This window comes from Microbacterium sp. NPDC056057, assembly GCF_042266945.1.
GTDB classification, from domain to species: domain Bacteria; phylum Actinomycetota; class Actinomycetes; order Actinomycetales; family Microbacteriaceae; genus Microbacterium; species Microbacterium trichothecenolyticum_C.
In genome coordinates, this window is sequence record NZ_JBHJWS010000001.1 from 1141977 (window position 1) to 1257319 (window position 115343).

A 115343-nucleotide genomic window follows, 5' to 3' on the forward strand; every position below is an offset into this window, starting at 1 on the left:
CGACCCCGAGTACGTCGAGGGCGCCCAGGCGCTCGCCGACTACGCCGACGCCGGCTACTTCGGCGAGGGCTTCTCGACGCGCGACGGCGACACGTCCTCGAACATGTTCCTCACCGGCAAGGCCGCGATGACCTACGACGGCTCGTGGCTGCTCAGCGCCATCAACGACCCGGCCCGCAACCAGATCGGCGGCGAGAACGTCGGCTTCATGCCGTTCCCCGAGGTCGACGGCGGCAAGGGCTCGATCGACCAGTACGCCGCGAACGCGGGCGCCCCGATGATCATCAACGCCGAGCAGTTCGGCCCGAAGGTCGTCGATTGGATCAGCTGCATCGCCGAGAACTACGGCCAGCAGGCCCTGCAGGACGCCGGCGTGATCTCGGGCTTCAAGGTCAACGGCGACGTCACCGACATCTCGGAGAACACCGCCGAGATCCAGGAGCGGATCGCGGGCATCGACGAGACCGTACTGTGGTTCGAGGCGCTGATGGACTCGAAGAGCAACTCGCTCGCCTCCACCAACGCGACGCTGCTGACGACCGGCCAGATGACCGCCGAGGACTACATGACGCAGCTCCAGGCGAGCATCGACGCCAACGGCTGACATCCCGTACCGGCTCCCCGGGCCCTCGCCCGGGGAGCCGGCTCTTCGACAGAGAAAGCAGTTCGCAGATGAACTCGATCTTCGGAGATCGGAAGACGATCTTCATCCTGCTGGCACCGGCTCTGGTGCTGTACACCCTCCTGAAGGTGGTGCCGGTCGGCTGGTCCCTCGGCCTCTCCTTCTTCGAAGGCAACTCGCTCCGCGGGTTCGAGTGGGTGGGCGTCCAGAACTTCATCACCTTCTTCAGCGACCCGAACGCCCTGCAGTCGATGTGGGTGAGCGTCTTCTTCGCGATCGTCGCCACGATCGGCCAGGTCACCCTCGGCTACGGCCTCGCGCTCCTGTACGTCTTCGTCCTGCGCAAGGGCTCGACGCTCGTGCGGACGTTCGTGTTCTTCCCGACCGTGCTCCCCACCGTCGCCGTCGCGCTGCTGTTCCGCAGCTTCGTCGCCGTCGGTGACAACCAGGGCCCGGTCAACGACATCATCAACTTCTTCGGCGGCGAGAGCGTCGAGGTGCTCGCCTCCACCGTGGGCACGATGACCCTCGCGATCCTCATGACGCTGTGGAGCTCGATGGGCTTCTACGCCGTCCTCCTCTACGCGGGGCTTCTCGACATCCCCGAGGAGGTCATCGAGTCCGCCCGGCTCGACGGCGCGAACGGCCTGAAGCTCGTCCGCCACATCGTGGTGCCGCTGTCGCTCCCGATCCTGCTGTCGTCGATCATCTTCAGCCTCAACGCGACGCTCAAGGTCTTCGACAGCCTCCTCGCCCTCAACGGCGGCGGACCCGGCACCTCGACCGCGCCGATGACGCTGTACATGTACCGCACCGCGTTCGAGTACGCCGAGTACGGCTACGGCTCGACGATCGCCGTCCTCCTCACCGCGCTCTGCCTGGTGTTCACCCTGGCGATCTTCCGATCGTCGCGCCGCAAGGCGGAGGTCTGACATGACTCTGACGCACACCGAGAAGCCCGCGTACACCGTCGCGACCCCGACGGTCCGCAAGCCCGGGCCGGGCCGTGCCAAGCGCGCCGCGGTGAAGGCTCTCCGCCGCCTGCCGGTCTGGATCCTCGTCGCCGTCCTGATGGTCGTCGTGCTGTACCCGCAGGTCTGGATGGTGCTCGGCTCGTTCAAGACGCAGTCGGAGTTCCTCTCGAACCCCGCGCTGTCGCTGCCCGAGACGTGGAACTTCGACAACTACGTCACCGCCCTCACGAACGGCAATGTCGCGCGCAACTGGCTCAACAGCGTGCTGGTGACGATCCCGTCGGTGATCTTCATCGTCTTCATCGGCGTCGCCGCCGGCTACGCGCTCGAGGTGATGATCTGGAGGGGCCGCAACGGGGTCCTGCTCTACATCCTCGCGGGCATCATGGTGCCCGGTCAGATGATCCTGGTCCCGCTGTTCATCACGTACTTCCGCATCGGCATCACCGACACGCTGTGGCCGCTCATCATCACCTACACGGTGATGGGGCTCCCACTGACGACGTTCCTGATGGCGACGTACTTCCGCTCGGTGCCGCGCGAGATCTTCGAGGCCGCGACCGTCGACGGCTCGGGACCGCTGCGCTCGTTCTTCGTGATCGGTGTCCCGATGATGAAGAACGCGATCCTCACGATCGGCCTCGTGCAGTTCTTCAGCGTCTGGAACGACCTGCTGATCGCCCTGACGTTCACGACCCGTCCTGAGCTCGCGACGATCCAGGTGGGCCTCCTGAGCCTGAGCGACGAGTACGGGTCGACGCAGTACGGCCCGCTGTTCGCGGCCGTGAGCATCAACATCGTGGTGCTGCTGATCCTGTTCCTGACGCTCAACAAGAAGATCATGGCCGGCATGTCCGGCGGCGCCCTCAAGGGCTGAGAAGCTGAAAGGCTGGGTGCATGAGCTCCTCCGCGCCGCGCATCGCGTTCCTCCACACCGGAGCCGTCAACATCGCCCCCTTCGGCGCGCTGGCGGCGGAGTTCCTCCCCGGCGCGACCGTCGTGAACTACCTCGACGACCGCATCGTCGCCGACCTCGGCGATGACGCGCGCGCGGCCTCTGTGCCGGAGCGCATCGACGACCTCGTGCGCGCCGCGGCCGCCGGGGGAGCGGATGCCGTGATGTTCACGTGCTCGTCGATCTCCGAGCTCGCCGCACCTGCCGCCGCGGTGGCAGGTGTGCCCGTCCTCCGCGTGGATGAGGCGATGGCGGATGCTGCGGTCCGGAGCGGTCGCCGCATCCGCGTGCTCGCGACACTGCCGACCACGTGCCGCCCGACTCTGGGCCTGCTCCAGGAGCGCGCGGCCCTCGCCGGCGTCGACCCGGAGTTCACGAGCGAGGTCATCGAGGGCGCGTTCGCGGCCGTCGCGGGCGGCGACCGCCCGACCCACGACCGCCTCGTCGCCGCGGCCATCGAGCGCGGCGCGGCCGAGGCCGACGTGATCGTGCTGGCTCAGGCCTCCATGGCCTCCGCCGCCGAGGCCGTGTCGGTCGACGTGCCGGTGCTCACGAGCCCCCGGCTCGGCGTCGAGCGCCTCGCCGAGTCGCTCTCTGCAGACTGACACCGTCGCCCGCCGGCGGGTCGGGGCGGTCCCCCGTACCGTGAGGCGACAGTTGACGGACGAGACCCTGGGGTTCACCCGGGGTCTCGTCCGTCAACTGTCGTCTCACCGAGACTGGGGAATTGCGCCGAGACCTGGGGCGACGGCCCCGGTCTCGACGAGGATCCTCTGTCTCGGCGCCTAGGGAGGCGGGGATGGATGCTGCCGCCCGGGGCGCGGCGCGGGCCGGGCGGGGCGGGGCGCGGGTCGTCAGCGCGCGGCGAGAGCTTCGGCCGAGCGCAGGTCGGTCACGAGCGTCGTGACCCAGTCCCCGGCCAGGGCGCCGTGGATCGCCTCGAGCTTGCGCTCGCCGCCGGCGATGCCGACGCGGCGCGGGATGCGGCGGAGGCCGTCGACGGTGATCGCGATGATGCGGTCGTCGAGCGCGCCGCGCACGAGCGAGCCGTCGGCGCGGAAGATGCGGTGGCAGATGTCGCCGACGGCGCCCCGGTCGAGCAGTGCCTGACGCTCCTCGGCGGCGAAGGCGTTGCCGCTCGCGGCGAGGGCGTCGGACGGCTCGATGCTGCCGATGCCCATGATCGCCATCGTGAGCTCGTTCCAGTGGCGCGCGACCTCCTGCATCGAGGGGTCCTGCAGCAGGCTGTCGCGGATCGCCGGGTCGCCGACGACGCCCGGAGCCTGCACGTAGACGGGCTCCGCGCCGAGGGTGCGGGCCAGTTCGCCGAGCAGGCGGTTCGAGTGGCTCTGGGCCTCGGGGGCGCCGACGCCGCCGAGCAGCTGCACGACCTCGGTCGCGCCGCGCACCGTGAACGGGCGCATGCGGTCGACCATCGCGAGGATCGTCTGGCTCCACGACGAGACGCCGATGCGGTCGGCGCCCGAGAGGGTCGCCTCGAGGTACGCGGCCGCCCCCGCCCCGAGCGAGGCCAGCAGCTCGCCCTCGTCGGCCTCGGGGTCGACGTCGACGATGACGGCCTCGGCGAGACCGTACTTCTCCTCGAGCTGCTCCTCGAGCTCGGCGTAGACGCCGGGTGCGACTGTGACGATCGTGCGCACGATGCCCACGGATTCCGCCCGCTTGAGCAGACGGGAGACCTTCGCCTGTGAGATATTGAGCGCGGCCGCGATGTCTGCCTGGCGGACACCCCGTTCGTGGTACATGCGCGCGACCTTCGTGAGCAGGCGCACCTGCCCGTCCGCGGGCCGGGTGTAGGGCGTCAGGGGCACAGCGTCTCCGATCGTGGCGATCCGGTGTGTATTCGGATTCGCTAACGAAAGGATATTCACTCTCCGCGCAGAACGCCACCCTTGACGACGTGTGGATTCACACATCGACCGGGGATTTCGGATGCCGCGGGCCGCAGCATCCGAAATCGCTCGTCATTCGTTGGCCCGCAGCACGCATGCGAATCGCCAAGACACGCCGGGCGTGGGTGGGACGTACCGGCGCGTCTTGGCGACTCAGGCCCCGAAGGGCGGGGCAGGGCGGGAAGGGTCAGGCGCGGAGTGCGGCGCGGACCGGAGCAGCCCCCGCCGGCACGGGCACCACGCGGGTGTGCGTGCCCGGAGCGAGCGTCTCCTCGTCGGCGCCGTCGAGGTCGAACACGGCCTCGGCGCCGACGGGGACCGTCGCCTCGACGTGGAGCTGCCCGTCCTCGATGCGCCACGAGATCGCCGCCTCGCCGTACGCGGTGAGCTGACGGGCCGAGGCGGACGTCAGTCCACCGCCGGGGCGCGGGGCGAAGCGGATGCGGCGGTAGCCGGGGGCGTCGGGGGCGAGCCCGCCGATGACGCGGTGCATCCAGTCGGCGACGGCGCCGAGTGCGTAGTGGTTGAACGACGTCATCTGCCCCGGGTTGACGGTGCCGTCCGGGAGCAGCGAGTCCCACCGCTCCCACACGGTCGTCGCACCCTGCTCGACCTGGTACAGCCACGAGGGGCACTCGCGCTCGAGCAGCAGGTCGTACGCAGCCGCGACCTGGCCGCCCGAACTCAGGGCGTCCGAGACGAGCGGCGTGCCGACGAAGCCCGTCGCGATGCGGTTGCCCGCCGCGTGCACGAGGTCGGCGAGGCGGGTGGCCGCAGCATCCCGTCTCACGGGATCGCTGATCAGGTCGAACTGCAGACCGAGGGCGTACGCCGTCTGGGCGTCGCTGGTCATCGTGCCGTCGGCGTTCACGTATGCGGCCTCGAAGGCGGCGACCACCTCGTCGGCGAGCGCGTCGTAGTGCGCCCGCTCGTCGGCCAGCCCGAGCACCTCGGCCATGCGCGCCACCGTCCGCGCCGACTTCGCGAAGTACGCGGTCGCGACGAGGTAGCGGTCGGTGAGGGCGTCGGCGGGGTCGTCCGGCGGAGCGGCCGGGTCGAGCCAGTCGCCGAGCTGGAAGCCCGAGTCCCACAGCCGCGAGGGCCCCGCGAGCCGCTCGAGCAGGTCGACCCAGCGGTGGGCGCTGTCCCACTGCGCCTGCAGCACGCCGACGTCGCCGAACCGGTCGTAGAGCGTCCACGGGAGGAGCGTCGCCACGTCGCCCCACGCGGCGCCCGGACGCATCGGCGTCCACGCCTTGTCGGCGGGGATCACCGGCACGTACCAGGGCACGGTGCCGTCGGGCAGCTGCTCGATCGCGAGGTCCTGCAGCCACCCCGAGAGCATGCCCGAGACGTCGTAGAGGGTGGATGCCGTCGGCCCGAAGACCTGGATGTCGCCGGTCCAGCCGATCCGCTCGTCGCGCTGCGGGCAGTCGGTGGGGATGTCGACGAAGTTCCCGCGCATGCCCCAGCGCACGTTCTCGTGGAGGCGGTTCAGCGCCGGATCCGAGGACTCGAACCAGCCGGTGCGCTCGAGATCCGTGTGGTAGACCCGGGCGACGAGGGCTCCGGCGGCGGCATCGGCGTCGAGGTCACCCGGCCAGCCGGTGACCTCGACGTAGCGGAAGCCGTGGAAGGTGAAGCGGGGTTCCCACTCCTCGACCTCGCGGCCGGCGAGCGTGTAGTTGTCGGTCGAGCGCGCGGCGCGCAGCGGGCGCGTGTAGATCTCGCCGTCCTGCATGACCTCCGCGGTGCGCAGGCTGACCGTGGTGCCGGCCTCGCCGGAGACCCGGATCCGCACGCGGCCCACCAGGTTCTGCCCGAAGTCGAGGATGCGCGAGCCGCTCGGCCCGGTGAGCACCGCGACGGGGTGGACCTCCTCGGTCGAGCGCACCGGAGGAGCGGTCGGCGCGACGAGCGTCGCGGGATCGCGGTGGCGCTCCTGCACTCCCTCCCACGCCGAGTCGTCGTAGCCGGGGGTGGACCAGCCGGGCAGCTCCTCGCGCGCGTCGTAGTCCTCGCCGTCGTAGATGCCGCTCGCGAGGATCGGGCTCGGCGCCGAACGCCACGAGTGGTCGGTCGCGACGATCTCGCGGGACCCGTCGGCATAGGTGAGCTCGAGCTGGCCGAGGAACGACTGGTCGTCGCCGTAGAGGTTGCGGAAGCCGCCGCGCCAGCCGAGGCGACCGCGGTACCAGCCGTCGCCGAGCCACGCCCCTAGCGCGTTGCCCCCGGGCGTCACGAGGTCGGTCACGTCGTACGTGTAGTACCGCAGGCGCTTGCCGTACACGGTCCAGCCAGGCGACAGCGCGTCGTCGCCGACCCGCCGGCCGTTGAGCTCGGCCTCGTAGACGCCGTGCGCGGTCGCGTAGAGGCGGGCGCGCACGAGCCCGTCGCGCACGTCGAAGCCGCGGCGCACGAGCGAGGGGCGCCGCTCGTCCGACATGGGGTTCTCGTTGCGCGTCGCGCCGACCGGTCGGGCGACCCAGTCCGAGGGCTCGAGCAGCCCGGCCTCGAGGACGGTGGGGACGGATGCTGCGGACCACGCGCCGTCCTCACCACGAACCGAGATCCGGACCGAGACGATCTCCCGCGAGCGCAGCGGCTCGGCGGGCCACGCCACGAGCACCTGCTCGCCGGAGTCGATGACGTAGGTCGTGACCTCGCCGCCGCGATCGACCTCGACGGAGTACGACGTCTGGCGCCAGCCCGACGGGGCTGAGGCGACGCGCCACGAGAGGCGCGGCATCCGCTCTCCGATGCCGAGCGGTTCGCGATGGTGTTCGATGCGGGGTGCGTCGACGATGACGGACATCGGGGTCCTCTCTTCTCACCGCTCGCCTGTCACGATGTGCGCGACGAGGCGGCAGGTCGTGACAGGTGAGCAGGTTCGAAACGTTTCAGAATTTGCGTGTACAGTGAGTGTCGCACGGAGATCGAAACGTTTCAAGCTGCGTGCGCGGTGCGAGTACACGGAGGTACGACATGCGGATCGGCGTCACCGGCAGCGGAGGCAAGCTCGGGCGGGCCACGGTGGAGCGGCTGCGGGCCGACGGCCACGTCGTGTCGGGCTTCGACCTCGCGGGGACGCCGGGCCCGGGCTTCACACGGGTCGACCTCACCGACTTCGGGCAGACCCTCGACGCGTTCCTCTCGGTCACCGCGCGCCATGACGGGCTCGACGCCCTCGTGCATCTCGCGGCGATCCCGGTGAACGGGCTGGTGCCCGATGCGGCGACGTTCCACAACAACGTCACCGTGTCGTTCAACGCGCTGTTCGCCGCGCACCGCGCCGGCATCCGCACGATCGTGCTGGCGTCGAGCATCACCGCCATGGGCTTCCCCTTCGATGAGGCGCCGCCCTCGCTGCCGGTCGACGAGACGTACACGAGCGCCAACAACACCTACGGCCTCGGCAAGGTGGCGGAGGAGGCGATCGCCGCCCAGCTCGTGCGATGGACGCCCGACACCTCGATCACCGCGCTGCGCTTCACGAACGTGGTCGGGCCCGACGAGTACGCGACGTTCGAGCGCGCCGCCGAGCCCGGCTACCGCCGCGACCTCGTCGGCTCGTGGGTCGATGCGCGCGACGGGGCGCTCGCGGTCGCCCTCGCGCTGGAGGCCGCCGAACCCGGGTTCGAGGTGTACAACGTCGCGGCGCCGGACTCCGGCAACGCGGCGCCCTCCCGCGAGGTCGCCGCGCGCTGGTTCCCCGGCACCCCTCTCGCCTCCGACCTCGGCGGGTTCGAGTCGCTCATGTCGACCCGCAAGATCCGCGAGCGGCTCGGGTTCGTCGCCGAGCACGACTGGCGCTGACATGTCGCGCCCGGGCATCCGCCAGGTGGCCGCCCGCGCCGGTGTGGCGGTGGGGACGGTCTCGGCCTACCTCAACCACCCCGACCGGGTGTCGGCCGAGCGGGCGCGCCGCATCGCCGAGGCGATCGACGAACTCGGCTTCGTGCCGTCCAGCGCGGGCCGCCAGCTGCGCCTGGGCGTGAGCAGCCTCATCGGCTACCTCTCGCCGGACGTGAGCAACCCCCACTTCAGCGAGATCGCCCAGGAGGTCGAGTACCGCGCCGAGCGGCTCGGCATGACGGTGTTCTTCGCCCACTCTCACGGCGACCGCGAGCGCGAGGACGCGTACCTCGAGGCCTTCGAGCAGCGCCAGGTGCGCGGCATCCTGGTGTCGTCGTTCCAGCCGATTGAGGCGAGGCTCGCCGCGATGCGCGAGCGCGGCACACCCTCGGTCCTCGTCGGACGACGCGCGTGCGATGGGCTCCAGCCGTCGGTGTCGATCGACGACGTGTCGGGCGGCCGGCAGGCGGGCGAGCACCTCATCGCGAACGGATGCCGCCGCCTCGCCTTCGTCGGCGGCCCGCTGCCCGTGCAACAGGTGGCCGACCGGCTCGACGGCATGCGGACCGCGGCGGTGGCAGCATCCATCGATCCTCCGGACGTCATCGAGGTCGCCGAGCGGTCGATCGCCGTCGGACGCGCGGTCGGCGCGGCCCTGGCGGCTCGCCCTGCGGCCGAGCGCCCGGACGGCGTGTTCGCGGCGAACGACGTGCTGGCCCTCGGCCTGCTGCAGGCGCTCGTCGCCGGCGGGGTCTCGGTGCCAGGTGAGATGGCGCTCGTCGGCTACGACGACAACGAGTTCGCCGAGGCATCCCTCATCCCGCTCACGAGCGTCCGCGCGCGCCACGACGACTTCGGTGCGGCCGCGGTCGACCTGCTGTTCGAGGCGATCGAGCGCGGGACAGGCCCGCGCGCCGACGGCGCCACGACGCAGCGCGTCTACGAACCCGAGCTGATCGTGCGCGAGAGCTCACGCCGCGCGCACTGAACCCCTGCACCTCACACGGATACGACATCGAAGGAGAATCCCCGTGTCCTCAGCGTTCCGCGCTCCCCAGTCCGAGCTGTACCGCCCCGTCGAGCTGACCTTCGCCGGCACCGACGCGATCCCCGCCGACCGCACGCCCTTGACCCTGCGCGTGCGGCACGAGGCATCCGGAACCGAGCGCGTCGTGCCCGGATTCTGGGACGGCGGAACGACCTACCGCGTGCGGTTCGCGCCCGACCTCGAGGGGGAGTGGTCGTGGACGAGCGAGAGCACGGATGCTGCGCTCTCGGGCCGGTCGGGCACGTTCGAGGTGGTGCGCGGCGGCGACCACGGGCCGGTGCGTGTCGCGCACCGCTTCCACTTCGCGCACGCCGACGGCACGCCGTTCCGGCCTGTCGGCGCGACCGCGTACAACTGGCTCCACCAGGACGAGCCGCTGTTCTCGTCGACCGTCGACGGGATCGCCGAGGCGGGCTTCAACAAGTTCCGCTTCATGGTGTTCCCGCAGGGCGGCGGGTACATCGAGCACGTCCCGACGCTCATGCCGTTCGAGAAGACCGGCGGGCGCTGGGATGTCACGAAGCCCGTGCCGGAGTTCTTCCAGCGCCTGGACCGCGCCGTCGAGGTGCTCGGGGAGCGCGGCATCCAGGCCGACGTGCTGATCTACAACGCGTACGACCGCGGGCAGTTCGGCCTGAACGAGCTCACCGAGGAGGAGGACGCGATCTACCTGCGCTACCTCGTCGCGCGGCTCGCCGCCTTCCCCCACGTGTGGTGGTCGCTCTGCAACGAGTTCGACCAGCTCGAGCGCCCGGACGACCGCTGGGACCGCACCGGCGAACTGCTCGCCGAGATCGACCCGTACGACCACCTCCGATCGATCCACAACTGGATCGAGCTGTACGACAACAACCAGCCGTGGGTCACGCACGCGTCGATCCAGAACGGCGCGGTCACGACCGACTTCGGCCGCGCGAACCTGTACCGCGACGTCTACGGCAAGCCGGTCGTGCTCGACGAGATCAAGTACGAGGGCGACATCCCCGACCGCTGGGGGCACCTCGACGCCGAGCAGCTCGTGCACCAGTTCTGGATCGCCACGGTCGCCGGCACGTACGCCTCGCACGGCGAGAGCTTCGCGACCGAGTCGGGAAGCCTCCACATGGTCGAGGGCGGACCGCTCCGCGGCGACTCGCCGGCGCGGCTGGGCTTCCTGCGCGCGGTGCTCGAGGAGGTCGATGGCGCGGGGCTCGACCCGATCGACAAGTGGGACGACCCGGCGTACGTCGCCGGCATCCCGCGCCGCCTGTACGTGCAGTATCTCGGCGCCTCGGCACCCGCGACGTGGGACTTCCGCCTGCCGATCGGCGTTCCCGGCGAGCGGCCGGAGCCTGGCGACCGGTTCGAGGTCGACGTCATCGACACGTGGAACATGACGGTGACGCCGGTCGGCCGGGCCTTCACGCTCGACGATGTGCAGCGCAACGACGCGTACGACCGCGCATCCGCTCCCGTCGAGCTGCCGGAGGGCGAGGCGCTCGCGCTGCGCATCACGCGGATCGGGGGCTGAGCCGTGGCATCCGTCGATCGCCTCCGCGCGTGGCGGGGCGGCCCGCGGCTCGGTACGGCGTACTACAACGAGTACCTGCCCGATCCGAGTCGCCTCGAGACCGACCTCGACCTGATGACCGAGGCAGGGATCACATGCATCCGCGTCGGCGAGTCGGTCTGGTCCACGTGGGAGCCGCGCGACGGCGAGTTCGACCTCGAGTGGATGACCCCGATCCTCGACGCGGCAGCACGGCACGGGATCGGGGTCATCCTCGGCACCCCGACCTACGCGGTGCCGCCGTGGCTTGCCCGCGCACACCCGGAGCTCGCGGTGGTGCGGCGCGACGGTTCGCCGGTGCCGTGGGGTGGGCGGCAGGAGGTCGACTACACATCGGAGCTCTTCCGCGGCTACGCCGAGCGGGTGATCCGCGCCGTGATCGGGCGCCACGGGCGTCACCCCGCCGTGATCGGGGTGCAGCTCGACAATGAGGCGGGACTCCATCTCATCCACAACGACGACGTCGTGCAGCGCTTCCGCGAGTGGGTCGCGGAGCGCTACGGCGACGTCGAGACGCTGAACCGGGAGTGGGGACTGACGTACTGGTCGCACCGCATCGCCGACTGGGACGAGCTGTGGGCTCCGGCCGGCAACACGACCCCGGCCTACGACCTCGCCTGGCGCCGGTTCCAGGCGGAACTCACGGCGGACTTCATCGGGTGGCAGGCCGGCATGGTCCGTGAGCTCGTCGACGACGACACCTTCCTCACCACCTGTATCGCGTACAACCGGCCGGCGATGGACGACGTCGCGGTCGGCGCGCAGCTCGACATCGCCAGCGGCAACGCCTACTACCTCGCTCAGGACGCGCTCGACCTCGACCGCGAGGGCGCCGGCGGCCAGTGGTACGCCGACGACGTCCCGCAGTTCGTGCTCATGGCCGATCGCATGCGCGCGACGACGCAGGGGCCGTTCCTCGTCACCGAGACGGGCGCGGCGTCGATCGGCCCCGCGTGGCTCACGCGCCCACCCTACGACGGGCAGCTCGCGCAGGCGGCCTGGCTGCTGGTCGCGCGCGGGGCGCGGCTCGTGTCGTACTGGCACTGGCACACCCTGCACTCGGGCGCCGAGGTGCATTGGGGCGGCATCCTCGGGCATGATCTCGAACCCGGCCGCATCCACGCGGAGGTCTCCGGGATCGGCCGGCAGTTCGCCGCTGCGGCGGGATGGCTGACGGATGCTGCGCCCGACGCCGACCTCGGCCTCGTGTACGCGCACGACAGCGAGTGGATGATGACGTTCGAGCCGCCGCTCGGCACCGGATCCGAGGGGGACCGCGGGTCGTACGTGCGGATCGTGGGCGCCTTCGGCCGCGCCGCGATCGATGCCGGGCTGCAGGTGGGATACGTGAACGAGCGCCAGCTGCCCGAGGCCGACGAGCTCGTGCGGCGCTTCCCGGTGCTCGTGGTGGCGGGGCTGGTGGCGGCATCCGATCCCACCCTCGAGACGCTCGTCGAGTACGCGCGCCTCGGCGGACGGCTCGTGCTGGGTCCGCGCACGGGGTACGGCGACGACGAGGGCCGCATGCGCGCGGCGCTGGCACCGGCGATCGTCGGCGCGGCGGCCGGCGTGGGCTACCGCGAGTTCGCGGCGCTCGCCGCGCCGGTCGAGGTCGTGCGCGACGGCGAGGTCGTCGGGAGCGCCCACGGCTGGGTCGACGGGCTCGAGCCCGCCCGGGCCGAGATCCTGCTCGGCTACGGGCACGAGCTGTTCGGACGGTGGGCCGCGGTGACGCGGCGCGACGTCGGTGCGGGCTCGATCACGGTGGTGGGCACGCTCCTCGACCGCGCGACGCTCGCCGACGTGATCGCCGGCGTGGCGGGTACGCCCGACGGGATCCTGGCGGCGCGCCCGAGCTCGGTCACGGCGCACTCCCTCGCCGGGGAGCGGGGCCGGGTGTGGGTCGTGCACAACTGGTCGCCACAGCCTCGGACGGTCGTCGTCGCGCGGGCGGCAGCATCCGTCCTCGATGACGCGGTGCACACGGTCGGCGCCGAAGTCACCCTCGCGCCCTGGGACGTGCGCGTCTGGCGCGAGGCCTGACCGCCGACCGAACTCGGAGATCTGGCGGAACTCGGAGCGTTGCCGGCGCGGGCGTCCGCGTTTCGCCGGATCTCCGAGTTCCGCCCGCGTCAGAGGCGCTGGAAGGTACCCGGGTCGACGTCTGCGGCGCGGGTGTCGCCGCCCGGGAGCTCGATCTCGACGGCCCGGGGCCGGCGGTCGAGGTTCGCGACGAGCACGACGTCGCCGCCGGCGGTGCGGGCGCCGAGCGCCCACACGAGGCCGTCCGGGGAGTCGCCGCGGAGGCCGGGCTCGCCCGCGAGAGCCGCGAGGGCGGCGACGGCGTCGAAGACCGGCAGTGTGGCGCTGTCGGCCGTGCGCAGCCCGCGCGGGCCCCACTCCTCGAAGTAGGCGAGGGTCGCGACGCCGGGCACCGCGAAGGCGGCGGCGCTCGCGACGGTCCACGCGGCCAGCTCGGGGGCGGCCTGGCGCGCATCGACGGCGTCTGTCAGCGCCGAGCCGTAACCGTCGCGGAGGTCGTCGTGCTCGGGCATCGGCGGCGGGGTCGTCGCCACGTCGTTGAAGTGCGGGCGCAGCGAGATCGGCCCGATGTGCACCGGCAGCCCGCCGGCGAGGCGCACGGCCTGCCCGGCGGCGACCCGCTGCATGCCGACGGACTCGACCAGCTGGGCGGTGCTCAGGCTGTGGAACAGCGGCGTGCTGCTGAACACGATCCCGTCGAGGCCTCGCGGAAGACGGTGGTGCTCGCGGTTGAGCTCGGTGAAGTGCGAGCGCGCCCCGCCGACGACCTCGGCCTCGATCCCCGCCTCGGCGAGGGCGTGGCGTAGCGCGGCGATCGCCTCGAGGTCCGAGACGTGTCGCGCCGGACCGGTCGGCGGGAACGCGGTGACGCGTGCGACCGACAGGCCGTGGAGCGCGCGGACGGCGTGGTCGATGGCGGCCGGGTCGGCGTCCGCGAGGACGAACCTCACGTCGAGAGGGAGCCCGGATGCCGCGGCGCGGTCGAGTGCCGCGCGCCAGTTGCGCGTCGCGAGGTCGAGCTCGACGAGCACCGTCCCGCCGAGGGCGGCGAAGTCGGGCGTGGGGTCCGGAGCGGTCGACGCCGACACTCCGATCGCGGGCAGCGCCGGGCCCTCCTGGAGTCGGATGCGGGTGACCGGGTCGTCGACCACGGTGCCGGGCGTCCCCGACACGACGATGTCGACCGACTGGACGACGCGCTCACCGGCGGCGAGAGAGTAGGGGAAGGGGAGCGCGAGGGGACGGCTGTACGTCTTGTACGAGGCATCCGACCAGTTGCGCTGGTCCTCCATCTCGAAGACGTCGCCCGCGAAACGCACGTCGACGTCGAGTCCGTCGTGCGTCCAGGACAGGGCCGCGATGTCGAACGCCGGCTGATGAGGGCTGATGCCGGCCGGGAACCGCGAGCGCACCACCGCGCCGTCGGAGTGGCGGACATGCAGCGTGGATCCCGCGAGAGTCGGCGGGTGGAGCACGACGAGGCCGGTGCGGTTGGTCTCGAAGTCCGACGCCGACTCGAGGTCGGCGAGGACGCGCAGGCGCCCGGCGCCGCGCACCTCGGCGCGGACGATGCCGCGGAGATCTGAGCCGAGCCCGGTCGTGTGCACGTGCAGCGTCAGCGCGATGCCGGACGCGTCGATGCGGTCGACCACGAGGCCGGCGGTGTCCCAGTTGCGATCGCGCACCACCGCGCGCACCGAACGGAGCACGACGCTGCCGTGGTACGAGATGTCGGCGAGCTCGTCGTCACGGAGCTCGAGCGACCACGCGCCGCTCCGCCACTCGCGTGCCGGCTCGCCGTTCCACAGGTCCGTCATCGTCCCATCCTCGCCTCGCCTGTCGCGATGTGCCACGGGTGGCGGCAGTTCGTGACGGGCGAGCAGTTCGTGTTCGTCCGGAGATGCTGCTCACCTGTCACGATGTGCCACGAGTGGCGGCGGATCGTGACAGGTGAGCAGTCCGTGATCGGGGTCAGAGCGAGGTCATGCCACCGTCGACCTGGAAGGTCGCACCCGTGGCGAACGCGCCGTCGTCGCTGGCGAGGTACACCATGATGCCCGCGACGTCGTCGGGGGTGCCGGCGCGACCGATCGGGATGCGGCTGACGATCGCGGCGCGGGAGGCGGGGTCCTCGCTGATCGCGGCCACCAGCGGCGTCTCGGTGTAGGCGGGCTGCACCGTGTTCACGCGGATGCCGCGGTCGGCGTACGCCGCCGCGACGGTGCGGGCGAGGCCGTGCATGCCGGCCTTCGACGCGCTGTAGGCGGTGAAGTCCTTGCCCTCGCCGTTGACCGCGGTGGGGCTGCCGGTCAGGATGATCGACCCGCCGCCGCGCGGGAGCATGGAGCGCACCGCGTGCTTGACCGTCAGGAACGCGCCGGTCAGGTTGATGTCGATCGTCCGTCGCCAGACGTCCAGGTCGAGGTCGGCCGCCTGCGCATCCTGCCCGAACAGCTGCACGCCGGCGTTGGCCACGACGACGTCGGGCGCCCAACCGGCCGCCTCGACCTCGGCGAAGGCCGCGGCGACCGCGTCCTCGTCCGAGATGTCCATCGTGACGGCACGGGCGTTCTCACCGATCGCCGCCGCCGCAGCGGCCGCTCCCTCGCCGTTGCGGTCGGCGAGGATCACGCGCGCGCCCTCACGGGCGAAGCGCTGGGCGACCGCGAGGCCGATGCCCAGTGCACCGCCCGTGATGAGCGCGGTCTTGCCCTCGAGCTGTCCCATGGATCAGCGCTCGATGTGGTCGAGGTGCAGCATGCGCGCGAGGTTCTTGTCGAGCTCGTCGTCGCGGAAGATCTTCTTCCAGTCGTCCTTGATGATCGACTCGCGGCCGTAGTCCATGGCGATGAGGCAGGCGTCCGAGAACGGGTTGTCGCCGCGCAGACCGTTGGCGAGCGCCACCTGGGTGTGGCCGTACAGGATGCTGCGTGCCGCCGCCTCGGGAACGCCCATGGTGTTGATCGCCTCGTCGAGGGCCTCGTTGAGGAGCGAGCCGATCATGCAGGCGACGGTCTCGACGAGGGTCGGCTCGAGCTGGGCGAGCTGCTTGACGGTGACGAAGTGCACGTCGATGACGGGGGCGTAGATCGCGCGGACCGTCGCCTCGACGATCGCCTTGTGGGCGGGGTCGTCGCTTTCGACGGCCGCGATCGCGTCCTGCGGAGCGGCGATGCCGCCGAACGTGTCGGCCCACTCCTCCTTGGTGGTGCGCTCGAGGAACACCGAGGGGTGGCAGGGGTGCGCGACGGCCTGGATGATGTCCTCGCGCGTGGTGAGCAGACCCGCGTACGCGGCGGCCGGGTCGAGCGTCAGCACGATCGCGCCCGACTTCAGCTGCGGCACGAGGTCGGCGGTGACGGGGCCGAGGGCGAGGTCGGGCACGGCCAGGACGACGATGTCGGCGTCGGCGACGGCGGTGGCGGCATCCGTCAGCTCCCGACCGGCATCGATCGTGCGCTGCCGGCCGGCGGGCGAGTTCTCGACGTACCAGACGGTGTGGTCGGTCTTGACGAGGTTGTTGGACACGCGCATGCCCATCTTCCCGCCGGCGCCGACGACGGCGATCTTGTACGTCTCGGTGGTGGTCGTGCTCATGTCGTGCTCCTCAGATATTCGATGGTTCGGCGGGTCCATTCCCGCTCGGTGCGGACGGTGGTCTCGGCATCCCCCTGCCACGAGAGCCAGTGCTCGACGATCTCGTTGATCCCGCGCTCGCGCGGGCGGACGGTCTCGAGGAGGTGGGGATAGTCGTGGAGGCCGTCGCCCATGCGCGCGCCCCCGTAGGTGAAGCCGACCCAGCCCGGCTGGCGGGCGAAGGCGAAGTCCTTGACGTGCACGTTCTTGACGTGCGCGGCGGTCTGCTCGACGCAGTCGCGCGGACGCTCGAGGCGCGCGACGACGTTCGCGGGGTCGAGGCAGATGCCCAGGCGGTCGCTGCCGATGCGCTCGACGAGGGTGACGAGGTCTTCGGTCGAGACTTGCTCGTACGTCTCGAGCGCGAGGTCGACGCCGGCGGCCTCGAACGAGGGGAGCACGGCGCGGAGCCATTCCTCGGCCTGCTCCAGCGTGGGACGGGTCTCGGCGGAGTACAGCATGCTCCGCACGAGCGTGGTGTCGAACGCGCTCGCAAGGTCCAGGAACCGGGTCAGCCGGTGCGGCTCGATGCCCTTGGTGCCCAGCTCGATCGTCAGCTCGAGATCGCGCGCCGCCGCCGCGGCATCGGTGAGCTCGGAGCCGGTCATGGCCTCGAGGGGCGCGAAGTCGCAGATCTGGAACAGGTCGACGCCGAGTTCCTTCGTCGCCTCGAACGCGCCGACGAGCGAGAGCGGCTCGGACACCTGGTCCGACTGCTGCCAGAAGAAGGCGTACGTCCCGAGGCCGATCATGCGTCGACCCCCGCTCGGGAGGAGGCGAGCGCGGCGGCTTCGTCGAGCACGGCGACGAGGGCGTCGGGGTCGTGGGCGAAGCGGCCGAGGAAGAGGCCGTCGACGCTGCCGGCGAGGCGGGTGAGCAGGCCGGGGCCGGCGGAGCCGCCGTAGATCACGACGCTGCCGGTGCGGGCGGGGTCGGCGTCGACGGCGGCGCGGAGGGCACGGGTGACGGTGGCGATGTGCGTGTCGGGGGCGGGCTCGGCGGCGCCGATCGCCCAGACCGGCTCGTACGCGACGATGACGGGACCGGCCGGGACCTGCTCGAGGTTCGCGGCGAGCTGCTCGACGTTCGCGAGTGCGGCGGCGGGGGCGCCGAGGTGCTCGGCCTCGCCGATGCAGAGCACCGGGGTGATGCCGTGGGTGAGGGCGGCGGTGGCCTTGCCGGCGGTGACGGTGTCGGTCTCGTCGAACAGGCGGCGCCGTTCGGCGTGGCCGATCTCGGCGACCTGGACGCCGACCTCGGCGAGCTCGGCGGCGGTGACCTCGCCGGTGTACGCGCCCGGCGGGTAGGCGGAGACGTCCTGCGCGCCGACCAGCACCGGGGTGCCCGCGAACGCTTCGAGGGCGGGAAGGATCTGCAGGTAGGTGGGGATGACGAAGAACCGCACGTCCCCGGCGGCCACGGCGGGGTGACCGGCGACGCGGGCCGCGATGTCGGCGAACCACGCGCGTGCCCGCTCATGCCCGAAGTAGGTCTTCAGGCTCACCCCGACCGTGACCTGGCTCATCAGCAGGACCCGGTGGTCTCGAACTCGTCGATGACGGCGACCTTGTCGGCCGAGGCCGACGTGGTGTCGAACCGGTAGGTCAGCCACTCGCGGACGAGGCGGCGGGCGAGCTCGATGCCGACGACGCGCTGGCCCATGGTGAGCACCTGCGCGTTGTTGGACAGCACGCCGCGCTCGACCGAGAACGAGTCGTGGGCGGTGACGGCACGGATGCCGGGCACCTTGTTCGCTGCGATCGCGACGCCGAGACCCGTGCCGCAGATCAGCAGCGCGCGGTCGGCGGTGCCCGCGGCAACCTGCTGGGCGGCCTCGATGGCGACCTTCGGGTACGGGGTGTGGCCGTCGGCGTCCACCCCCACGTCGATCACCTCGACCACGCCGGGGTTGGCGAGGAGGTCCTTCTTGAGGATCTCCTTGTAGTCGAAGCCGGCGTCGTCGGCGCCGATCACGATGCGCAGCGGTTGGGCCGTCTCGAGCTCAGGCATTCGCGTTCTCCTTCTGGTCGTCGGCCGCGCGCGTCTCGGCGGCCAGTGTCTGTCCGATGGCGGTCACGATGAGCGCGAGTGAGATCGCGCCCGGGTCGGGGGTGCCCACGCTGTTCTGGCCGTGCGTACGCGCGCGGCCCATGCGGGGGAGGAGATCGGCCGTCGCGATCGCGGCGCGGGTGGCAGCATCCGCCGCCGCCCGCCACGCGTCGGTGAGGGCCGCACCCGCGTCCACCGCACCGGTGAGGGTGGTGCTGAACGGCACGAGCGCGTCGACGAGGGTCTTGTCACCGACCTCGGCCTTGCCGTAGTCCGTGACGCCGCGCGACCCCGCGGCGACGCCGGCAGCCACGGCGGCGGCGTCGGGGCGGCCGGTGTCGGTGAGCTTCGAGGCGACCGCGTTGAGGATGACGCCCCACAGCGCACCGGAAGTGCCGCCGGCCTTGTCGCTCCACGCGTCGGCGGCGTGCGCGAGCGTGGTGCGCGCGCCGGCGCCGGCGTCGACGGCGGCCGTCGCGGCGGCCAGCGCCGCGTGCGAGCCGCGCTGCATGCCGATGCCGTGGTCGCCGTCGCCGGCGATCGCGTCGATGCGGCCGAGCTCGTCGACGTGCTCATCAACGGTGTCGACGATCGTGCGCACGGCGGCGAGCACGGTGCGGGCGACGGACTGGGATGCTTCGTCCCCGGGCTCGATGGCCTCGGCCACGGTGGCGGTGCTGTCGGCGGCCACGAGCCGCTGCTGGGGCGCGACGGAGCCGCGCCGGTAGGCGGGGGTGTCGACGGGGGTCTCCCACAGGCCGGCGAGCTCGTCGTCCAGCCAGAACAGGGTGAGCGACGTGCCGGCCATGTCGAAGCTCGTGCAGTACTCGCCGACGTGCGGGTCGACGAGCTCCAGACCGGCGTCCGTAAGCAGCTGGGCGATGCGCCGGTAGACGACGAACATCTCCTCGTACTTCAGCGACCCGAGGCCGTTGAGGATCGGCACGACGCGGGCACCGGCGACCTGCACCCCGTCGGGCACCTCTGCCAGCAGACGCGAGACGAGGAGCTCGGCGAGCCCATCGGCGGTGGGGATGTCGGTCTCGTCGATGCCGGGCTCGCCGTGGATGCCGAGGCCGATCGCCATCCGCCCCTCGGGGACGGTGAACAGCGGCTGCTCGGCACCGGGCAGCGTGCAGCCGGTGAACGCGACCCCGAACGAGCGGGTGCGCTCGTTCGCGAGGCGGGCGAGACGGGTGACTTCGGCTAGGTCCGCTCCTGCCTCGGCCGCGGCGGCCGCGATCCGGAACACCGTGAGGTCGCCCGCGATGCCGCGGCGCTTGTGCTTCTCGTCGGCCGTGGCGCTGACGATGTCGTCGGTGACCGTGACGGTCTCGCACGCGATGCCCTCGGCCCGCAGCTTCTCCTGCGCCGCGTCGAAGTTCAGCACGTCGCCGGCGTAGTTGCCGTAGGAGAAGAACACGCCGCCGCCGTTGTCGGCGGCCTTCGCGACCGCGAACACCTGCTGCGTCGAAGGCGACGCGAACAGGTTGCCCATCGCCGCGCCATGCGCGAGCCCCGGACCCACCAGCCCGCCGAACGCAGGGTAGTGACCCGAGCCGCCGCCCACGACGACCGCGACCTGACCGGCCGGCGACACCGTCGAACGCACCACGCCGCCCGGCACCCGCCGCACGTACCGCTCGTTCGCCGCGACGAACCCGTCGATCATCTCGTCGGCGAAGTCCGCCGGCGCGTTCCAGAGCCGCGTCATCGCGCATCCCCCTTGGGGTCTGCCGCGGTGTGCAGAGCCTCCGCGTCCACGGCGGGTGCAGGATTCGTACTCTCGGCCGCGTCGTCGACGACGACCGGGTTGATGCGGTTGCTGCGGGCAAGGAACACCATCAGCACTGCCGAGATGAGCATGACGAAGCCGACGATGAACATCGGGACCTCGTAGCCGCCGGTCCAGTCGTGCACGAAGCCCGTGACGAACGGCGCCGAGAATCCGGCCAGGTTGCCGATCGTGTTGATCAGCGCGACGCCGGCGGCAGCCGCGGCTCCCGTGAGGAAGCGCGTGGGCAGCGTCCAGAAGTTGGGCAGCGCGGCGAAGATCGCGCAGGCCGTGACCGTGATGACCGCGATCGTGGCGGCCGGCGATCCCATGAACAGCGCCAGCGGGATGCTGACGGCACCGGCGATCGCGGGACCCGCGATGTGCCACGTCTTGAGGCCGCGCTTGGAGGCGTCTCGCGACCAGAAGTACATGACGATGGCGGCCGGCAGGTACGGGATCGCGGTGATGAGGCCCTTCTGCAGCGTGTCGAAGGTGACGCCGGACTGCGTCTGGAAGCCCTCGATGATCGTCGGCAGGAAGAACGCCAGCGCGTACAGGCCGTAGATGAAGCCGAAGTAGATGAACGAGAGCACCCACACGCGACCGCTCTTGAAGGCGAAGCGCGCCGACACGTGGCCGTGCTCCTTCTTCTGCGTCGCGGCCTTCTCGCGGTCGAGCGCGTCGGTCAGCCAGACCTGCTCGTCACGGGTGAGCCATTTCGCGTCGGCCGGCTTGTCCTTCAGGTAGAACCACGCGATGACACCCACGATGATCGCCGGGATCGCGACGCCGAAGAACATGAAGCGCCAGCCCTCGAGGCCGAAGAACACCTCGTGCTGCTGGATGAGCCAGCCGGCCAGCGGGGCGCCGATGACCGTGGTGAGCGGCTGCGCCAGGTAGAAGAGCATGAGGATGCGGCCGCGGTACTGCGCGGGCACCCAGAGGCTGAGGAAGAGGATCGCGCCGGGGAAGAAGCCGGCCTCGGCGACGCCGAGGAGGAAGCGCAGCACGACGAGCTGCTCGAAGTTCTGCACCCACGTGAACAGCAGAGCGACGATGCCCCAGCTCACCATGATGCGCGAGAGCCAGCGGCGGGCGCCGAACTTGTGCAGCGCCAGGTTCGAGGGCACCTCGAGCAGGATGTAGCCGATGAAGAAGACGCCCGAGGCGAAGCCGAACTGAGCGGCGCTCAGGGCGAGGTCTTCGTTCATGCCGTTGGGGGCGGCGAAGCCGATCGCGGTGCGGTCGAGGTAGTTGATGAAGAACATCAGCGCGACGAACGGCACGAGGCGGATCGACACCTTGCGGATGGCGGATCGCGCGACGGGGGGCGCGTCTGCGACGGTCTGGTTCTGGTCCACGGTGACTCCTGCTCATCGACGGTGATCGAGGTGGTTTCCGACGACCATTGTGACAAACCGGTTGACCAATTGCAAGTGAGAATGGATGCCTCGTCCGTGCCGCGGCGTCACGCACGGCGGTGTGCGCACGCCGAGGCGCGAAGCATCTCGGGTTCAGGCGACGCGGCGGGCCGCAGCATCCGCGATCTCGAACTCGAGCGTCTCGCCGCCGGGATCCGTCGCGGAGATGCGCAGCTCGACATCGCCGAAGCGCTGCGTCCAGACGTCGGGCTCGCCCGCGTGTGCGGCGATCGCGTCCCGCGCGGCGTCGTCGTCGAGCGTCTCGTACACGACCCAGCTCCCGCGGCCGACCCGCGCGGACCGCGAACGCTCGGGATCGCACAGCCAGGCCGCGATGAGCACGGTCGCACCCGCTTCCGCGTGGGCGCGCAGCGCCTCGAGCGTCGTGCCGGGGAGCCGGCTGCCGGCGACCACGACGAGGCCCGCGTCGGCGAGCTGATCGGCGCGCACGTGCTCGTCGAACACGAGCGTGCTGCGGGTCGGCTGGAACAGCCCGTGCATGCGGGTCTGCTCGGCGGCGCCCGCGTCGAGCGGGAACTGCGGCCGGGCGATGCCGTTCAGCTCGTGGCGGGGGAAGTCGTAGCCGGGGATGTGGAGGCAGCTTCCGTGGCCGGGGAGCTGCCCGTGGCTGAGCGCGTGCCAGGCCTCGAAGACACTGCGCGAGGTGGCGGGCGCCGTCGTCGCGCGGTTGCCGAACGGCCGCGCGCCGCGGCCGAAGTCGCTGTCGTCGGCATGGACGAGGGCGATGTCGGCGCGGGCATCGCGATGGCTCCAGCGGAGCGGATGCCGCGGCACGAAGTCGCTGACGAACTCCCGCCACACCTCGCCGTGGGCGGTGCGCTCGAAGGCCCCCGAACCGCGGTGGCGCACCAGCACGTCGATGTTCTCGACGAACAGCCGTGTCGGGGCGAACAGGTAGGCGAGGCGCAGCGCCGACGCGAACTCGGCGGGCGAGTGCCCGGGGAAGCCCGGGGCGCGGGTGAGCCAGGGCCCGATGTCGGGGCCCCAGAGATCCGCGCAGATCCACAGCTCGCGCCCGTACTGCAGGGCCGCGCCGACCGCGGTGCCCAGCTGCAGCGGCTGGAACGACTCCTTCATCACCTTGGGCGCCGGCGTCATCCCGGCGCGGGCGAGCGTATGGAACATCACCGGGAACACCTGCTCGGCGAGCACCGGAACGGACGCGGAACCCGCTGCGGAGGTCGCGGCGTCGACCTCGCGCACGATGCTGCGCACGTTCTCGTCGATCACCGCGACGGCCTCGTCCGCCCCGAGGCCCTCGGTCTGACCGAAGTGGGGCAGGTGCGCGTCGTGGCGGTACTGATCGGCGTGGATCTGGAGGTGCTCGGGCTCGTCGTACAGCACACCGGCGAGGACACCGGCGGCCGCAGCATCCCGGATCAACTCGGCCGGAAGGTCGTACCGGTTCGTGCCGTCGACGAAGGGCCCGTTGATGTTGCCGTACTCGTTGCCCAGCACGAGGTCGATGCCGGCGTCGGCGAGGTCGCCCAGCAGTGCGGCGTGGTCGGCCTGGGTCGGGATCACGTGGTGCACGTAGAAGTCGGCGCCGAGGTCGCGCAGCACGCCCACGAACTCGCGCGGCGTCGGCGGCGGATCCTGCGACGGGATCGGGATGCCGGTCCCCGTGCGCATGATCGCGTCCGAGGCGGCTCCCGCCCACGGGTCCTGGAACGCGACGACCGGCCCCTGGATGCCGAGCGACGGGCGGGTCGGGGCGGGGACGGATGAGCGGGCGGCGGATTCGTCGACGGGCACGGGAGGCTCCTCGGAGGGTGGAAGGGGGTGCGGCGGCCGACGTTCCCTGGAGCCGGCCGCCGCACGGAGCGGGCTACTGGTTCAGCACCACGTCCATCTCGGCGAAGAACTGCTCGACGGCCTGGTCGACCGTGAGCGTGCCGAAGTTCAGCTCCTCCGTCAGCTCACGGAACTTCTCGTGCAGCGAGCCGTAGCCGACGATCGGCGCCGGCGGCGCCTCGCCCAGGCGGTCGGCGATCGACGCCTCGTAGTCCACGATGTCCTGGCTCACCGGGTCGAGGTCCGCGGCCTCCCGCGCCGTCGCCGAGGCAGGCAGGCCGCGGTTGGTGCCGAAGATCTCGCCCGACTCCGGCGAGTTGATGAGGAAGTCGATGAGCGTGGCCGCCGCGGCGGGGTGCTCCGAGTTCGCCGCGATGGAGTACATCTGCGACGCCTTGAGGTAGAGGTCCTTCGCGCCGTCCACCGACAGCGGCGGAGCCTGCAGGGTGACCTCGTTGCCCTCGCCGAGGTTCGCGAGGTAGCCCGCGAGGAAGTTGTCGGTCTGCGTGTCGCTCGCGCCGAGCCCGGCATCGAAGGCCGTCAGCGGCTGCACCTCGGCGACCCGCTGCTGCGGCACGAACTTTCCGCCCTCGCGCGCGTCGGCGCCCTCTTCCCAGTACTCCGTGAGGCGCTCCTCGTCGAAGCCGGGGTTGCCCTCGTCGTCGAAGAGGTCCTTGCCCTCGGCGCGCAGCTGCATCTCGAAGTTCACGAAGCGCGATGACGGGTCGACGCCACCCCAGACGTCCGGCACGCCGGCGGCCTGCGCGGCATCGGTCACCTCGGCGACCCACTCGTAGTACTCGTCCCACGTGCCGCCCGCGAACGGCTCGACGCCGACCTCGTCGAGGGTCGTCGTGTTCATGAACATCGACCAGGCGTTGGTGGAGATCGGCACGGCCGTGGTGACGCCGTCGACCACGCCGGCGCCGAGCACCGACGGCTCGATCGGGTCGGTCTGGATGATGCTGCCGAGGTACGGCTCCAGGTCGAGCAGCGAGCCGCTCTGCGAGTACTGGCGGATGTAGGCGAGATCCATCGTCACCACGTCGGGGAGGCCGCCGCCGCTGGCTTCGATCTGGCGCTTCTCCCAGTAGTCGTTGGGGGAGAGGAACAGCACGGAGACATCGATGTTGGGGTGCTGCTCCTCGAACGCGGCGATCGCCTCGTTGTAGAGCTCGGCGCGCACGTCGTTGCCCCAGAACGTGAAGGTGATCGATGCTTCCTCGTCGGGATCGAGGGTCGGCTGGCTGCTGGCGGGGGTGGCGGACGCGCAGCCCGTGAGTCCGGCGAGGGCGATCAGGCCCACCCCTGCCACTCCCGCGATGAGCTTCCTGTTCCGGAACTTCATTGTGATCGACCTCTCGTCTTCGAGCTTCAGGAAACGTTTTCTCGTTTGGCTGTGAGAAAGGCGACTGACGTCGCCTGTCCACAGTCTGACAAACCGGTTGACCGAAAGCAATCCCAGAATGGTCCCGACTGCCGTAAGTTGTCAGCATGCCCGCCTACCCCGACGATCGCTCGGCCGAGATCACGGCGGCCCTGGGCGCCCTTCCGACCGGCACGCCGGTCTCCGAGGTCGCCCGCCGCCTGATGGACCTCTTCACGAGCGGCGACCTCGAGGCGGGCACTCGCCTGCCGCCGGAGCGGCAGTTGGCGGCGACGCTGGGCGTCGGGCGGTCCGCGGTGCGAGAGGCCCTCGCCGCGCTCGAGATCCTCGGCATCGTCGACGTCCGCCCCGGCTCGGGCACGTACCTCCGCGGGACCGCGAGCGAGCTGCTGCCGCAGACGCTGCGCTGGGGGCTCCTCATCGGCCGGAAGAACACGGCCGAGCTGCTCGAGCTGCGGTCGGGGCTCGAGATCTACGTCGCGCGGCTCGCCGCGGGCCGGGCCGCAGCATCCGATCTCCGCGCGATCTCAGGGTCCCTCGAGCGCATGCGGTCCGGAGTGGGCGACCTCAAGGCCTTCGCGCGCGCGGACCTCGACTTCCACAACGCGCTCGCCGCGTCCGCGGGCAACGACACGCTGATCGACCTGCTGCATGTGGTGCGGTCGCTGCTGCAGGTGTACGCCGACCGGGCCGTCCACGACGAGGCCGAGGCGCGCACCGCCATCGACGAGCACGACGCCGTCTTCCGCGCGATCGAGGCGGAGGACGAGGATGCCGCGGCCTCCGCGATGGCTCTTCACATGGCGACCGCCTCGCAGCGCCTGGCGGCCGAAGCCGCACCCTGAACCGCATCGTCCGAAGGAGGCGCGATGCCGCGCAATTGGGCTGGAACGTACGAATACGCAGCGCACCGGATCGTCGAGGCGACGTCGGTCGACGACGTCCAGCGGGTGCTGCGTGAGCCGGGGCGCGTGCGTGCGCTCGGCACGCGGCACTCGTTCACCGACCTCCCCGACACCACCGGCACGCTCGTCGATGTGACCGGGTTCGCGGCCGAGTTCGAGCTCGACGAGGCCACGCGGACGGTCACCGTGCCCGCCGGCATCCGCTACGGCGTGCTCGCCGTGTGGCTCGACGACCGCGGCTGGGCGCTGCGGAACATGGGTTCGCTGCCGCACATCAACGTCGGCGGCGCGACGGCGACGGGCACCCACGGGTCAGGCGACGCGAATCCCGTGCTCTCGGCATCCGTCCGGGCGCTCCGCTACGTCGGCGCCGACGCCGAGGTGCACGAGGTGCGCCGCGGCGACCCCGACTTCGACGCGCTCGTCGTGGGTCTCGGCGCCTACGGCATCGTGGTGTCGCTCACCCTCGACCTCGTGCCCGCATTCCGCGTGCGGCAGGACATCTACACCGGCATCACGTGGGAGGCCGCGCTCGCCGACTACGACGCCCTCACCTCCGCCGGGTACAGCGTGTCGGTGTTCTCGCGCTGGGAGGAGCCCTCGGTCGGCTACGTGTGGCTCAAGACGCGCCTGGAGGCGGACGACGATCCGGTGCCCGACACGATCCTCGACGGCGTCCGCGCGACGGAGGGCGACTCGCCACTCGGCGTGGAGGACAACATCACCGAGATCGCCGGCGTGCCGGGACCGTGGATGCTGCGCCTGCCGCACTTCCGCCTCGACGCCGAGCCGTCGTTCGGCGACGAGATCCAGAGCGAGTACTTCGTCGCGCGCGCTGACGCGCGGGCAGCGCTGGAGGCGGTGCGGACGCTGGGCGACGGCATCCGTCCCCATCTCATCTGGACCGAGCTGCGCACCGCTGCTGCCGACGAACTGTGGCTGAGCCCGGCCTACCGCCGCGACGTCGTGATCATCCACTTCACCTGGTACAACCACCCCGACGAGGTCGCCGCCGCCGTCGCACGCGTCGAGGCCGCGCTCGAGCCGTTCGACGCGCGCCCGCACTGGGGCAAGCTCCACGGCTTCGACCGCACCGCGATCGAGCGCGTGCACCCGCGCCTCGCCGACGCGCGCGCGGTGTTCGAGCGCCTCGACCCCGAGGGCCGTTTCTCGAACGCGCACCTCGAGCGCCTCGGCGTGCGCGAAGCCCGCTGACCGGAGCTCGATGGACGTCGCGATGAGCCCCCGGACGGTCGCGCCATGAGCGATCAGCGATTTCCGCGTTCGGTGTTCTCGCGGGGGACCGAGCCCGACGCCCGATTCACCCTCGCCAACGAGCGCACCTTCCTCGCGTGGATCCGCACGGCGCTCGCCCTGATCGCGGGCGGCGTCGCGCTCGAGGTGCTCGGGCTCGACCTCCACGCGGGACTCCGCCTGGCGGCGTCCCTGGTGCTCGTCGCCGTCGGCGTCCTCACCCCGGCGCTCGCCTGGTTCGGCTGGATGCGCACGGAGCTCGCCCTCCGCGAAGGCAGGCCCCTGCCGACCTCGCCGCTCGGGGTCATCCTGGGCTCCTCGGTGACATTGGCGGGCGTCCTCGTGATCCTGGCGATCCTGCTGCGATGACCGCGCTCTTCGACGACGGCCTGCAGCCCGAGCGCACCGAACTGGCGTGGCGGCGCACGGCGCTGGCACTCGCCGTCGGGTCGCTCGTGGCGTTCCGTCTGCTGCCCTCGGCGTTCGGCGACGCCTGGTGGGCGCTCGGCGGCGTCGCCGGCCTGCTCGCCACCGCAGGCCTCTACCTCAGCGCGCGACGGCGCTACCGCCGCGTGAACGAGGTGCTCGGTAGGGAGGGTGACAGGGCGCGGATGCCGAGTGCCGGCGTCCTCGGCATCCTCGCGCTGTTCGTCCTCGCGGTCGGGATCACCAGCCTCGCGGTCGTCCTCGCCGTGGCCGTACGCGGCGGCGCAGCGGTCTGATCGGCGTCGGCCGCCCGGCGGCCCGCGTGCTCACATCCCGTCAGTCGGCGACGCGGATCGCGCGGACGGCCATGAACTGGCGGCCGGGCAGCGGCACGCGCACCGTCGTGCGGTGGGTGCCCTCGAGGCGCTCGACGGTCATGTTCCACGTGTCGATGACGTCGATCGTCCATTCGCCGTCGCCGAGCACGACGTTGCGGAAGCGGGGACGGTTGAAGCCGAAGTAGCCGACGCGGTGGGCGTCACTGCCGCCCCAGGGGACGTCCCAGTCGGAGGGGAGCGGGTCCCAGATCCCGTCGGGGGCCTCGGCGAGCAGCCGCTCGAGGAAGCCGATCCGGTCGGGGGAGGTGCCGTGCAGGGCGCCGCCCTTCGACCACCACAGCACCTCGTCGTCGAGCCCGAGCGCCGAGGGGAGGTAGGTCTCTCCGTGGCCGACGTAGCCGCCGCGGACCGCACCCTCCCAGAAGCGCCGGGTCATCTCCTCGCCCGTGATGTTGCCCCAGCCCTGGTCGATGTCGCCCTCGTAGGCGCACTCGTCGATCACGACGGGCTTTCCCCACCGCTCGCGCCATTCGTCGGTGTTCTCGGCGGTGCGATAGACGTCCACGCGCTGGATGCTCACGTGGGTGATCCACGGCTTGGCGTAGTCGTAGAGCGGGCGGCAGTTGTGGATCGAGTTGAGGTGCCCGAACGGGTCCTCCTCGCCGACGATCGCGGCCAGGCGCTCCCAGTCCGCGCCGGTCTTCGACCACAGCAGGTCGTACTCGTTCGCCATCGACCACCACACGTTCGAGAACGCGGCGAGGCGGCGCACCGCGTAACGCAGGTAGCGCTCGTCGACGGCGGGTCCGAGGTCGGCGAAGCCCCACCGGTCGTACGCGTGGAACAGGATGAGGTCGGCCTCGATCCCCAGCTCGCCGAGCTGCGCGATGCGCTGCTCGAGCCGGCGGAAGTGGGCCGGGTCGAACCGCTCGAGATCGAAGCCGTCCTCGAGAGAGCCGGGGAACACGAAGTCGGCGGGTTCGTTCGAGTTGAACAGGTACGACTTCGGGAACAGGCACATGCGGATCTTCGTGAACGGCGCCTGGGCGAGCGTGCGCAGGGTCTGCTCCTGCAACTCCTCGGGCTGGTGGGTCCACACGTAGGCCGTGGTGCCGAGCGGGCGGTGGCGCGTGCCGTCGGCATGCCGGAAGTGGAAACCGTCCACCCGCACCGGTCCGTGCGAGCCGTCGCGCGGCGCCGTCACCGTGACACTGCCGGCGATCGCGTCGAGCGAGCGCGCGGTCGACCGGGTCACGAAGGTCCAGTCGCCCTCGGCGTCGGCGAGCGCGCGCACCAGGTAGCGGCCGTCGCCGTCGTAGAAGCCCCCGACGCGGACGTCCGACCCGTCCGGGCGCGTGAGCACCGCGTCGAGCTCGACGTCGACGAACGGGTTGCCGTGGCCGGGGCCGTCGAAGCGCACCTCGAGCACGCCCCACTGCGGCGTCGGGGAAGGAAGGACGACGGATGCTGAGCCCTGCGTCACCTCGTCGCTCTCGTAGGCCGGGTCAGGGCTGATCGCCGGCGCGTAGGGCGCACGCTCGTCGTCGCCGTCCTCGATGTCCGCGAGCGCCGCCCACAGGAGTTCCTGCGCGGCGGGGTCCTCGAGGGCGGGGACGAGCGCCACGAGCTGGCCGAGCCGCACGCCGCGGTACTGCGCCGCCATCGGCGATGCCGCGATGCCGGGCAGGTGGGTCTCGAGCACGGCGCGGCCGGCGGGGCTGTCGAGGGTGTCTCCGAAGGTGGAGGCGCGGTCGAACATCGTGGGTTCCTTCTCTGGTGCGGGCCGAGCGGCGGCGTCAGCCGGCTGTGGCGGAGCGGATGGCGGTGTCCACCGCGTCGAGCAGGGCAGGCGGCGTGAACATGAGGGCGGTCGATACGGGGCGTCCTGCGGCCCAGCGGGTCTCCGAGCGGACCGTGCGCGCCCGCTCCGGATCGGCCTCGTCGAGCGTGTCCAGCAGCGCCTGATAGGCGCGCGGATCGTCGATCACGTCCGCGAGGGAGGCGGTGAGGCCCGGCAGGGGCCGGAACGCCTGAGCGGGCGATGCGCGAACCCGCCATTCGTGTGCGCCCGATCCCACCTCGGCGTGGTGCGATCCCTCGGGAAGATCCACCTCCGCCGTGGTGTTCGGCGGAACCTGCGCGGTCACGACGATGTCGTCGCCGTCACGGACCCATGACACGGATGCCTCGCCGTACGGCGTCACGTGCCGGGCCGACGCGTGGTCGAGCCCGGCCAGAGGGCGGGGTGCGATCCGCACGCGGCGGTACCCCGGTTCGGCGGGCGCGAGCCCGGCCACGGAGCGATGCAGCCAGTCGGCGACCGCGCCCAGGGCGTAGTGGTTGAACGACGTCATCTCTCCGGGGTTCACCGACCCGTCTGGCAGCAGGCTGTCCCAGCGCTCCCACACTGTGGTCGCCCCCATCGTCACAGGGTAGAGCCACGACGGGCACTCGGTCTGCAGCAGCAGCCGCTCGGCAGCGGCGAGCCTGTCGGCCCGCGTGAGGGCGTCGGTGACGAGCGGGGTGCCGACGAACCCGGTGCCGATGCGGTAGCCGCCCTCGCGGACGAGCGCGGCGAGGCGCTCGGCGAGGGCGTCGCGCACGCCCGGATCGGAGACGAGGTCGAACTCGAGGGCCAGCGCGTAGGCGGTCGGCGCGTCGCTCATCATGCGACCGGCCGGGGTCACGTACTCCGCCACGAAGGCGGCGCGGCTGCGTTCTGCGAGCGCGGCGTAGGCCGCAGCATCCGTGTCCTCGCCCAGGAGGGCGGCGGCATCCGCGACCTGGCGCAGCGACCGGGCGAGGTACGCGGTCGCGACGATGTCGCCGTCGACCTTCGCCTGCCCGGGTTTGTCGGGCGGCGCCGCCGGATCGAGCCAGTCGCCCAGCTGCATGCGGCCGGCCCACAGGCCGCTGTCGCCGGCATCGCGGAGAACGGCGTCGACCCAGGCCTTCATGCTGGGGTACTGCGCGGCCAGCACACCGACGTCGCCGAAGCGCTGGTGCAGCACCATCGGCACCACGGTGGCCGCATCGCCCCACGCGGCCGTGGGACCGAGACCGCCGAACGAGGGGAGTGCGGCGGGCACGACGAGAGGCACGATGCCGTCGTGGCGGGCCTGCTCGAGCGAGAGATCGCGCAGCCACGAGGTGAGGAAGCCGTCCACGTCGTAGAGGAAGCTCGCCGTCGGCGCGAACACCTGGATGTCGCCCGTCCAGCCGAGGCGCTCGTCGCGCTGCGGGCAATCCGTCGGGATCGACAGGAAGTTGCCGCGCATACCCCACACGACGTTCTCATGCAGCCGGTCCAGCTGCGCGTGGGATGAGGAGAACCAGCCGGTGCGGCTGAGATCGGTGTGCAGCACGACCGCCTCGATCTGCGACGTGTCGACCTCGAGTCCGGTCACCTCGGCGTAGCGGAAGCCGTAGAACGAGAACCGCGACTCGAGCACATCGTCCTCGCCCGAGAGATCGAACGTGGCGGTCGCCCGCGCGTTGCGGAGGGGACGGATGCTGAGTTCGCCGTCCTCGAGGACCTCGGCGTGGCGCACCGTCACGCGGGTGCCGGCGGCGCCCCTCACCCGCAGCCGGAGCCGGCCGACCAGGTTCTGGCCGAAGTCGAGGATCCGGCCGCCGGACGGGGTCTCGAGGACGTCGACGACGGGCAGTGTGTCGATTCGGCGCACGGGCGGAGCGACGCGCGCCTCGGGCACGGGGACGTTGTCATAGCCGGGAAGGGCGGCGGCGCCGACGCGCGCGGCCGTCCACCCGGCGATGTCCGCACCGGGCTCGGACCAGCCGGGCACTGCGCGGCGGAGGTCCTGGTGCTCGCCGGGGTAGATGCCGCTGTCGACGACGGGTCCGTCGCCGTGGGCGGTCCAGTCGGACCCGGTCGCGGCGAGCGTCTCGGTCGAGCCGTCGGTGTAGGTCACCCGCAGCTGCGCGAGCAGCGACGGCTGCGTGCCGTAGAGGCGGTTCGTGAAGGTGAAGAAGCCGTACTTCTCGGTGTACCAGGCGCCGGCGATCGTGGCGCCGAGCACGTTCTCGCCCTCGCGGAGGAGCGCGGTGACGTCGACGCTCTCGTGCACGAGGCGGTCGCGGTACGCAGTCCAGCCCGGCGCGAGCACGTCGTGCGACACCGCCGTGCCGTTGAGCTCGGGCTCGGCGGCGCCGAGCGCCGTCCAGAACAGGAGGGCCCGGCTGACCGGGCGCTCCAGCGAGAACGACGTGCGCACGAGCGCGGGCTGCGCGTCGCGCTCGGGCGAGGTGAGCCCGATCGGCTGCGCGACCCACTCGCCGTCGGCCAGGAACCCGGCCTCGATCCGCAGCGGCGTGCTCCAGCCGGTGCTCGTCCCCGAGGTCGAGCGGGCGCGCACGCGGACCTCGCGGATCTCGCCCGGTCGCAGCGGCGCGAACGGCCAGGCGACCAGCACCGAGTCGGCGCCGTCGAGGGCGACCTCGCCGGCGCCGTCCGAGAGCTCCGCGCCCGCCTGCAGCCAGGCGCCGGTCGCCGCCACCGTCCAGGTGAGCCGCGGGGTCGGCGTCGCGACGAACGCGGTGTCGTCGCGCAGCTCGGCCTTCAGGTTCGCGATGGCGGGGGATGCGGCATCCGTCATTCGTCGTCTCCTTCTGCCGCCCAGCGCAGCACGGCGACGTCGCCGTCGACGGCGTACACGCCGATGACGCGGCCGGTGAACGATTCGGTGACCTCGGAGGAGAGGAAGCGGCCGTCGACCTGGGCGAGCTCGACGCGCTCTCCGCCGTCGGGGGTGAAGCCGAGGTGGAACATGTCGCTGGTCGAGACGATGCCGCGGCCCGGTGCCGGCCGGCGCGAGTCGAGGTGCAGGTCGACGACGTCGGTGCCGAGCGGGGCGCTCCACTCCTGGTGCAGCCCGCCGAGCGACGCGCGCGCGGTGACGGTGCCGCCGCCGGCCTCGATCTCGATGCGGAAGGCCTCGTCGTAGCGCACCGCGAGCCCGCCGACGCCGGCGCTCACGTCGACGCGCGCGGTGACCGCGTTGTTCAGGTGCTCCTGGCGGCGGCCGACGAAGACCGGTCGCGAGTCGGCGAGCGTCGTGCCGTCGGCGTGCAGCACGAGCGCGCTGGAGCGTGAATCGAGGTCGGCGATCTCGGTGGGCAGGCGGCGGACGGCGACCCACTCGTGGTCGAGCGGGCCGTCGAACACGACCTCGGCGCGCGTGCCGGGCCGCGGGTTGAGCTCGACGGGCGCGATCACGGGCCAGCCGTCGGCCCACGTGACCGGGGTCGCGAAGGTCTCGCGCCCGAGCGCCGAGAAGGCCCGGGTGCCGCTGCGCGGCCGCACACCGAGCAGCACGCAGAGCCACTCGCCGTCGGGACCGACGACGAGGTCGCCGTGGCCGGTGTTCTGGATCGGCCGCGGCGTCGAGCGGGCCGAGACGAGGGGGTTGCCCGGCGCGCCGACGAACGGACCTTCGGGCGACGGCCCGCGCGCGATCGAGATCGAGTGCCCGCGCTCGGTGCCGCCCTCGGCGATCAGGAGGTACCACGCCCCGTCGACTTCGTAGAGGTGCGGCGCCTCCGGGAACATCAGCCCGGTTCCCGACCACAGCGACCGCGGTTCCTCGAGCGCGCGGTGCGTCGCGAGGTCGACGCGCACCTGCTGGATCCCGAGGTGGGCCGGCTGGTTGGGGTTCAGAGCGCCGCTCAGCTGCAGCCCCGAGAACGTGACGAAGCAGGCGCCGTCGGCATCCCACGCGATGTCGGGGTCGATGCCCTCGATCGTCCCCGTGCCGTCGGCCTTGAGCAGGAGGTCGCCGTCGCTCCAGGGCCCGGCGGCATCGGTCGCGGTGAAGTGCAGCATGCCGCGGCCCATCGCGTCGGTGATGACGAGGTGGAAGACCCCGTCGTGATGACGGATCGTCGGAGCCCACGCCCCGCCCCCGGTCGGCACCTTTTCGACACCGAGCTGGCCCGGCCGCGTCGCGACGTGGCCGATGAGCTCCCACGTCTCGAAGTCGGTCGAGCGGTGGATCGGGATGCCCGGCAGGTACTCGAACGTCGAGGTCGCGAGGTAGTACACGCCGTCGACCCCGACGACGCTCGGGTCGGGGTGGAAGCCGTTGATCAGGGGGTTGAAGAGCGTGCTCATGGGGTTCCTTCGGGGCGAGATTCAGGACGAGAGACGGATGCCGAGTTCCCGGGCGAGTGCGACGGCACGCGGGTCGGCCCCGCCCGGCCAGGGGCCGCGCGCGATGGTCCACGCGAACGCGAGGCCCGTATCAGGGTCGACGCAGGCCAGCGCGCCGGCCGCGCCATCGTGGCCGAACGCACGTGGCCCGCCGAACGCGAGCTGCTGCGACGGCTTCTGGAACACGATCGCGTGCGCCCGGTCCTGCTGGTGCAGCACCTCGTCGTAGCCGCGGATCTGCTGCTGGCCGATCTCGGCGACGGTGTCCGCGCCGAGGAAGGGGTCGGCGCCGTCGACGCCCGTCACGGCCGCGGCGAAGAGCCGTGCGAGGCCGCGGGCGGTCCCGGTGCCCGAGCCGGCGGGATGGCCGTACTCCCAGCTGCGTCGCGAGTTGGCGAGGTCGACCTCGCCGCCCATCGAGCCGAAGACGACCGGGCCGAGCGCCGAGAGGGTCGGGGTGGAGGCGTCGGAGACAGGCTTGATCATCGGCAGCACGTCGACGCGGCGCGACTCGTGCTCGGCGGGGAGGCCGAGGAAGAAGTCGATGCCGTGCGGGGTGCGGATCTCCTGCTCGTAGAACTCGTGCAGCGTCCGGCCGGTCACCCGGAAGACGAGCTCGTCGCCGAGGTTTCCGATCGTGATGGCGTGATAGCCGAACGCGCTTCCCGGGTACCAGTACGGCCGGCTCGCCGCGAGGCGCTCCGCCGCCGCGTGGTGGTCGAGCAGCTCGTCCCAGGTGAGCGCGGGCTCCGCCTGCGGGAGGCCGGCCTGGTGCGAGAGCAGCTGCCGCACGGTGACGTGCTGCTTGCCCTTCGCCGCGAACTCGGGCCAGTAGGTCGCGACGCGCTCGTCGAGGTCGAGCTCGCCCCGCTCGACGAGCAGGCCGATCGAGAGGCCGATCGTGTTCTTCGTGACCGAGTAGGGCACGATGACCGAGTCCTCGGCCAGGTGCGGCCCGCCCCACGCGTCGAGCACGGGGCGCCCGTCGTGGAACGCCGCGACCTGGAACGACAGATCGGGGTCGGCGGCGAGCAGTCCGTCGAGGCGGGTGACGACCTCCTCCAGCCGCTCGTCGGCGCTCCCGCTCAGGCGGGCGGTGTCGAGCGCCTTCATGCGACGCTCCAGTCGAGCGCCAGGGGCAGGTCGGCCACCGAGGCCCCGGCGCGGAGCGTGAACGCGCCCGGCTCGACGACCCACTCGCCCGCCCAGTGCGCGAGGCGACGCGCCGGGACCGCGACCGTCGCGGTGACGGTCTCGCCGGGGGCGGCGTCCACGGTGGCGAATCCGACGAGCCAGCGCTCGGGGCGCTCCACCGCGGACTCCGCGCGCTCGGCGTACACCTGTACGACCTGCTTGCCGGCGCGGTCGCCGGTGTTCGCGAGCGTCACTTCGACCGTGTCGCCGATGCGCTGCGCCGCACCCCACGACCACGTCGTGTAACCCAGCCCGTGGCCGAACGGGAATGCCGGCTCGGCATCGGCCTTCAGCCACGCGCGGTAGCCGATGTGCAGGCCCTCGCGATAGTCGAGGCGGCCGTCGGTCGGAACGACCTCGGTCACCGGCACGTCGGTGAGGGCCGCGGGCCACGTCGTGGGCAGGCGCCCACCGGGCTCTGCAGCTCCCGTGAGGACGTCGGCGATCGCGTGTCCGAACTCCTGGCCCCCGAAGTACCCCTGCACGACGGCCGCGACCTCGTCCGCCCACGGCAGCACGACCGGCGAACCGGCGTTGACCACGACGATGGTCGGGGTTCCGGTGGCGGCGACGGCGCGCACGAGGTCGTCCTGGCGGCCGGGGAGGTCGAGGCTGGTGCGGTCGTAGCCCTCCGACTCGACCTTCGAGTTCGTGCCCACGACGACGATCGCGACCTCGGATGCCGCGGCCTCCGCGACCGCGCGGGCGATGAGCACGTCGGGATCGGTGCGCTCGGGGGCGATGCCCAGCGTCGCGCTGAGCGCACCGGACAGCGCGCCGTGGCTCTCGCGCGTGAATTCGACGCGGACCGCGGTCTCGCGGCCGGCCTCGACGGCGACCGTCGCGGTGATCGACGGCGGGTTGAGGAAGGCCGCGCCGAGGTCGGTGCCCTCGATGACCGGGGCGTCGTCGAGGACGAGACGCTCGTCGACGTACAGCTTGCCCGGGTTCGCGCCGGCGAAGCCGAGTTCGATCTCGCCCGACTCGGCGGGCGTGTACACCGTCTCGAACACCACCGTGGCGCTCGACGAGATCGGGGCGTCGCCGCCGAACCAGACCAGCGCCGTGGAGCGGCGGTTCTCGGCGAAGAGCTCGGTGCCGTCGGCGTCGAAGAACGCGACGCGGATGCCGGCCTCGCCCGTGGCCGGGTTGGTCAGCTGTGCGAGCGGGATCTCGGCGACCCCCTCCTGCACGACCGCGCCGATCTCGTAGTTCACGTCGGCGGCCGGCACTGCGGCGCGGATCGCCTCGAGCGGCGAGACCACGGACTCCGGGATCACGGTGGCGCTGCCGCCGCCCTGCGTGCGGGCCTCGCGGGCGTTCTGCCCGATGACGGCGACGCGGCCGAGGGACGAGGCATCCAACGGCAGGACACCCTCGTTGCGCAGCAGCACCGTGCCCTCGATGGCGGCGTCGCGCGCGAACGCAGGGCCGTCGAGTGGAGCGGGCTCGAGAGGGGTCGCGTCGCCGAGGGCGCCGACGCGCTCGGCGAGCAGCAGCAGGCGCAGCACCTTGCGGTCGAGGTCGGCCTCGTTCACGCGGCCGTCGCGGATCGCGTCCACCAGGTCGGCCCACGCGGGAGCGGGACCGGGCATCGCGAGGTCCTGCGCGGCCGGCACGGAGCCGAGCGAACGGACGGCGGTCCAGTCGCTGATCACGACGCCGTCGAAGCCCCACTCCGAGTTGAGCGGCGTCTCGAGCAGGTCGTTCTCGGTCATCGTGACGCCGTCGACCGCGTTGTAGGCGCTCATGATCGTCCACGCGCCCGCCTCGACGGCGCGCTCGAACGGGGCGAGGTACAGCTCGCGCAGCGCGCGCTCGTCGACGCGGACGTCGACGGTGAAGCGGTCGGTCTCGGCGTCGTTGGCGACGTAGTGCTTGGGCGTGGCGGCGACGCCGTTGTCCTGCAGGCCCCGCACGTACGCGGCGGCGAGCTCGGCGCTCAGCTCGGGGTCCTCGCTGAAGCACTCGAAGTGCCGGCCGCCGAGCGGCGAGCGGTGCAGGTTGATCGTCGGTCCGAGGACGACGTCGACACCCTTGCGACGGGCTTCGGATGCTGCGGCCGCCCCGTACCGGTACGCCAGGTCGACGTCCCACGAGGCGGCGAGCGCCGATCCCGACGGCAGGTTGAGCGACGGCTCGCGCTCGTCCCAGCGAGGACCGCGGACCCCGGCCGGGCCGTCCGACAGGGTCATCGCGCGGAGCCCGATCTCGGGCACGGGGACGGTGGTCCAGAAGTCGGCACCCTGCACGAGGGCCGCCTTCTGCTCGAGGGTGAGGCGCTCGAGCAGCGGCACGAGGTGCAGCACCGACTCGGGGTGCGTGGAGGTGGCGGTCTCGGTCATCGGGGGAGGTTCCGTTCTCGGAAGGAGGGTCAGAGGGGGATGCCGCGGCCCGGCCCTCGCGGGCCGGGCCGCGGCATCCGTCGCGTCAGATGACGCCGGCGGCCGCCTCGGCGTCGAGGAGCGCGCGCCGGGCGATGCGGCGCTCCTCCTGCTTGTCGGGGTCGGGCACGGGAGCGGCCATGAACAGCCGCTGGGTGTAGGGGTGCTCGGGCGCGGAGGTCACCCGGTCGCCGTCGCCCGTCTCGACGATCTCGCCGCGGTACATCACGGCGACGCGGTGGCTGATGTGGCGCACCACCGCGAGGTCGTGCGTCACGAAGAGGTAGGCGACGCCCGTGCGGTTCTGGATGTCGATGAAGAGGTCCAGCACGCGGGCCTGGGTCGACAGATCGAGTGCCGACACCGGCTCGTCGCACACGATGAGCCGCGGCCGCAGCGCGAGCGCCCGCGCGATCGCGACGCGCTGGCGCTGACCGCCCGAGAACTCGCGGGGAAGGCGACCGCGCGCGTCGGCGGGAAGCCCCACCTGATCGAGCAGGTCGCGCACCCGCGACTTCGCCTCGCTCGACGAGACGCCCGCCGCGGTCAGCGGCTCGGTGAGGATCTGCTCGATCGTCATCGACGGGTTCAGCGACGAGTACGGGTCCTGGAACACGACCTGGATCTCGGAGCTGAGCGCGCGGCGCTCCTGGCGCTTGAGGTGCGAGATGTCCTTGCCGTCGTAGAAGATCGACCCCTCGGTCACCGGCGCGAGGCCGAGGGCCGCGCGGCCGAGAGTGGTCTTGCCCGACCCCGACTCGCCGACGAGTCCGACCGTCTCACCCGGAAGGATGTCGAGCGACACGCCCTTGAGGGCCCGGAACGGCTGGGCGCGGAAGCCCTTGCCCGGGTACTCGACGACGAGGTCCTTGATGTCCAGCAGCGGAGTGCTCATGCCCGTGCTCCCTTCGTGACGAGCGGACCGCGGGCGGGACCCTCATCGAGGATCGCGTCCAGCAGTGCCTGCGTGTACGGGTGCTGCGCGTCGTTGAAGATCGCGCGCACCGGGCCCTGCTCCACGAACCGGCCGCTCTGCATGACCGTCACCCGGTCGCACAGGTCGGCGACGACGCCGAAGTTGTGCGTCACCAGGAGCATCGCCATGTGGCGCTCGGCCTGCAGGTCGCGGAGCAGCTCGAGCACCTCGGCCTGCACCGTGACGTCGAGGGCCGTGGTCGGCTCGTCGGCGATGATGAGGTCGGGGTCGGTCGACACGGCGCCCGCGATGAGCACGCGCTGCGCCATGCCGCCCGAGACCTCGAACGGGTAGGCGTCGAACGTGCGCTTCGGGTTCGGGATGCCGACCCGTGCGAGCAGCTCGAGCGAGCGGTCGGTGGCCGCCTTCTTCGAGAGCCCGAGGTTCTTGCGCAGCGGCTCGACCAGCTGGCTGCCGATCGTGAACGACGGGTCGAGGTTCGACATCGGCTCCTGCGGGATGTACCCGATGCGCTTGCCGCGCAGGCCCGCATAGGTGCGGTCGTCGCCGTCGGCGATCTCGGTGCCCTCGTACAGGATGGAGCCGCCGGTGACGTGGCCTCCGCGGGGGAGCAGGCCCAGCACCGCGAACGCGGTCTGCGTCTTCCCCGAGCCGGACTCGCCGATGAGACCGTGCACCTCGCCCTTGCGGATGTCGAGCGAGACGCCGTGGACGACCTCGATGTGCGAGCCGTCGGGCTGGTCGTAGCCGACGTGCAGGTCGCGGACGTCGAGCACCTTCTCGGTCGCCTTGCTGCGCGCGTCGCCCTTGTGGACGATGACGCCGTCGGTCTCGAAGATCGGCGGCTCGTCGAGGTCGACGACGTCGCCCCCGCTGAGTCCCACCGACGTCGTGACGGCGGCGACCGAGCCGGTCGCGGTCGCGACCGCGCGGCGACGCTTGCGCCGCACCGAGACGGTGCGCTCGATCTCGTCGCGCATCACGTTGGCCAGGAGCGTCAGCGCGATGCAGGTGAGGGCGATCGCAAGCGACGGCCAGAGCATCAGGAGGGGCTCTTTGTAGATGTTCTTGAAGCCGTCGTTGAGCATCTGGCCCCAGGTGGGCACGGCGATGTCTCCGAGGCCGAGGAACTCGAGGCCCGACTGGATCGCGATGGCGATGCCGGCGATGATCGCCGACTGGATGATGATCGGAGCCCGCACGACCGAGAGCACGTGGCGGCCGATGATGCGCGTGTCGCTGAGGCCCGACACGCGGGCGGCGTCGACGTAGAGCTCAGTGCGCACCGCGGTCACCGAGGCGTACACCAGCCGGTAGAACGCCGGCGCCAGCAGGATGCCGAAGATGAACATCGAGATCCAGACCGAAGGGCCGAGCACGGCGCGCGCCGCGAGCAGCACCACGATGCCGGGAAGGGCCATGTTCAGCTCGGTGACCCACGTGGCCGCGTTGTTGAACCAGCCCTGGTAGTAGCCGGCGATGAGGCCGCTGACCACACCCAGGATGAGCGCGACCACGAGGGCGAGAAGAGCGGCGAGGACGGTCGTCTGGGTCGCGACCAGCAGACGCGAGAACACGTCGCGGCCGCTGCCGTCGGTGCCGAGGAGGTGCTCTGCGCTGGGCGACGCGAGGACGTTGCGGATGTCGGCGTAGTTGGGGTCCTGCGGAGCGATCCACGGCCCGATGATCGCGATGATCCCCAGGAACACGAGGAAGATCAGCGAGGCGAGGCCGACGGGGCGGCGCACCAGCCGGCGCCAGAGCGAGACGCGTACCGGCGCGACCGGTACGTCGAGGGGGACGTCGATGGCGGTCATGAGAGTCGCACCTTCGGGTTCAGCGCCGCCTGGGCGAGGTCGATGAGGAGGTTCACGATGACGACGATGATCGCGAAGGCGATCACGACGCCCATGACGACCGGGATGTCGCCGAGGGTGGTGGCGCGGACGGTGAGCTGGCCCATGCCGGGGATGGCGAAGACCTGCTCGACGATCACGGCCCCACCGAGGAGGCCGATGAACTGCACGGCGAGCACCGCCAGTGCGGGGCCGCCGGCGTTGCGGAGCACGTGGCGGTACACGACCGAGTTCGTGCTGAGGCCCCGCGAGCGGAGCGTGCGGACGTAGTCCCGCGACATCGCGTCGATGACCGAGCCGCGGACCTGCTGCGACACCGCCGCGATCGCGCCGATCGACAGCGCCACGATGGGCAGGGTCACGGACGACAGCCATCCCGACACCGAGGTGGTCGCAGGCACGTATCCGGTCGCCTTGAACCAGCCCAGGTTGATCGCGAACACGAGCACGAGGCCCAGTGCGATGAGGAAGCCGGGGATCGCGAAGCCGATGAGGGAGATCACCTGGACGCTGCCGTCGACCCAGCCGCCGCGGCGGGCGGCGAGAATGCCGAGCACGACCGCGACGATCGCCGAGACGACGGTCGCGCCGATCACGATCGCGAGGGTGACCGCGAGGCGGTTGCTGACGCTCGTCGAGACGAGCTCGCCGGTGAACCAGCTGCGACCGAGGTTGCCCGTGAGGGCGCCGGTGACCCAGTTCCAGTACTGCTGGAGCAGCGGCTGATCCAGCCCGAGCTGTTCGGTCTTCTTGGCGACGGTCTCGGCGGTGGCGTTCTCGCCGAGGATGCGGCGGGCGATGTCGCCGCCCGCGGCGTAGAGGAGGACGAACGCGAGGAACGAGATCACCGCGATGAGGATGACGCCCGACAGTACGCGCCGGAGGATGAATGCAAGCATGTCGCTTTCCCGTGGGTGGTGTCTCCCCGCCCGCCCGCAGTGTGCGGGCGGGCGGGGAGAGGATTCAGTTCTTCGGCGAGAAGTCGAAGATCGACGGGTAGGCGTTGGTGGGCCAGAACTCGAGGTTCGTGTTCGCGTCGGTCGCGTACGTGCCCTGGACCCGGAAGAACGGCGCGAACCAGGCCTGCTCGACCAGGTAGGCGTTGAGGTCCTTCGTGGCCTGGTCGGCCTCGTCCTTCGTGCCCATCTGGATCGTCGAGATGTACTCGTCGACCTTCGGGTCCTGCGAGTGGAACGGGTTGAACGTGGCCTCGGGAGCGATCATGAAGTTGATCAGCTGCCAGTCCGGGTTCTGCTCGAGCGCCATCCACGTCGCCGGGTACTTCGGGGCGAGCATGTCGGTGATGAAGTTGCCGGTGCCGGGGTCGGTGTAGTTCACCGTGATCCCGATGTCGGCGAGCTGCTGCGCGACCAGGTCGAACGTGGTCTGGAACGCCGGGGTCGACATCATGTCGATCGAGAACCCATCGGGGTAGCCGGCCTCGGCGAGGAGCTTCTTGGCGCCTTCGGGGTCGTACTCGTAGGTGCTGTCGAGCGCCTCGTCGTAGCCGACCGACGTCGCCGGGAAGACCTGCTCGGTGACGGTTCCGTAGCCTGCCTGCAGCGCCTTCAGCAGCGCCTCGCGGTCGAACGCCATGTTGATCGCCTGGCGCACCTTGACGTCGGCGAGCTCGGGCGCCATCGTGCCGGCGCGGTCGAACAGCAGCAGGCCCTGGAAGTCGAGCTCGTTGGACTCGATCGTCCAGCCGGATGCCTCGATCTCGGGGATCGTGTCGTTGTTCACGATCTTCGCGCCGTTGGCCTCGCCGGCCTTGAGGGCGTTGAGCGTCGCGGTCGGGTCCTCGATGACGTTGATCGTCAGGTTGTCGTACTTGACGGCATCCGGGTTCCAGTAGTCGGGGTTGGCCGTGTAGACGTACGTGGTGCCGGTGACGGTCGCCGCGGTGTCGAGCACGTACGGGCCGGAGCCGATCGGCTCGGTGGCCGAGTCGGGGTCGTCGAACGTGGACGGCGCCTGGATGAGGCCGGGGGCGATCGAGAGCATGTTGACCAGGGACGGGTCGGGCGCGTCCTGCGTGATGGTCACGGTGGTGGCGTCGACAGCCGCGAACTCCTTGCCGGCCAGCGTCGCGGCCTGCGGCGACGTGCCGTCGCGGAAGCGCTCGAGGCTCGCCACGACGGCGTCGGCGTCGAGCTTGGTGCCGTCGGTGAACTCCACGTCGTCGCGGAGCGTCAGCGTCAGCACGGTGTTGTCTTCGTTGTACTCCCACTTGGTGGCGAGCCAGGGCTCGATCTCACCGTCGGAGTTCTTCTGCAGCAGCGTGTCGAACACGGCCTGGAAGAAGGGGCTGCGGTTGCCGTACTCGGCGCCCTGCCCGATGTCGTAGCTCGTGGGCCCGATGATCGCGGTGAGCGTGAGCCGGTCTGCCCGACCGGAGTCGCTTCCGCCTGACCCGTCGTCTCCTGCACCGGCGCAGCCGGTGAGGGCGAGTGCGGCGATCGCGATGGTGGCTGCTGTGGCCTTCCAACGGAACATCCTTGGTCCCTTCATAGGTGGCGATGCCCCTGCGGATCGCCTACTGCCGGGAGACGCTAACAGCAATTTCTAGTGGGCGCTAGGTTTTTGATCTAAAAAACTAGCGAGCATTAGGAATTCGTTATAGAACGGAGGGGAAGGACCCCGACAGGCCACCGACGGAGGTGCGCGAGACGGCTCGGGGATACGGTGTGACGATGACCGAGACGACTTCCGCCCCAGCACAGGCGGGGACCGCTCCCACGAGGACGCGGAAGCCGCGTGGCGAGTACGCCAAGTCGAGCCAGACGCGCACGGCGATCCTCGACGCCGCCCTGGAGGTGTTCTCGCAGTCCGGCTATCGCGCGGGCTCCCTCCGAGAAGTGGCGGAGCGGGTCGGGATGAGCGAAGCGGGGCTGCTGCACCACTTCCGCAGCAAGAGCGCGCTCCTGATGGCGCTGCTCGAACACCGGGACGAGCTGTCGCGCGCTCGCGTCGACTTCGACATCCCCGACGGAGTCGAGGCGCTGCGGGCGCTCGCTGAGCTGGCGAGGTTCAACGCGGCGCAGCCCGGCATCGTCGAGCTGTACTGCATGCTCTCGGCCGAGGCGACCTCGCCCGCGCATCCCGCGCACCAGTACTTCGTCAACCGATACGTCTCCGTGCGCGCCAGCGTGACCGGCTCCTTCGAGCGCGCCGCCGCCGCCGGGCGCCTGATGGACGGTGTGGATCCGGGCCGCGCTGCGGTCGCGACGATCGCCCTCATGGACGGCCTGCAAGTGCAGTGGCTTCTGGCACCGGATTCGACGGACATGGCCGAGGCGCTCCACGAGGCCTTCCGCGTCCTCATCCGCGGCTACGACCTCGTGTCGATCGAGAACGCGCTGGACGTTCTCGACGCGCAGGACGCTGTCGACGAGGCCGAGGGCGGATCGGCTCCGGAGCGAGTGGGGGAGCACGAGTGATCCGCGAGCCCTTCCTCGAAGGCTGGGCCGCGGGCCCGAAGCTCGGCGCCTTCGAGGCGCCCACGCCGGAGTCCGCACCCCGACCTGTCCGCCTGCCGCACGACGCCGTGCGCGACCTCCCGCGTTCGGCCGACAGCGACCAGGGCGTGCACACCGGCTACGTCCCCGGCGGTGTCTTCGAGTACGCCAAGACGTTCGACGTCCCCGCCGAGTGGCGCGACAAGACCGTGCGCCTCGAGTTCGAGGGCGTCTACCGCGACGCCGTCGTGTTCGTCAACGGCGACGCCGTGACGCACGAGCCGAACGGGTACAACGCGTTCGAGGCCGTGCTCGACCCGTACCTGCGACACGGCGAGCCCAACCGCGTGACGGTCGAGGCCCGCGCGCACCGCGACAGCCGGTGGTATTCCGGTGCGGGCATCTATCGTCCGGTCCACCTGGTGGTCGCCGACCCCGTGCACATCCCGCTCGACGGCACGCGCGTCACGACGCCTGACATCGACGCCGATCGCGCCGTCGTCCAGGTCGCGACCACGGTGCGGAACGGCACGCGCCGCACCCGCACGCTGCGACTCACCTGGACGGTGGAGGCGCCGGACGGCTCCGACGTCGCGACGGGAACGGCGCCGGTGACGGTGCTTCCGAACGCCGACGCCGTGGCGCGCGTGCGCCTCGCGGTCGACGATCCGGCGCTGTGGAGTGTCGACGCCCCCGCGCTCCACCGCGTGCGGACGACTCTCGCCGAGGAGAGCGGAGAGCAGATCGACGCGGATGCCGCGACCTTCGGCATCCGCCGCCTGCAGGTCGATGCGGCGCGCGGGCTGCGGATCAACGGGGAGACCGTCAAGCTGCGGGGCGCGTGCGTGCACCACGACAGCGGACCGCTCGGCGCCGCGACGTTCGCCGTGGCAGAGGACCGGCGCGTGCGCCTACTGAAGGCAGCAGGGTTCAACGCGCTGAGGAGCTCGCACAACCCGATGAGCCGCGCGATGCTCGATGCCTGCGACCGGCACGGCGTACTCGTGATGGATGAGCTCACCGACACCTGGACCCGCTCGAAGGTCGCGTTCGACGCCGCTCCGAGCTTCCCCGACCGGTGGCGCCACGACGTCGAAGCCCTCGTCGCGAAGGACGTCAACCACCCGAGCGTGATCATGTACTCGATCGGGAATGAGATCCTCGAGCTCGCGACGCCCGCGGGCTCCGCCTGGAGCCGGCGCCTGGCCGAGGCGTTCCGCGACGCCGACGACACGCGCCTGGTCACCAACGGGATCAACGGGATCATCGCGAACCTCGACAAGATGGGGCGCCCCGAGGACTCCGACGAGACCGGGCCGACCGATCCGAACACGATGATGGCGACGATGGGCGACACGATGGCGCGCGCCAACGCGTCGGAGCTCGTCACCGCGTCGACCGAGGAGTCGGCATCGGTGCTCGACGTCGTCGGGTTCAACTACGCAGAGTCGCGGTACGAGCTCGACCGCGAGTTGTTCCCGAACCGCGTGATCGTGGGGTCCGAGACCTTCCCGTCGCGCATCGAGAAGATGTGGGACCTCGTCGAGCGGCTCGACCACGTCGTCGGCGACTTCACGTGGACCGGCTGGGACTACCTCGGCGAGGCCGGCATCGGGCGCGTCGACTACACCGACGAGCCGGGCTACGAGCCGACCGGCACGGCCGGCCCCTACCCGCACCTGCTGGCGGGATGCGGCGACATCGACATCACGGGCTTCCGCCGCCCGGTCTCGTTCTACCGCGAGATCGTGTTCGGCCTGCGCGCCGAGCCGTACCTGGCCGTGCACCCGCCGCGCCACCACGGCCGGCCGACCGCGACCACGCCCTGGTCCTGGGACGACTCGGTGTCGTCGTGGACCTGGGATGCCGAGCCCGGCGTCCCCGTCACGGTCGACGTCTACGCGCCGGCCGAGGAGGTCGAGCTGCTGCGCGACGGCGTCTCGCTCGCCGTCGCCGCGGTCGGAGCCGAGAAGGCGTTCCGCGCACGCTTCGAGACCGAGTACCGCCCGGGTGAGCTCGTCGCGATCGCCCGCACCGGAGGCATCGAGGTCGGGCGCACGACGCTGCGGACGGCCGGCGAGGTGGGGCTCGCAGCATCCGTCGAGGAGTCCGAGATCTCTGCCGACGGGCTCGGGTTCGTCGCGATCTCGCTGGCCGACGCGGACGGCGTCGTCGCGGTCGACGCCAACCGCCTCGTCACGGTGACCGTCGACGGCGACGCGGAGCTCGTCGGGCTCGGCACCGGACGCATCCGCACCGAGGAGTCGTTCGCGGGCCCCTCGGTCACGACGCACGACGGGCGCGCCCTCGCGATCGTGCGGCCCACCGGGCCGGGATCGGCGACGGTGACGGTGACCGCCGACGGGCTGGCCGCGGCGTCGGCGTCGCTGACGATCCGCCCGTAGATCCGTCTCATCCGTCGTTCGTTCGCCACAGAAGTACGCGGATCGGGCCGAAACGCGTACATCTGTGGCGAACGAAGCCCGAGCGGCGGGGCGCTACCGCGTCAGCTGGCGCGGGCGCGGGTGCGGATCTCGTCCCCGTCGCCCGGAAGCACGCGGATCGGCGTGGTGCCGGCGACCTCGTCGCTGAACTCCTCGGGGGCGACGATGGTGAGCGGGCGCGTCTCGTCGAGCGTGAGGCGGAACCGCTTCTGCTCGTGGCGGTGCAGACGCCCCGACCACAGCAGCCACGTGGCGCCGATGGCGAAGGCGACGAACGCGGCGACGGCACCGACGAGGATCGCCGCGCGCGGGCCGAACTCGCCGGCCACCCATCCCACGATGGGCGCGCCGATCGGGGTGCCGCCCATGAGGATCGCCATGTACAGCGCCAGCACGCGGCCGCGCAGCACCGGGTCGGTGGTGGTCTGCACGTAGCCGTTCGCGGTGGTCATCATGGTGACCACCGCGAAGCCCGTGAACATGAGGGTGATCGCGTAGAGCCAGTACGTCGGCATGAACGCCGACACCACGGCGGCGATCCCGAACATCGCCGTGCCGCTGATGAGCACGCGCAGCCGGGCGCGGTCGCGGCGGGCGGCGAGCAGGGCGCCCGCGACCGAGCCGATCGCGAGGATCGAGCTGAGCAGGCCGAAGCCGTCGGCCTCCTTGCCGAACTCGACGGCCATGGTCGACGCGAGGATCGGGAAGTTCATGCCGAACGCGCCGATGAGGAACACCATCGCGCACGTGACGATGAGGTCGGGGCGGCCGGCGACGTAGCGGAATCCGTCGGCGAGGCGCGAGGACTGCGGCGCCTTCACGCGCGGCACGAGCTCATGGGTGCGGATCAGCACGAGGGCCGCGAGCATCGCGAGGAACGTCACGGCGTTGGCGACGAACACCCACCCGGTGCCGATCGCGACGATGACGATGCCCGCGACCGCGGGACCGATCATGCGGGCGCCGTTGAACGACGCCGCGTTGAGCGCGACAGCGTTCGACGCGTTCTCGCGGGCGACCAGGTCCGACACGAAGGCCTGGCGGGCCGGGTTGTCGAACGCGGCGACGACGCCGAGCGCGAGCGCGAACCCGTACATGATCGGCAGCGTCATCATCCCGGCGAAGATGAGCACGCCGATCGCGACGCCGAGCAGGAGGAGCAGGCTCTGCGTGACGAGGAGCAGCTTGCGCCGGTCGAAGCGGTCGGCGACCAGCCCCGTGACGCCGACGAGCAGGAGCGGCGGGGCGAACTGCAGCGCCATCGTGACGCCCATCGCGGCGGCGTCGTTGTCGGTCAGCTCGGTGAGCACCACCCAGCTGATCGCGGTGGACTGCATCCACGCGCCGATGTTCGACACCAGCGCGCCGATGAACCAGACGCGGTAGTTGAACGCGGAGAAGGAGCGGAACATGGCGCTCATCGGGCCACCATCCGCTCCATGATGTCGGCCGCGGCGGCGAGGGTCTCGCGCTCGGCCGGCGTGAGCTCGGCGAGCGAGGCCTCGACCCACGCATCGCGGCGACGCGCGGTCTCTTCGACGACCGCCACGCCCTCGGGGGTCAGCGAGATGACGACCTTGCGGCCGTCGCGCTCGTCGGCGCCGCGCACGATGTAGCCGGAGTCCTGCAGGCAGTTGACGGTGCGGTTCATCGACGGGGCCGAGACGCGTTCACGCTCGGCGAGATCGCCGAGCGTGTGGGGGCCGTGCACCTTGAGGGCGGCGAGCACCGCGAACTGTCCGTCGCTCATCGAGTCGACGGCGCGCTGCGTGCGCATGCGTCGCGCGAGGCGGAACGTCGCGATGCGCAGCTGCGAGGCGGCGGGGGAGAGGTCTGCGTGAGTACCGGCATCGGGGCCGGTGTCTGAATCTGAAGTCTCGTTGCTGCTCATCCGGTTAGTTAGCCTAGCTCATTAGTCTTGCTAAACAAAGTCGGGATCGATGGATGCTGCGCCTCCGAGCCGTGCGGCGGGTCGCAGCATCCATCGCCCCTAGACTTCTGCGCATGCCCGAGTACACGGACGCGTACGGCGTCACGATCGTCTACGACGTCCACCCGGCGAAGACGGGACCGCGGGGTGTGGTGCAGCTCCTCCACGGCGTCGGCGAGCACGCCGGGCGTTACGCGGCCCTGGTCGACGCACTCACCGCGGACGGGTTCACGGTGTACGCCGACGACCACCGCGGCCACGGCCGCACCGGAATGGGCCAGCACAAGGGCGACGCCTCGAAGCTCGGGCAGCTCGGCCCCGGCGGCCTGCGCGCCACGATCTCGGCCCTGTGGCAGTTCACGCAGCAGATCCGTGCCGAGAACCCCGACCTCCCGCTCGTGCTGCTCGGGCATTCGTGGGGCTCGTTCATGTCGCAGAAGCTCATCAACGACCACCCCGACGCCTACGACGCGCTCGTACTCTCCGGCTCGTCGCTGCTGTGGCCGGGGTCGCTGAACTCCGGCGACCTCAACAAGCCCTGGAACAGCCCGCAGGCGACGGGCGTCGAGTGGCTCTCCTCCGACCCGAAGGTCGGCGAGGAGTTCCTCGCCGACGGACTCACGACCCACGAGACGCTCCCGAAGCTCTTCGGCCCCGTCGACACGCTGCGTCTGATCGGCAAGCCGGGCAAGGACCTCGGCGTCGACATCCCGACCCTCCTCATGGTCGGCCGCGACGACACCGTGGGCGGTCCGCGCAGCGTCCACCGGCTGGCCGATGCGTACCGCACGCGCTCGGGCTTCACCGACGTGACGACGCTCGTGTACCCGGGTGCGCGCCACGAGATCTTCAACGAGGTCATGCAGGCGGAGGTCCGTGCTGACCTTCTCGCGTGGCTCGACAAGCACATCGCGGACCGCACCTGAGTGCGGCGGCGCCCGCCCGATCGGCGCCTGTGCCCGCCGCGCGAATAGGCTGAAGCCCATGCACGGCGAATACAAGGTGCCCGGCGGAAAGCTCGTGGTCGTCGACCTCGAGGAGCGCGACGGACGCATCGCGGACTTCCACCTCGCGGGGGACTTCTTCCTCGAACCCGACGACGCGCTCGCCGACATCGACGCCGCCGTCAACGGGCTCCCGATCGAGGCGGATGTCGCGGCCATCGCCGCCGCGGTGCGCTCGGCGCTCCCCGACGGGGCTCAGCTCCTCGGCTTCACGCCCGAGGCGGTCGGCACGGCGGTCCGCCGCGCACTCGTGACGGCCCCGGGCTGGCGCGACTTCGACTGGGAGATCGTGCACGAGAAGCCCGTCTCGCCCCGCATGAACCTCGCGCTCGACGAGGTGCTCACCGGCCGGGTCGGCGACGGCCGCCGGCGGCCCACGCTGCGCATCTGGGAGTGGGACGAGAACGCCGTGGTGATCGGCTCGTTCCAGTCCCTCCGCAACGAGGTCGACCCCGACGGGGCTGCCGCGCACGGCTACGACGTCGTCCGCCGCATCTCCGGCGGCGGCGCCATGCTCATGGGGGCGAACTCGATCGTCACGTACTCGCTGTACGTGCCGGCATCCCTCGTCGCCGGGCTCACCTTCGCGGACTCGTACGCGTTCCTCGACGACTGGGTGCTGCAGGCGCTGCGCGCGCTCGGCATCGAGGCGACCTACCAGCCGCTCAACGACATCGCCTCGCCGCAGGGCAAGATCGGCGGCGCCGCGCAGAAGCGCCTCGCGAACGGGGGAGTGCTGCACCACGCGACCCTCAGCTACGACATGGACGGCGAGGTCATGACCGAGGTCCTGCGCATCGGCCGCGAGAAGCTCAGCGACAAGGGCACGACCTCGGCGGCCAAGCGCGTCGACCCCCTGCGCCGCCAGACCGGGCTGCCGCGCGAGGCGATCATCGCCAAGCTCGAGGAGACGTTCACCAACCTCTACGGCGCGGTCCCCGGGCACATCACCGACGACGAATACGCCGAGGCCGAGGCGCTCGTGGCGTCGAAGTTCGCGACGGACGCATGGCTTCGCCGGGTTCCCTGATCGGGGCGCCGGATGCTGCGCCTCCGGGCTCGGTCGAGATCCACCACGGTGACAACCTCGTGGTCTCCCGCACGCTGCCCGACGCGTCGTTCACGCTGATCTATCTCGACCCGCCCTTCAACACCGGCCGCCCGCAAGAGCGGTCCATCGAGACCGCGCGCTCCGCAGCATCCGTTTCCGCGTCCGTCGCTTCCGCCGCGAAAGGTCAGCTGGTCGACGAGGGAGCGGGAAGCAACCAGCCTCTCGGCGACCAGGTGAACTCTCGCGGATCGCAAGCGGTGGCGCCTGCCGTCGTGCGGCGCGGGTTCCACGGGCGCGAGTACGAGCGGATCCGCGGTGACCTGCGTGCGTACGACGACACCTTCGACGACTACTGGGGCTTCCTCGAGCCGCGCCTGCTCGAGGCGTGGCGCCTGCTCGCCGATGACGGCACCCTGTACCTCCACCTCGACTACCGCGAGGCGCACTACGCCAAGGTGCTCATGGACGCGCTCGTCGGGCGCGAGCGGTTCCTGAACGAGCTCATCTGGGCCTACGACTACGGGGCGAAGACGCGCAAGCGGTGGCCCACGAAGCACGACACGATCCTGGTGTACGTCAAGGATCCGAAGTCGTACTGGTTCGACTCGGAGGCCGTCGATCGCGAGCCCTACATGGCGCCGGGACTCGTGACTCCCGAGAAGGCCGAGCGCGGAAAGCTCCCCACCGACGTCTGGTGGCACACCATCGTGCCGACCACCGGCCGCGAGAAGACCGGGTATCCGACGCAGAAGCCCGAGGGGATCCTCCGGCGCATCGTGCAGGCCTCGTCGCGCCCCGGCGATCGGGTGCTCGACTTCTTCGCCGGCAGCGGCACCACCGGTGCGGTCGCCTCGGCGCTGGGCCGCGACGCCGTCCTCGTGGACCACAACCCGGCCGCGATCGCCGTGATGCGCGAGCGGATGCCGCATGCCCGGGTGTTCGGCGTGGTCGGCGAGTAAACGCTTCCTTAGGCTGAGGGGTATGCGCTTCGGAACATTCATCCCCCAGGGCTGGCGATTCGATCTCGTCGGCATCGACCCCTCAGAGCACTGGGAGGTGATGAAGGGGCTCGCCCAGCGCGCCGACGCCGGGCCGTGGGAGTCCCTCTGGGTCTACGACCACTTCCACACGACCCCGGTGCCGAGCGACGAGGCGACGCACGAGGCGTGGACGCTCATGGCGGCCTTCGCGGCCTCGACCGACCGCATCCGTCTCGGCCAGATGTGCACCTGCATGGGCTACCGCAACCCCGCCTACCTCGCCAAGGTCGCCGCCACCGTCGACATCGTCTCGGGCGGTCGCACCGAGATGGGCATCGGCGGCGGGTGGTACGAGCACGAGTGGGAGGCGTACGGCTACGGCTTCCCGCCGGTGCCGGAGCGGCTCTGGATGCTGCGCGAGGGCGTCGACATCATGCAGCAGGCCTGGACGACCGGGCGTGCCACGCTCGACGGCAAGCATTATCAGGTGGACGGCGCCATCGTGCAGCCGCTGCCTCTGCAGGACGGCGGCATCCCCATCTGGGTCGCCGGCGGCGGCGAGAAGGTCACGCTCAAGATCGCGGCGAAGTACGCGTCGTACACGAACTACGCCGGCTCGCTGGAGGACATCGACCGCAAGAGCGCCGTGCTCCAGGGCCACTGCGACGCGCTCGGCCGGGACTTCTCCGAGATCACGCGCACGTCGAACTTCAACACGATCGTCGGCGCGACAGAGGCCGAGGCGCGCGATCGCCTGGCCGCTGTGAAGGCGCGTCTGCTGCCGCACGTCGGGCAGGAGCGCGCCGACCACATCGAGCACGACTACCTGACGTCGCCCGCGTTCGGCACCCCCGAGCAGGTCGCCGAGCGCCTCGCCGAGCGCGAGCGCCACGGCATCGCCTACGCGATCCACTACTTCCCCGAGGCGGCCTACGACCTCTCGGGCGTGGAGCTGTTCGAGCGCGAGGTCGTCGCCGCGCTGTCCTGAGAAACCGCACACACGAAAGGGTGGGTCCTCGCCGATGCATCGGCGGAGACCCACCCTTTCGCGGTTCCCGCGCTGCAGGGGCGGCGGGAGTCTGTGGTCAGAGCAGCGACGCGACCGCGGCGTAGCCGTGGGGGTCGACGTCGGGGGAGCCCGCCGGCCCGCCGAAGACACGCGTGGTGCCCGGAGCGCCCGACCATGCCGGCCAGCCGGGATCGGCGCCGACGATCAGGCCGACCGCAGCGGCGTGCGTCTGGTCGGCGAGCTGCTGCGGCGGATTCGGGCCGGTGAGCGGCTCGATCTGCACCGAGTCCAGGCAGTCGAACCAGAACGGGACGTCGATGCAGTGCACCGCCGACCCGTTCACCGCGCCGGGCTGCGACGAGCGGAACGCGTAGCGGTAGACCCACGTCGGAGCGGCGCCGCGTGCCCGCGCCGTACGGACGACGGCGCTGCGGAACATGCGGTCGGTGATGTAGCGGCCGAGCACGGCGGCGTGTCCGCGCGCCACCACGTCCCGGTTCGCCGCGAGGTACGCCTTGCGCTGCGTCCCCGTGAGTCCGGACCGGCCGAGCAGGAGGCCCAGCGGGATCCAGCGGAGTGTCTTGGCCCGTCCCGCCACGACCATCGAGAACTCGTCGTCGGTGGCGCCGAGCACGAGCGGCTTGTCGGCGCCGACGCCCGCCGCGAGCGAGGCGATCGTGGGCCGGGTGAGGAGGTCGCCGTCGATCGACGGGCCGAGCAGGAGGCCGTCGTCGAGCAGCTTGGTGATGGCGTCCGGGCCGGCCACGCTCGTCGCCTTCTTCTGCGCCTCGATGATGCGCTCCTCGGGCACCGTCGACAGCGCGGCGCGGGTGGGGGCGACGCCGACGCGTGCCGCGACGTCGCGCCCGATCGCCTCCCAGCGCTCCGTCGCGACGTCGGCGGTGGCGCCGGACAGCGCCCACACCGAGTGGAAGAGGTGCTGGGCCGCCGGCATCCCGAGCAGTGTCAGCACCGCCCCGCCGCCGGCGGACTGTCCGGCGATGGTCACGCGCGACGGATCGCCGCCGAAGTTCGCGATGTTGTCCTGGACCCACTGCAAGGCGAGCAGCCAGTCGCGGACGCCTCGGTTGGAGGGGGCGTCCTCGATCCAGCCGAACCCGTCGAAGCCGAGCCGGTACGAGATCGTCACGGTGACCACGCCGTCGCGGTTGAACGAGCGGCCGTCGTACCAGGGGCTCGCCGGCGAGCCCGCGAAGTAGCCGCCGCCGTGGATCCAGACGAGCACCGGGAGCGCAGCATCCGTCGCTCCGGGAACCGGCGTGAAGACGTTGACGTTGAGGGTCGACTCGCCCGGCACGGACGGCTCGGGGATGAGGGTCACGCCGGGGTCGCCGCGCTGCGCGGTGGCGCCGAACGCGAGGGCGTCGCGCACGCCGTCCCACGGCTCGGCAGGCACGGGGGCGGCGAACCGCAGCTCGCCGACGGGCGGCTTCGCGAACGGGATGCCGAGGAACGCGGCGGACCCGCCGGCGCCGGGCTCGCCCCGCCAGAAGCCTCGCACCCGTCCGGTGGCGGTGTCGGCCTCCGCGTAGCGGAGTGCGGTGGTGATGTCTGTCATGGGGTGGGTCCCTTCTCGCGGACTCTAGCGGACGCCCTTGATGGGCGCCGTGGCGATCGCTGCCAGGATGACGAACACGATCGCGAACACGAACAGCATGGCGTACCCGCCCATCGCCGAGATGATCAGCAGCGCGATCGACGGGCTGAGGGCCTGCGGGATGTTGGTGGCGACGTTGAGGATGCCGAGGTCCTTGCCCGCAGCGGTGCCCTCGCTGGGCAGCACCTCGGTCATGAGTGCGGCGTCGACCGACATGTACAGGCCGAAGCCGACGCCGTTGATGATGCTCATGAGGACCATGCCGGTCATGTCGGGCATGATCAGCGGCATCGCGAGCCCTGCGACCATGATCACGGAGGCGGCGTAGATGAACACCTTGCGGCGGCCGACCTTGTCGCTCCACCATCCCGACAGCGCGATCGCGAGCAGGGTGGGCACGAACGCGACGAGCGTGAGCGTCAGCACGGCGCCCTGCGCCTCGCCGAGCGACAGCCCGATGTACTGCTGCAGCAGGTACAGCTGATAGGTCGAGACGACGAAGTAGCCGAGGATCAGCAGGAATCGTGCCGTGAACGCCCAGAAGAAGTCGGGGTGCTTGCGCGGGTTCACCCAGAAGCCCCGGAAGAAGGCGCCCCAGCGGAACGGCTCGACGGCGGCGTCCTTGGACGACCAATCCCGGTTGATGAGCACGAACAGGAGCGTCACGACGATCACAGCCCCGCCGAACACGGAGTAGGCGACGCCGAACTGGGCCGCGAGGGCGCTCGCCACCATGATGCCGACGGTCATGCCGACCTGCGTGCCGAGCCCGATCATCGCGCTCGCCCCGCCGCGCTTCGAGCGCGGAAACCGGTCGGCGGTGATGGTGGTCAGCGGCGCCTGGAGGAAGTTCAGCGCGACCTGGATGACGACCCAGAACACGGTGATCCAGACGAGATCGGTGAGCGAGCCCATCCCGAAGAGCAGGATGCCGCCGACCAGCGCGCCGAGCACCATCCACGGCGAGCGACGGCCGAACCGCGAGCGCGTGCGGTCGCTGAAGGCGCCGGCGATCGGCTGGGCGAAGAGCGTGAAGACGAACGAGACCGTGGTGACGATTGCGAGGTTCGCCTCCTTCTGCTCGTCGCCGAACAGCAGCTGGATCTGCGTCGGCAGGAGGATCGCGATGAGGCCGCCGTAGGTGGCGAACAGCGTCAGCGCGGCGACGAGCATGCTCGGCAGCAGCGCCCTGCGCGCGGGCGGGCTGGCGGGCGGCTCGCCAGGCGCCGGTGGGGTGCTTCGGATGAGGCCGGTGGGCGCGATGTCGAGGGTGGGGTCGGGCTGTGCGGTCATGGCGACTCCTCTTCGTCGAGATGTCTCGGGGCGGATCGGGGCGAAATGCGAACGGCATTCGGGATCAGTGTGGCGCACTGAGAGACAAAGTTCAAGACCTGAACTATGTGTAACGATCGCGCAACGAGGTGACCGATCCAATCCCGAGTGCCGCTAGCGTTTGGCCCGTTCAATCGAAGGAGATGACATGAACCGACTGATTCCGCGCCTTGCGATCGCCGCAGTGGTTGTCCTCGGCGCCACCGCGCTGGGCGGCTGGACCACGGCTCCGGCCAAGCCCCCGACCTCGAACCGCGACCCGGTCGTGCAGGTGTACCTGACGCGCCATGGCGAGACGATCCTCAACGCGCTGCACCTCGTGCAGGGCTGGTCGGACTCGCCGCTGACCGCGGCGGGCCGTGCGACCGCGACGACCGTCGGCACGAACCTCGGGGCCGAGGTCGGGCAGGTGGACGCCGCCTACTCGGCCGACATGGTGCGCCACTACGAGACGGCGACGCGCATGCTGCAGGGGATGGGCTCGAAGCTGTCCGCGACGCGCGTCGAAGGCCTGCGCGAGCTGAACTTCGGCGGCTGGGAAGGCGCGAAGCAGAGCGCCATGGGCGGCGCCGCCTTCGCGTATCTCGCCCAGCAGGGGATTCCTGAGCCCACGCTCGGGCAGATGACCGATGCGATCGGTGCCACCAACCCGGTGTCGGCGCTTCCCGCGGAGAATTGCGATGTCGTCTCGGATCGCATGCTGAGCTCGCTGAATGCGATCGCGAAGGACGCCGCGAAGCATCGTGACGACAAGATCCTGGTGGTATCGAGCGGACTGTCGATCTCGTGCCTGCTCGTCGACCTCGGCGCAGCCGATCGGGTTCCCGAGACGGGGATCGCCAACGGCGCCGTCAACCTGCTGACGTACAAGGCCGGAGCCTGGACCGTCGAATCGGTCAACGACACGCACTACGCGACGCAGCCGTGACCCGGACCGGGGCGGGGCGCACCGCCCCGCCCCGGCCTACGATGGCGATCATGCCCCTCGCGACCCCCGACGTGCGCCGACACAACCTCGGCCTGGTGCTGGGGCGCGTGCTCGAGGGGGCGGGGGAGGCGCGTGCCGACATCGCCGGCGCCACCGGGCTGTCGCGCGGCGCGGTGACCTCACTCGTCGCCGAACTCATCGATGCCGGCCTCGTCGAAGAGAGCGACGTCGTCGCCCCGGCGGGGATGGGACGGCCCCGGACGGCGCTCACGCTCGCGGCCGCCGCCCCGTGCGTCCTGATCGCCCTGCTCGACGCCGACCACGCGACGGCGGTCGCCGGCACTCTGGCGGGTGAGGAGCTCGCGCGCACCTCGCGCAGTCACGGGCGGCCGATGGGCGACCCCGCCGCCATCGTGGGCGTCCTGGCAGACGCTCTGGACGACGTCGCCGGCCGCATGGCCGCGGCCGGGCGGCGCATCGCCGACGTGTGCGTCGTCGTGTGGGCGCCGGTGGGTGGAACGCCGGTCCGCGTCCTCGCCGACACCGATCTGGCGTGGGGCGAGGTCGACCTGCTGGGCTTGCTGCGTACGCGGTCGACGGCCCTCGCCGCCTTCGAGCGCGCGGGCGGGGAGCCCCGGCTGGTGTCGGATGCCGAGGTCGCGGCGCTCGCCGAGCACGCGGCCGTCGGCGGCGACACGCTGCTGTATCTCAAGGCCGACTCGGGAATCGGCGGTGCGGTCGTGCTCGCCGCGGGCGACGACTCCGGCGCACGTGTCCTCCCTGCGGCGCTCGGGCATCTGCCCGTGGTGCCGGACGGCGTGCGCTGCGCGTGCGGCCAGCGCGGCTGCCTCGTCACGGTGGCCGGCCCCGACGTGCTGCTCGCCCGCTCCGGGCTCGGAGCGCTGGCGGCCGACGAGGGACTCACCGTCGCGCTGGAGGCGTTCGTGACGCAGGTGCGGACGGGCGACGAGTCCACCGCGTCGGTGTGGCGCGGGGCGGCACGCGAGATCGCGCGCACCCTCCAGATCGTGGCGCTGACGGTTGCGCCGGACGTCATCGTGCTGGGCGGATTCGTCGCAGCGCTCGCCGCAGATGTCGATGAGATGTTCCGGGCGATCCAGCCTCGCATCGCGCACGCACCGGTTCTGCCGGTCGCACCGGTGCTCGGCAGCACGCTCGGCGCGGATGCGGCCCTGCGGGGCGCGCAGCGCGACGCCCGCCTGCGGCTGCTCGCAGACCCGCTCGCGATCTGATCAGTCGCCCTCGCGCGCAGCGTCGCCCTCGTCGGAGGCGATAGGCGAGGGTGCGAGGAGTTCGAACAGCGCCGCCACCGGAGCGGCCATGTCGATGTCGGGTTCGAGCATCCACTGCACCTGCATGCCGTCGGCCACAGCCTGGAAGAGGCGTGCGAGGGTGTCGGGGTCGACGCGATCGGTGATCTCGCCGGCCTGCTGCTGGGCCGCGACCGCGGCGGCGAAGAACCCGCGCAGGCTCTCGCCGCGGGCGACGAAGAACTGGTGGGCGGGATGCTCGGGATCGGCCGCGTCGACCGACAGCCGGGCGAACAGGTGCACGAGGCCGGGGACGTCGGCGTTGTGGCGGATCACACCCAGGTAGCCGGAGCGGATGTCGAGCAGCTCGCCGCTCTCGGCCGCGGCGAGACCCTGCTGAAGGTCGCCGCCGAGGCCCTGTCCGACGGAGTCGAGCTCGTCGCGTTTGCGGAGGATCTCGGTGAAGAGCTCCTCCTTGCTGTCGAAGTAGTGGAGGAGTCCGGCCTGGCTGAGGCCCACGGCATCGGCCAGCTCCTTCACCGATGCGCCGCGATAGCCCTCACGGGCGATCACGTCCAGCGCGCGGGTGAGGATCTCCTCGCGCTTCGCGACGCCCTTCGCATAGGAGCCCCGTCGCCCCGTGCCGCTCTCTGCCATAGGAGAAGTAAACCCGAATATCGCTTGATTTCTCAAAACCTAGTGACGTAAGGTTTTTATTCGAGCGCTCACTGCAGAGCCTCGCCATTCTCAGCGTGGAAGGAACACGATGACCATCCCCCGTGTCGCGGAACTCACCCTCGAAGAGAAGGCGTCGCTCACCAGCGGCGCGAGCTTCTGGTACACCAAGCCGGTCGACCGCGTGGGCGTGCCCGCGGTCATGGTGACCGACGGCCCGCACGGCCTGCGCAAGCAGCGCGAGGGCGGCGACCACCTCGGTATCGGCGACAGCGTGCCCGCCACCTGCTTCCCGCCCGCCGTGGGCCTCGGCTCGTCGTGGGACGTCGACCTCGTCCATCGCGTCGGCGAGGCCCTCGGCACCGAGACCTCGATCGAGAACGTCGCGGTGCTGCTCGGCCCCGGCATCAACATCAAGCGCTCGCCGCTGTGCGGCCGCAACTTCGAGTACCTCTCGGAGGACCCGATCGTGTCGGGTGTCCTCGGCGCCGCGATCGTCCAGGGCATCCAGTCGAAGGGCGTGGGCACCTCGCTGAAGCACTTCGCGGCCAACAACCAGGAGAACGACCGCATGCGGTCCTCGTCCGACGTCGACCCGCGGCCGCTCCGCGAGATCTACCTGCGCGGGTTCCAGCGCGTCGTCGAGGACGCCCAGCCGTGGACCGTCATGTGCTCGTACAACCGCATCAACGGCGTGTACGCCTCGGAGGACCCGTGGCTGCTGACCCAGGTGCTGCGCGATGAGTGGGGCTTCGAGGGCCTCGTCGTCTCGGACTGGGGCGCCGTCAACGAGCGCGTGCCGGGCCTCGCCGCAGGCATGGACCTCGAGATGCCGTCGTCGAACGGCGTCACGGACGCGCAGATCGTCGCGGCCGTGCAGGACGGCTCGCTCGACGAGTCGGTGGTGGATGTCGCGGCCGGCCGCGTGCTCGACCTCGTGCGCAAGGCGACCGAGGGTGCCGGAGCCGTCGCAGGTCCGCTCGACGTCGACGCCCACCACGCCCTCGCCCGCGAGGCCGCGGGCCGCTCGATCGTGCTGCTCAAGAACGACGGTGGCGTGCTGCCGCTCGCGAAGGACGCGAAGCTCGCGGTCATCGGCGAGTTCGCCGAGAAGCCGCGCTACCAGGGCGCGGGTTCGTCGATGATCAACCCGACGCGCCTCGACACCGCGCTCGACGGGATCCGCGCGCTCGCCGCCGGCGACGTCGCGTACGCGCAGGGCTTCAGCAACGCGCTCGAGGTCTCTGAGGAGGAAGCCTCGGCCTTGCGCGACGAGGCTGTGGCGGCAGCATCCGTCGCCGAGGTCGCCGTGCTGTTCCTGGGCCTGCCCGCCCGCCTGGAGTCGGAGGGCTACGACCGCGACGACATCGACCTGCCCGCGGCGCAGCTCGAGCTCGTCGACGCGGTGCTCGCGGCGAACCCGAACACCGTCGTGGTCCTGTCGAACGGCGGCGTCGTCGCGCTGCCGTTCGCCGATCGGGTGCCGGCGATCCTCGAGGGCTGGCTGCTCGGCCAGGCCGGCGGCGGCGCGACCGCCGACGTGCTGTTCGGCGAGGTCAACCCGTCGGCCAAGCTCACCGAGACGATCCCGGCGCGCCTCGAGGACACCCCCGCGTTCCTCGACTTCCCGGGCGAGTTCTCGCACACGCGTTACGGCGAGGGGCTGTTCGTCGGCTACCGCTGGTATGACGCGCGCCGCCTCGAGGTCGCGTTCCCGTTCGGGCACGGCCTGTCGTACACGTCGTTCTCGTACGCGGATGCTGCGGCGCAGGTCGACGCGAACGGCGACGTCGAGGTGACCGTGGCCGTCACGAACACCGGCGACCTCGCGGGCCGTGAGGTCGTCCAGGTCTACACGTCGCTGAGCGGATCGTCGGTGCAGCGCGCACCGCGCGAGCTGAAGGCGTTCGCGTCGGTCGCGCTCGAGCCGGGCGAGACCCAGGTCGTGACGCTCACCGTGCGCCGCAAGGACCTCGCGTACTGGGACATCCGCGCCGACCGCTGGGTCGTCGAGGGCGGCGAGTATTCGGTCGATGTCGCGGCGTCGAGCCGCGACATCCGCGCGTCCGTCGCCGTGGCTGTCGAGGGCGACGTCCTCACGCTGCCGCTGTCGCGCACGTCGTCGATGGGCGAGGTGCTGAGCCACCCGATCGCGGGTCCGGTGGTGCAGGCCGCGATCGCGCAGATGATGGGCGGCCTCGGCGACAGCGCCGCGTCGATCATGCCCGAGGGCATCGACATGTCCAAGATGATGGAGTCGTTCCCGATCGGCCGCATCGGCATGATGGGCGCCCTCGCCGGTGACGGCGCCGCCGCCGGCCCCGAGATGATCGACGGCCTGCTTGCGATGGCCAACGCCCCGCAGCAGGACTGATCTGCACGACCGGATGCCTCGGCGCCGAGCCCTTCGAGGGCGCGTCGCCGAGGCATCCGTCGTCCCGTCGTCCCGTCGTCCCTTCCCCAGCCGCGAAAGTGCAGCTGGTGGACGAGAGTGTGGGTGGTTCCCTACATCTCGGCGACCAGCTGCACTCTCGCGGCTCGGGGGACGAGTCAGCTGTTGAGGAAGGCGAGCAGCGCCTCGTTGACTTCGGCGCCGTGGGTCCACAGCAGGCCGTGCGGGGCGCCCTCGATCTCGACGTACGTGGCGTCGGGGAGCAGCTCCTTGAAGCGCCGGGCCGTCTTGTCGATCGGCAGGATGTTGTCGGCGGTGCCGTGCAGGATGAGCGTGGGGACGTCGACGGCGGGGATGTCGGCGCGGAAGTCCGTCGGCCAGGTCAGCGGCGCCGCGGCGATCGCGGTGTTGCCGGCGTACGAAGCGACCTGGATGCTCGCGTCGAGCGCCTCCTGCGAGATGCGCGAACCCAGCGTGTCGTCGAGGTTGTAGAAGTCCTTGTAGAAACCGGCGATGAAGGCGTAGCGGTCGTCGCGCACGGACTGCGCGATGCCGTCGAAGAACTCCTGCGGACCGGCCCCGTCGGGGTTGTCGTCCGTGATGAGCAGGAACGGCTCGAGCGACCCGAGGAACGCCGCCTTCGCGACGCGGCCGCTGCCGTAGCGCGACAGGTAGCGCGCGATCTCGCCCGTGCCCATCGAGAAGCCGACGAGCACGGCGTCGTGGAGGTCGAGGTCCTCGATGAGCGCGTGCAGGTCGCCGGCGAACGTGTCGTAGTCGAACCCTGAGCCGACCTTGCTCGACTGCCCGAATCCGCGGCGGTCGTACGCGATCACGCGGTACCCGGCGTCCAGCAGCGCCGCCTGCTGCTTGCCCCACGACTCGCCGTTCAGCGGGAAGCCGTGGATCAGCACGACGGGCTGGGCATCGGACGGTCCCTGGTCGGTGTAGTAGAGGTCGATGTCCACCGAGTTCTCGGTCCCGACGGTGATGTACGCCACGATCGCTCCTTCCGGATCGCGAACGGATGCCGCGACCCTGCGTTCGACGCTAGGCCGCGGCATCCCGTCCTCGCCAGTGTCTTGCGCGCGCTCGTCACGAGCGTTCACACGGCGTTCAGGCGTGTCACGCGCCCGCGCTCGTCGAGCCGAGGCGTTGGCGCCGAGACCGGGGACGTCGTCCTCGGTCTCGGCGCGGAACTCCGGTCTCGACGAATGGGCGCGCCGAAGCACTCAGTCGCGGGCGGCGCCTGCCGACGGAGTCACCGTGAAGATCGTGGGAGCGGCGAAGCCGGCGGCCGCGAAGGCGGCGGTGGCGGCATCCGTCACGGCTTGGACCTTGTCGTGGGCGACCAGCGCGATCGCGGCGCCGCCGAAGCCGCCGCCGGTCATGCGGGCGCCGACGGCACCCGCCGCAAGCGCGGCCTCGACCGCCGTGTCGAGCTCGGGGACCGAGATCTCGAAGTCATCGCGCATCGACGCGTGCGACGCGACGAGGAGGTTGCCGATCGCGGTCGGGCCCTCCTCGCGGAGCGTGCGAACGGTGTCGAGCACGCGCTGGTTCTCGGTGACGACGTGGCGGACACGACGGTAGGTGACGTCGTCGACCAGTTCAGCCAGTCGCGGGAGGTCGTCGACGCCGACGTCGCGCAGCGCGGGCACGCCGAGGGCAGCCGCACCGCGCTCGCACGCGGCGCGGCGCTCGCCGTAGCCGCCCGTCGCGTGGGAGTGCTTCACCCCGGTGTCGATGACGACGAGCTCGAGGCCGGCGCCGGCGAATCCGAGGTCGATCACCTGCGCGTCGAGCGAGCGGCAGTCCAGGAAGATGGCGGAGTCGGCGCGGCCGAGGAGCGACGCCATCTGGTCCATGATCCCGGTGGGCGCACCCACGGCCTCGTTCTCGGCGCGGCGGCCGACCTTCGCCAGCGCGACGCGATCCAGGTCGATGCCCCACGTGTCGGCGAGGGCGACGGCGGTCGCACCCTCGATCGCGGCTGACGAGGACAGGCCGGCGCCCACCGGCACGTCCGACGCGAAGGCGAGGTCGACGCCGGGCACGGTCGAGGGGTCGGTTCCGGATGCCGCGAGCAGCGCCCATGCGACGCCCAGCGGGTAGCGCGCCCACTCGGGGACGTCGTCACGCTGCGCGGGGAAGAGCGCGTCGAGCGCGTCGAGGGCGACCTCGACGGTCGCGTCGTCGAAGGTCGACGCGACGCGCACGCGGAAGACGCCATCGGCCCGCGGAGCGAGGGCGACGTGGGTGCGGTGCTGGATCGCGAACGGCAGCACGAAGCCGTCGTTGTAGTCGGTGTGCTCGCCGATGAGGTTCACCCGGCCGGGTGCCGACCACGTGCCGACGGCGTCGGCGCCGAAGCGGGCGGCGAAGAGGGCGCGCGCGATGGCGGCGGTGCGGATGTCGGTGGCGGTCACAGGGTCTCCTCGGGGATGGATGCGACGGCATCGCGCAGCTTCGCGGCAGCCGTCTCGGGCGGGACGTCGCCGATCCAGGCGCCCATGGCGGCCTCGGATCCGGCGAGGAACTTGAGCTTGTCGGCCGCGCGGCGCGGCGACGTCAGCTGCAGGTGCAGGCGCGCGCTGTCGCGGCCGCGGTGCACCGGCGCCTGGTGCCAGGCGGCGATGTACGGGGTGGGGGTGTCGTAGAGCGCGTCGACGCCCCGGAGCAGCCGCAGGTAGAGCGGGGCGAGCTCGTCGCGCTCGGCATCCGTCGTCTCGGCGAAGTCGGCGACGTGGCGGTGCGGGAGCAGGTGGATCTCGATCGGCCAGCGCGCGGCGAAGGGCACGAACGCCGTCCAGTGCTCGCCCTCGAGGATCACGCGGTCGCCGGCGCGCTCGAACTCGAGGATGCGGGAGAACAGGTCGGGCCCCTCGCGGTCGATCGAGGCGAGCAGGCTCGTCGTGCGCGGGGTGATGTACGGGTACGCGTAGATCTGCCCGTGCGGGTGGGGGAGCGTGACGCCGATCGCCTCGCCGCGGTTCTCGAACGGGAAGACCTGCTCGATGCCCGGCAGCGCCGAGAGCGCGGCGGTGCGGTCGGCCCACGCCTCGATCACGGTGCGAGCGCGGGTCGCAGACAGCGAGCCGAATGACCCCGAGTGCTCGGGGCTGAAGCACACGACCTCGCAGCGGCCCACGCTCGTGCGGGTGCGGCCGAGACCGGGCGCGACGAGGTCGTCGAGGTCGTGAGGCGCGTCGATGCCCGCGGGAGCATCGCCGTGGGCGACGGCGAGCGCGGGTCCGAACGACGGCGACTTGTTCTCGAACACGGCCACGTCGTAGAGCGACGGGATCTCGGACGGGTTGGTCGGCGTCTGCGGGGAGAGCGGGTCGAGGTGCGCCGGCGGCAGGAAGGCGCGGTTCTGCCGGGCCGCTGCGACCGACACCCAGTCTCCGGTGAGCACGTCGCGGCGCATCGTCGCGGTCTCGGGTCGCGGCGCGAGGTCGCGCGCGTCGACCGCACGGTCGGGGCCGAGGGTCGTCTCGGGGTCGTCGTAGTAGATCAGCTCGCGCCCGTCGGCAAGGCGGGTCGGGCGCTTCACCACGCCCGCGCCGAGCGTCTCGGCGGGAAGGTCCTGGGCGGACACGACGGTGTCGTCCTGAGGCATGTTCACGTCAACACGGTAGCAAATCGGCTATGTTATCGTCAACACGGATGCTGCATCCCCGGCGTGACGCCGACGGCATCCTGCGGATCGGGGTGGGGCATGACGGCCAGGCGCGTGTCGATGGCGGACGTCGCGGAGCGCGCGGGCGTCTCGGGCCAGACGGTCTCGCGCGTGGTGAACGCGAGCCCCCGAGTCGACCCCGAGACCCGGGCGCGGGTCGAGTCGGCGATGACGGAGCTCGGCTACCGCCCGCACCGTGCAGCCCGGGCCCTCCGCACCGGCCGCACGCAGACCATCGGGCTCGTGGTGTCGACGCTCGCCTCGGTGGGCAACTCCCGCATGCTGCAGGCGGTGGCGGATGCTGCGGCCACCCGCGGCTACGCGCTCACGGTGGTGACGCTCGGCGCCGACGGCGACGTCGCTGCGGCCTTCGAGCGTCTGGCCGAGCAGGGCGTGGACGGGGCGATCGTGCTGAACGAGGCGACGGCCCGCGTCCGCGGAGCCGATGTCGACGCTGCGGGGCTCCGGCTGGTGGTGGTCGACTCGCCGCGCGACGACCGGTTCGGCGTGGTCGAGACCGACCACGCGGGCGGCGCCCGCTCAGCCGTCGCGTATCTGCTCGGGCTGGGGCACGCGACCGTCCACCACCTGGCAGGTCCTGAGGCTTCGTTCGCCGCGGCCGAGCGCGAGCGCGGCTGGCGCGACGCGCTGTCGGCGGCGGGTGTCACGGTGCCGCCCGTGGTGCGCGGCGACTGGACCTCCGCATCCGGGTTCGCCGCAGCAACCACGCTTCTCGATGCCGGCGCGACCGCCGTCTTCGCCGCCAACGACCAGATGGCGCTGGGCGTGCTGCGCGCCGTGGCCGAGTCGGGGCGTGCGGTGCCGGGAGACGTGAGCGTCGTCGGCTTCGACGACGTGGCGGATGCCGCCGACTACCGACCGCCCCTCACCACCGTGCGGCAGGACTTCGACGCCCTCGGCGCGCGTGCGGTCGCCGCGCTCGTCGACGGGATCGAGGTCGGCACCCCGGCCGCGTTCGAGACCGTGCCGACGCGCCTCGTCGTGCGCGAGAGCACCGCGCCCGCGCGGGTGTGATCGCCCCTCCGATCCCGGATTCTCGAGGCGTTTCGCCTTCGGGCGCCGGAGCGCCCTCCGCTCACCGAGCGGGGGTCGCGGCGCGGCGGGCCTCCCAGCCGGTGCGGACCATCTCGTCGACGCTGTAGCGGTTCTTCCAGTCCAGGTCGCGGGCCGCGAGCTCGCCGGTGGCGACGATGCGGTCGGGGTCGCCGGGCCGGCGGGGTGCGATCTCGGGCGTGAAATCGATGCCGGTGACGCGGGCCATCGCGTTCATGATCTCGCGCACGCTCAGGCCGTTCTGCGAGCCGAGGTTGTACGCGGGCTCGATCGGCCGGTTCGCGAGCAGGCGCTGCGCGGCCGCGACGTGGGCGGCGGCGATGTCGGCGACGTGCACGTAGTCGCGCACGTTCGTGCCGTCGGGGGTGTCGTAATCGTCGCCGTTGATGCGCGGCGTCTTACCCGCGAGCAGCGCCTCGAACACGAGCGGGAAGAGGTTGTGCGGGCTGGTGTCGTACACCGACGGGTCACCCGAGCCGACGACGTTGAAGTAGCGCAGCGCGGTGTAGCGGAGGGCGTGCTCGGACGCGGCCGTCGCGATCGCCTGGTCGCGGATGATCCATTCGCCGATGAGCTTCGACTCGCCGTAGGGCGAGGCCGGGCGCTTGGGCAGGTCCTCGGTGACGAGCGGGACGTCGGGGGTGCCGTAGACCGCGGCCGACGACGAGAACACCAGGTTCGCCACCCCCGCCGCCTGCATGGCGGCGAGGAGCACGCGCGTGCCCTCGACGTTCTGCGCGTAGGTGTGCAGCGGGCGCTGCACAGAGACGCCGGCGTACTTGAAGCCGGCGAGGTGGATGACGCCCACGACCTCGTGCTCGCGCAGGGTGCGCTCGACGAGCTCTCCGTCGAGGATGGAGCCCTGCACGTACGGCACGCCCTCGGGCACGAACGACGCGTGCCCGCTCGAGAGATCGTCGATCACGACGGAGTTCAGGCCCGCATCTGCGAGCGCACGGACGATGTGGGCGCCGATGTAGCCGGCGCCTCCGGTCACGAGCCAGGACATGTCACTCCGGATCCAGGTGGGGGCGGATGCGCCGAGCGGCGCCGCCTCCATTCTGCCCGGTCGGACGGATACCTCGAATCCGGTGTCGGCCGGGCTCTCGGCGTGCAACAGCCTCGGAGGTTCGGCCGACACGCCGGGTCGCGGCATCCGTCATCCGGCGTGTCGCGCGAGAGCTCCGATTCTGTGCACCGGTGTCGAGCCTCACACCCGCGCGGCCCAGCGCGCCGCGCGCTCCAGCAGTTCGATGTGTCCGGGGGCGTCGTAGGAGCGCTCGTCGTGTCCGAGCGAGCACACGACGGCGCGGGTCGGCGCCTCCCGCACCCACACGGCGGCGTGCTCGGCGCCGTCGACGTCGTGCACCGCGAGCACGCGCGCGCCGTCGTCGACCACGAGGTCGCTGTAACGCTCGTCGAAGACGTCGAGGTGCGGCATCCCTCCGCTCACGGGGTGATCGCCGTCGACGACCCGCACCCGCGCGTCGCCGATCGGCGGATGCCACGAGACTCCGGGCTGCCATTCGCCGCCGATCGCCTCGCGCCAGGCGGGGTGGTCGCGCAGGCTCGAGAGCGCGGCGTGCACGGCGACGAGCCCGATGCCGCGGGCGATCGCGGAGCGGAGGCCGGCGTCCGCCGCGGGGTCGGCGCCATGCCCCCGCTCGGTCGCACCCTCGCGCCACGGGTCGCCGGCGTTGACGACGAGCAGATCGAACCCGTCGAGGCTCGAGAGCGCATGGTCGACATCGTCGTCGACCGTGACGTCCCAGCCGTCGGCGCGCAGCGCGTCGGCGATGCGGGAGGAGGTCGCGGGGAAGGGATGCCACGGGTCGGCGTACCGGCCGGTTCCGGTGGCGATCACCGCGCGGCGTGGGCTGGACTCGGCTTCCGGTCGCTCCATGGATACCATGATCTGCAGGATAACGCTTTCCCGCGCCAGTGTCGGCCGGAAACGACAACACCGTGCACGCCCGAGGAGAATGACGCCATGGCCCACACCGTCGTGATCGCCCCCGATTCGTTCAAGGGAACGATCGCCGCGGCGGCTGCCGCCGAGGCGCTCGCCACCGGATGGCGCCGCGAGAGCATCGACAGCGAGCTCCGGCTGATGCCGATGGCCGACGGCGGCGAGGGCACCGTCGACGCGTTCGCGGCCGCGGTTCCGGGCGCGCAGCGCATGCCGGTGACCGTGACCGGCCCCGAGGATGAGCCCGTCGCGGCGTCGTGGGTCCTGCTGCCGCCGACCCCGGACGCACCGCAGGGCACCGCGGTCGTGGAGCTCGCGAACACGAGCGGCATCGAGCTGCTCGGCACCCCGCCGCGCCTGCGCGCCTTCGACGCGCACACGCGCGGCTTCGGCGAGGCGATCGCCGACGCCCTCGCGCACGGCGTCTCGCGACTCGTGCTCGGCATCGGCTCGAGCTCGTCGACGGACGGCGGCACCGGCATGCTCACTGCGCTCGGAGCGCGATTCACGGATGCTGCGGCCCGGCCTGTCATCGCCGGTGCACGTGGGCTCGGCTCGGTGGCGGCGGCGGACCTTTCGGGGCTGGCGCCGCTCCCGCCGGGCGGTGTGACGGTGCTCAGCGATGTGACGAACCCGCTCCTCGGACCCCGCGGAGCGGCGGCGGTGTTCGGCCCGCAGAAGGGCGCACGACAGGGCGACATCGAGGTGCTCGACGCCGGGCTCGCGCGGCTCGCGCAGCTGGTCGACGCCGACCCCGAGACTCCGGGCGCCGGCGCGGCGGGTGGCACGGGGTTCGGCCTGCTCGCGTGGGGCGCGCGCCTCGTGCCCGGTTCGGCGGCGGTCGCGGAGCTGGTGGGGCTCGACGCGGCGGTGGCCGAGGCATCCGTCGTCGTCACGGGCGAAGGGTCGTACGACGGTCAGTCCGCGGCGGGCAAGGTGCCCGCCCACGTCGGCGCGGTCGCCGCGGCGGCGGGCGTCCCGGTCGCGCTGGTGGCGGGCCGCATCGCGGCGGATGCCGACACCTCGGGCTTCGCCGCGACGGCGTCGCTCACCGAGCTCGCGGGCTCCGGCGAGGCCGCGATGGCCGAGACCGCGCGGTGGCTCGAGGAGGCCGGCGCGCAGCTGGCGCGCGAGCTCGCGCCCCGCTGAGTTGCGCTCGAGCACACCCGAGGTGGCGCGTCTGGCCGCCGTGATCGGGTCGTGCCGACCACACGTGCCACCGCCGCAGCGAGCGGCCGCGTGGAGGTGGCGCTCGGTGTCGCCGCGACCGCGGCACCGCGACGGCAAAGGCCACCTTCGCGGGCGTGGCGCGAAGCCCCGCGTGGCGGTGGCATCTGTGGTCGCCCCACGCCAGAGGCGGCGACCCGCCGTAACACCTTCCCGCGCCGGAGCGGCCTCAAGCTGGCGGGAACGGCCGTGTCGCGCGGGCGGACGCGACCATTCCTGCCGTGCGGGCGGGGACCGCGTCAGCGGCCGGTGTGGAGCACGCCGTTGCGACGATGCGGGAGCGTCGCGAGTGCGGCGTCCCGGAGCACCTCGGGAAGGAGCACCTCGGGGGCGTCCTGGAACACGACAGGCCGAAGGAACCGGCGGATCGCGGTCGCGCCGACCGAGGTGTGCAGCGACGTCGTCGCGGGCCAGGGGCCGCCGTGGTGCTGCGACCAGGTCACGGCGACACCCGTCGGCCAGCCCGCGAAGAGCACGCGCCCGGCCTTGCGGGTGAGCACCTCGAGCACTGCCGCGACGTCATCGCCGGACTCCGAGTGCAGCGTCGCGGTGAGCGAACCGGGCACGGCCTCGAGCGCGGCGTGGAGCTCCTCGTCCGAGGAGTAGCGCACGAGCAGCGTCACGGGACCGAAGCACTCCTCGAGCAGCGTCTCGGGGCGCGCGGCGACGGCCGCGGCATCCGTCGACAGCACGACCGGCTGCGCCGACCCCGGCTCCGCCGGAAGCCCTTGAGCGACGACCGACACCGAAGGGTCGGCCTCGAGGTGCTCGATGCCCGACGGGAACGCCGCGGTGATGCGGTCGGTGAGGAGCGGTCCGCCCGCGGCGCCGGCCGCGAAGCCGGCGACGAGGTCTTCGAAGCCGGCGCCCTCAGGCACGAACACGACGCCGGGCTTGGTGCAGAACTGGCCGACCCCGAGCGTGAACGAGCCCACGAGGCCCTGCGCGAGGGCCTCGCCGCGCGCGGCGACGGCGGCCGGCGTGATGACGACGGGGTTCACCGAGCCGAGCTCCCCGTAGAACGGGATCGGGTCGGGACGCCCCGATGCCAGGTCGAACAGGGCGCGGCCGCCGCCGAGCGAGCCGGTGAAGCCCGCGGCCTGGATGGACGGATGCTGCACCAGCGCGTTGCCCGCCTCGCGGCCTTCGACGAGCGCGAGGGAGCCCTCCGGCGCGCCGGCCTCGACGATGGCCGCGGCGACGATGGCCGCCGTGCGCTCCGACAGGCGGGGGTGGCCCGAGTGCGCCTTCACGATGACCGGGTTGCCGGCCGCGAGGGCCGATGCGGTGTCGCCGCCGGCGACCGAGAACGCGAACGGGAAGTTCGACGCCGAGAAGACCGCGACGGGGCCGACGCCCGTCAGCATGCGGCGCAGCTCGGGGCGGGGCGGGGTCGCCGACGGGTCGGCGTCATCGACCGTGAGCTCCAGGTACGAGCCCTCCTCGACGACCGTCGCGAACAGGCGGAGCTGCCCGGTGGTACGTCCGACCTCGCCGCGCAGACGCGTGTCGCCCAGGCGGGTCTCCTCGTCGGCGATCTCGACGAGCTCGTCGATGTTCGCGTCGAGCGCGTCGGCGGCGGCGCGCAGCCACGAGGCCCGGGTCGCAGCATCCGTCGCCCGCCAGATCGGTGCCGCAGCGGCGGCGGCCTGCGCGAGGGCGTCGAGTTCAGCGGTCGTCGTCGTCGTCGTGGTGGTGGTCATCGGGGTTCCTTTCGTCGTCGCATCCGCTCGCCTGTCGCATTTTGCTGATCAAGGAGGCGTTTCGTGACAGGTGAGCGGGCGGTGAGCTCTGTTCACCTGTCGCGATCTGCTGAGGGCGGCGGCCTTTCGTGACAGGTGAGCGGGAGGGGGAAGGCGGTCAGGAGAAGCGGAGGCCGAGGCCCGCGTGGGGGACCTCGGTGAGGGCGCCGTCGGCGATGCGCACGGGCGACGGGTCGCGGAGCGCGCCGAGAGCGCCGAAACCGGCGTCCTCCACATCCTCCGCCATGGGCTCGGGAACTCCGGGCGCCGAGCGCAGGCACAGGGCGAGCTGGCCCGAGAGCTCGGGCAGCAGGTGCGGGTGCACGGCGGCTCCGTAGACGCCCGCGATGGCCGCGATCCCGAGGAACGGGGTGATGCCGCCGACGCGGACGATGTTCGGCTGCACGATCTGCGCGGCGCCGGTGCGGAGGAAGTCGTCGAACCGGTAGACGTTGTGCAGGTTCTCGCCGACAGCGATCGGTATGGCGCTCGACGCCGCCAGCCGTTTCGACAGCTCGTAGTGGCCGTAGAGGTCGTCGGCGCGCAGCGGCTCCTCGATCCAGGCCGGCGAGACCTCCGCGAGCACCTCGAGCGAACGCGTCGCGCGATCGAGGTCCCACCGCTGGTTCGCGTCGATCATGAGCTGCCCGTCGGGCCCGAGAACCTCGCGCACGGCCTTCATACGGTCGAGGTCTTCCGCGACGTCGGGCTTTCCGACCTTCACCTTCACGGCGTCGAAGCCCGCGTCGACCCAGCGGCGCACCTGGGCCACCAGCTCCTCGGTCGAGTAGTGCAGGTTCACGCCCGACCCGTACGCGCGCACGCTCTCGCGCTGCGGACCGAGCCACTGCGCGACCGACCTCTCGTCGGCGCGGGCAGCGGCATCCCACAGCGCCAGGTCGAGCCCGGCCATCGCGATGGTCGTGATCCCGCCGCCACCCGCCTCGTGGAGGTGCTCCCAGAGCGGCAGCCATCCTTCGCCCGGCTCGGCCGAGCGCCCGATCGCCCACGCCGTGATGTCGTGTGCGAGCAGCGCGTGCACGGCCTCGGCGCCGATCTGCGGGGTCCACGAGAAGCCCCAGCCCTCGGCGCCGTCGGAGCGCACGACATGGGTGGCCACGACGCCGACCGAGGTCACATCGGCCGCCCAGGGCCGCGTCAGCGGCACGCGCACGAGGCGCGCGTCGAACGAGGCGATCGTGGTGCGGGGCGGGGCCGCCGTCGAGGGCGAGGCGGAGGTCACAGCAGTGCTCGCCCCGCCTCGAGGATCTCGGCAAGGCGCGCCTCCTGCGCCGGCGTCGGGTCGACGAGCGGTGCGCGCACCGACCCGACGGGCAGGCCGCCCAGGCGCAGGCCGGTCTTGATGAGCGAGACGCCGAAGCCGGGGGTCTCGTCGCGCAGCGCGACGAGCGGCGAGTAGAAGCCGTCGAGCAGTTCGGCGCGGCGCGCCTCGTCGCCGTCGACGTACGCGCGGTAGTACGCGTTCGCGACCTCGGGGATCATGGCGAACGCCGCCGACGAGTACAGCGGGATGCCGATGCCGCGGTACGCGCCCTGCGTGAGCTCTGCGGTGAGCAGGCCGTTGAAGAACGCGAAGTCCTCGCGCCCCTCGGCCGCGACCGCGCGCACGATCTGCTGCGCGAGGCCGACGTCGCCGACGCCGTCCTTGAAGCCCACGACCTTGGGGTTCCGCGCCAGGCGGCGCACCGAGTCGACCGAGTACTGCGCGTTGCCGCGGTGGTAGATGACGACGGGAAGATCGGATGCTGCCGCCACCGCCTCGACGTAGGCGACGAGTCCCGCCTGCGGGCCGCCGACGAGGTACGGCGGCAGCACGAGCAGCGCGTCGGCTCCGGCGTCGGCGGCGGCACGCGCGAGGGTCGTCGCGTGGCCGAGCGGACCGCCGGTGCCGGCGACGACCGGCACGCGGCCGGCCACGGTCTCGGTCGCGATCTGCACGACGCGCGTCGCCTCGTCGGTCGACAGGGCGTGGAACTCGCCCGTGCCGCACGCGGGGAAGACGCCGCCGGGCGAGTGCGCGAGGGTCGTGTCGAGGTGCTGCCGCAGCAGCCCCTCGTCGACGCGGCCGTCGGCGTCGAACGGGGTGACGGGGAAGAAGAGGATGCCGTCGAAGTTCACGCCAGCACGTCCTTTCGGGCGGAGTCGGTGGTGGGGGCGGAGTCGAAGCCGATCGTGTTCGCAGAGCCGGCGTGGGGAGCGGGCTCGCCGAGCTCGCCGCGCCAGGTGTGGGCCGGGCGCCAGCCCAGCACGCGCCGGGCCTTCGCGTTCGAGAACGCGGGCGCCGTGCCGGTGAGCTCCGCCGCGAGGTCGTCGGTGCCGGGGACGAACTGAGGCAGCAGCTCGGCCAGCGGACGGCGCGCGAGCGCGTCGTCGGCGCCGACGAAGAACACCTCGGCGTTCGGGATCTCGGGGAGTGCGACCAGCAGGGTGTCGACGAAGGTGGCGACGTCGCGCGCGTCGACGTAGTTGAAGAGCGCAGGCGCGGACAGCGCGGGGTCGGCGAGACGCTCACGCACCGTGTGGCCCTGCTGCGTGAGTGCGCCCTGCCACTCCTCGGGGGCGATGACGTAGCACGGCCGGAACGCCGCGAAGCGAGTGGCATCGCCGGTCTGGCGGGCCAGCATCGCGATCGTCTGCTCGGCGAGGTGCTTCGACAGCGCGTACGCGTTCCACGGCTTCGGCGTCGTCTGCTCGTCGAGGGGGAACCGATCGGGGAGCCAGCCCGTGGGCGAGTTGTACCCGAGGACGGTGGGGCTCGACGCCGTCACGATCTTCGGGATGCCCGCCGCGACGCCGGCCGACATCACGTTGAGCGCCATCGTCGCGTTCGTGCGGAGGATGACGTCCTCGGGCGCGCTGAACGGCACGGCGATCGCCGCGAGGTGGATGAGGGCGTCGGCCCGGGTGTCGGCGATCGCGCGGGTGGCGGCATCCGTGTCCGTCAGATCCACGGCGATCTGCTCGAGGCCCTTCAGCTCACCCGCTTCGGACACCGCGCGGTCGAGCGAGACCAGTTCGTGCCCGGCCGCGGCGAGTCCCGCGACGAGGCTGCGACCGAGGCGCCCCGCGCCGCCGGTGACGGCGATGCGCGTCATGACCGGACGGCCTCGGCGCGCGCCGCGTCGCTCGCGAGGAAGCGGATGCCGAGGTCGGCGACCTGCACCGGGAGGCCGGTCTCGAGGGAGCGGTTGCCGGCGATGCCGACCGCGATGGAGCGGACGCCGTCGCGCCAGTCGGCGGGGCGGGCGAGCGGGTCGTCGCCGGGGCCCTCGAACACGTCGGCGAGCAGGAGCGCGTCGCCGCCGCCGTGGCCGTCGCTGTTGCCCTCGAGCGGCACTTCGTAGGCGGCCTCCCAGTGGCGCTGCACGAGGAGGCGCTCGCCCTCGGGGCGGAGCGACCCGGTGGTGCCGGCGTCGCTGGCCGACGGGTCGAGCACCGGGTGCAGGCCCTCGTCGGCGAGCACGGCGCCGCGCTCGACGACCTCGAGCTCGGCGCGGCCGAGGGTGCCGTTGACCGCGACCCGGTAGCCCTCCCACGGCGAGTGGGCATTGAGCGAGTACGACAGGGTGGCGCCGGAGGCGTAGTCGACCACGAGGGCGAGGTTGTCCTCGATGGTGATGCCCTCGCCGAACACGTCGCGGTCGCGCACGTAGCCGTCGTGCTGCTCGGCGTCGAGGTACAGCGCCGTGAGACGCTCGTCGTCACGCAGGTCGAGCTCGAAGGCATCGCCGCCGTCGTGGGTGCCGCGGGAAGGACGGTCGCCGAGGCCGCGCGCGGCGGCGTTTTCGGCGCCGTAGAACCGCAGCGCACCCGACGCGTAGACGCGGCGCGGGACGGAGCGGATCCACCAGTTCACGAGGTCGAAGTGGTGGCTGGCCTTGTGCACCAGCAGACCGCCAGAGTGCTGCTTCTCGCGGTGCCAGCGGCGGAAGTAGTCCGCGCCGTGCTTGGTGTCGAGCACCCACGAGAAGTCGACCGAGGTGACCTCGCCGATGGTGCCGTCCTGGATGACCTGACGCAGTGCGGAGTTGCGCGGCGAGTAGCGGTAGTTGAACGTGATCACCACCTCCCGGCCGGTGCGGTCGATCGCGTCCTCGATGGCCGCCGCGGAGGGCCCGTCGATGGTGAGCGGCTTCTCGACGACGACGTCTGCACCGGCATCGAGCGCCCGCACGATGAGCGGGGCGTGCAGGTCGTCGCGGGCGCAGATCACGACGCGGTCCACCTGCTGCTCGCGGACCATCGTCTCGAGGTCGTCGGGCCCGTAGACCGCGGGAGCGGCGAAGCCGGCCTCGACGACACGGTCGACGTAGTACTGCGCGCGCACCGGGTTCGGCTCGCAGATCGCGACCAGGGCGGCGTCGTCGGAGTAGCGTCCGATGATCGCGTCGACGTACATCTGAGCGCGGTGTCCCGCGCCGACGAGGGCATACCTGCGGTGGCTCATCTCACTCCTTCAGGAAACGTTTTCTCAGGATAGCACGCGACGTCCGGTCGGCATCCGTCAGGTCAGCTGAGCCGCGACGAAAGCGCACTCAGTGGGATGCCTCGCGCTGCCAGGTGATGCACACCTTGAAGTTCGCCTGCACCGCCGTGGAGGCGATCACCGCGCCGAGGTCCGCCGACATCTCGATCCCGAACTCGACGGTGACTTCGCTCGGCGGGTGGGAACCCGAGCGGATCGCATCGAGGAGGGCGGTCGCGGCAGGCTGCACCCGCTGCACCACGGTTTCGAACGACTCGCTCGCCTGGGTGACCACAGCCTCCGAGACGCGGCCGCGCAAGACCGGCCCGTCAGGGTCCTGGCCGCTGTTCGGTCCGCCCGCGGCGATGATCACCGATCCGCCGTCGCCCAGCGGGAACTCCACCAGGTTCGTGCCCATGCCTGCCCTCCCTACTGATTCAGAGTGACGAAGGCCCCGAACTCGCCGCTGTTGTTCGCCAGGTCCGTGTCGTTGATGCCGAGCAGGAGGCCGCCCTGGGCCGGACACGAATAGGTCGTTCCGGTCCCGATGGCGAAGATCTCCGGCGTCGTGTCGAGCTTCCCGATGACCGAACCCGTGTTGGCGTCGGCGAGGACCCGCGTCTCGGGCCGCTCGCCCTCCGGAAGGCCTTCCGGCCCGATCTGCGAGTCGGCCGTCTCGTCGAGCCATCCGCGTCCGCTCACCTCGATCACGAACTCGTCGCCGAGCGTGCAGTACAGGCCGACGTCCACCCAGTCCACGTCGAGGGGGACCGCGAGCTCGGCGGTGCTTCCTTGGTCGCCGGACCCGCCGGGGTCGGCGCCGAACAGATTGAGCCCGAGCGCGACCGCGGCGGCCGCCGCACCGATCGCGAGCACGACCACCGCCCCGACGATCGCCCATCTCCTCCGCCTGTTCGAGCGCGGAGAACGTGCCCCGGCGCCGCCATCCCGGTCGGCGGGCTCGGCGCGCTCGGCCGGCTCGGCCGGCTCGGCCGTGGGCTCCGCCGCGGCCCGCTCGGGCGCCGCGAGCAGCCGCGGATCGGTCGTGTCGACCCCAGCGGGCACGCGGGGCTGCGCGGCGCCGTCCGCCGTCACCGGCTCCAGGTCGAACAGGTGGGCGTCGCCGCGAAGATAGAGCACCGGCGTCACCCACTCGAGAGTGCCGCGGCCGGCGCCGAGAATGCCGATCCGGCCGCTGCGCACGGCCTCGTCGATCCCGCGGTTGTGGGCCAGCGCCGTGTAGAAGCCTCGTGAGAAGGCGAGCGCGGCGGTGTCGCTGATCGAGAACTGCATCGCGGCGACGGCGTGGATGCCGCTGTGCGCGAGCGCTGCGGCGGTGCCCGAGAACAGATCGGTGGGTCCGCCCGCGCCCGACTGGCACGAGTTCAGCACCACCAGGCGCGGCGTCGGCTCAGCCTCGTCCAGCAGGTCCGCGAGCGCCGATGCGGTGACGTGATCCGCTCGCCCGTCGCGACCCACGAAGGCGAGTACTCCCTCATCGGTCGCGGTGTCGTATGCGCCGTGGCCGATGAAGTGCAGCACGTGCCACGTGCCCGCGAGCAGCTTCGCGTGCAGCCCGTCCCACGTGAGGTCGTCCAGCCAGCTCAGCTCGACGCGTCCGTCGGCGATGTGCGGTCCGAGTGCGTCCTCGAGCCGCGCGCGCTCCAGCTCCACATCCAGCATCGGAAGGCCGCGCGGCGACGAGATCATGCCGAGCACCCGCAGCGGCGGTGTGATCGTGAGGACCGGGGTGTGGGCCGCAGGCACGTTCCGCACGAGCGGCTCTTTGCGACACAGATAGCGCTCGGTGTCGGCGTCGTAGAGCGCCTCCCACGGCAGCGCGGCCAATCCTGGCGCGGTCAGGCGCAGCGCGACCTGCACGCTGAGGCCGCGCTCCGACGCGACGGCGACGCTCGTGCGGTAGGCGGTGCCCACGCTTCCCGCGAAGGCCGATTCGAACAGCCGCCGTCCGACGTCCTGAAGCACCGATTCGGAGTCCGACATCACCCGGCGGGCCGACACCGCCGATGCCAGGACGCTCGCCTCGAGCAACGGCCGGCGATCCACGAGCTCGTCGAGGTCGAGGCGGAAGTGTTCGCTCGGCTCACCCCCTCCGACCGAACGCAGCACGCGCGTGACGTACGAGCCCGGCTCGGGTCCGGGCCCGATCTCCAGCTCCATGACGGCGGGGTCCATTTGCGAACATTGTCCCGCCGCTCCTGCACACGCGACAGTGCCCCGCAACGCCCCTGGGTGCGCTAGCCGCGGGCGGGGCCGGTCGTGCCGCGGACGGTCAGCTCGGGAAGGACGGTGAGCGGATGCCCCGGCTCGGCGCCCTCGAGCAGCTCGCGCATGCGCGCCCAGGCCTGCACGCCGAGCTCCGTCGCGGGCACGGCTGCCGTCGTCAGCGGGGGAGTCGTGTACCGGGCGAACGGGATGTCGTCGAACCCCACGATCGAGAGGTCCTCGGGTACGCGGCATCCGCTCGCCTGCACGGCGCTCAGGAGGCCCATCGCGACGAGGTCGTTGAAGGCGAGCGCGGCCGTGGCCCCTGACGCCAGCACCGCGGAACCTGCGGCGGCACCCGCCTCGAAGTCGACGCCGCACGGGATCTCGGTGACGTGCGTGTCGGGGTGCTCGGCGACGAACGACGCGATGGCCTCGAGGCGCGCGGTGTTGGCGACGCTGCCGGGGGCGCCGGCGAGGAAGACGATGCGCCGGTGCCCGAGCCCGTGGAGGTGGGCGAGCTCGGCGGCCAGCGCCGTGCGGTAGTCGGCGCGCACGTGCGGCACGTCGCCCGCGGCGCGATTGATGAGCACGACCGGCCGCAGGCCGCCGACGAGCCGGTCGAGCTCGTCCTGCGGCAGGCGCGGCGCGCAGAGGATCACGCCGTCGGTGCGCCGCCGCGTCGTGCCCGCGAGCACGCGCTCCTCTTCGACGGACTCCGCCGAGTCGGCGACGAGCACGTGGTAGTCGTCGGCCGCGGCGGCGTGGCTGAGTCCCCGCAGGATCGCCTGGAACGTCGGGTTGCCGAGGTCGGGCACGACCACCGCGACGGTCTGCGTGCGCCCCAGCACGAGGCTGCGCGCGACCGGGCTCGCGGTGTAGTCGAGCTCCGCGGCGGCGGCCTTCACCCGTTCGGCGAGCGCCGGATCGACGGTGGGGTTGCCGTTGAGCGCGCGCGACACCGTCGAGAGCGACACCCCCGCACGGGCGGCGACGTCGGCGATGGTGACGCGCGTCGAGCGATCGGCGCGGGGCGGTCGAGGCATCCGTGTCTCCCTGGGTCTCGGCGCGCTCAGCCTACCCGGAAACGTTTCCTCACCCGGCCATATCGCCGCCGGCGGCGACCTCCGCCTGCGTCAGCTGCGCGGCGGCGTGCTGCCCCGCACGATCACCTCGAGTGGGAGCTGCGGCTCGGCCGCATCCCACTCCGGGTCGGTGGCGGCGTGCAGGGCGCGGTAGCCGAGGTCCTCGAGGGGCACGCGCACCGTCGTGAGACCCGGACGGATGTCGCGCCCCGTGGCGATGTCGTCGAAACCCGCGACCGCGATGTCGGCCCCGACCTGGCGTCCGGCGTCACGCACGGCCGACATGATGCCGATCGCGACGACGTCGCTGATGCCGAAGACCAGGGTGCCCGCGGGCACGTCGCCCTCGAGCAGCTCCGACGCGGCCGCATAGCCGGCGTCGCGCGTGAAGCCGGCGCGGCGCACCTCGCGGACGTTTCCGCCGGCGCCCGTGAACCCCTCGGTGAACCCGTCGAGGCGGTCGTCGGACGTGCGGATGCCCTCGGAGGCCGCGAGCACGATCGCGTCGCGATAGCCGAGGCCCGCGAGCTCCGCGCCGAGCGCCGCCGCCCCGCCGTGGTTGTCGACCGCGACCGAACGGGCCGTGCCGCCGCCGGGACCGACGACGACGACGCGCCCGCCCATGTTCGAGAACGCCTCGAGCTCGCCCTGGAGCCCGGCGGCATCGGGGCCTTCGACACGGGAGGCCGCGAGGATCAGGCCGCGCGGTCGTTGTCCGCGCAGGGCCCGCACCAGTTTGACCTCGCGCTGCGGATCGCGCTCGGTGATCGCGATCGTGACGACGAGGCCGGCCTCGTCGGCGCCGCGCGCGACGCCGGAGGCGAGTTGACCGAAATAGGGGTCGGCGATGTCGGCGACCAGGAGCGCGACGATGGCGGCGGTGCCTCGCGCGGTCGCCTGGGCGGAGAGATTGGCCGTGTAGCCGAGCTTCTCGGCGGCGGTCTCGACGCGCTCGCGGTAGCTCTCGGCCACCTTTCGCGTCGAGCCGTTGAGCACCCGTGACGCGGTCGCGAGCGAGACCCCAGCCTCGCGCGCGACATCGTGAAGGGTGGCGGCGCCTCGGGTAGGCGCGATGATGTCGCTCACAGGCCAGAGTCTAGAGCCTGTGTCCGGTTCCGGCGATAGATTGGGAAGCGATTTCCCTCAGCTTTTTCCCCAGTTGAGCGGCGACATGCCCCGCGCCGGGCGCACAACGACGAAGCGCCCGCGGGGACGCCGGTGGATCGGCGCGCCCCGCGAGCGCTTCTGAGCTCGCGGAAGCCTCGTCAGCTCGCGACGCGGGTGCGAAGGAAGGGCGAGACGGATGCTGCGAACCCGGCGGCCGTGCGCTGCACGGCGACGAGCGGGTCGGTGGCCCAGATCTCCTCGTTGAAGATCTCGACCTCGATGTCGCGGTCGTAGCCGGTCGCCTCGACGGCGTCGGTCAGCGACGCGAAGTCGATGACGCCGTCGCCCGGGTAGTGGCGGCTGAGCAGCGGGTCCGCTGCGAGCGGCGTCTTCCAGTCGCACACCTGGTAGGTCGCGATGCGGCCCTCGCGGCCCGCACGCTCGATCGAGGCCAGCACGTCGGGGTCCCACCAGATGTGGAACGTGTCGACGGTGGCGCCGACGACGGCGGGGTCGAAGTCCGCGGCGATGTCGAGCGCCTGCCCGAGCGTCGAGACGACGCAGCGGTCGGAGGCGTACATCGGATGCAGCGGCTCGATGGCGAGCGTGACGCCGGCGGCCGCAGCATCCGGTGCCAGCTCGCCGATGGCGTCGCGCACGCGCTCGCGCGCGCCCACCAGGTCGCGGGAGCGCTCGGGCAGCCCGCCGGCGACGAGCACGAGGATCGCGGTCGAGCCCTCAGCGCCGGCGGCGGCCAGCGTCGCCGCCTCTTCGATCGCGACGCGGTTGTCGTCGATCGACGCGCGACGTGCGGGGCCTTCGGGCATCGTGAAGAAGCCTGAGCGGCAGTGCGTCGTGAATCGCAGACCCGAATCGGTCAGCATCGAGGCCGCGGTGGCCAGGCCGACTTCCTGCACGGGCTCGCGCCACAGGCCGATCGCCTGCACGCCCGCCTCGGCGGTCACGCGCAGTGCGGTCGCGAGGTCGGCGTACTTGATGGTGGCCTGGTTGATCGACAGGCGGGGGTCGGGGGCGTTCATGCGCGGCCCTCCTTCGGGCGTGCTCCGAGCGTGGTCGCCGACGCGCCAGCAGGCGACCACACTCGGAAGGCGGTGGCGGTGGCGGTGGCCGCGCTCACGCGATCACCCCGGGGACATCGATGCCGTTGTGGCGCAGCATCCCGTGCCAGCGGATCGCCGCGAGCTCGGGGCGCTCGAGGGCGAGCGACGAGTTCGCGAGCTCGACGATGCGCGACAGATGCGGAAGGCTGCGCGCCGAGTGCAGCCCGCCGACCATCTGGAACGCCGGCTGGTGGCCGTTCAGCCACGACAGGAAGGCGACGCCGGTCTTGTAGTAGAACGTCGGCGCGGCGAACACCTGGCGGCTGAGCTCCTCGGTCGGGCCGAGGATCTCGAGGTACCGGGCGGGATCGCCGGCGTCGAGCGCCTGGATCGCCGCCGATGCGACCGGCGTGATCGCCGCGAACGCGCCGAGGAGGGCGTCGGAGTGCTGACGCGGGCTCTCGGGGTTGCGCTCCGGCTGCGTCGCGTCGGGCACGTCCTGGCCGCCGATGAGGCCGACGTAGTTGAAGTCGTCGCCGGTGAACATGCGCACACCCTCGGGCAGGCGCTCGCGCACCGACACCTCGGAGGCGGCGTCGAGCAGGCTCATCTTCACGCCCGCGACCTTGTCGACGTTCTCCTCGATGATCTGGAGGAGCACCGCCGAGGCCTCGCGCCAGTCAGGTGAACCGAAGTAGCCCTCGAGCGACGGGTCGAAGGCGGTGCCGAGCCAGTGGAGCACCACCGGCACGGTCGCGGACTGCAGCACCTCGCGGTAGACGTGGCGGTAGTCGTCGGCCGACTCGGCGACGCGCGCCAGGTGGCGCGACGCCATGAGCACGGGGCCGGCGCCCTGCTCCTCGGTGAAGTGGAGCTGCTCCTTGTAGGCGTCGATGACTTCCTGCAGGGAGATGCGCTCGGCCTCGACGTGATCGGTGTTGACCCCGACCACGACCGAGCCCCCCTCCTCGCGGGCGACCTGCGCGGAGCGTGCGATGAGGTCGCGCGTCGCGGCGGCGTCGAGGCCCATGTTGCGCTGGGCGGTGTCCATGGCGTCGGCGACGCCCAGACCCCACGAGTACACCGCGCGGCGGAAGTCCAGCGTCGCGTCCCAGTCGACCTCGGCCGGCTGTGCCGGGGTGTTGTCGGCCCAGGTCTTCGGCACGACGTGCGCGGCGGCGTACGCCACGCGGCTGCGGAGCGGGCCCTCGGGCTTGGCGTAGCCCGGGGACTCGTTCAGCTCGACGGCGGAGAAGACCCCGGCGTCGGAGAGAAGTGTGAGCTTCGGCATCCGTCGACCGATCAGTCCAGCGACAGCGTGGGCAGCTCGACCTTGCGGCCCTCGCGGCTCGACTGCAGGCCGGCCTCGGCGAGAAGCACGCCACGCGCGCCCGACAGCAGGTCGAACTCGTACTCGGTGCCCTCGACGTACGAGACGAGGAACTCCTCCCACTGCTGGCGGAAGCCGTTCTGGAAGACGTCGTTCGTGGGAACCTCGGCCCAGTCGGCGTCGTAGTCGTGGTCGTCGGCCAGGTCGGGGTTCCAGACCGGCTTCGGCGTGGCGTTGCGGTGCTGGATCTTCGCGCCGAACAGGCCCACGACGGCCGAGCCGTGCGTGCCGTCGACGTGGAACTCGACGAGCTCGTCGCGGTTCACGCGCACCGTCCACGACGAGTTGATCTGCGCGACGATGTCGCCCTCGAGCTCGAAGATGCCGTAGGCGGCGTCCTCGGCCGTGGCGGTGTAGTGCTCGCCCTTCTCGTCCCAGCGGTCCGCGATGTGCACGGCGGCCTGCGCGTAGACGGTCTTGACCTCGCCGAACAGGTTCTCGAGCACGTAGTTCCAGTGCGGGAACATGTCGACGATGATGCCGCCGCCGTCCTCGGCGCGGTAGTTCCACGAGGGGCGCTGGGCGGGCTGCCAGTCGCCCTCGAAGACCCAGTAGCCGAACTCGCCGCGCACCGAGAGGATGCGGCCGAAGAAGCCCGAGTCGATGAGGCGCTTGAGCTTCTGCAGGCCCGGCAGGTACAGCTTGTCGTGCACGACGCCGGTCTTGACGCCGGCCTCCTGCGCGAGCTTCGCGAGCTCGAGGGCCTCGTCGACCGTCTCGGCCGTGGGCTTCTCGGTGTAGATCGTCTTGCCGGCGGCGATCGCCTTGCGCAGCGCGGACGCGCGGGCCTTCGTGACGAGGAAGTCGGCGTAGATCTCCCAGCGCGGGTCGGCGAGGGCGGCGTCGAGGTCGGTCGTGTAGTCCTCGATGCCGTGCTTGGCGGCGAGCTCGGCGAGCTTGGCCTCGCTGCGACCGACGAGGAGCGGCTTCACGGTGACCTTGGTGCCGTCGGGCAGCTCGATGCCGCCCTGCTCGCGGATCGCGAGGATCGAGCGCACCAGGTGCTGGCGGTAGCCCATGCGGCCCGAGACGCCGTTCATGATGATGCCGATCTCACGCACGGCGGGACGGACGGATGCCTCAGCCGAGGCCGGGGCGAGAGTCGTGTCAGTCATGGGGTCCTGCTTTCTGCTCTGAAGGCTGTGGGTACCCGGCTTCGCGGTCGGGACCGGAGAGCGGGTAAACGCTTTCCAGTAGTGTGACACGGGATCGGATGCGGCGCAAGCGCTTTCCCAGCAGCATCCGACCACCGTCTGGTCAGGCGCGCAAGAGCACACACCCGTGCGGCTCGAGTGAGACCCGTACGACCGAGCTGCCAGGTGCGACGCTGCGCGCGGCATCGGACTGCTCGTGCACGGCTTCGACCGGAATGGTCCCCACGGCCCCTCCACGCGCCGCTGGCGCGTCACGCGGAGCCTCTGGCCGCGTGGGCCCAGCTGCATCCCACACGTCTACGACGACGGCCGGCGCGGGTCCGAGTCCGAGGGCGCGGGTGTCGAACGGCACCTCACGCGCTTCGTCGGCGGTGCTGAAGACGGCGACCCAGTGCGTCTCGCCGCGCTCGGCGGTCCAGATCACGAGGTCCCGCTCACGCAGCAGTTCGCGGTTGCCCGTGGAGTCCCGCAGGATCTCGAGGACGCCGTCGTTCTTGAAGAGCGCGATCGTCTCGGGCGCGCTCGTCGGCAGATCGCCGCCGATCATGAGCGGCGAGCGAGCCATGACCCACAGCGTGACGAGGGTCCGGCGCTCGGCGAGCGTGAGCGCACCCTCGCGAGCCTCGCCGCGTTCGGCGCGGATGCCGATGCGGCCGAGCGGCAGCATGTCGGCGTCGGGCCAGCCCTCGGGTCCGGCCGACGGCGCCCAGCGGGCCAGTCGCGCGAAGTTGGCTTCGACGTCGTCCCATCGGTCCCACAGATCGTCGCAGATGCGCCACATCGTGGCGTGCGCGCGAAGGTGCTCGAGATGGGCGGCCGACAGGTCGCGGCCGGGCGACAGCGACAGGGCGATGTCCCGCGGCGCGGTCTCGATCGCGGTCGAGAGGGCCTCGATCTCGGCGGCCTGGTACGGCCACAGCATGTCGTCGGCCTTGATGAAGTCGACGCCCCACCGCGCGTACTGGTCGGCGATCGAGTGGTAGTAGGCCGCCGCGCCGAGTGTGCCGTGGTCGAGGCCGACGTAGTGCGGGTTCCACTCGCAGACGTTGCGCGGATCCGCGATGCCCGCCGCGGTCGCCTCGGCGCCCAGTACCGGCAGGTCGCGATCGACCGCGATCCGCGGGATGCCGCGCATGATGTGGATCCCGAACTTCAGCCCCAGCTCGTGGATGCGCTCGGCGAGCGGCCCGAAGCCCGCACCGCCCGCCGCCGAAGGGAAGCGCACCGGGTCCGGCTGGACGCGCCCGAACCCGTCGATCACGAGCGGGGCGGACTCGTTGTAACCGTGCGACCGGGCGGTGGGGTCGGCCCAGTCGATGTCGACGACGATCGTGTCCCACCCGTGCGGGAGCAGGTGCTGGGCCATGAACTCGGCGTTCGCCAGCACCTCGGCCTCTGTCACGGTCGTGCCGTAGGAGTCCCAGCTGTTCCAGCCCATCGGCGGGGTGGCGGTCTTGCGCAGCGTCATCGCCGTCTCGTCTTCCTGGTCGTGGCTCTCAGCGGATCTCGCGCCACCGGGCGCGCTGGTCGATGCGGGCGTCTGCGAGCTCGCACAGCCCGCCGGCCGATGCCGCGAGGCGGGCCGCGGCGTCCGCCGGCAGATGCACGCCGGTGTCGCGCCGCAGCGGAAGGACGTGCAGCTCGACGCTCGCGTCGGGGCCGGCGCCGATGTCGCGGAGGTTCGCGACGAATTCGGAGCCGTCCCAGAACCGGTCGGTCGCGGTCCTACCGTCGACGCGCAGCTGCGCGACGTCGCCTGCCCATCGCACGCGGAGCACGGCGTCGGCATCGAGTCCCTCGGGGATCTCGAGCCGGTACACCGCCGCGTGGTTGTCGAGGAGAGTGTCGTCGGGCGCCGCCTGCCGGCCGTCGCGCGAGCCGTACTCCCCGGACGGCGAGCTCGCCTCGCGGAGGGTGCGGACGTCAATTGTTGCCTCCACCCCGGCCCCGTCCACGTGCTCCCAGTCCGGTGTGAGCCAGGATCCGTCCACGTACTCCCGCACGTCGGGGGCATCACCGCTCGCGCGCACCGAGACGCGGCCTGCCGCGTCCCACGCGAGCTCGTCCGATGAGACGAAGAGGCGTCGCCCGCCCGCCGCCGCGTCGACGACCCACACCCGCGGGGCATCCGCGGCGGGGAGCACGAGCACGTCGAGCGCAGCGCCGTCCGCCTCTTCGATGCGCACCGGCGCGGCACCCCGCGTGACGGCGTGGGCGAAGCCGTCGTGCGCGACCTCCACGGGGATGCCGGCGTCCTCGATGAGGACGAGCGTCGGCGGGGTGTCCGCCGACCCCGACAGCACGGTGACCGCGGACGCCGTGGCCCAGTCGACCGTGACGCCGCCGACCTCGAGCCCGAGCGGCCAGCGCGCGAGGGTGCCGGACGGGATGTCGACCGGCGCGCTCGGCAGCTCGACCGTGCCGTGGCGTGTGTCGACGCTGAGGCGTGCTCCGCGATATGCCTGCAGCGGCACGTGCGGCTGGTGCCGACCGATGAAGATGAACCCCGAGCCGTCGTCGGCGCGCACGGCCCAGCGAAGGGTCTCGGCGTCCTCGACGCCCGACGGTCGCACCTCGGGCAGGTACGACGCCATCGGCGCGAGCCGCTCGCCGAACGCCTCGACGAACGCATGCTGCAGGCGCAGGGCCGCATGGCTCGGCGCCGTGCGGCCGGACTCGCCGATGGGCGCGTGGAAGTCGTAGCTCAGCCGCGTCATGTCGTTGGGGTAGCCCGTGGCCTGCGTCTCCTCGAGGCCAGGCCCGGGGTTCGTGCCCCCGGCGTACATGTAGTAGCCCTGCCACGCCGAGCCGCTGCCGAGCTTGGCGTGCGCGACGGCGGCGATGTCGAGCGCGTCGAGGCGCGGCCGGCGGTGGTAGGCCGTGGCCATGCCGCCGCCGAGCTCGCACGTTGCGGCGGGGAACCACGACGACAGCTCGGAGCGGTGGCCGGCCTCCTCGCCGCGCACGTCGGCGCCGATGCCGGGGTCGTCCCAGGTGTCGGAGAAGAAGTAGTGCGCGCGGAACGTCGGGTCCCACGGCTCGCCCGGGTCGACCCAGAAGCCGTCGCCGTAGCCGCCCCACAGCGGCAGCACCTCGGGGTCCGGCAGATCCGCGCCGCCCCACGCCGTCGCGGTCCACAGCGGCGCGGACAACCCCGCCTCCCGCGCCAGCCGCTTGAGGGTCGCGAGGTGGCCGGGCTGGTCGTACAGCTCGTTGTCGAGCTGGATCCCGAGCACGGTCTCCGGCGTGCAGCGCCCGTCGAGCGCGGCCGCGAGCCGGCCGAACCACTCCCGGATGAGCTCGAGGTAGGCGGGGTCGTCGGTGCGGTGCTGCACGGGCAGCTGCTGCACCCAGTCGGGGAACCCGCCGTTGCGCATCTCGCCGTGCGCCCACGGCCCGATCCGCAGGATGACCTCGAGGCCCTCGGCGCGCACCGCGTCGACGAACGCCGCGACGTCGTAGCGCCCGTCGAAGCGGGTCTCGCCGCGCACCGGCTCGTGGTGCAGCCAGAACACGTAGGTCGACACGACCGAGATGCCGCCCGCGCGCATCAGCCGCAGGCGCTCGGTCCACCGCTCGCGCGGCACGCGCGTGTAGTGCAGCTCGCCCGACACCGGCAGCCACGGGCGTCCGTCACGCCGCAGCGAGCGGCTGGTGAGAGAGAGTCCCGGTCGGACGTCCTCGGTGTTCGCCATGGCCGGGCGCCGCTCCGCGCGGGGCTGTCCGGTCAGGTCGGCGCGCAGCATCCGTGTCTCCGCGGCGACGGTCGACGCAGTGCTCACGCGAGTCGCACCGCCGTCCACGACACGGCCGGGAGTGCCAGCGACAGCAGTTCGCCGTCGACGGATGCCTCGGCCTCGCGCACGCCGACACGCTCGCGGTCTTCGAGCGTGTTGGCCGCGTACAGGTCGTCCTCGTGCAGGAGGTGCGACTCGACGACCGCGACCTCGCGGCCGAGAGCCCGCACCAGCGGAGCGAGGTCGACGCGCAGGTCCGCGGCATCCGTCGTCGAACGGTTCACGATGAACAGCGACACGCCCTCGTCGTCGATGGTGGCGACGGCGTTCACCGACTCGACCTCACCGAGCTTCTCGCTCGTGAACGTACCGGCCGTCACCGGCACGCGCACGGCGCGGCCGTGCGCGAGGCGCGAGGTGATCGAGAAGGGGAAGAACGTGGTCTGTCGCCACGCGGGCCCACCCGGCTCGGTCATGATCGGTGCGATCACGTTGACGAGCTGCGCGAGCGACGCCGAGCGCACGCGGTCGGCGTGCTGCAGCAGCGTGATCAAGAGGTCTCCGAAGACGACGGCGTCCAGCGCGCTGTACTTGTCCTCGAGGAGGCGCGGGGCGACGGGCCAGCCCTTCTCCTCGGGCTTGTCGTTCTGCCCGCCCTCGGCGTCGTGGAGGTACCAGACGTTCCACTCGTCGAACGAGATCATGATGCGCTTGTCGCTCTTCTTGGTCGCCGCGACCGTGTCGGCGATCGCCGTGACCGACTCGATGAAGCGCGCCATGTCGACGCCCGACGCGAGGAACTCCTGCGCGTTCCCGTCGTGCTCCTGGTAGTAGGAGTGGCACGAGATGAAGTCGACGTCGTCGAACGTGTGCTCCAGCACGGTGCGCTCCCACGAGCCGAACGTGGGCATCGAGCGGGCGGACGAGCCGCACACGACGAGCTCCACGCCGGGGTCGAGCATCCGCATCGCCTTGGCAGTGCGAGAGGCGAGCTTGCCGTAGTCGTCGGCGTTGCGGTGTCCGACCTGCCACGGGCCGTCCATCTCGTTGCCGAGGCACCACATCTTCACGCCGAACGCCGAATCGCGGCCGTTGGCCGCGCGCTGCGTCGTCCATGCCGTCTCCGCGTCGGAGTTGGCGTACTCGAGCAGGTCGAGCGCCTCCTGCGTCCCGCGGGTGCCGAGGTTGACGGCGAGCATGAGCTCGCTCCCGACGCGGTCGAGCCACGTCTGGAACTCGTGCAGCCCGACCTCGTTGGTCTCGGTCGAGTGCCACGCGAGGTCCAGGCGTCGCGGGCGCTCGGCGACCGGGCCGACGCCGTCCTCCCAGCGGTAGCCCGAAACGAAGTTGCCGCCGGGGTAGCGGATGGTCGAGACGCCCAGCTCCTTCACGAGCTCGATGACGTCGGTGCGGAAGCCCTCGGCGTCGGCGGACGGGTGCCCCGGCTCGAAGATGCCGTCGTAGATGTGGCGGCCGAGGTGCTCGACGAAGCCGCCGAACAGGCGGCGGTCGATGTCGGCGATCTCGTAGTGCGGGTCGAGCCGCGCGGTGGCGTCGGTCGAAGAGGTCATGGGTGCTCCTTCATCAGATCGGTCGGGGCCAGGCGTGCGACAGCGCCGCGGGCGTCGTGTGCACGACCGCGACGCCGGCGGGATCCAGCGAGAGGGTGTCGCCGACGTCGAGCGTGCGCTCCGTCAGCAGATCGGTCCCGGCGCGGTCCAGCGTGACGGTGCGGACGGCATCGGAATGGTTCAGCACGAACAGGAAGTCGCCGCGGTCGTTGCGTCGTTCGGCGATCTCGACACCGGGCGCGCAGGTGCGCGGAGCGATCCCGGCGCGGCGGAGCGCAGCATCCGTCACCGCCCGCTGCGCATCCGGCGCGAGCCTGGTGCCGACGTAGAAGACCGCACCCGCACCGCTGTCGTGCAGCGTGATCGCCGGCTCGCCGGCGAGGTACCCGTCGCGATAGACGGCGAGCGCCCGCGCTCCCTCGAGCACGATGTCGTCCTGCCAGAAGTCTGCATCGGCCGCGAAGCCGGCGTCGAGCTCGCTGTCGGCGACACCGTCGACGCGCACCGTCGCGTCGTCGGCGAGGGGCGAGAACTCGCGGACGTGCGCGCCGATGAGCTCGCGCAGGCCGCCCGGGTAGCCGTTCTCGATGACCCGGTCGGACTCGTCGACGATGCCGGAGAAGAACGACACCACAACGGTGCCGCCGGCCTCGACGAACCGGGTGAGCGAGGCGCGCTGGGTCTCGGTGATGAGGTACTGATTGGGTACCACCACCAGCGCGTACTCCGAAAGGTCGTCCGCGAGATCGACGACGTCGACGGCGACATTCGCGTGCCACAGGGGGCGGTAGTGGTCGACCGTCGCGCGGGCATAGGAGAAGGCGTTCGAGGGATGCGCGGCCCCCTCGACGGCCCACCAGTTGGGCCAGTCGAACGCGATGGCGACCCGCGCGGCGGTGCGTGCGCCGGTGACCGCCGCCACGCGCGGCAGTTCGACGCCGAGATCGCGGACCGCCTGCCAGGATCGCGTGGCGGTTCCGCCGTGCGGCAGCATCGCCGAGTGGAACTTCTCGTTGCCCTGCCGCGACGCCCGCCACTGGAAGAACATCACCGCGTCGGCGCCGCGGGCCACCGCCTGGTAGGAGCCCAGCCGCATCCGCCCGGGCTGCTTCACGAGGTTCGTGCGCCACTGGCTGACCGCGTTCGCGGCCTGCTCCAGGAGGAACCACGGGCGGCCGCCGCGCAGCGACCGCATCAGGTCGTACTGGAAGGCGGCCTTCATCAGGCTCTCGGGATCGGCCGGGTCGGGGTACGCGTCGAGCGACACGACGTCCTCTTCGGTGGCCCATGCCCGGTAGTCGTTCGGATCGACGTACTGCATGAAGTTCGTCGTCACCGGGGTGCCCGGCGTGAGCTCGCGCATGACGTCGCGCTCCGCCGTCATGAGCTCCAGCTGCCGATCCGACGAGAACCGTGCGAAGTCCAGTTCGCGGCTCGTCGTGACCTTCCCCTCGACCGGGCCGGGAACGTGCACCTGTTCCCACGCGCTGTAGCGCTGGCTCCAGAACGTCGTGCCCCACGCATCGTTGAGCGCGTCGAGCGAACCGTATCGATCCTGCAGCCAGCCGCGGAACCGCTCGTCGCAGAGATCGCAATAGCACTTCGCGTAATACTCGTTGCCGAGGTGCCACATCGCGAGCGCCGGATGCGAACCGTAGCGCTCGGCGAGCAGTCGCGCGATGCGCAGACTGCGCTCCCGGTAGACCGGCGACGACGAGCAGTAGTGCGCGCGGCTGCCGACGCCGACGAGCGTGCCGTCGAATCGGCGCAGGCGCACCTCGGGGTGACCCTCTACGAGCCACGGAGGCGGCGACGCGTTGGGGGTGGCGAGGTTCACCGCGATGCCGTGCGCCCACAGCACCTCGAACACTTCGTCGAGCCATTCGAGGGCGAGGACGCCGTCGGCCGGTTCCAGCGCCGACCATGAGAACACGCCGACGCTCACGAGATTCACCCCGGCCTCCCGCATGAGGCGTGCGTCTTCGGGCCAGACCTCGCGCGGCCACTGCTCGGGGTTGTAGTCCCCGCCGTACGCGATGCCGCCGAGGCGGGCGCGCAGACTCGACAGTCGTGCGTCGGATGCGTCGGATGCGCCGGACACGGGGGCTCCTCTCGGGGTGGGAGGAACGGATGCCGCGGCGCGAGGCCGTGCCGCGGCATCCGTTCATTCAGATCAGGCTTCGACGGGTTCAGCCGAGGATGGCGTCCGCCTCGGCGAAGAACTGGGTCACGGCGTCGTCGACCGAGAGCACGCCGAGGCCGATCGACTTGCCGGCGTCCCAGAAGGCCTGCTCGAGCGAGCCGTAGCCGACGACGGGGACCGGCGGGGCGTCGCCGATGCGGTCCGCGGCCGACTCGATGTAGTCGGCGACCTGCTTGTCGGCGCCCTCGAGGGTCGTGCCCTCGAGCTTCGACGACGATGCCGGGAAGCCGAGCGTGGTGCCGAAGATCTCACCGGCCTCGGGGCTGTTCACCACGAAGTCGAGGAAGAGGGCCGCGGCCTCGGGGTGCTCGGTGTTCGCGGCGATCGCGACCTGAAGACCGGCCTGACGGTACAGGTCCTTCGAGCCCTCCTTGGCGGTGGGCGGTGCGACGAGCGAGATCGACGACGCGCCCGAGTCGGCGAGGTAGCCGCCGAGGAAGTTGCTCCAGCTCATCTCGCTCGCCGTGATGGCCGCGCCGAAGCCGGACTTGGGCGAGAGCTCCTCGAGCTTCTGCTGCGGCACGGTCACGCCGTCGCGGATCTCGGCGCCGGACTCCCAGAACTCGCGCAGGTCGTCCTCGGTGAAGCCGAGCTCGCCGTCGTCGGTGTAGAGGTTGCCGCCGTTCGCGCGCAGCTGCAGCTCGAAGACCTGGATGCGCTGCGTGTAGTCGGTGCCGCCGTACACGGCGCCGCCGGTGGCGTCGGTGACGGAGGCCATCCACTCGTCGAAGTCGGCGAAGCTCGTGCCGCCCTCGGGCGCCTCGACCCCGGCCTGCGCGACGAGGTCGTCGTTGACGAAGTTCGCCCACAGGCTGTAGCCGGTCGGGAGCGAGTACTGCACGCCGTCCAGGGCGCCGGTGCCGAGCAGCGACTCCTCGAACGTGGTGGTGTCGATGTAGTCCGACACGTCGGCGAGATCGAGCAGGTTGCCCGACTCCGCGTACTGGCGCAGGTAGCTGTCGGAGAACTGGAACACGTCGGGAAGGCCACCGCCGGCGGCCTCGGTCTGGCGCTTCTCCCAGAAGCTCGGGAAGTCGGTGAACGACGTGTTGATCGTGATGTTCGGGTACTCCTCGTTGAACGCCGCGATCAGGTCGTTGTAGCGGGTCGCACGGTCGTCGTTGCCCCAGAACGCGAAGTCGAGGGTGACCTTCTCATCGGGGTCGAACGCGGCGGCGTCGCCCTGGGCGCCGCCGGAGCAGCCCGAGAGGACGAGCGCGGCGCCCGCGGTCAGGGCGGCGGCCGCGAGCAGGGTGCGAGGTGCAGGCATGGAGGTGCTCCAGTCTTCTCTTCTGATGGGGGTTCAGGGGTTGGCGAGTGCGGTGCGAACGGAGTCCGCGGCGGTGCCCGTGGTGCTGATGGGAGCCGACACGAAGGCGACCCCCTGTCCGTCGAGCACGACGCGCTCGACGGCGATGCCGGTCTCGGAATCCGTGCCGTCGATCGTGATCTCGACACGTGCGTCGCCGTGGTTGATGAGGGTGACCAGGTCGCCCCGGCGAGCGGCCTCGACGCCCGCGGGCAGATCCGCCACGACGGGGCGGACACCGGATGCCTCGACCACGGCCGCGACGATCGCGTCGAGCGCGTCGGCAGTCGGTTGGGTCGCGGTGTACCAGGCCTCGCCCGAGCCGAAGCGGTGGCGCGTGAGCGCCGGCGAGCCGGACTGCAGACCCGAGGAGAACGTGGCGACCGCCGTCGCGCCGGTCGCGTGGACCGCCTCGGCGACCAGGCGACCGGACCGCTCCACCCCGTCCAGGTCGAACGTGACCGCGCCGCGGCCGGCGGCGTCGCGCGCGGCCTGGACGGCGTCGGTGCTCAGGGCACCGACGCCCGAGCCCCCGGAGGACAGGCCCGCGAGGACGCCGAAGTCCTCGAAGCGCAGGCCGAGCACCGGGCCGAGCTGCGTCAGGAAGCCGCCGTCGCGGAAGTGGTCGTGCGCGTCGACGATGTCGGTGAACGGTCCGGTGAGGAGCGTTCCGCCGTCGTCGACGAACCGGGCGAGCGCGGAGGCGCCCTCGTCGCGCAGCAGATAGAGCGCCGGGGCGACCGCGAGGGCGTAGCCGTGGTCCACCTCCTCGGGACCGACGATGTCGACCTGGATGTTCCGCGCGTGGAACGCGCCGTACCACTCGAGCACGAGCGCGAGGTAGTCGATCTCGGTGGGGTGGTCGCGCTCTTCGACGGCCCACCAGTTCTCCCAGTCGAACACCAGGGCGACCTGCGCGTCGCGGCCCGGTGCCGGGAGCGCCGGGAGCGCGGCGAGCCGCGCGCCGAGCTCGGTCACTGCGTCCCAGGTGCGGGTCTCGGTGCCGGCGTGGGGGAGCATCGCCGAGTGGAACTTCTCGCTGCCGGCGCGGGACTGCCGCCACTGGAAGAACATGATGCCGTCGGCGCCCCGGGCGATGGACTGCGCGGACTCGGCGGCCAGGGCCCCCGGACGCTTGCCGGGGTTCGCGGGCCGCCAGTTGACGGCATCCGTCGCCTGCTCCCACAGCAGCCACGGCACGCCGGGCTTGAGGGAGCGGACGAGGTCGCGCTGGAACGCGGCGTCGCGCACGCGGTTCGGGTTGGCGGGATCGGGGTAGCAGTCGTCGGCGATGACGTCCATGTGCGGCGCCCACTTGCGGTAGTCCGCGGGCTTGAACGGACCCATGAAGTTCGTCGTGATCGGCTGCGTCGCGCCGGCGCCCTGCAGGATCTCGCGCTCCATGAGGTAGCACTCGAGCAGCATGTCGCTCGTGAACCGTCGCCAGTCGAGCATCGACGACGGGTTGTGGCTGTAGGGGGCGAGGCGCGGGGGGAAGATCTCGTCGAACGAGCCGTAGCGCTGCGACCAGAAGCTCGTGCCCCACGCGTCGTTGAGCGCGTCGACGGTGGCGTAGCGCTTCTGGAGCCAGTCGCGGTACGCGTCGCGCGCAGCATCCGAGAAGTCCATCCAGAGGTGGCAGCCGAACTCGTTGCCGACGTGCCACATCACCACGGCGGGGTGATCCACGTAGCGCTCGGCCAGCCGGCGCACCAGCTCGCCGGCCAAGCGCCGGTAGGTCGGCGACGAGGGGGCGAAGTGCTGACGGCTGCCCGGCCAGTACGACGCACCCGACTCGTTCGCCGGGAGCGTCTCGGGGTAGTTCTTGCTCACCCACGGCGGGGGAGAGGCGGTTGCGGTCGCGAGGTTCACCGCGATGCCGCCGGCGTGGAGCTTCTCGATGACGGTGTCGAGCCACGCGAAGTCCCACACACCCTCGGTGGGCTGGATGCGCGACCACGCGAAGATGCCGAGGCTCACGATGTTGACGCCGGCCTCCTGCATCAGGCGGACGTCCTCGTCCCACACCTCCTCGGGCCACTGGTCGGGGTTGTAATCGGCGCCGTACAGCACGTCGAGCAGCTCCTTCTGGCTGGTCTTGCGATCGAGAGAGAGGTGTGGGGTCAGCGGCGGCTGCGGCGCGCCGGGAGGGCGACGACGGCGAAGGCGGCGCAGCCGAGTCCCGCGATGATGAGCGGCGCGAGCATCCAGGTCATGACGCCGACCAGCACGGCCGCGGCCGCGAGGTACAGGGCGGCGATCGGGTCCGAGGCGAGGGACGACGGGATGCTGCGCACCGCCGCCCGCCAGCCGCGCTCGGGTGTCCACGCACCTGCGGCGACGAGCAGCGCCACGGCGCCGACGACGAGGCCGGCCCAGCCGACGAGGGAGATGAGGCCGCCGCCGGGGAGGGCGCCGGAGTTCGCGAGGTAGATGTCGAGCGTCAGCACGAACGTGACGAGCACCGCGGCGACGCCGACGACCAGGCCGCCGGGCAGGGCCCGGCGCCAGTCCTGCCAGAACGTCTTCACGTGCGACTGCTCGGCGTTCACGTAGCGGCGCAGATGACGGATGCCGGCGGCCAGCGCCGCGGGCAGCGTGACGACGAGGATCCCGGCCGCGGTGACCAGCAGCCCGGTCAGCAGCACCTCGCCGAACAGGGCGAAGGCTCCCTTGGCGCCCGGGTAGCGGGCCGGAGCCCGCTCCTCGAGCGTCGGTCCGGCTCCGGACGCGTCGGCGCGACGCGCGGCGCGGAGTTCTCGGCGGTCCATGGTGCGGTCCTATCCCTTGAGGCCCTGGGTGGCGACGCCGTCGACGAGGAAGCGCTGGAACACGAGGAAGAAGAGCAGGACGGGGATCAGTGCGATGAACGACGCGGTGACGGTGGCGCCGTAGTCGCTGACGCTGGTCTGGTCGTTGTAGAGGCGCAGCGCGATGGGCAGCGGGTAGTTCTCGGGGCTGGTGAGGTAGAGCAGGGGTCCGAGGAAGTCGTTCCAGGCCCAGATGAACGCGAAGATCGAGCAGGTGATCAGGGCGGGCTTGATCAACGGCAGGATGATCGACCAGAAGATGCGCATGTGTCCGGCGCCGTCGATGCGGGCGGCCTCGTCCATGTCGCGGGGCATCTGGCGGATGAACTGCACCAGCAGGAACACGAAGAACGCTTCGGTGGCGAGGAACTTCGGCAGCAGCAGCGGCCAGAACGTGTCGATCATGTCGAGGCGCTGGAAGATGATGTACTGCGGGATGATCACGACGTGGAACGGCAGCAGCAGCGTGCCGATCATCGCGGCGAACAGGATGCCGAGGCCCTTGAACTGGATCCGGGCGAACGCGTAGGCGGCCAGCGACGACGACAGCAGCACGCCGATCACGGAGCCCGCGGCGATGATGAAGCTGTTCAGGAAGAACCGCCACATCGGCACGCCCGCGATGCCCTCCATCACCTTCGCGTAGTTGGCGATGGTGGGGTTCTCGGGGAGCAGACCCATGTTGGAGCCGAACTCGCTGTTCGGCTTGAAGGTCGAGAACAGCAGCCACACCAGCGGGTAGAGCACGATCGCGGTGACGGCGATGAGCACGACGAACCAGATCACGGTCTGCCACGTGCCGCGCTTGACCTTGCGGCGAGGCTGCTGGGGGGTCGCGTCGACCTGGTTCTCGAGGGTGGCGATGGCGGGTTCGCCGAAGCTTGTGGTGCTCATCGGTTGTCTCCGGCGTAGTGGACCCAGCTGCGCTGGGTGCGGAAAAGGATGAAGGCGATGACGGCGACGACGATCAGCAGCACCCACGCGATCGCGGCGGCGTAGCCCATCTGGCCGTCCGAGAAGCCGCGCTTGTAGAGGTAGAGCGTGATGAAGTTGGTCATCCCGGCGGGACCGCCGGTGCCGTTGGAGATGATGTACGCCGAGCTGAAGACCTGGAACGCGCCGATCAGGCCGAGCAGCAGGTTGAAGAAGATCACCGGGGAGAGCATCGGCAGGGTGACCGCGCGGAACCGGTGCCAGGGTCCGGCGCCGTCCATCTCGGCCGCCTCGTAGAGCTCCTTGGGGATCTGCTTGAGGCCGGCGAGGAAGATGACCATGGTGGCGCCGAACATCCAGATCGCGAGGAGGATCATCGCCGGCAGCACGAGTGCGGGGTTGCCGATCCAGCCGCCCAGGTCGATGCCGATCGCGGAGAGCGCGTTGTCGACGGGACCGTCGGAGGCGAACATGGCGCGCCACACGATCGCGACGGACACCGACCCGCCGATGAGGGAGGGGGCGTAGAACGCGGAGCGGAAGAAGCCGGCGCCCTTGTCGCGGTAGTTGAGGAGCATCGCCACGCCGAGCGCGGCGGCCAGGGTGATCGGGGTGCCGACCAGAACGTAGATCATGGTGATCTGCGCGGACTGCATGAACGCCGGGTCGTTCGTGAACATCCGGACGTAGTTGTCGAAGCCGATCCACTTCGGCGGCGCGAAGATGTTGTACTTCGTGAACGACAGGTACAGGGAGTACGCCATCGGGATCAGCGTGAGACCGAAGAACCCGACAAGCCACGGGATCAGGAACCCGTACCCCGCCAGCGTCTCCTTCACCACCCGGCCGCGCTGACCCGGCCGGTTCACATGCTCAGGGCTGCTCCGGCGGAACAGGGACCGGCGTGAGGACTTCTCACCGGTCACGATGACTCTGGTCGCTGTGGTGCTCACGAGACTCTCCGATACGGGTTGTGGAGTAGTGGTTTTCCGGGCCCGGGCGCATCGTACGCCCGGACCCGGAAGCTGTCACTGGTTGAGGACGACGTCCATCTCGGCGAAGAACTGCGAGACCGCGTCATCGACCGTGACGGTGCCGAAGTTGAGCTCGGTACCCAGCTGGCGGAACTTCTCCTCGAGCGTGCCGTAGCCCACGATCGGAACCGGCGGGGCGTCGCCGAGGCGGTCGGCGATCGACGCCTCGTAGTCCTTGACCTGCTGGCTCAGCGGGTCGAGCTCGGCCGCCTCGAGGGCGGTCTCCGAGGCCGGGAGGCCGCGGTTGGTGCCGAAGATCTCACCGGACTGGGGCGAGTTCACGAGGAAGTTGACGAGCGTCGCGGCCGCCTCGGGGTGCTCGGTGTTGGCCGAGATCGTGTGGAGCATGGACGGCTTCAGGTACAGGTCCTTCGCGCCTTCCTTGGTCACCGGGGGAGCGATGAGGCCGAGCTCGGTGTAGCCCTCGCCGAGGCCCGCGAGGTAGCCCGCGCCGAAGTTGTCCCAGGTCAGCTCGCTCGCCGTCAGCGCACTGTCGAAGGCGCCCTTCGGGGCGACCTCTTCCACACGCTGCTGCGGAATGCCGATGCCGTCCTCGCGGATCGATGCGCCGGACTCCCAGAACTCGGTGAGGCGCTCCTCGTCGAAGCCGGGCGTGCCGTCCTCGTTGAAGAGGTTCTTGCCCTCCGAGCGGAGCTGCAGCTCGAAGTTCTGGATGCGGCCGGTGAAGTCGCCGCCGCCCCAGAACTCGCCGCCGGCGCCGTCGGTGACCTCGCCCATCCAGTCGGCGTAGTCGTCCCAGCTGCCGCCTTCGAACTCCTCGACGCCGGCCTTCTCGAGGAGGACCGGGTTGGTGAACAGGCCCCACGCGTTGGTGGAGGTCGTGATGCCGTAGGTGGTGTCGTCGACGACGCCGATGTTGAGGATGTTCTCGGGGAGCGGGTCGGTCTCGATGATGTTGCCGAGGTACGGGTCGAGGTCGAGCAGCAGGCCGTTCTCGGAGTACTGGCGCAGGTACGAGTAGTCGAACTGCATGACGTCGGGGAGGTTGCCGCCGGCGGCCTCGGTCTGACGCTTCTCCCAGAACTCGGGGAAGGTGAGGAACGTGGAGTTCACCGTGATGTTCGGGTACTCCTCGTTGAACGCTGCGATGGCCTCGTTGTAGAGCCCGGCGCGGACGTCGTTGCCCCAGAACGCGAGGTCGAGGGTGACCTTCTCGTTCGGGTCGAATGTGGGTGCGGCGTCGGGGGTCTCGTCGCTGCCGCCGGCGCAGCCGGCCAGCACGAGGGCGGCGCCGGCCGCGATGGCGGCGACGGCGAGTGCCCGCTTCTTGCTGAACATCCTTGTCCTCCTTGTGAACGTCTGCGTTCGCTGTTCCGCGTGAGACGTTCGTCGTCTGTGTGTGCGGTGTGGGGCGCTCTGGGGTGCAGATCCTGCGATGCTGGAAAGCGCTTGCCCGCTACGGTACCCCGTCTAAAAACGTTTCGCAAGGCGTTGGCACGAGTTTTTTAAACGATTCAGTAACAGCAGCGATCTTGCGGTGATTCCGGACTGTGCTCGGTCCCAGCCCTCGACGCGCCGCCGCCGCCCGGTTCCGACAGGTCAACCGGCCTTCTGCAGGAGAGATTCGCTCTCCCGCATCGTGCGGAACCCCGGTTGACCTGTTGAAGGAGGGTGAGCGGAAGGGCGGGGGAGGGATGCCTCGGGTCAGCGCTCGGCGACGAGCTCGCCGTCGACCACGCGCAGGCGCGCGACGTGGACGGCGCTGCGGCGATGGCTGCGCTCGTCGGTGTCGGCCAGCTCGCTGCCGTCCCACCACGGGTGGGTGAAGAAGTACAGCCGCGCCTCGTCGCCGAGGAGCACCACCGAGCCGTGTCGTCCGATCTGGATGCCGTCCCGCGGAGCGCCGCTCTCGCCCAGGATGACGGCATCCGTCCCGCCCTGTCGCTCCCACGCGACGGCGTCGGCACTTCGGTGCACGGCCATGCCGCGCCACTCGTCGGTGAGGAGGAACCATGTGCCGTCGAGCGCGAAGACGAACGGGCCCTCGTGCGGGCGCCCACCGACGGCGGTGCCGTCGAGCCGCCACGAGTCGAGGTCGTCCGACACCGCGACCGCGGTCGTCGAGTCGGCCGCCTCGTCCTTGTACCAGAGGCGCCACAGGCCGTCGGGGCACCGGGTGACGGCGGCGTCGATCACCCGGTCGCTCGCGAGCGGGACGACGCCCCGACGGCTCCAGGTGCGCAGGTCGTCCGAGAGGTACTCGACGATCCGGCGCGCGTGCCCCTCCCACCGGGTCGGCACGCCGTCGATCTCCGTGAGGTACATGCGCCAGCGCGTGCCGTCGTGGATGATTTCGGGCGCCCAATGCGTCTCGCCGACCGCCGCGGGCGGCGGCCCGTCCGTCAGGCGGAGGCCGGCGGCATCCGGTTCCAGCGTCCCGGCGTAGCTCCAGCGCAGGCCGTCCTCGCTGCGGGCGACGCCGATGCGAGAGCCGTGCACCCACGCGACGCCGTCGCCGGGATGCGGGTGCGTGGCGCGGCGCTGGGTGTAGAACATCCACCAGCCGTCGGCGTCCCGCACCACCGTGGGATCGGTCGCGCCGTCGTAGACGGGATCGCGGTAGATCTCGCGGGGTGCTGCGGCGTCCGGGTCGAGTGAGGCGTCGACCGTCATCGGGCCGGTCGCAGGTCGATGACGGTGCTCGCGAAGCTCTTGCGGTGCGTCGGGTGCGCGGCGAGGTCGGCGGGGGTCACCACGGCGCCGTCGGCGTCGGCCGACGCGTAGATCGCGGCGACGAGCTCGATCGAACGCGCCGGCGCCTCGGCCGTCGGCGGCAGGGGGGCGCCCGAGCGGAGGGCGTCGAACACGTCGCGCAGCAGATACACGTGGTCGCTGCGCTCTTCGGGCCCGCTGATCTCCCAGGTCGCGGCCTCGGCGGCGTCGACGTGGGGAGCCGGCGTGATGCGCCAGTTCTCGTGGCCGTGGCCGTACAGGTGGTCGACGGTGATCGTGGCCTTCTCTGTGTCGATGCGGATCGTGCTCGTCTCGCGGGGCGACAGCGTGCTCGAGACGACCTGTGCGACCACGCCGCCCTCGAAGACCACCGTCGCCGTCGAGACGTCCTCGGTGTTCGTCTCGCGGTCGAGGCGCCAGAGGCGCCCCTCGACCCGCGTCCAGTCGCCGAGCAGGAACGCCAGGAGGTCGAGCTGGTGGATGGCGTGACCGAGGGTCGTGCCGCCACCCTCGGTCTCCCACTTCCCGCGCCACGGCACGGCGAAGTACGCGGCGTCGCGGTACCAGAGCGTCTGGCACTGGGCGACGAGAGGTCGCCCGAGCGCGCCGGAATCGAGCAGGCGCTTCACGTGGGCGGGCGCGGTGCCCGTGCGCTGCTGGAAGACCACCGCGAGCTGCCGGCCGGCCGCGGCCGCGGCATCCGTCATCTGCTCGAGCTCGTCGAGGGACGGTGCCGGGGGCTTCTCGACCACCACGTGCGCGCCGGCCGCGAACGCCGCGAGGGTCTGCGCGGTGTGGGCGCCCGGGGGAGTGCAGATGTGGACGACGTCGGGGTGCTCGGCGGCGAGCAGCGCGTCGAGGTCGTCGTACACGGCGGGCGCGCCGTAGGTCTCGGCGAACGCGTCGGCCGAGGCGCGGCTGAGGTCGGTGACCGCGACCAGCTCGGCGTGCGGGTAGGCGGCGATGGCTCGGACGTGCGAGTGGGCGATCGCACCCGTGCCCACGATGGCGCAGCGGAGGGTCTCGGTCACGGTGGCTCCTTCGGGTGGATCGCGAACGGATGCTGCAGCCCCGCGGCATCCGCTCCTCCAGGGTAGGCGGTGGACGCGGAAAGCGCTATCCCGCGCGGTGATCAGTGCGGAAGGCCGGCCTGTGTCGCGTGCAGGCGGGCGTAGCGGCCCTCGGCGGCGACGAGTGCGTCGTGACCGCCCACCTCGATGACCTCGCCGTGCTCGAGCACGACGATGCGGTCGGCCTGGCGGATCGTCGACAGGCGGTGGGCGACGACGAGCGTGGTCCGGCCCTTCATGAGGCGGTTGAGCGCCTCCTTCACGAGCTCCTCCGACTCGGGGTCCAGCGCCGAGGTCGCCTCGTCGAGCAGCAGGATGCGCGGGTCGCGCACCAGCGCCCGCGCGATCGCGAGCCGCTGGCGCTGCCCGCCCGAGAGCCGTGCGCCGCGCTCGCCGACGACCGTGTCCCAGCCGTCGGGCAGCCGGTCGACGAACTCGGCCGCGTTCGCGTCGCGCAGAGCGGCACGCAGGCGGTCATCCGAGACGTCGTCGAGGCCGTACGCGATGTTCTCGCGGATCGTCCCCTCGAAGAGCACCGACTCCTGCGGCACGACCGAGACGGACTGTCGCACGGTGCGAAGGTCGAGGTCCTGCATGTCGACGCCGTCGAGCAGGATCCGGCCCGCCGTCGGGCGCACGAAGCCCAGCACGAGGTTGAGCATCGTGGACTTGCCCGAGCCGGACGAGCCCACGAAGGCCACGGTCTCGCCGGGCGAGATGTCGAGCGAGATGTCGTGCACGGCATCCCGGTCCGCCTCTTCGTAGCGGTGCGACACGTGCTGCAGCTCGAGGTGGCCGCCGACGTGCACGACGGCGCGCTTGCCCTCGTTCTGCTCGAGGTCGGGCTCCTGCAGCACCTCCGAGATCGATCGCATCGACTCCATGCCGCGCGCCCCGACCGGGATCAGCATGAGCAGCTGCGTCAGGCCACCGGTGAGCAGGGTGAAGTACGTCGACAGCAGCACGACTTCACCGGGGGTGATGGGGAGGAAGCCCGTCAGCGAGAAGATCGCCGCGAGCACGAGGCATCCCACGCCCAAGAGCTGCATCGCGACCCACGAGATCGACGCGACGTGGCCGTTCAGCATGTCGAGGTGAAGGCCGGCACGGCGCACGCCGTCGGCACCCGATGCGACGCGGGTGACGGCGGTCTGCTCGAGGCCGTGTGCGCGGGTGACGGGGATGAGGGAGGCCATCTCGCCGACCCGTGCGGAGAGTGTCTCGACCTCGCGGCGGAACACCTCGTTGCGCTCGCGCGAGCGGTTGCGCAGTCCGTAGCGGATGCCGATGGCGATCGGGATCGCAAGCGCGTAGACCGGAAGGAACTGCGGCACCGCGATCGCGGTCATCGAGATGGCGCCGATCATGACCATGGTCGCCGACAGCAGGGGGTGGGTCACCTGCTGGAGCATGAGCTCGATGTTCTCGACGTCGCGCACGACCTTCGTCTGCACGATCGACGAGCTCACCCGCGTGTGGTAGCCGATCGAGAGGCTCTGCAGCCGCGCCGCGAGCGCGTTGCGCAGATCGGCGCCGGTGTCGCGCACGACGGTCATGAAGTTGCGGGTGTACACGATGTGCATCGGGTAGTTCTGGATGAGCAGCACCGCCGCGACCGAGAACCAGATGAGCACGGTCGAGACCTCGCCGCCGGTCGCGACGATGTCGATGATCTTCGCCGTCACCACCGGGAGGAACCACAGCGGGACCTCTTTGCAGGCGAACGCGAGGATCGCCACGGCCATGCGCCCGGGCCGGCGCGCGAGCAGCTTCAGCACGGAGCGGCCAGGGCGGGGATTCTGGGCGATCGAGATGATGCGGATGGGTCCGGTAAACGCTTTCTGCGTCATGTGGACATCGTACTGGCGCGCACGATCAGTTCGGGCCTGTAGACCACATTCCCGAGGTCGGCCCCCGCGGTGCCGCCGATGCGCGCGAGCAGCAGCTCGGCCGCGGTGCGTCCCATCTCGCGCGCGGGCTGGCGCACGGAGGTGAGGGGAACGCCGGCGATCGCCGCGAACTCGATGTCGTCGTAGCCGACGACCGCGACGTCGTCCGGCACCCGCACGCCGCGGGAGATCAGCCCGTGCACCAGCCCGATCGCCAGGTGGTCGTTCGAGGTCACGATCCCGTCCGGGCGGTCGGCGGGGGAGCGCGCGGCGACCTGCTCGCCGAACGCCACGCCCAGCTCGGACGTCGTGCGCTCGGTCCAGATCGGCTCGAGGGTCGCGCCGGGGTGGGCGGCGACGGCGAGCCGGGCGCCCTGCAGGCGCTCGCGCACCTGTCGCACCTCTTCGCGCGCGCCCACGAAGGCGAGCCGCCGGCGTCCCGTCGAGAGCAGGTGCTCGGCGGCGAGCCGGCCACCGGCGACGTCGTCGAACGACACCGAGGGCAGCTCGCCGGTGTCGTCGATCGCATCGACGAGGACGACCGGGATGCCGCGGCCCCGCAAGCGCTGCAGCCAGGGCTCGAGGGGACCGAAAGGGCTCACAAGCGCCCCCTCCACCTGCACCCGCTCGAACAGCTCGAGGTGGTCGCGCTCCTTGCCGACGTCGTCGCTGGAGTTGCCGACGAGCACGCGCATTCCGGCCGCCGAGGCGGCGTCCTCGGCGCCGGCGACCATGTCGCCGAAGAAGGGGTTCGCGATGTTGATGACCGTCATCCCCAGCAGCCCGGAGCGCCCGGCGCGCAACTGCTGCGCGGCCTGCAGCGGCACGTAGCCGAGCTGGTCGGCGGCCGAGCGCACCCGGTCGACGAGGCGCTCGCTCACCATGTGAGGGCGGTTCAGCGCGTTCGAGACCGTGCTGATCGAGACGCCCGCGCGCTCGGCGACATCGCGGATGCCGACTCGCTTCATGTCGTTCGTCCCGTCATGCTCACCCGGCACGGGTCCGGGCCGGACGCCCCCGCGCGTCCGATGCGACCATGGTAGGCGCTTTCCCGCGCACGGGAGAGCGCTGGCGACACGGTCGATCGTTACCCCCGCGTTACGAGGAGACATTTGACGAATCGGGCAGTGCCGCCTACTCTTCAATCGAAGCGGTTCGAAATCGAAGCGGTTCGATGAACGAACCTCGGATCCCGCCCCTCGACAGAGCGGCAGCCACGTACACGAAGGAGTGACATGGAACGGCATGCTCACCCGGCGGTCCCCTCGGCGGATGCCGCGAACCAGGGCGCCCTCCGATGACCACTCAGGCGCAGTCGCAGGTCGTCTTCCAGGAGGCGGCGGTTCACAACCTCGACCAGAACGCCAAGAAGGGGCGCGGCCGGCGGCTGCGTCCGGCGGGCAGCCGGACGTCGTTCACGCTGTTCCTCTGCATCGTGCCGTTCCTGGTGCTGGCGTTCCTGTTCTCATACCTTCCGCTGTACGGCTGGATCTACTCGCTGTACGACTACAAGCCGGCGCTCGGTCTCGAAGGCAGTGAGTTCGTCGGGCTGCAGTGGTTCCAGATGCTGGTGAGCTCGCCCACGCAGATGGCTCAGATCGGCCAGGTCCTCCTCAACACGCTCGCGATCAGCTTCCTCGGAATCGCGACCTCCGTCCTGCCGCTCTTCTTCGCGATCCTGCTCAACGAGATCAAGGCGCCCTGGTTCCGCAACTCCGTGCAGACGCTCACGGCCCTCCCGAACTTCATCTCGTGGGTCCTCGTCTACATGATCGCGTTCTCGCTCTTCTCGAGCTCGGGCCTCGTCAACGACGTGCTCAACGACGCCGGACTCATCACGGCGCCCATCAAGTTCCTCGACACCGACCAGAACGTGTGGATCACCATGACGCTCTGGAGCATCTGGAAGGGGCTCGGCTGGGGCGCGATCATCTACCTCGCAGCGATCGCGGGAATCGACCAGTCGCTGTACGAGTCGGCCCGCATCGACGGCGCCGGCCGCTTCCAGCTGATGCGGTACATCACGGTGCCGCAGCTGATGCCGACCTATCTCGTGCTGCTGCTGCTGTCGATCGCCAACATCCTCAACAACGGCATGGAGCAGTACTACGTGTTCCAGAACGCCTTCAACAAGCAGTGGATCCAGGTGCTCGACCTGTACGTCTACAACATCGGCATGACGGGCAACAGCCTGTCGATGGCCACCGCGATCGGCATGCTCAAGAGCCTCATCTCGGTCGCCCTGCTGCTCACCGTCAACGCGGTCTCCAAGCGCGTCCGCGGCGAATCGATCGTCTGAGAGGCCAGGACATGACCACGACGATGACGAAGACGCTCACCACGACGAAGAAGGGCGACACCTCGGCCCGCTATCGCGGGACCGTCGGCGATGCGGTGTTCCGCCTCGCGAACTACGCGCTGTTCTTCCTCTTCGCGCTGATCTGCGCGTACCCCTTCTACTACCTGATCATCAACTCCGTCAGCGCCAACGACATCTCGGCGCTCGGCGACGTGCGCCTGTGGCCGGTCGGGTTCCACCTCTCGAACTACGGGCAGGTGTTCCAGCTGCCCGGCCTGCCGATGGCGACGATGGTCAGCATCGGCCGCACCGTGATCGGCACCGCGCTGACGGTGCTCGCGTCCGCGTTCCTCGGGTTCATGTTCACGCAGACCCGCATGTGGGGCCGCAAGTTCTGGTACCGCTTCCTCATCATCACGATGTACTTCAGCGCGGGCCTGATCCCGGTGTTCATCATCATGAAGACGCTGGGTCTCACCAACAACTTCTGGGTCTACGTTCTCCCGTTCGTGGTGCAGCCGTTCAACGTCATCCTCGCGAAGACCTACGTCGAGTCGATGCCGAAGGAGCTGCAGGAAGCCGCGGAGGTCGACGGCGCCAACATCCTGCAGGTCTTCTTCAAGGTGTATCTGCCGAACATGACGCCGATCCTCGCGACGATCGCGATCTTCAGTGCGGTGACGCAGTGGAACAGCTTCCAGGACACCCTGATCTACATCACCGACCAGAGCCTGTACACGCTGCAGTACCTGCTCTACATGTTCATCAACCAGGCATCGAGCCTCGCCCAGGCGGCGCAGAACGCCGGCGGCAACATCGGTCAGATCGCCGGGCTCGCCACCGAGCAGACGCCGACCTCGATACGCATGACGGTCTCGGTGCTCGTCGTGCTGCCCATCATCTTCATCTATCCCCTGTTCCAGCGCTTCTTCGTGAAGGGCATCATGCTGGGCGCCGTCAAGGGTTGACGGCGGCCACGAACCACCACAGAACCACCAAGAAAGGAAAGCAATGACGCTTCGAAAGAAGGTGTCCCTGGCTCTCGTGGCGCTGCTCGCCGCGGGCTCGCTCGCCTCGTGCAGCGCCGGCGGCGGCGACGACCAGGGCGCGATCGACCAGTTCCCCGAGAAGTGGGACCAGGAGATCACGATCGACGTGTTCGACGGTCTCGCCAACTACATGGGCGTCCAGCAGGGCTGGTTCGCCAAGATCGTCAAAGACAAGTTCAACATGAAGCTGAACATCATCGCCCCGAACGTCGCGGGCGGCGGTGACACCCTCTACAACACGCGCGTCGCGGCCGGCGACCTCGGCGACCTGATCATCACCGACAAGGGCCAGAAGCTCGACGAGCTCATCGAGGGTGGTCTGGTCAAGGACTCGGCGAACTACTACGGCGCGATGGACAACCTCGCGAAGTTCGACGCCGCGGTCGAGCACCTCAACGACGGCAAGGACGGCGTCTACGGCTTCCCGTCGGCCGTCTCGTCGCTCAAGCCGACCGAGCCCTCCGAGGGTCTCAACCCCACCTTCGGCCCGTACCTCCGGTGGGACTACTACAAGGAGGCCGGCTACCCCGAGATCGGCACCCTCGAAGACCTCCTCCCGGTGCTCGCCGACATGCAGGCCGCGCACCCCACCGCCGACAACGGCCAGCCCACCTACGCCTTCTCGCTGTTCAAGGACTGGGACGGCAACATGATGGTCACCGCGAAGCAGCCCGCCTGCTTCTACGGCTACGACGAGCTCGGCTTCGTGCTGGCCAAGGCCGACGGTTCGGACTACCAGAGCATCCTCGACCCCGACGGCGAGTACATCCGCAACCTGAAGCTCTACTTCGACGCCAACCAGCTCGGCCTCGTCGACCCCGAGTCGACGACGCAGAACTACGACACGCTGTTCTCGAAGTTCCAGAACGGCCAGGTGCTCTTCTCGTGGTGGCCGTGGCTGGGTCAGTCCGCCTTCAACACCGAAGAGAACATGGCCGCGGGCAAGGGCTTCGAGATGGTGCCCCTGGCGGACCAGAACATCTTCTCGTACGGCGCCGAGGCGTACGGCGGCAAGCAGGTGTTCGCGATCGGCTCCAAGGCCGAGGACCCCGAGCGCATCGCCGCGTTCATCGACTGGCTCTACTCGCCCGAGGGCGCGTACGCCAACAGCAGCCAGACCGGTGCATCGGCGGGACCTAAGGGCCTCACGTGGGACGTGAACGACGCGGGCGAGCCCGAGCTCACCGACTTCGGCAACGAGGTCTTCCTCCAGGGCGGCGCGACCGTTCCCGAGGAGTGGGGCGGCGGCGAGTACGCCGACGGCGTCTCGGCGCTCAACCTGAGCGCGGTGCTTCCGATCGACACCGACCCCGAGACGAGCCTGCCGTACAGTTACACGTTCTGGCCGACCTACCAGGCCTCGATCGCCAACCCCCTGACCGTCGACTGGTCGGCGAACATGGGCGACGCGACCTCGACCATGGAGTACCTGCAGACCAACGACCAGGTGCTCGTCGCCCCGGGCGCGAGCTACGCGGCACCGGCCGACGACTCCGAGATCGAGACCCTGCGCAACCAGGTCAAGGAGATCATCAAGCAGTACTCGTGGCAGATGGTGTTCGCCTCGAACGAGGCGCAGTTCGACTCGCTCCGCGATGAGCTGATCAAGACGGCTGAGGGCCTCGGCTACGACAAGGTGCTCGAGTTCGACATGACCAACGCGAAGTCGCAGAACGACGCGCGCGTGGCCGTGGCGAAGGAGTTCGGCAACTAATCACGCCGCTACGCAACGAAGGGCTCGGGATGCAGCATCCCGAGCCCTTCGTCGTTCCCGTCGGCGGCCACCCTCGAGTCGCCACAACACGCCGGACGTCGCCCACGCTGCTCGGCGTGTTGTGGCGAGTCAGGGAGCTCGGGTCGCCGACCCGGACGCACAGCGGGAGCCCCTCGAGCCGCCACCACACGCCGGACGCAGGGCGGGAGCCCCTCGAGTCGCCACAACACGCCGGATGTCACCCGCGCTGCTCGGCGTGTTGTGGCGAGTCAGGGAACTCGGGTCGCCGACCCGGACGCAGAGAGAGGGGCGCGGATGCTGCGGGGCCGCGGCATCCGTCACCGTCAGCGCCCAAGCGGTCAGGCGTCGTGGCGGGTGAAGACGCTGCGGAAGAGGAAGGCCGTGGCGTAGGCGCCGACGGATAAGCCGATGGTGGCGATCAGGATCGCGACCGGCGGGAACAGGATCGTCAGGGCGACCGCGGTCACCGGGATCACGAGCACGCCGAGGGTGCGCACCGGCTCGGCCGCCGGAAGCAGCAGCGAGTTCTTGAGGGTCTGGCGCACAGGCCCGGTGAGGTACGCCACCTGGGCCATCGCGTACAGGAACGCGGCGAAGAGGTACACCGCTCCGATCACCGCCACGACTCCCGCGACTCCGGCGAAGAGCGCGGGGTACGCGAACCAGAACACGCTCGAGAAGCCGAGCAGCGCGGCGGGCAGGAGCAGGCACAGCATCAACACGGTGGCGCGGCCGAAGTTCGCCCGGAATGCAGGGAAGAAGTCCTTGAGGGGGCGTCCGCTCTCGTCGTCGGAGTAGCGGATGGTGACCTCGTACAGCGCGCTCGTGGCCGCGCCGATCGTGACGATCGGCAGGCACACGAGGATGTAGAGCAGGTTGAGCGCGACGAACGTCAGGAACGTCGAGAAGCCGCCGAGCGTGCGGCTATCGGGATCGATCCTCATGCGTGCGTCACGATCACGGCGTGGGTGCTCCGGTGAGCGCCGGCGGCAGCAGGCGCACCGCGGGCTTCGCACCGCTCGAGAGGATCTCGCAGATCATGTCGGTCGCCGCCGCGCCGATCGCCTCGGCGGGCACCGCGATGCTGTCGGCGAGACCCGGCACCGAACGTGCCACGTCGTCGGGGCACAGGGCGACGATGGCGGGCTCGTCTCCGCGCTGCCGGCCGCGCTGGGCGATCGTCGTCGCGACGTGGGGGAGCGCGCCCTCGTTGTGCACGAAGAAGCCGGTGATGCCCGGGTCCTCCGTCATCACGCCGTCGACGGTGGCGATGGACTCGGACGTGCTCGGGCACGCGTGGATGGTGCCCGTCACGCCGTTCGCCTCGCACGCCGCCAGGAAGCCGCGTGCGAGCCGGTCGGCGTACGACGTGTGGCGCGACATCACCTCGGGCGGGGAGCCGATGAGCGCGATGCGCCGGTGGCCGAGCGCGACGAGCCGGTCGACCGCGAGCCAGCCCGCGGCCTCGAAGTCGAAGTCGACGCACGGCACGGAGCGGCGCCCCGCGGGAAGACCGATGAGGACGCTCGGATGCCCCAGCCCCGACAGCGTGTCGATGCGCGGGTCGTCGGACTCGACGTCCATGACCAGCAATGCGTCGACCATCGAGCCCTTCGCCGCGCGCTGCAGCGCCTTCGAGTCGTCGCTCGCGAGCAGCAGGATGTCGTAGCCGTGCTTGCGCGCCTGGGTGACGACGCCGGTGACGATCTGCATCACGACGTGCACGTCGACCCCGGTGCGCAGCGGCGCCTGCAGGCCGATGACGTTCGTCGAGCGCGACGCGAGCGAGCGGGCGCCCGCGTGCGGGCTGAAGCCGAGGCTGTCGATCGCCTTCTCGACCCGGTCGCGCGTCTCCTGCGAGATGGCCCGCTTGCCGCTCATGACGTACGACACCGTCGAGATCGACACGCCCGCCTTCTGCGCGACGTCCGCGATCGTCACCATGAGATCCCCTGCTCTCCTCGTTCGATCACCCGCGTGGTTCCGGGTGCGAGCTCGTATGTTCCGATCGAACCGTCCGGCCCGTGCACACTCATTGTGACTGCTCGCGCCCGCGCGCGAAGCCGCGCCCGCACGAGCTCTCCGCCCGCCCATTCGACGTCGACCGAGACGTCGCCGCGGGAACGGATGCCGCGCACCCGGCCATCGGGCCACTCCGGCGGCAGCGCGGGCAGCAGTCGCAGCGTGATGTGCGCCGTCTCGGCGCTCGCCGCCGGCTCGTCGAACGACTGGACGAGGGCCTCGGCGATCGCCGCCGTCACGCCCAGGTTGCCGTCGATCTGATACGGCGGATGCGCGCTGAAGAGGTTCGGGTAGAGCCCGCCCCGATGAGCGTCGGTGGTCTCCTCCGCGGGCCGCAGCGCCATCCGCAGCTGCGCGTGCACGGCCGCGCCGTCGCCGAGGCGCGCCTGCATCGCGGCGCGCCAGGCGAGCGCCCAGCCGGTCGACTCCGGACCGCGCAGGCGGATGGACTGGGATGCTGCGCGCGCGAGCCCGGGAGTCGCGTCCGGGGTGATCTGCGCCAGCGGGAACAGACCGATGAGGTGCGAGAGGTGGCGGTGATCAGGTTCGGCCTCGACGCGCTCGCGGTCCCACTCGAGCAGGTCGCCCCGTGCCGACACCTGCGGGTCGGGGAGGGCGTTCGTGAGCGCGGTCAGCTCCGCGATCCACGGTTCGTCGACATCGAGCACTGCCGCGGCGGCGCGGCAGACCGCGGCCAGCTCGCGCAGCAGGGCGACGTCCATCGTGGCCGACACCGCGACGCCGCGCTCGCGCCCCTCGGCGTCGAGGTAGTGGTTCTCGGGCGAGGTCGACGGGCTCGTCCACGCGCGCTCGCCGTCGGTCTGGATCCACGACAGCGCGAAGGCCGCGGCCGACGCGAGCACCGGCCAGGCCTCGCTCCGCAGGTAGGGGCGGTCGCCGCCGAACGAGTAGTGCTCCCACAGGTGCAGTGCGAGCCACACGCCGCCGAGCGACCAGTTCGCCCACGCGGGGTCGCCGTGGCCGGCGCCGACCGGGGCCGCGAAGGCCCAGGCGTCCGAGTTGTGGTGCGCGACCCAGCCGTCCGCGCCGTAGAGCTCGCGGGCGACCGCGGGGCCCGTCGTCTCGGAGAGACGCCGTGTGAACCGCAGCAGGGGCTCATGGCACTCGGCGAGGTCGGTCGTCTCGGCCGGCCAGTACGCCATCTGGGTGTTGATGTTGAGGGTGTACGCGCTCGACCACGGGCCCGGAAGCTCGGCGTTCCACAGCCCCTGCAGGGTGACCGGCAGCCCGCCGGGCTGCGACGACGCGATGAGGAGGTATCGCCCGTAGTGGAACATGAGGGCGGCGAGAGCCGGGTCGTCGACCTCTTGTGCGCGGTCCACGCGGGCCATGGTGTCGAGCCCCTCGACGTCGGCCGGCGTCGGCAGTTCGAGCGCGCACCGCGCGTAGAGCTCGCCGTGCGCGGCTTCGTGGGCGGTGAGCAGGTCGGCTGCGGTCGCGTGGACATCGAAGGAGCCACGGATGCCGCGCAGCAGCGCCGCGGCGTGCCCCTCCGCGTCGCGGGCATCGGCGGGGTCACCGGGCAGCGACGGCGCGGTGGCGGTGGCGATCGCGAAGAGGTGCGTCGTCGCGGGCGCGCCGACGAGGACCCCGTCGACGATGTCGGAGGCGCCGCGGGCCTGGACGACGATCGCGCCGTGCCTGCCGTGGTCCTCGTCGTAGCGGATGGGTTCGGCGGGGTCTTCGTGGCCTGGTGCGACGTCGACCGGGAGCCACCACTCGGTGGCGAGGTCGCCGCCCGCCGAGCGCGGCGCCGAGCGCGGGCGCAGGAGCGACCCGATTTCGAGGCGCACGCGCACCGGCTCGTTCGCGGTGACTTCGTGCATGATCGCGCCGGTCACGAGGTCCGCCCACGTGCGGTGCCGCACATCGACGCCGTCGATCGCGTAGTGGTGGGTCGCGACGCCGGTGGCGAGATCCAGGCGTCGCCCGTAGACCTGCCCCGGACCCGGCTGCGAGCCGGAGTGCGCAGCATCCGTCTCCACCGTCAGCTCTATCCAGCCGAGCGGCAGGTAGGCCTGCACCCAGGGCGCCTGCATGCGCTGCAGGAGGGCCTCGGCGGACTCGAGGTCGTCGGTGTCGATCGCCGCGCGCACGGCCTCGAGTGCCTCGGGGCCGCGATCCGCGACGCCGTCCAGGGGGTCGGCGTCGGCGTGGCCCGACCATGCCGTGATGTCGTTCAGCCACAGACGGTCGCCGCCGGCGAGCCCCGCACACATCGCGCCTCGCACCCCGTTGCCGACGGGGTACGCCTCGAGCCATCGCGACGCGGGCGCCGAGGCGCGCAGGACGTGGAGGCCTTCGGAAAGGACCTGCGAGGCCGCATCATCGCGGCGCGTGGACATCGTCACAGTCGTAGTATACCTTCTCAGTGTTGAAGCGCTTCGAAAGTTCGACGCCCTTCTCGCCGATGATCCCGTGACCGTCCGATCGAAACTCAGCGAAGAGGTTCCCCGCTCCATGGCCACCACGCCCCGCCCGCGCCGCACCGACGCATTCTCCGAGATCACCCGCGACCTCGGAATCTGCTTCGGCGGCGACTACAACCCCGAGCAGTGGCCGCGCGAGGTATGGCAGGAGGATGCCGAGCTCATGGTGAGAGCCGGCGTCAACCTCGTGACGGTCGGCGTCTTCAGCTGGGCGCGCCTCGAGCCGTCGCCGGGCGAGTACGACTTCGCATGGCTCGACGAGGTGCTCGAGCTGCTGCACGCGCACGGCATCGCCGTGGACCTCGCGACGCCGACGGCGTCGCCGCCGCCGTGGCTCGGCATCCTCCACCCCGAGACGCTCCCGGTGAACCCCGACGGCGTGCGTCTCGCGGCCGGGTCACGCAACCAGTTCACGGCGGCCTCGCGCATCTACCGCGAGCACGCCCTGGCGATCGCGACCGCCCTCGCCGAGCGCTACGCCACCCACCCGGCCGTGCGCATGTGGCACGTCGGCAACGAGTTCGGCCAGATCGACTTCGGCGACGAGGCGGCTCGCGAATTCCGGCTGTGGCTGCGTGAGCGCCACGGCTCGATCGACGCGCTCAACGAGGCGTGGGGAACCCTCGTCTGGGCGCAGCGGTACCGCGATTTCGACGAGATCGTGCCGCCGCGACGCATGCCGTATCTCGTGAACCCCGCACATTCGCTCGACTTCCGGCGGTACACGTCGTGGGCGCTGCAGCGCGTGCTCACCGAGCAGCGCGACGCCATCCGCGACGCCGGGGCCACCCAGCCGATCACGACGAACTTCATGGGCTTCGAGCCGCTCACCGACCTGTGGGAGTGGGCGGAGGAGGTCGATGTCGTCGCCGACGACCAGTACCCCGACCACGCGAGCGCCACGTCGTCGTCCGACATCGCGCTCGTGCAGGACCTCATGCGCTCGCTCGGCGACGGGCGCCCCTGGGTGCTCATGGAGCAGGCCGTGAGCGCGACGTCGTGGCGCCCGCACAACCTGCCCAAGAGCCGCGACCGCGCCCGCCTCGACTCGCTGCAGGCCGTCGCCCGGGGGGCCGACGCGATCTGCTTCTTCCAGTGGCGTCAGTCCCGCACCGGCGCGGAGCGCTTCCATTCCGCGCTGCTGCCGCACGCCGGCGCCGACACCGAGGTGTTCGGGACCGCCTGTGCGCTCGGCGCCGACATGCGCCGGCTTCAGCCCCTGGTCGGCGCGCGGGTCGAGGCATCCGTCGCGCTGCTCTTCGACTGGCCGTCGCGATGGGCCGCGGACGAGCCGGGCCGCCCGACCCAGCGGCTCGACACGCTCGAGCAGGTGCAGCGATGGCATCGCGCGCTGTGGCGCCGCGGCATCGCGGTCGACCTGGTGCGTCCAGGCGCCGACCTGTCCGCCTACGCCACGGTGCTCGTGCCGCACACGTACATCGTGGAGACGGATGCCGCCGCCACCCTCCGTGCGGCGGTGGAACGCGGTGCGAGCCTCGTGGTGGGCCCGTTCTCGGGGGTCGCCGACGCCAACGCCGGCATCCTCACCGGGCGCTCGCCGGTGCTGCTGCGCGAACTGCTCGGCGTGAGCGGCGAGGAGTGGGTCGGTCTTCCCGACGCACCCACACCCGTTGTCGTGGAGCAGACCTGGGCGAGCGCGCCCGCGAAGGTCGCGGCATCCGTCCTCGGCGAGCGCCTCCGTGCCGAAGGGGCCGACGTGCTCGCCCGCTTCGGCACCGGGCACCTCGAAGGCGCCCCCGCCATCACCCGGCACCGCGTCGGCGATGGCGTGGCCTGGTACCTCGGCGCCGTCGTCTCGGACGACGCGCTCGCCGCCGTGCTCGACGACGCGCTCGACGCTGCCGGTGTCGCGGGCGTCCTGCCCGACCGCGTGCTGCCCGAGGGCGTCGAGGCGGTCCAGCGCGGCGAGGCCCTCTTCCTCCTCAACCACGGCGATCAGGACCGGCGCGTCACGCTCCCCGGGCCGCGCCGCGATCTCCTGTCGGACGCGGACGTCGAGGGGCAGCTGACGCTCGCCCCCGGCGCCGCCATGGTGCTCATCGAAAGGCACGCAGAGTGAAGTTCACCGATGGCTACTGGCTGACCAGGCCCGGCCTCGCCCCGCTGTACGCGGTCGAGGTCGACGACATCCGCGTCGACGAGGCGGCGGGCACGATGACCGTGTACGCGCCGACCGCCGCGATCCGCGACCGGGGGGACACCCTCAACCGTGCGATGCTCACCGTGACGTTCTCGGCACCCGCGCCGGGTGTCGTCAAGGTGCGCGTCGAGCGTCACGCGGGCGCCGTGCACCGTGGGCCGGACTTCGAGATCTTCGGCGCGGAGGGCTTCCGGCCGACGATCACGGTCGACGAGAACGAAGGCGTCCTCGACGCCGGTCCGCTGAAGGCGCGCGTCACGCGCACGGCGGGGCAGTGGCGCGTCGACTTCCTCGAAGCTGACGGGCGTGTGCTCACGAGCTCGCTGCCGCGGTCCATCGGCCACTACACCGACACGACCGGCAAGAACGGCACCGCGGCCACCGCGGGCACGGCCGGCACCGCCGGCACGGCTGCCGGAGGCACGAAGCCGACGTGGGTGCACCAGCAGCTCAGCATCGAGCCGGGCGAGCGCGTCTACGGGCTCGGCGAGCGGTTCGGCGCGTTCGTCAAGAACGGCCAGGTCGTCGACACGTGGAACGCCGACGGCGGCACCTCCAGCGAGCAGGCGTACAAGAACGTGCCGTTCTACCTCACGTCGCGCGGCTACGGCGTGTTCGTCGACCACCCCGAGAACGTCTCGTTCGAGGTCGGCAGCGAGGTCAACTCGCGCGTGCAGTTCTCGGTGGGCGGCGAGTCCCTCGACTACTACGTCATCGCCGGCCCCGAGCCGAAGGAGGTGCTGCGTCGCTACACCGCGCTCACCGGCCGGCCGGCGCGCGTGCCCGCGTGGTCGTTCGGGCTGTGGCTCACGACGTCGTTCACCGCCAGCTACGACGAAGACACCGTGAGCGCGTTCGTCGACGGCATGGCCGAGCGCGACATCCCGCTGTCGGTCTTCCACTACGACTGCTTCTGGATGCGCGAGTACCAGTGGAGCGACTTCGAGTGGGACTCCCGCGCGTTCCACGACCCGGTCGGGCAGATCGCCCGCATGCACGAGCGCGACGTGCACGTGTCGCTCTGGATCAACCCTTACATCGCACAGCGCTCGGCACTGTTCCGCGAGGCCGCCGACAACGGGTACCTGCTCAAGCGCACCGACGGCAGCGTGTGGCAGTGGGACATGTGGCAGGCGGGCATGGGCCTCGTGGACTTCACGAACCCGGATGCCGCGGACTGGTACGTCGCGAAGCTGCAGGGCCTGCTCGATCAGGGAGTCGATGCGTTCAAGACGGACTTCGGCGAGCGGATCCCGGTCGAGGGTGTCGTGTGGCATGACGGCTCCGACCCGCACCGCATGCACAACTACTACGCGAAGCTCTACAACGAGGTCGTGTTCCGCGCGCTCGAGCGACACCACGGCGTCGGCGACGCTGTCGTGTTCGCCCGTTCCGCGACGGCCGGCTCGCAGCAGTTCCCCGTGCACTGGGGCGGCGACAACGACTCGACGTTCCTGTCGATGGCGGAATCGCTGCGCGGCGGCCTGTCGCTCGCGATGTCGGGCTTCGGCTATTGGAGCCACGACATCGGCGGGTTCGAGGGCACGCCCGACCCGGCTCTGTTCAAGCGCTGGC

General features: G+C 71.2%; 88 protein-coding genes (2 of these 88 cut by a window edge). 28 read left to right on the forward strand and 60 right to left on the reverse strand.

Features of this window, described 5'->3' with window-relative positions; genetic code table 11:
• The 4 genes from ACFC1K_RS04855 to ACFC1K_RS04870 all read left to right on the forward strand — a co-directional run.
• Positions 1 to 604, forward strand: the final stretch of a protein-coding gene (locus tag ACFC1K_RS04855; RefSeq protein ID WP_375870675.1) for an ABC transporter substrate-binding protein. Its footprint begins 737 nt before the window's first position; 604 of the gene's 1341 nt are visible here — the last part of the coding sequence; its start codon lies beyond the left edge, outside the window; the stop codon is at positions 602 to 604.
• Positions 605 to 672: 68 nt separating this feature from the next.
• A complete protein-coding gene (locus tag ACFC1K_RS04860; protein WP_375870676.1) occupies positions 673 to 1554 on the forward strand; it encodes a carbohydrate ABC transporter permease in 882 nt (293 codons plus the stop codon).
• Position 1555: 1 nt separating this feature from the next.
• Positions 1556 to 2473 carry a carbohydrate ABC transporter permease gene (locus ACFC1K_RS04865; RefSeq protein WP_375870677.1) on the forward strand — a complete coding sequence of 306 codons (918 nt, stop codon included), beginning with the start codon at positions 1556 to 1558 and terminating at the stop codon, positions 2471 to 2473.
• Positions 2474 to 2493: 20 nt separating this feature from the next.
• A complete protein-coding gene (locus tag ACFC1K_RS04870; RefSeq protein WP_375870678.1) occupies positions 2494 to 3156 on the forward strand; it encodes an aspartate/glutamate racemase family protein in 663 nt (220 codons plus the stop codon).
• A 249-nt stretch (positions 3157 to 3405) separates the two neighbouring features.
• Here ACFC1K_RS04870 and ACFC1K_RS04875 read toward each other — a convergent pair whose 3' ends face one another.
• Together ACFC1K_RS04875 and ACFC1K_RS04880 are read right to left on the reverse strand one after the other, a co-directional pair.
• Positions 3406 to 4383, reverse strand: a complete 978-nt coding sequence (locus ACFC1K_RS04875) for a sugar-binding transcriptional regulator (RefSeq protein ID WP_375870679.1) — start codon at positions 4381 to 4383, stop codon at positions 3406 to 3408.
• 268 nt (positions 4384 to 4651) lie between these two features.
• Entirely contained in the window at positions 4652 to 7279 is a 2628-nt protein-coding gene (locus ACFC1K_RS04880; RefSeq protein ID WP_375870680.1) for a family 78 glycoside hydrolase catalytic domain, read from the reverse strand.
• 170 nt (positions 7280 to 7449) lie between these two features.
• Here ACFC1K_RS04880 and ACFC1K_RS04885 point away from each other — a divergent pair, with 170 nt between their 5' ends.
• The 4 genes from ACFC1K_RS04885 to ACFC1K_RS04900 are packed head-to-tail and all read left to right on the forward strand — an operon-like array spanning position 7450 to position 12959.
• Positions 7450 to 8280: an NAD-dependent epimerase/dehydratase family protein gene (locus tag ACFC1K_RS04885; RefSeq protein WP_375870681.1), complete on the forward strand. Its 831-nt coding sequence runs from the start codon at positions 7450 to 7452 to the stop codon at positions 8278 to 8280.
• Between the two features lies 1 nt (position 8281).
• The gene (locus tag ACFC1K_RS04890; RefSeq protein WP_375870682.1) at positions 8282 to 9307 is read left to right on the forward strand and encodes a LacI family DNA-binding transcriptional regulator; all 1026 of its coding nucleotides are present in this window, start codon (positions 8282 to 8284) and stop codon (positions 9305 to 9307) included.
• 43 nt (positions 9308 to 9350) lie between these two features.
• Complete coding sequence (locus tag ACFC1K_RS04895) at positions 9351 to 10877, forward strand: DUF4038 domain-containing protein (RefSeq protein ID WP_375870683.1); 1527 nt, start codon at positions 9351 to 9353, stop codon at positions 10875 to 10877.
• A 3-nt stretch (positions 10878 to 10880) separates the two neighbouring features.
• Positions 10881 to 12959: a beta-galactosidase gene (locus tag ACFC1K_RS04900; RefSeq protein WP_375870684.1), complete on the forward strand. Its 2079-nt coding sequence runs from the start codon at positions 10881 to 10883 to the stop codon at positions 12957 to 12959.
• A gap of 89 nt (positions 12960 to 13048) precedes the next feature.
• Here the strand turns inward: ACFC1K_RS04900 and ACFC1K_RS04905 are convergent, their stop codons facing one another.
• From ACFC1K_RS04905 to ACFC1K_RS04950, 10 genes are all read right to left on the reverse strand, one after another.
• The gene (locus ACFC1K_RS04905) at positions 13049 to 14776 is read right to left on the reverse strand and encodes a hypothetical protein (RefSeq protein WP_375870685.1); all 1728 of its coding nucleotides are present in this window, start codon (positions 14774 to 14776) and stop codon (positions 13049 to 13051) included.
• A gap of 154 nt (positions 14777 to 14930) precedes the next feature.
• A complete protein-coding gene (locus ACFC1K_RS04910) occupies positions 14931 to 15686 on the reverse strand; it encodes an SDR family NAD(P)-dependent oxidoreductase (protein WP_310285985.1) in 756 nt (251 codons plus the stop codon).
• 3 nt (positions 15687 to 15689) lie between these two features.
• Positions 15690 to 16556 (reverse strand): phosphogluconate dehydrogenase C-terminal domain-containing protein, encoded by an 867-nt coding sequence (locus ACFC1K_RS04915; protein ID WP_375870686.1) that lies wholly within the window; start codon positions 16554 to 16556, stop codon positions 15690 to 15692.
• Positions 16553 to 17347 carry a sugar phosphate isomerase/epimerase family protein gene (locus ACFC1K_RS04920; protein WP_375870687.1) on the reverse strand — a complete coding sequence of 265 codons (795 nt, stop codon included), beginning with the start codon at positions 17345 to 17347 and terminating at the stop codon, positions 16553 to 16555. The genes ACFC1K_RS04915 and ACFC1K_RS04920 overlap by 4 nt, the downstream gene beginning before the upstream one ends.
• Positions 17344 to 18120: a triose-phosphate isomerase family protein gene (locus tag ACFC1K_RS04925; protein WP_375870688.1), complete on the reverse strand. Its 777-nt coding sequence runs from the start codon at positions 18118 to 18120 to the stop codon at positions 17344 to 17346. Before ACFC1K_RS04925 ends, ACFC1K_RS04920 begins: the two co-directional genes overlap by 4 nt.
• Positions 18120 to 18605: a ribose-5-phosphate isomerase gene (locus ACFC1K_RS04930; protein ID WP_310285977.1), complete on the reverse strand. Its 486-nt coding sequence runs from the start codon at positions 18603 to 18605 to the stop codon at positions 18120 to 18122. The genes ACFC1K_RS04925 and ACFC1K_RS04930 overlap by 1 nt, the downstream gene beginning before the upstream one ends.
• Positions 18598 to 20358 carry a dihydroxyacetone kinase family protein gene (locus ACFC1K_RS04935; RefSeq protein ID WP_375870689.1) on the reverse strand — a complete coding sequence of 587 codons (1761 nt, stop codon included), beginning with the start codon at positions 20356 to 20358 and terminating at the stop codon, positions 18598 to 18600. The genes ACFC1K_RS04930 and ACFC1K_RS04935 overlap by 8 nt, the downstream gene beginning before the upstream one ends.
• Entirely contained in the window at positions 20355 to 21782 is a 1428-nt protein-coding gene (locus tag ACFC1K_RS04940) for an MFS transporter (RefSeq protein WP_375870690.1), read from the reverse strand. The genes ACFC1K_RS04935 and ACFC1K_RS04940 overlap by 4 nt, the downstream gene beginning before the upstream one ends.
• Positions 21783 to 21935: 153 nt before the next feature.
• On the reverse strand, positions 21936 to 23618 hold the full coding sequence (locus ACFC1K_RS04945; protein ID WP_375870691.1) for a hypothetical protein: 1683 nt from the start codon (positions 23616 to 23618) through the stop codon (positions 21936 to 21938).
• Between the two features lie 73 nt (positions 23619 to 23691).
• Complete coding sequence (locus tag ACFC1K_RS04950; RefSeq protein WP_375870692.1) at positions 23692 to 25005, reverse strand: ABC transporter substrate-binding protein; 1314 nt, start codon at positions 25003 to 25005, stop codon at positions 23692 to 23694.
• 146 nt (positions 25006 to 25151) lie between these two features.
• Here ACFC1K_RS04950 and ACFC1K_RS04955 point away from each other — a divergent pair, with 146 nt between their 5' ends.
• From ACFC1K_RS04955 to ACFC1K_RS04970, 4 genes are read left to right on the forward strand one after another with little or no spacing between them, the layout of a single operon-like run.
• On the forward strand, positions 25152 to 25889 hold the full coding sequence (locus tag ACFC1K_RS04955) for a FadR/GntR family transcriptional regulator (RefSeq protein ID WP_375870693.1): 738 nt from the start codon (positions 25152 to 25154) through the stop codon (positions 25887 to 25889).
• A gap of 24 nt (positions 25890 to 25913) precedes the next feature.
• The gene (locus tag ACFC1K_RS04960) at positions 25914 to 27164 is read left to right on the forward strand and encodes a D-arabinono-1,4-lactone oxidase (RefSeq protein ID WP_375870694.1); all 1251 of its coding nucleotides are present in this window, start codon (positions 25914 to 25916) and stop codon (positions 27162 to 27164) included.
• Positions 27165 to 27209: 45 nt separating this feature from the next.
• Entirely contained in the window at positions 27210 to 27572 is a 363-nt protein-coding gene (locus tag ACFC1K_RS04965) for a YidH family protein (protein WP_375870695.1), read from the forward strand.
• The gene (locus ACFC1K_RS04970) at positions 27569 to 27925 is read left to right on the forward strand and encodes a DUF202 domain-containing protein (RefSeq protein WP_375870696.1); all 357 of its coding nucleotides are present in this window, start codon (positions 27569 to 27571) and stop codon (positions 27923 to 27925) included. Before ACFC1K_RS04965 ends, ACFC1K_RS04970 begins: the two co-directional genes overlap by 4 nt.
• A 40-nt stretch (positions 27926 to 27965) precedes the next feature.
• On the opposite strand, the gene ACFC1K_RS04975 is transcribed toward ACFC1K_RS04970, so the two are convergent.
• The 9 genes from ACFC1K_RS04975 to ACFC1K_RS05015 form a co-directional block, all read right to left on the reverse strand.
• The gene (locus ACFC1K_RS04975; RefSeq protein WP_375870697.1) at positions 27966 to 29726 is read right to left on the reverse strand and encodes a DUF5605 domain-containing protein; all 1761 of its coding nucleotides are present in this window, start codon (positions 29724 to 29726) and stop codon (positions 27966 to 27968) included.
• 37 nt (positions 29727 to 29763) lie between these two features.
• Positions 29764 to 32583 carry a family 78 glycoside hydrolase catalytic domain gene (locus ACFC1K_RS04980; RefSeq protein ID WP_375870698.1) on the reverse strand — a complete coding sequence of 940 codons (2820 nt, stop codon included), beginning with the start codon at positions 32581 to 32583 and terminating at the stop codon, positions 29764 to 29766.
• On the reverse strand, positions 32580 to 34097 hold the full coding sequence (locus tag ACFC1K_RS04985; RefSeq protein ID WP_375870699.1) for a family 43 glycosylhydrolase: 1518 nt from the start codon (positions 34095 to 34097) through the stop codon (positions 32580 to 32582). The genes ACFC1K_RS04980 and ACFC1K_RS04985 overlap by 4 nt, the downstream gene beginning before the upstream one ends.
• A 21-nt stretch (positions 34098 to 34118) precedes the next feature.
• On the reverse strand, positions 34119 to 35249 hold the full coding sequence (locus ACFC1K_RS04990) for a serine hydrolase domain-containing protein (RefSeq protein WP_375870700.1): 1131 nt from the start codon (positions 35247 to 35249) through the stop codon (positions 34119 to 34121).
• On the reverse strand, positions 35246 to 37675 hold the full coding sequence (locus ACFC1K_RS04995; protein WP_375870701.1) for a glycoside hydrolase family 3 C-terminal domain-containing protein: 2430 nt from the start codon (positions 37673 to 37675) through the stop codon (positions 35246 to 35248). Before ACFC1K_RS04995 ends, ACFC1K_RS04990 begins: the two co-directional genes overlap by 4 nt.
• Positions 37676 to 37760: 85 nt before the next feature.
• A complete protein-coding gene (locus tag ACFC1K_RS05000; protein WP_375870702.1) occupies positions 37761 to 38609 on the reverse strand; it encodes an ATP-binding cassette domain-containing protein in 849 nt (282 codons plus the stop codon).
• Positions 38606 to 40468, reverse strand: coding sequence for a dipeptide/oligopeptide/nickel ABC transporter permease/ATP-binding protein (locus tag ACFC1K_RS05005; RefSeq protein WP_375870703.1), 1863 nt, complete (start codon positions 40466 to 40468; stop codon positions 38606 to 38608). Before ACFC1K_RS05005 ends, ACFC1K_RS05000 begins: the two co-directional genes overlap by 4 nt.
• Positions 40465 to 41406, reverse strand: a complete 942-nt coding sequence (locus tag ACFC1K_RS05010; protein ID WP_310285940.1) for an ABC transporter permease — start codon at positions 41404 to 41406, stop codon at positions 40465 to 40467. Before ACFC1K_RS05010 ends, ACFC1K_RS05005 begins: the two co-directional genes overlap by 4 nt.
• A gap of 64 nt (positions 41407 to 41470) precedes the next feature.
• Positions 41471 to 43003, reverse strand: coding sequence for an ABC transporter substrate-binding protein (locus ACFC1K_RS05015; RefSeq protein WP_375870704.1), 1533 nt, complete (start codon positions 43001 to 43003; stop codon positions 41471 to 41473).
• A gap of 197 nt (positions 43004 to 43200) precedes the next feature.
• Between ACFC1K_RS05015 and ACFC1K_RS05020 the strand changes: the two genes are divergently transcribed.
• Both ACFC1K_RS05020 and ACFC1K_RS05025 read left to right on the forward strand, forming a co-directional pair.
• A complete protein-coding gene (locus ACFC1K_RS05020; protein WP_375870705.1) occupies positions 43201 to 43947 on the forward strand; it encodes a TetR/AcrR family transcriptional regulator in 747 nt (248 codons plus the stop codon).
• Entirely contained in the window at positions 43944 to 46370 is a 2427-nt protein-coding gene (locus ACFC1K_RS05025; RefSeq protein ID WP_375870706.1) for a glycoside hydrolase family 2 TIM barrel-domain containing protein, read from the forward strand. Before ACFC1K_RS05020 ends, ACFC1K_RS05025 begins: the two co-directional genes overlap by 4 nt.
• A gap of 101 nt (positions 46371 to 46471) precedes the next feature.
• On the opposite strand, the gene ACFC1K_RS05030 is transcribed toward ACFC1K_RS05025, so the two are convergent.
• Both ACFC1K_RS05030 and ACFC1K_RS05035 read right to left on the reverse strand, forming a co-directional pair.
• Positions 46472 to 47830 carry an MFS transporter gene (locus ACFC1K_RS05030; RefSeq protein WP_375870707.1) on the reverse strand — a complete coding sequence of 453 codons (1359 nt, stop codon included), beginning with the start codon at positions 47828 to 47830 and terminating at the stop codon, positions 46472 to 46474.
• Positions 47827 to 48300, reverse strand: a complete 474-nt coding sequence (locus tag ACFC1K_RS05035; RefSeq protein ID WP_375870708.1) for a MarR family winged helix-turn-helix transcriptional regulator — start codon at positions 48298 to 48300, stop codon at positions 47827 to 47829. Before ACFC1K_RS05035 ends, ACFC1K_RS05030 begins: the two co-directional genes overlap by 4 nt.
• Positions 48301 to 48413: 113 nt before the next feature.
• On the opposite strand from ACFC1K_RS05035, the gene ACFC1K_RS05040 reads away from it, so the two are divergent.
• Genes ACFC1K_RS05040 through ACFC1K_RS05055 form a run of 4 tightly spaced genes read left to right on the forward strand, consistent with a single transcriptional unit; the run spans position 48414 to position 52362 of the window.
• The gene (locus ACFC1K_RS05040) at positions 48414 to 49265 is read left to right on the forward strand and encodes an alpha/beta hydrolase (protein WP_375870709.1); all 852 of its coding nucleotides are present in this window, start codon (positions 48414 to 48416) and stop codon (positions 49263 to 49265) included.
• Between the two features lie 58 nt (positions 49266 to 49323).
• A complete protein-coding gene (locus ACFC1K_RS05045; RefSeq protein ID WP_310285924.1) occupies positions 49324 to 50373 on the forward strand; it encodes a biotin/lipoate A/B protein ligase family protein in 1050 nt (349 codons plus the stop codon).
• Positions 50352 to 51353: a DNA-methyltransferase gene (locus tag ACFC1K_RS05050; RefSeq protein WP_375870710.1), complete on the forward strand. Its 1002-nt coding sequence runs from the start codon at positions 50352 to 50354 to the stop codon at positions 51351 to 51353. Before ACFC1K_RS05045 ends, ACFC1K_RS05050 begins: the two co-directional genes overlap by 22 nt.
• Before the next feature lie 22 nt (positions 51354 to 51375).
• The gene (locus ACFC1K_RS05055; RefSeq protein WP_375870711.1) at positions 51376 to 52362 is read left to right on the forward strand and encodes an LLM class F420-dependent oxidoreductase; all 987 of its coding nucleotides are present in this window, start codon (positions 51376 to 51378) and stop codon (positions 52360 to 52362) included.
• A gap of 97 nt (positions 52363 to 52459) precedes the next feature.
• On the opposite strand, the gene ACFC1K_RS05060 is transcribed toward ACFC1K_RS05055, so the two are convergent.
• Both ACFC1K_RS05060 and ACFC1K_RS05065 read right to left on the reverse strand, forming a co-directional pair.
• Positions 52460 to 53962 carry a carboxylesterase/lipase family protein gene (locus ACFC1K_RS05060; protein WP_375870712.1) on the reverse strand — a complete coding sequence of 501 codons (1503 nt, stop codon included), beginning with the start codon at positions 53960 to 53962 and terminating at the stop codon, positions 52460 to 52462.
• Between the two features lie 24 nt (positions 53963 to 53986).
• On the reverse strand, positions 53987 to 55294 hold the full coding sequence (locus tag ACFC1K_RS05065) for an MFS transporter (RefSeq protein ID WP_375870713.1): 1308 nt from the start codon (positions 55292 to 55294) through the stop codon (positions 53987 to 53989).
• A gap of 187 nt (positions 55295 to 55481) precedes the next feature.
• Between ACFC1K_RS05065 and ACFC1K_RS05070 the strand changes: the two genes are divergently transcribed.
• Positions 55482 to 56261 carry a histidine phosphatase family protein gene (locus tag ACFC1K_RS05070; RefSeq protein WP_375870714.1) on the forward strand — a complete coding sequence of 260 codons (780 nt, stop codon included), beginning with the start codon at positions 55482 to 55484 and terminating at the stop codon, positions 56259 to 56261.
• Positions 56262 to 56311: 50 nt separating this feature from the next.
• Positions 56312 to 57514, forward strand: coding sequence for an ROK family protein (locus ACFC1K_RS05075; RefSeq protein ID WP_375870715.1), 1203 nt, complete (start codon positions 56312 to 56314; stop codon positions 57512 to 57514).
• Here the strand turns inward: ACFC1K_RS05075 and ACFC1K_RS05080 are convergent, their stop codons facing one another.
• Positions 57515 to 58189 carry a TetR/AcrR family transcriptional regulator gene (locus ACFC1K_RS05080; RefSeq protein ID WP_375870716.1) on the reverse strand — a complete coding sequence of 225 codons (675 nt, stop codon included), beginning with the start codon at positions 58187 to 58189 and terminating at the stop codon, positions 57515 to 57517. It abuts the gene before it with no gap.
• 109 nt (positions 58190 to 58298) lie between these two features.
• On the opposite strand from ACFC1K_RS05080, the gene ACFC1K_RS05085 reads away from it, so the two are divergent.
• Positions 58299 to 60581 carry a glycoside hydrolase family 3 C-terminal domain-containing protein gene (locus tag ACFC1K_RS05085; RefSeq protein ID WP_375870717.1) on the forward strand — a complete coding sequence of 761 codons (2283 nt, stop codon included), beginning with the start codon at positions 58299 to 58301 and terminating at the stop codon, positions 60579 to 60581.
• A gap of 176 nt (positions 60582 to 60757) precedes the next feature.
• Here the strand turns inward: ACFC1K_RS05085 and ACFC1K_RS05090 are convergent, their stop codons facing one another.
• The 3 genes from ACFC1K_RS05090 to galT form a co-directional block, all read right to left on the reverse strand.
• Positions 60758 to 61600 (reverse strand): alpha/beta hydrolase, encoded by an 843-nt coding sequence (locus ACFC1K_RS05090; protein WP_310285900.1) that lies wholly within the window; start codon positions 61598 to 61600, stop codon positions 60758 to 60760.
• Positions 61601 to 61831: 231 nt separating this feature from the next.
• Positions 61832 to 63028 carry a galactokinase gene (gene galK, locus ACFC1K_RS05095; protein WP_375870718.1) on the reverse strand — a complete coding sequence of 399 codons (1197 nt, stop codon included), beginning with the start codon at positions 63026 to 63028 and terminating at the stop codon, positions 61832 to 61834.
• Entirely contained in the window at positions 63025 to 64221 is a 1197-nt protein-coding gene (galT, locus tag ACFC1K_RS05100) for a galactose-1-phosphate uridylyltransferase (RefSeq protein ID WP_375871152.1), read from the reverse strand. The genes galK and galT overlap by 4 nt, the downstream gene beginning before the upstream one ends.
• Positions 64222 to 64320: 99 nt before the next feature.
• Here galT and ACFC1K_RS05105 point away from each other — a divergent pair, with 99 nt between their 5' ends.
• Entirely contained in the window at positions 64321 to 65316 is a 996-nt protein-coding gene (locus ACFC1K_RS05105; RefSeq protein ID WP_375870719.1) for a LacI family DNA-binding transcriptional regulator, read from the forward strand.
• Positions 65317 to 65377: 61 nt separating this feature from the next.
• On the opposite strand, the gene galE is transcribed toward ACFC1K_RS05105, so the two are convergent.
• Together galE and ACFC1K_RS05115 are read right to left on the reverse strand one after the other, a co-directional pair.
• Positions 65378 to 66364: a UDP-glucose 4-epimerase GalE gene (gene galE / locus ACFC1K_RS05110; protein ID WP_375870720.1), complete on the reverse strand. Its 987-nt coding sequence runs from the start codon at positions 66362 to 66364 to the stop codon at positions 65378 to 65380.
• Between the two features lie 201 nt (positions 66365 to 66565).
• The gene (locus ACFC1K_RS05115; protein WP_375870721.1) at positions 66566 to 67258 is read right to left on the reverse strand and encodes a ThuA domain-containing protein; all 693 of its coding nucleotides are present in this window, start codon (positions 67256 to 67258) and stop codon (positions 66566 to 66568) included.
• 87 nt (positions 67259 to 67345) lie between these two features.
• On the opposite strand from ACFC1K_RS05115, the gene ACFC1K_RS05120 reads away from it, so the two are divergent.
• The gene (locus ACFC1K_RS05120) at positions 67346 to 68473 is read left to right on the forward strand and encodes a glycerate kinase (RefSeq protein ID WP_375870722.1); all 1128 of its coding nucleotides are present in this window, start codon (positions 67346 to 67348) and stop codon (positions 68471 to 68473) included.
• Positions 68474 to 68790: 317 nt separating this feature from the next.
• Here ACFC1K_RS05120 and ACFC1K_RS05125 read toward each other — a convergent pair whose 3' ends face one another.
• From ACFC1K_RS05125 to ACFC1K_RS05250, 26 genes are all read right to left on the reverse strand, one after another.
• Positions 68791 to 70254 carry an aldehyde dehydrogenase (NADP(+)) gene (locus ACFC1K_RS05125; RefSeq protein WP_375870723.1) on the reverse strand — a complete coding sequence of 488 codons (1464 nt, stop codon included), beginning with the start codon at positions 70252 to 70254 and terminating at the stop codon, positions 68791 to 68793.
• Between the two features lie 157 nt (positions 70255 to 70411).
• A complete protein-coding gene (locus tag ACFC1K_RS05130) occupies positions 70412 to 71536 on the reverse strand; it encodes a mandelate racemase/muconate lactonizing enzyme family protein (protein ID WP_375870724.1) in 1125 nt (374 codons plus the stop codon).
• A complete protein-coding gene (locus ACFC1K_RS05135; protein ID WP_375870725.1) occupies positions 71533 to 72432 on the reverse strand; it encodes a 5-dehydro-4-deoxyglucarate dehydratase in 900 nt (299 codons plus the stop codon). The genes ACFC1K_RS05130 and ACFC1K_RS05135 overlap by 4 nt, the downstream gene beginning before the upstream one ends.
• Positions 72429 to 73409 (reverse strand): NAD-dependent epimerase/dehydratase family protein, encoded by a 981-nt coding sequence (locus ACFC1K_RS05140; protein WP_375870726.1) that lies wholly within the window; start codon positions 73407 to 73409, stop codon positions 72429 to 72431. Before ACFC1K_RS05140 ends, ACFC1K_RS05135 begins: the two co-directional genes overlap by 4 nt.
• On the reverse strand, positions 73406 to 74761 hold the full coding sequence (locus ACFC1K_RS05145) for a Gfo/Idh/MocA family protein (RefSeq protein WP_375870727.1): 1356 nt from the start codon (positions 74759 to 74761) through the stop codon (positions 73406 to 73408). Before ACFC1K_RS05145 ends, ACFC1K_RS05140 begins: the two co-directional genes overlap by 4 nt.
• 88 nt (positions 74762 to 74849) lie before the next feature.
• Positions 74850 to 75197 (reverse strand): CU044_2847 family protein, encoded by a 348-nt coding sequence (locus ACFC1K_RS05150; protein ID WP_375870728.1) that lies wholly within the window; start codon positions 75195 to 75197, stop codon positions 74850 to 74852.
• A gap of 11 nt (positions 75198 to 75208) precedes the next feature.
• Positions 75209 to 76975, reverse strand: a complete 1767-nt coding sequence (locus ACFC1K_RS05155; RefSeq protein ID WP_375870729.1) for a CHAT domain-containing protein — start codon at positions 76973 to 76975, stop codon at positions 75209 to 75211.
• A 62-nt stretch (positions 76976 to 77037) separates the two neighbouring features.
• Positions 77038 to 78051 carry a LacI family DNA-binding transcriptional regulator gene (locus tag ACFC1K_RS05160; protein ID WP_375870730.1) on the reverse strand — a complete coding sequence of 338 codons (1014 nt, stop codon included), beginning with the start codon at positions 78049 to 78051 and terminating at the stop codon, positions 77038 to 77040.
• Positions 78052 to 78141: 90 nt separating this feature from the next.
• Complete coding sequence (locus ACFC1K_RS05165) at positions 78142 to 79176, reverse strand: LacI family DNA-binding transcriptional regulator (RefSeq protein WP_375870731.1); 1035 nt, start codon at positions 79174 to 79176, stop codon at positions 78142 to 78144.
• Positions 79177 to 79355: 179 nt separating this feature from the next.
• Positions 79356 to 80237 carry a sugar phosphate isomerase/epimerase family protein gene (locus ACFC1K_RS05170; RefSeq protein ID WP_375870732.1) on the reverse strand — a complete coding sequence of 294 codons (882 nt, stop codon included), beginning with the start codon at positions 80235 to 80237 and terminating at the stop codon, positions 79356 to 79358.
• Between the two features lie 94 nt (positions 80238 to 80331).
• Positions 80332 to 81549: a dihydrodipicolinate synthase family protein gene (locus ACFC1K_RS05175; RefSeq protein WP_375870733.1), complete on the reverse strand. Its 1218-nt coding sequence runs from the start codon at positions 81547 to 81549 to the stop codon at positions 80332 to 80334.
• Between the two features lie 11 nt (positions 81550 to 81560).
• Positions 81561 to 82763, reverse strand: coding sequence for a Gfo/Idh/MocA family oxidoreductase (locus tag ACFC1K_RS05180; RefSeq protein WP_310285861.1), 1203 nt, complete (start codon positions 82761 to 82763; stop codon positions 81561 to 81563).
• 142 nt (positions 82764 to 82905) lie between these two features.
• Positions 82906 to 84270, reverse strand: a complete 1365-nt coding sequence (locus ACFC1K_RS05185) for an alpha-galactosidase (RefSeq protein ID WP_375870734.1) — start codon at positions 84268 to 84270, stop codon at positions 82906 to 82908.
• Positions 84271 to 84298: 28 nt separating this feature from the next.
• Complete coding sequence (locus tag ACFC1K_RS05190; protein ID WP_375870735.1) at positions 84299 to 86584, reverse strand: beta-galactosidase; 2286 nt, start codon at positions 86582 to 86584, stop codon at positions 84299 to 84301.
• Entirely contained in the window at positions 86581 to 88110 is a 1530-nt protein-coding gene (locus tag ACFC1K_RS05195; RefSeq protein ID WP_375870736.1) for an alpha-N-arabinofuranosidase, read from the reverse strand. The genes ACFC1K_RS05190 and ACFC1K_RS05195 overlap by 4 nt, the downstream gene beginning before the upstream one ends.
• Positions 88111 to 88123: 13 nt before the next feature.
• Positions 88124 to 90211, reverse strand: a complete 2088-nt coding sequence (locus ACFC1K_RS05200) for a beta-galactosidase (RefSeq protein WP_375870737.1) — start codon at positions 90209 to 90211, stop codon at positions 88124 to 88126.
• Between the two features lie 88 nt (positions 90212 to 90299).
• Positions 90300 to 91583: an ABC transporter substrate-binding protein gene (locus ACFC1K_RS05205; protein ID WP_375870738.1), complete on the reverse strand. Its 1284-nt coding sequence runs from the start codon at positions 91581 to 91583 to the stop codon at positions 90300 to 90302.
• 33 nt (positions 91584 to 91616) lie between these two features.
• Positions 91617 to 93695 carry a beta-galactosidase gene (locus ACFC1K_RS05210; RefSeq protein ID WP_375870739.1) on the reverse strand — a complete coding sequence of 693 codons (2079 nt, stop codon included), beginning with the start codon at positions 93693 to 93695 and terminating at the stop codon, positions 91617 to 91619.
• A 50-nt stretch (positions 93696 to 93745) separates the two neighbouring features.
• A complete protein-coding gene (locus ACFC1K_RS05215) occupies positions 93746 to 94393 on the reverse strand; it encodes a DUF624 domain-containing protein (RefSeq protein ID WP_375870740.1) in 648 nt (215 codons plus the stop codon).
• A 9-nt stretch (positions 94394 to 94402) separates the two neighbouring features.
• Entirely contained in the window at positions 94403 to 95326 is a 924-nt protein-coding gene (locus tag ACFC1K_RS05220; protein ID WP_310285845.1) for a carbohydrate ABC transporter permease, read from the reverse strand.
• Positions 95323 to 96318, reverse strand: coding sequence for a sugar ABC transporter permease (locus ACFC1K_RS05225; RefSeq protein WP_310285843.1), 996 nt, complete (start codon positions 96316 to 96318; stop codon positions 95323 to 95325). The genes ACFC1K_RS05220 and ACFC1K_RS05225 overlap by 4 nt, the downstream gene beginning before the upstream one ends.
• Before the next feature lie 75 nt (positions 96319 to 96393).
• Positions 96394 to 97698: an ABC transporter substrate-binding protein gene (locus ACFC1K_RS05230; RefSeq protein WP_375870741.1), complete on the reverse strand. Its 1305-nt coding sequence runs from the start codon at positions 97696 to 97698 to the stop codon at positions 96394 to 96396.
• 366 nt (positions 97699 to 98064) lie between these two features.
• Entirely contained in the window at positions 98065 to 99033 is a 969-nt protein-coding gene (locus ACFC1K_RS05235) for a hypothetical protein (RefSeq protein WP_375870742.1), read from the reverse strand.
• Entirely contained in the window at positions 99030 to 100124 is a 1095-nt protein-coding gene (locus tag ACFC1K_RS05240; protein ID WP_375870743.1) for a Gfo/Idh/MocA family protein, read from the reverse strand. Before ACFC1K_RS05240 ends, ACFC1K_RS05235 begins: the two co-directional genes overlap by 4 nt.
• A gap of 101 nt (positions 100125 to 100225) precedes the next feature.
• Complete coding sequence (locus ACFC1K_RS05245; protein ID WP_375870744.1) at positions 100226 to 102013, reverse strand: ABC transporter ATP-binding protein; 1788 nt, start codon at positions 102011 to 102013, stop codon at positions 100226 to 100228.
• A complete protein-coding gene (locus ACFC1K_RS05250) occupies positions 102010 to 103020 on the reverse strand; it encodes a LacI family DNA-binding transcriptional regulator (protein ID WP_375870745.1) in 1011 nt (336 codons plus the stop codon). The genes ACFC1K_RS05245 and ACFC1K_RS05250 overlap by 4 nt, the downstream gene beginning before the upstream one ends.
• A gap of 329 nt (positions 103021 to 103349) precedes the next feature.
• Between ACFC1K_RS05250 and ACFC1K_RS05255 the strand changes: the two genes are divergently transcribed.
• From ACFC1K_RS05255 to ACFC1K_RS05265, 3 genes are read left to right on the forward strand one after another with little or no spacing between them, the layout of a single operon-like run.
• Entirely contained in the window at positions 103350 to 104351 is a 1002-nt protein-coding gene (locus ACFC1K_RS05255) for an ABC transporter permease subunit (protein ID WP_310285828.1), read from the forward strand.
• A gap of 11 nt (positions 104352 to 104362) precedes the next feature.
• The gene (locus ACFC1K_RS05260; RefSeq protein ID WP_375870746.1) at positions 104363 to 105319 is read left to right on the forward strand and encodes a carbohydrate ABC transporter permease; all 957 of its coding nucleotides are present in this window, start codon (positions 104363 to 104365) and stop codon (positions 105317 to 105319) included.
• A gap of 43 nt (positions 105320 to 105362) precedes the next feature.
• The gene (locus tag ACFC1K_RS05265; protein ID WP_310285823.1) at positions 105363 to 107114 is read left to right on the forward strand and encodes an ABC transporter substrate-binding protein; all 1752 of its coding nucleotides are present in this window, start codon (positions 105363 to 105365) and stop codon (positions 107112 to 107114) included.
• A 359-nt stretch (positions 107115 to 107473) separates the two neighbouring features.
• Here the strand turns inward: ACFC1K_RS05265 and ACFC1K_RS05270 are convergent, their stop codons facing one another.
• From ACFC1K_RS05270 to ACFC1K_RS05280, 3 genes are read right to left on the reverse strand one after another with little or no spacing between them, the layout of a single operon-like run.
• Positions 107474 to 108079: a YesL family protein gene (locus ACFC1K_RS05270; RefSeq protein WP_375870747.1), complete on the reverse strand. Its 606-nt coding sequence runs from the start codon at positions 108077 to 108079 to the stop codon at positions 107474 to 107476.
• A 13-nt stretch (positions 108080 to 108092) separates the two neighbouring features.
• Positions 108093 to 109079 (reverse strand): LacI family DNA-binding transcriptional regulator, encoded by a 987-nt coding sequence (locus tag ACFC1K_RS05275; protein ID WP_375870748.1) that lies wholly within the window; start codon positions 109077 to 109079, stop codon positions 108093 to 108095.
• Positions 109073 to 111523, reverse strand: a complete 2451-nt coding sequence (locus ACFC1K_RS05280) for a glycoside hydrolase N-terminal domain-containing protein (protein WP_375871153.1) — start codon at positions 111521 to 111523, stop codon at positions 109073 to 109075. The genes ACFC1K_RS05275 and ACFC1K_RS05280 overlap by 7 nt, the downstream gene beginning before the upstream one ends.
• Before the next feature lie 115 nt (positions 111524 to 111638).
• On the opposite strand from ACFC1K_RS05280, the gene ACFC1K_RS05285 reads away from it, so the two are divergent.
• Positions 111639 to 113687: a beta-galactosidase gene (locus ACFC1K_RS05285; RefSeq protein ID WP_375870749.1), complete on the forward strand. Its 2049-nt coding sequence runs from the start codon at positions 111639 to 111641 to the stop codon at positions 113685 to 113687.
• Positions 113684 to 115343, forward strand: the 5' portion of a protein-coding gene (yicI, locus tag ACFC1K_RS05290) for an alpha-xylosidase (protein ID WP_375870750.1). Its footprint extends 719 nt past the window's final position; only the first 1660 of its 2379 coding nucleotides appear in the window; the start codon lies at positions 113684 to 113686; its stop codon lies off the right edge, out of view. Before ACFC1K_RS05285 ends, yicI begins: the two co-directional genes overlap by 4 nt.

Coding starts and splice junctions, on each gene's coding strand:
- ACFC1K_RS05195 (WP_375870736.1), bottom strand. CDS start 88,110: ATGACCTCTTCGACCGACGCCACCGCGCGGCTCGACCCGCACTACGAG.
- ACFC1K_RS05015 (WP_375870704.1), bottom strand. CDS start 43,003: ATGTTCCGTTGGAAGGCCACAGCAGCCACCATCGCGATCGCCGCACTC.
- ACFC1K_RS05255 (WP_310285828.1), top strand. CDS start 103,350: ATGACCACTCAGGCGCAGTCGCAGGTCGTCTTCCAGGAGGCGGCGGTT.
- ACFC1K_RS05205 (WP_375870738.1), bottom strand. CDS start 91,583: ATGCCTGCACCTCGCACCCTGCTCGCGGCCGCCGCCCTGACCGCGGGC.
- ACFC1K_RS04880 (WP_375870680.1), bottom strand. CDS start 7,279: ATGTCCGTCATCGTCGACGCACCCCGCATCGAACACCATCGCGAACCG.
- ACFC1K_RS05285 (WP_375870749.1), top strand. CDS start 111,639: ATGGCCACCACGCCCCGCCCGCGCCGCACCGACGCATTCTCCGAGATC.
- ACFC1K_RS05280 (WP_375871153.1), bottom strand. CDS start 111,523: ATGTCCACGCGCCGCGATGATGCGGCCTCGCAGGTCCTTTCCGAAGGC.
- ACFC1K_RS04930 (WP_310285977.1), bottom strand. CDS start 18,605: ATGCCTGAGCTCGAGACGGCCCAACCGCTGCGCATCGTGATCGGCGCC.
- ACFC1K_RS05265 (WP_310285823.1), top strand. CDS start 105,363: ATGACGCTTCGAAAGAAGGTGTCCCTGGCTCTCGTGGCGCTGCTCGCC.
- ACFC1K_RS04965 (WP_375870695.1), top strand. CDS start 27,210: ATGAGCGATCAGCGATTTCCGCGTTCGGTGTTCTCGCGGGGGACCGAG.
- ACFC1K_RS05170 (WP_375870732.1), bottom strand. CDS start 80,237: ATGAACGCCCCCGACCCCCGCCTGTCGATCAACCAGGCCACCATCAAG.
- ACFC1K_RS04920 (WP_375870687.1), bottom strand. CDS start 17,347: ATGATCGGCCTCGGGACGTACGCCTTCTTCTGGCAGCAGTCGGACCAG.
- ACFC1K_RS04890 (WP_375870682.1), top strand. CDS start 8,282: ATGTCGCGCCCGGGCATCCGCCAGGTGGCCGCCCGCGCCGGTGTGGCG.
- ACFC1K_RS04905 (WP_375870685.1), bottom strand. CDS start 14,776: ATGACGGACCTGTGGAACGGCGAGCCGGCACGCGAGTGGCGGAGCGGC.
- ACFC1K_RS04980 (WP_375870698.1), bottom strand. CDS start 32,583: ATGACGGATGCCGCATCCCCCGCCATCGCGAACCTGAAGGCCGAGCTG.
- ACFC1K_RS05105 (WP_375870719.1), top strand. CDS start 64,321: ATGACGGCCAGGCGCGTGTCGATGGCGGACGTCGCGGAGCGCGCGGGC.
- ACFC1K_RS05180 (WP_310285861.1), bottom strand. CDS start 82,763: ATGACTGACACGACTCTCGCCCCGGCCTCGGCTGAGGCATCCGTCCGT.
- ACFC1K_RS05005 (WP_375870703.1), bottom strand. CDS start 40,468: ATGACCGCCATCGACGTCCCCCTCGACGTACCGGTCGCGCCGGTACGC.
- ACFC1K_RS05010 (WP_310285940.1), bottom strand. CDS start 41,406: ATGCTTGCATTCATCCTCCGGCGCGTACTGTCGGGCGTCATCCTCATC.
- ACFC1K_RS05140 (WP_375870726.1), bottom strand. CDS start 73,409: ATGACGCGCATCGCCGTCACCGGCGGCGCGGGGCGCCTCGGTCGCAGC.
- ACFC1K_RS04955 (WP_375870693.1), top strand. CDS start 25,152: ATGCCCGCCTACCCCGACGATCGCTCGGCCGAGATCACGGCGGCCCTG.
- ACFC1K_RS05030 (WP_375870707.1), bottom strand. CDS start 47,830: ATGAGCGCCATGTTCCGCTCCTTCTCCGCGTTCAACTACCGCGTCTGG.
- ACFC1K_RS05075 (WP_375870715.1), top strand. CDS start 56,312: ATGCCCCTCGCGACCCCCGACGTGCGCCGACACAACCTCGGCCTGGTG.
- ACFC1K_RS05260 (WP_375870746.1), top strand. CDS start 104,363: ATGACCACGACGATGACGAAGACGCTCACCACGACGAAGAAGGGCGAC.
- galE (WP_375870720.1), bottom strand. CDS start 66,364: ATGTCCTGGCTCGTGACCGGAGGCGCCGGCTACATCGGCGCCCACATC.
- ACFC1K_RS04860 (WP_375870676.1), top strand. CDS start 673: ATGAACTCGATCTTCGGAGATCGGAAGACGATCTTCATCCTGCTGGCA.
- ACFC1K_RS04865 (WP_375870677.1), top strand. CDS start 1,556: ATGACTCTGACGCACACCGAGAAGCCCGCGTACACCGTCGCGACCCCG.
- ACFC1K_RS05065 (WP_375870713.1), bottom strand. CDS start 55,294: ATGACCGCACAGCCCGACCCCACCCTCGACATCGCGCCCACCGGCCTC.
- ACFC1K_RS05125 (WP_375870723.1), bottom strand. CDS start 70,254: ATGACCACCACCACGACGACGACGACGACCGCTGAACTCGACGCCCTC.
- ACFC1K_RS05120 (WP_375870722.1), top strand. CDS start 67,346: ATGGCCCACACCGTCGTGATCGCCCCCGATTCGTTCAAGGGAACGATC.
- ACFC1K_RS04970 (WP_375870696.1), top strand. CDS start 27,569: ATGACCGCGCTCTTCGACGACGGCCTGCAGCCCGAGCGCACCGAACTG.
- ACFC1K_RS04985 (WP_375870699.1), bottom strand. CDS start 34,097: ATGAGCACGCTCTTCAACCCCCTGATCAACGGCTTCCACCCCGACCCG.
- ACFC1K_RS04950 (WP_375870692.1), bottom strand. CDS start 25,005: ATGAAGTTCCGGAACAGGAAGCTCATCGCGGGAGTGGCAGGGGTGGGC.
- ACFC1K_RS05080 (WP_375870716.1), bottom strand. CDS start 58,189: ATGGCAGAGAGCGGCACGGGGCGACGGGGCTCCTATGCGAAGGGCGTC.
- ACFC1K_RS04990 (WP_375870700.1), bottom strand. CDS start 35,249: ATGAAGGCGCTCGACACCGCCCGCCTGAGCGGGAGCGCCGACGAGCGG.
- ACFC1K_RS05245 (WP_375870744.1), bottom strand. CDS start 102,013: ATGACGCAGAAAGCGTTTACCGGACCCATCCGCATCATCTCGATCGCC.
- ACFC1K_RS05155 (WP_375870729.1), bottom strand. CDS start 76,975: ATGGACCCCGCCGTCATGGAGCTGGAGATCGGGCCCGGACCCGAGCCG.
- ACFC1K_RS05035 (WP_375870708.1), bottom strand. CDS start 48,300: ATGAGCAGCAACGAGACTTCAGATTCAGACACCGGCCCCGATGCCGGT.
- ACFC1K_RS05060 (WP_375870712.1), bottom strand. CDS start 53,962: ATGACAGACATCACCACCGCACTCCGCTACGCGGAGGCCGACACCGCC.
- ACFC1K_RS05230 (WP_375870741.1), bottom strand. CDS start 97,698: ATGTTCAGCAAGAAGCGGGCACTCGCCGTCGCCGCCATCGCGGCCGGC.
- ACFC1K_RS04925 (WP_375870688.1), bottom strand. CDS start 18,120: ATGAGCCAGGTCACGGTCGGGGTGAGCCTGAAGACCTACTTCGGGCAT.
- ACFC1K_RS05175 (WP_375870733.1), bottom strand. CDS start 81,549: ATGCCGAAGCTCACACTTCTCTCCGACGCCGGGGTCTTCTCCGCCGTC.
- ACFC1K_RS04910 (WP_310285985.1), bottom strand. CDS start 15,686: ATGGGACAGCTCGAGGGCAAGACCGCGCTCATCACGGGCGGTGCACTG.
- ACFC1K_RS04935 (WP_375870689.1), bottom strand. CDS start 20,358: ATGACGCGGCTCTGGAACGCGCCGGCGGACTTCGCCGACGAGATGATC.
- ACFC1K_RS05055 (WP_375870711.1), top strand. CDS start 51,376: ATGCGCTTCGGAACATTCATCCCCCAGGGCTGGCGATTCGATCTCGTC.
- ACFC1K_RS05050 (WP_375870710.1), top strand. CDS start 50,352: ATGGCTTCGCCGGGTTCCCTGATCGGGGCGCCGGATGCTGCGCCTCCG.
- ACFC1K_RS05000 (WP_375870702.1), bottom strand. CDS start 38,609: ATGAGCACTCCGCTGCTGGACATCAAGGACCTCGTCGTCGAGTACCCG.
- ACFC1K_RS04915 (WP_375870686.1), bottom strand. CDS start 16,556: ATGAGCACGACCACCACCGAGACGTACAAGATCGCCGTCGTCGGCGCC.
- ACFC1K_RS05220 (WP_310285845.1), bottom strand. CDS start 95,326: ATGAGCACCACAAGCTTCGGCGAACCCGCCATCGCCACCCTCGAGAAC.
- ACFC1K_RS05145 (WP_375870727.1), bottom strand. CDS start 74,761: ATGAGCCACCGCAGGTATGCCCTCGTCGGCGCGGGACACCGCGCTCAG.
- ACFC1K_RS05150 (WP_375870728.1), bottom strand. CDS start 75,197: ATGGGCACGAACCTGGTGGAGTTCCCGCTGGGCGACGGCGGATCGGTG.
- ACFC1K_RS05040 (WP_375870709.1), top strand. CDS start 48,414: ATGCCCGAGTACACGGACGCGTACGGCGTCACGATCGTCTACGACGTC.
- ACFC1K_RS04975 (WP_375870697.1), bottom strand. CDS start 29,726: ATGTTCGACCGCGCCTCCACCTTCGGAGACACCCTCGACAGCCCCGCC.
- ACFC1K_RS04960 (WP_375870694.1), top strand. CDS start 25,914: ATGCCGCGCAATTGGGCTGGAACGTACGAATACGCAGCGCACCGGATC.
- ACFC1K_RS04995 (WP_375870701.1), bottom strand. CDS start 37,675: ATGACCGAGACCGCCACCTCCACGCACCCCGAGTCGGTGCTGCACCTC.
- ACFC1K_RS04885 (WP_375870681.1), top strand. CDS start 7,450: ATGCGGATCGGCGTCACCGGCAGCGGAGGCAAGCTCGGGCGGGCCACG.
- ACFC1K_RS05160 (WP_375870730.1), bottom strand. CDS start 78,051: ATGCCTCGACCGCCCCGCGCCGATCGCTCGACGCGCGTCACCATCGCC.
- ACFC1K_RS05070 (WP_375870714.1), top strand. CDS start 55,482: ATGAACCGACTGATTCCGCGCCTTGCGATCGCCGCAGTGGTTGTCCTC.
- ACFC1K_RS05085 (WP_375870717.1), top strand. CDS start 58,299: ATGACCATCCCCCGTGTCGCGGAACTCACCCTCGAAGAGAAGGCGTCG.
- ACFC1K_RS05115 (WP_375870721.1), bottom strand. CDS start 67,258: ATGGAGCGACCGGAAGCCGAGTCCAGCCCACGCCGCGCGGTGATCGCC.
- ACFC1K_RS05270 (WP_375870747.1), bottom strand. CDS start 108,079: ATGAGGATCGATCCCGATAGCCGCACGCTCGGCGGCTTCTCGACGTTC.
- ACFC1K_RS05215 (WP_375870740.1), bottom strand. CDS start 94,393: ATGGACCGCCGAGAACTCCGCGCCGCGCGTCGCGCCGACGCGTCCGGA.
- galT (WP_375871152.1), bottom strand. CDS start 64,221: ATGCCTCAGGACGACACCGTCGTGTCCGCCCAGGACCTTCCCGCCGAG.
- ACFC1K_RS05235 (WP_375870742.1), bottom strand. CDS start 99,033: ATGACGGTCGACGCCTCACTCGACCCGGACGCCGCAGCACCCCGCGAG.
- ACFC1K_RS05020 (WP_375870705.1), top strand. CDS start 43,201: ATGACCGAGACGACTTCCGCCCCAGCACAGGCGGGGACCGCTCCCACG.
- ACFC1K_RS05250 (WP_375870745.1), bottom strand. CDS start 103,020: ATGAAGCGAGTCGGCATCCGCGATGTCGCCGAGCGCGCGGGCGTCTCG.
- ACFC1K_RS05275 (WP_375870748.1), bottom strand. CDS start 109,079: ATGGTGACGATCGCGGACGTCGCGCAGAAGGCGGGCGTGTCGATCTCG.
- ACFC1K_RS05185 (WP_375870734.1), bottom strand. CDS start 84,270: ATGACGCTGCGCAAGACCGCCACCCCGCCGATGGGCTGGAACAGCTGG.
- ACFC1K_RS05045 (WP_310285924.1), top strand. CDS start 49,324: ATGCACGGCGAATACAAGGTGCCCGGCGGAAAGCTCGTGGTCGTCGAC.
- ACFC1K_RS04870 (WP_375870678.1), top strand. CDS start 2,494: ATGAGCTCCTCCGCGCCGCGCATCGCGTTCCTCCACACCGGAGCCGTC.